Here is a 112,146-nt window from a genome sequence, read left to right on the forward strand (position 1 = left end):
GACTGGAAGCTGCCGATGATGACCGCGTTCTCGGCCCACTCCCAGAAGCGCAGCGTCGGCTTGCGGCGCCCGGCGGCGACCTCCTCGGTCAGCACCTGGTCGAGCGCGAGGTGGGTGTTCGCATCCAGGGGGCCGGGGTAGACGAGCTCCCACTCGTAGTCGTCCCAACCGGTCGCGGTCTGCAGCGCTCGGCGGATGGCCGTGGCCACCGACTCGGGCTGGAATCCGAGCAGCACGGCACCCTCGGGCAGCGCCCCGCGCACGGCGGCGGCGAGCGTCTTCTGGTCGCTCGTCGCGGGAAGGCCGTTGATCGCGGCGTCGATCGCGTGGATGGCGTCGTCGGGTTCGAGGAAGAAGTCGCCCGCGAGGCGGAAGTCGGCGATCCTGTCGTCGACCACCTCGAGGTCGACCACCACGAGCTTGCCGCCAGGGACCTTGAACTCACCGTGCACGGGGTCAGCCTATTTCGCGGGGGCGGGATGCGCCGGGGTGCGTCGAGTGGGATGCGTCGAGCAGCGCGTCGGGACGAGCGTCAGCGCCGGCGCACCGGCGGCCGGTAGCGCAGGCGGTCGTTCATCCACTTCGCCAGGTCGGCGACGACCTCGTCGCGGTTCGTCTCGTTGAAGACCTCGTGGCGGGCGCCGTCGTAGATCTTCACCGTCACATCCGAGAGCCCGCCGCGCTCGCGGTAGGCGGTGGCGAGCTTCTCGACGCTGGCGGGGCCGCCGAGCGTGTCGTCGGAGCCGATGAGGATGAGCAGCGGCACGTCTTTCGGCAGCTTCGTCGTCGGCGTTCCGAGCAGGCGGAGTGTGTCGCGCAGGCCGAAGAGCTTGAGCACCTTCGCGGAGGTCGTGAGCGGGTCGGCGTCGAAGGCGGCGTGCACGGCGGGGTCGCGGCTGAGCCAGCCGTTCGGGCCCTCGGCGGCGAAGCGCTTCGCGAGGTCGCCGCCGTTCATGTCGCGCAGCGTGCGGAACGCGGTGCCGCTCAGCACGACGGCGTCGTAGTCGCCGGCTGTGTCGGCGATGATCATCTGCGCCATCAGCGAGCCCCAGCTGTGACCGAGCAGCACGAGCGGAACGCCCGGATTCGACTCGCGGATGATGCCGGTGAACTGGCGCAGCGCATCCACCGTCGCCCTGAGCCCGCCGACGCCGAGGCGCCCGATGCGGCGGTGGTCGCCGCCGTGCTGGCCGAGGCCGGTGCGGCCGTGGCCGCGGTGGTCGTCGGCGTAGACGGTGAAGCCGGCGTTCACGAGGTCCTGTGCGGTCTGCTCGTAGCGCAGGCCGTGCTCGCCGACGCCGTGCGCGAGCTGCACGATGGCGGTCGGCGCGGGCGCCTTCCAGATCGAGAAGTGGATGGTCACCCCGCGCTCGTCGACATAGCTGTCGTCGATCCGCTCGACCGTGAATCGCGGCATAGGCGCCTCCTGTTGCGCTCATCCTAGGAGCGGGGCGCCCGGATCGGGCGGGCAGATCGGCCGGATCGTTCCGCCGGATCCGCGCTCCAGCCGATATTTAGCCAGGCTAATGAGCTAGGCTAACGATCGATGACCGAGACCGACCCCGACGAGCTGCGGATGCTCATCCAGCGCTTGGCGCGCCGCATCCGCGTGCACCGGGCCGCCGAGGGCGTGAGCGACGCCCAGCTGGGCGTGCTGTTCCACCTCGAGAAGCACGGCGACCGCACCCCCGGTCAGCTCGCCGAGCACGAGGGCGTGACGCCGCCGTCGATCAACCGCACGGTCAACAGCCTCGAAGAGGCCGGATGGATCACCCGCAACCCCGATCCCGACGACGCGCGCAAGGTGCGCATCCGCCTCACCGAGGCCGGCGTCGCCATCATCACCGAGACCCGCCGACTGCGCTCCGCCTGGTTCACGCAGCGGCTGGCCCTGCTCGATCCTCAGGAACGACGGCTCCTGGAGGAGGTGACCCCCCTCCTGCGCCGCCTCAGCGATTCATGAGCGCGATGTTCCGCTCGCTCGGCGTCGCGAACTACCGACTGTGGTTCGCGGGCGCCATGGTGTCGAACGTCGGAACCTGGATGCAGCGCACGGCCCAGGACTGGATCGTGCTCACCGAGCTCACGAAGCACGACGCGGCCGCGGTCGGGGTCACGATGGCGCTGCAGTTCGGCCCGCAGCTGCTGCTCGTGCCGGTCTCGGGGCTGATCGCCGACCGCGTCGACCGGCGCCGCCTGCTGTTCGTGACGCAGGCGCTCATGGGGCTCCTCGCTCTGGGGCTCGGGCTCATCACCGTGCTCGGGGTCGCCCAGCTGTGGATGGTCTACGCCTTCGCGCTCGGCCTCGGCGTCGTCGCGGCGATCGACGCGCCCGCCCGCCAGACCTTCGTCAGCGAGCTGGTCGGCGAGGAGCACCTGCCCAACGCGGTCGCCCTCAACTCGGCCTCCTTCAACGGCGCCCGCCTGATCGGCCCGGCCGTCGCCGGCGTGCTCATCGCGCTGGTCGGCTCGGGATGGGTGTTCCTGATCAACGCGGGCACCTTCGCGGCGACGCTGCTCGCGATCGCGCTGCTGCGGCGCGACCAGCTGCGTCCGGCCAAGCGGGCGGCCGCGCGACGCGGGCAGATCCGCGACGGCTTCCGCTATGTGAAGGGGCGACCCGACATCCTGGTGGTGTTCGCGATGATCTTCCTCGTCGGCACCTTCGGCCTGAACTTCCCGATCTTCACCTCGACCATGGCGAGCGTCGAGTTCCACGCCGGCGCCGACGCCTTCGGGCTGCTGTCGTCGATCCTCGCGGTCGGCTCGGTCACCGGCGCCCTGCTGTCGGCCCGCCGCGATCGGCCCCGCCTGCGCTACGCCGTGATCGCCTCGGCCGGCTTCGGCGTCACCTGCGCGGTCGCCGCGCTCATGCCGACCTACTGGAGCTTCGCCGCCGTGCTCGTCACGGTCGGACTCAGCTCGATCACCCTCATGACGAGCGCCAACGCCTATGTGCAGACGACGACCTCGCCGATCATGCGCGGCCGCGTCATGGCGCTCTACATGGCGATCTTCGCGGGAGGCACCCCGATCGGCGCCCCGATCGTCGGCGCCGTCGCCAACGCGTGGGGGCCGCGCTGGGCGCTCGGCATCGCGGCGGCCTCGGGCATCGCCGCGGTCGTCGTCGCCCTGGTGTGGATGCGCCGGGCCAAGGATCTGCGGGTCGCCTGGGATCGCGGCGCGCGCTTCCACGTCGCCGTGCGCTGGCGCGGCGACGGGCGCGGGCGCGACGTCGAGGAGGCCACGACCGAGATCGCCGTGGTCGAGGCGGAGTCGCAGCGCACGTCGTGAGCGGCGCGGGAGCGCGGCGCAGGCTGCCGCTCAGCACCCCGGCACTCGATGCTCGCTGTGCGGTCGCTGTCATGTGACGCAATGCGCGCGGCCGGGCCAGCGCGACGCGACCCGGCTTCGCCAGAGTGGATGCGCGGCCCCGCGCCGCCTCTCGCTGGGAAAGGAACCGCATCCATGACCCGTCTCGGCAGCAGCGACCTCGACATCGCTCCCCTCTCGCTCGGCGGCAACGTCTTCGGCTGGACCGCCGACGAGGCCACCTCGCACGCCGTGCTCGACGCCTTCGTCGCCGGAGGCGGCGACTTCATCGACACGGCCGACAGCTACTCAGCGTGGGTGCCGGGAAACAGCGGCGGCGACTCGGAGCGCATCATCGGCTCGTGGCTGGCGAAGACCGGAAAGCGCGACGAGGTGGTGCTGGCGACCAAGGTGTCGCAGCATCCCGAGTTCCGCGGTCTGGCCGCCGACAACGTCGCGGCCGCGGCCCGCGCCTCGCTCGAGCGTCTCGGCACCGACCGCATCGACCTCTACTGGGCGCACTACGACGACGCGGCGACGCCGCTCGAGGAGACCGTGCGCGCCTTCGACCAGCTCGTGCGCGAGGGCCTCGTGCGCTACACGGCCGTGTCGAACTACAGCGCCGAGCGCGTGCAGGAGTGGGTGCGCATCGCCCGCGAGAACGGCCTCGCCGAGCCGGTGGCGCTGCAGCCGCACTACAACCTCGTGACCCGCGAGCCCTACGAGTCGCAGCTGGCGCCGGTCGCGCGCGAGCTCGGACTCGGCGTCGTGCCCTACTTCTCGCTCGCCGCCGGGTTCCTGACGGGCAAGTACCGCACGCAGGCCGACCTCGCGGGCAAGGACCGCGGGCAGATGGTCGGCGGGTACTTCTCGGAGGCCGGCCTCGCGGTCGTCGACGAGGTCGTCGCGATCGCCGAGGCGCACGAGGTCGCCCCCGCGACGGTCGCACTGTCGTGGCTGCGCGCGAAGCCCGAGGTCGCGGCGCCGATCGCCTCCGCGCGCACGGTCGCGCAGCTGCCCGCCCTGCTCGCGTCGATCACGCTCGACCTGAGCGCCGACGAGGTCGCGCGGCTCGACGCCGTGTCGGCGCAGGTGCCCGCCGCGGCCTGAGCCGCGCATCCCGCACCGGATCGGTGATCGGTCGCTGACTGTCGCCTCGAGCCTTCGATAGCGACAGTTGGCGACCGATCGATCTCGTGCGGGAGCCGATGCCTCGCCGAGAGCGAGGGATCCCCGACCTCATCGCAGCGCGAGCAGTCCCGCCGCGGTCGGGCCGAAGCCGACCAGCAGTCCGCCCTGGCGTGCGGTGACCCATCGTCGGCGGCGAGACCGCCGCCTCATGCGCGAACCCCGGCCGCGAGCGTCCTCACGCCCCGCTCACGCCTCGCGGGTGATCTCGACCGTGACGAACATGGCGCTCGACGACGGCCCGGCGAAGACGCCGCGCAGCGGCGGCACGTCGTTGTAGTCGCGGCCGAAGCCGACGATCACATGCCGGTCGCCGATGTCGATCAGGTTGGTCGGGTCGAAGCCGCGCCAGCCGCCGCAGTACCACTCGACCCACGCGTGCGACTCGCCCGTGACGGTCTCGCCCACCTGCGCATCCACGACCGGGTGCAGGTAGCCGCTGACGTAGCGGGCCGGGATGCCGACCGAGCGCAGCGCGCCGAGCACGAGGTGCGTGATGTCCTGGCAGACGCCCTTCTGGTGCTCCCAGGCCTCCTCGGCTGTGGTCGTCACCCCGGTCACGCCGGGCACGTACTCGATGCGCTCACCGATCGTGCGGGCGATCGACATGGCCGCCTCGCAGGGTGACGACGCCGCATCCGCGAGCGAGCGCGCGAGCTCGACGACCTCGGCCGGCGGGCGGGTGCGGCCGGTCTGGCCGAGCTGCTCGACGTACTCCGAGCGGGTCTCGACCGCGGCGGCCAGGCCTTCCCAGTCGAGGTCGTGATGCGGATGCTCGCGCGGACGCACCTCGACCAGGCTCGTCGCCGTGAGGGTCAGCTCACGATGCGCGGTCAGCACCTCGAAGGAGGTGACGCGCGAACCCCAGTAGTCGGTGTAGGCGTGGGTCGACGAGACCGGGGCGATGTCGAGGTGCGAATAGAGCACCAGCTGGTCGCCCGCACCCGAGGGCAGCATCCGCGCCTCGTTGTAGGAGGCGGTCGCCTCGCCCTCGTAGCGGAAGCCGGTCTGGTGCCGGATGCGCAGGCGCTTCACGTGTTCTCTCCCACCCACACCGGTGCGGCGTTCGTCGGGAAGTAGCGCTGCCGCACCGCCTCGCTCGCCGCGCTCGTCGCCGACTGCACGTCATCCATGCGGGCCGGCAGGTCGTCGATGATGTCGCTGATCGGCCGGTACTCGAGCTCGCTGCGGATCTGACCGAGCAGGCGCTGCGCCGAGTCGGGCACGCCGACACGGGCGGTGCCGGGCTCGAGCTCGCGCAGGCACTGCTCGGCACGGCTGACCGAGAACAGGATGCTGCGCGGGAACAGCCGGTCGAGCAGCAGGAACTCGGCCGCGTTGCGCGCGCTGGGCACGCCGCGGTAGGTGCGCAGGTAGGCCTCGTAGGCGCCGACCGAGCGCAGGATGGTCGTCCACGACGGTCCGGACGCCTCGGTGAGGCTGCGGGTCGCGAGCAGTCGCGCGGTCATGTCGGCACGCTCGATCGAGCGGCCGAGGGTGAAGAAGCTCCAGGCCTCGTCGCGGCTCGTGCCGGTCTCGACGATGCCGACCGCCAGGGCGCTGCGCTCGCGCACCCAGCCGAAGAACTCGTGCACCTTGTCGCCGGGGATGCGGCGCGGCATCCGCGCGCGGGTGGTGTTGAGCACCTCCCACAGCTCGGTCGAGACGACCTCGCGGGCGCGGCGGGCGTTCTCGCGGGCCGACTGCAGCGAGTAGGCGATCGCCGCCGGCTGGTTGCGGTCGACCGCGAGGATCGACAGCACGTCGCCGCGCGTCACCGGCACGGTCGGGTCGACCGCCACGCCCATCACGCTGAGCAGCGAGCGGCAGGCGGTGTCCTCCTCGATCCAGGGGTCTTCGAGCAGCAGCTGCAGGTGCACATCCAGGATGCGCGCCGTGCCGTCGGCGCGTTCGATGTAGCGCCCGATCCAGAACAGGCTCTCGGCGATGCGGGAGAGCATCATGAGCGGCTCCCCTCGTCGGCCTGCTGCTGTTGCTGCTGCTGGTCGCGGCGGGGCGAGTCCTCGGGATTGTGGTCGTGCGGATGCTCGGCCAGGTGCGCGGGCAGCGGCGCCGCCCCGTGCTGCGCGGCCAGCTCGGGCGTGATGATCGGGATCGCCTGCGTGATCGACGCCTGCTCGGCGACGAGACCCTGCACGCTGCGCTCGGCGCCCGCGCCGCCGCCGAAGCCGCCGTTCGCCCAGGCGGAGTCGGGGCCGACGACCCAGGTGTCCTTCGAGCCGCCGCCCTGCGAGCTGTTGACCACGAGCTGCCCCTCGGGCAGTGCGACGCGGGTGAGGCCGCCGGGCAGAACCCACACATCCGAGCCGTCGTTGACCGCGAAGGGGCGCAGATCGGCGTGACGCGGACGCATCCCGTCGTCGACGAGGGTCGGGATGGTCGACAGCTGCACGACCGGCTGCGCGATCCAGCCGCGCGGGTCGGCGCGCAGACGAGTGGCGAGCTGGTCGAGCTGCTCGCGACTCGCATCCGGACCGACGACGAGCCCCTTCCCGCCGGAGCCGTCGACCGGCTTCACGACGAGCTCGTCGAGGCGGTCGAGCACCTCCTCGAGCGCACCCGGCTCCTCGAGACGCCAGGTCTGCACGTTCTGCAGCTTCGGCTCCTCGCCCAGGTAGTAGCGGATGAGGTCGGGCAGGTAGGTGTAGACGAGCTTGTCGTCGGCGACGCCGTTGCCGACCGCGTTCGCGATCGTCACGTTGCCGAGGCGCGCGGCGAGCATGAGCCCCGGCGAACCGAGCATCGAGTCGGCGCGGAACTGCAGCGGGTCGAGGAACTCGTCATCCACGCGGCGGTAGATCACGTCGACGCGGGTCGGTCCGGCAGTCGTGCGCATGAACACGCGCCCGCCCGAGCAGAACAGGTCGCGGCCCTCGACGAGCTCGACGCCCATCAGACGGGCCAGCAGCGTGTGCTCGAAGTAGGCGGAGTTGTAGACGCCCGGCGTCAGCACCACGATCGTCGGGTCGTCGACGCCCTCGGGCGCGGCCGCGCGCAGCGCGTGCAGCAGCTTCTGCGGGTAGTCGCCGACGGGGCGCACGCGCATCGACACGAACAGCTCGGGCAGCGTCTGCGCCATCACCCGGCGGTTCGAGATCACGTAGCTGACGCCCGACGGCACCCGCACGTTGTCTTCGAGCACGCGCCAGCCGCCCTGCTCATCCCGGATCAGGTCGATGCCCGACACCTGGATGCGCACCCCGTTCGCCGCGACGACACCCGCGGCCTCGCGGTGGAAGTGACTGGACGAGCTGATCAGGCGGGCCGGGATGACCCCGTCGCGCACCGCATCCTGAGCCCCGTAGACATCGGCCAGGAACGCCTCGAGCGCGGTCACCCGCTGCTTCACGCCGGCCTCGACGTCGACCCAGTCGGACTGGTCGATGACGCGCGGCACCGCATCCAGCGGGAAGGGCCGCTCCTCGCCGGCGAAGTCGAACGTGACGCCCTGCGCGAGGTACGAGCTGGCGAGGGCCTCGGTGCGTCCGCGCAGCTCGTCCTGCGTCATGCGGGCGAGCGCATCGTGGATGTCGCGGTACGGCATCCGCACCGCCGACTCGGGGTCGAACATCTCGTCGAACGCCGGTGCTCCGCGCCGCCGCGAGGCGGACTGCGTGCTGGTGGCGCTGTAGCCGTCGAACAGGTCACCCATGTGCCGACCCTACTCAGGGGCGTGTTGCGAGGGTGTTTCGGTTGAGGGTCCGTCCAGGTTCGCGGACGGGCCGCTGCGGGAGGGGTCGAGCTGCTGCGCCGGGCTCGGGCTGCCGAGCGCGGATTCAGAAGAGCGGGTGGCCCTCGCCGACCTGGATGGTGGGGCCGAGAGCCGCGGCGCCGCGCAGCAGCGTCTTCGGCCGGTAGCGGCGGGCGGTGACGGTGGACGCTTCGGCGCCGGCCTCGGAGTACTCGGCGACCACCGCATCCACGCGCTTTCCGAGCACGTGCACGTAGCCGTCCCAGACGAGCACCGCGCGGTCGAAGCCGCCGGCCGTCGCCCGCAGGAAGTAGCGGGCGGCCGAGGCGCTCTGGCCCGTCGTGGGGCTGTCGAAGCGGTGCACGGTGCGCTCGCCGGCGCGTTCGGTGATGACGAACGGGGCGATGCCCGACTTCGCGGCGACCGCCGACCCGGAGGCGGCGAGCGCCTCGCGCAGGCCCTCCTCGAGCGCGAACTCGCTGAGCTCGAGCGCGGAGACGGGGGCGGTCATGGTCACGCTCTCACGTTAGAGAGGACAGACCGCCGCGCCCAGTCCCCAGGTCGGGGCTCACCCTGAGGAGGGTCGCCGGATCGGTCCAGGTAGACGGGGTGCCTTCGAGGGCGGCGCGGGATGCGGTGGTCCGGTTCCCGAGCGCGCTCGGGCGCCCCCGAGACGCACACGAGTTGCCCACTTCGGTCGGGTTCCGGGCCCCGAACCCAGCAGAAGCGGGCAACTCGCGGAACTCCGGGGCCGCACCCGCGCGACGCCGCGGACGACGCCCCGTGGATGCGCGGCTCAGGCCGTGCGACGCTCCGCCTCGTCGGCGAGCGCGTCGACGCCCGGGGCGATCGGCGCCACCTCGGCGACGGGCGCCCCCGTCAGCACGATGCGCGGCTCGCGCGCGGCGGGCAGGTCGACCGCCACGAGGGTCGGCACCGCATCCACCGTCGCCGGGGCCACGGCCACCGCGCCCGACGCCGCCGACACCGTGCCGACAGCACCGACGACTCCGCCGCCGCGCAGCATCCGCCGCCCCGCCTTCAGCACGCGCTTCGCCCGCCGCTTGCCCCAGCCGAGGCAGCGCAACGCGAACGCGAAGGGCGAGCCGACGACGAGCGCGACGTAGCCCGACAGCGTGCGGTCGTAGGAGCCGAGCGCGCGCTTGCGGTCCCAGGCCTCGCGCAGCGAGCCGCCGGTCGTGCCGGCGTGCTGGTGGTGCACCTTGAGCTTCTCGTTGTCGCGCTTGCGGATCAGCTTGAGCAGGCGCTTCTCCCAGTCGTCGGCCGCGGCCTCGTGGAAGTAGTTGTCGTCGAGCCATTCGGGATGCGGCCGGCGGAAGCGCCCGGCGATCATCTCGCTGGCCGGGGCGAGCACGCCCGAGCCGACGAAGACCTTGTTGATGAGCTTCTTGCTCACCCCGAAGTCGTCGAGCAGCAGCACGGGCACGCCGAGTCCGATCGCCTCGATCGCGGCGGTCGAGCTGACCGTGACGAGACCGGAGGCGCCGGCCAGGTGCGCCGACATCGCGCCGCCCTCGACCACGAGGTTGTCGGGCGCGCCGCCCGGCAGCTCGGTCATCAACGCGGCGTAGTCCCACTGCTCGGCGTGCGTCTGGGCCTCACCGGCTGCGGCGCGCACCTTGATGACGACCTTCTGCCCGGGGCTGCGGCGCGCGGTCTCGGCGAGCCAGCCGAGCAGCTGGATGCGGTCCTCGCGATCGGCGGGCACCTTGGCCTGCGACGCGAACACGATCGGTCCGCCCGGCACGCCCGCCTCGGCGATGTCGTCGGCGCGGGGGAAGAACGGCAGCCCCGCGAGGCCGAAGCGCTGCGGAACCCCCATCTTGTCGGCGAGCCGCCCGAAGTCGCGGATCTCACGCGCGCTGTGCAGCACCATCAGGTCGCTCTGCGAGCGGTAGGCGATGGCCTTGCGCGTGGCCGGGATCGAGATGCCGGGCAGGCCGGTCACGAAGATCGGGCGCCGACGGGCGACGGCGAGCGCCGCGCGCAGCATGACCTTGACCACGGGTCCGCGGGTGGCCAGCAGCACCGCATCCGGGTCGACGTCGGCGACCCGCTGGGCGAAGTCGGCGAAGTCGATCACCTCGGGCGGCGTCGCCGCCCAGCGGGTGCCGGCGACGGCCGCCGCGAGCTGCGTCGCGCTGGGCTGCAGCGGCGAGCGCAGCACGAGGAACTCGACGTCCCACGTGCCGCGGTCGAGGCGGTCGACGAGCGACGCGCCCCACTTCACGTAGGAGTCGGAGTCGGCGATCGCCAGCAGGCGGCGGGGTCCCGGGCGGGGCCCCACCTCATCCACGCTCATGCGGCCCCCGGTCAGGCGCCGACCCGGCGCAGCTTCGCCAGCGGGGCGTGCTCGCCGGGCATGACGCGCTTGACGCCGTCGCCCATCGCCTCCTCGATCACGCGGATGTCGCGCACGAGACGCTCGAGGCCCTGCGGCTCGAGCGAGGCGGCGTGGTCGCTGCCCCACATGGCGCGGTCGAGCGTGATGTGGCGCTCGACCATGACAGCGCCCAGGGCGACCGCGGCGAGCGAGATCTGCAGGCCGGTCTCGTGACCCGAGTAGCCGACCGGAACGCCGGGGTAGCGCTGCTTCAGCGTCGTGATCATGCGCAGGTTCGCCTCGTCGGCGGGCAGCGGGTAGGTCGAGGTCGCGTGCAGGATCACCAGGTTGTCGATGCCGACAGTGGCGACCGCGCGGTCGATCTGCTCGAGCGTCGACATGCCCGTCGACAGGATGATCGGCTTGCCGGTCTCGCGCAGGCGCTGCAGCATCCCGAGGTCGGTCACCGACGCCGACGCGACCTTGTGGGCGACGACGTTGAGGTCTTCGAGGAAGTCGACGCTCGGCTCGTCCCACGGCGACGCGAACCAGTGCAGGCCGCGCATCGTGGCGTAGTCGCCGATCTCGACGTACTGCTCGCGGTCGAACTCGACGCGGTAGCGGTACTCGAGGTAGGTCATGGTGCCCCACGGCGTCTCGCGCGGGGTCGACTTCATGTGCTCGGGGGTGCTGATCTCGGGCGTGCGCTTCTGGAACTTCACGGCCTGCGCGCCGGCGTCCGCCGCCACGTCGATCAGCTTCTTGGCGTTCTCGACCGATCCGTTGTGGTTGAGACCGATCTCGGCGATGACGTAGACGGGCGCGCCGTCACCGATGGGCTGCGATCCGATTTCGACGTTCATGTGATTCCTGCCTCTCGTGCGGGATGCGGGGGTCGTGGATGTCGGAGCGACGCGCGTCCCGCAGGGCGTCGCCTCGGTGGGTTTCGGGGGTGGCGGGGCCGTGGGCGCCGCCGTGCGCGCCGTGGGTCGCACCGTTCACGCCGTTCGCGCCGCTCATGCCCTCGACGCGGCGGGCCTCGAGCACGCGGTCGGCGAGCTCGCGCACCGCGCCCGCGCCCTGCGGCGCCTCGAGCACGACGCGGGCGACCGCGACGACCTCGGGCTCGGCGTCAGAGGTCGCGACCGGCCAGCCGACCAGTCGCAGGCACTCGAGATCGGCGGCGGTGCTGCCGAGGTACGCGACCCGGTCGAGGTCGACCCGGTTCTGCTCGGCCCACCACAGGAGCGCGGCGGCCGGGTCGTCGCTGCCGTGGATGAGGTCGACGCGGGTGCGCTCGGCGCGCGCCTCGGCCACTCGGCGCACCTGCTCCGACAGCAGCAGCATCGGCACGCCCGCGTCGCGCAGCAGCTGCACGCCGCGTCCGTCGGAGCGGTCGGCGGGCACGTAGTCGTCGACGTCGTCGCAGAGCACCACGCGCGCATCGACGGCGACCTCGCCGAAGTCGGCGACCACCGCATCCACGTGGATCGGCGTGACCGGCGGGGCGAAGCGGCTGACGCGGGGTGTGGCGATCGATGCGCCGGCGGTGTTCGCGTTCGCGGCACCTGCGGCGCCCGCGGCGCCCGCGGCGGCGGCGGCCGTCGCACCGGCCAGGGTCACGTCGGTGGCGTCGGCCCCCGCGGCGACGGCGGGGTGCGCGGGGTCGCGCGCGGCGACGGCGGCCCGGTCGCGGGCGCGCGCGGCCACGGCCCGCAGCGCGGCGCCGGCCTCGCCGGGCGCCGCGGCGTCGAGCACGCTCGACAGCGCCTCGGCCATCTCGAGCTCGTCTTCGGTGTCGATCTCGATCGCGGTGCGCGGGTCGACGAGCGCGAGCCCGACGCGGCCGAAGAAGCGGTGGCGCGCGGCGCGGAAGCCCGGCGCGCGCATGACGTAGAAGGCGCCGGTCTCGGCGAAGGCGGGCTCGCGGTCCTGGCGGCGCGGGCGCACCGCCGCGTCGTGCCCGATTCCCTCGGCGCCGTCGGGGGTGACCCGCCAGAGGAAGGTCCAGTCGTCGACGGCCGAGAACACCGCATCCTCGTCGCCGTCGGAGACGCGCTGCACGGCATCGGCCAGCGCGACCGTGTCGATGAACGGCGAGGTGGCCTGGATGAACACCAGGATGTGCGCGCGGCCGCGCGGGTCGACCTCGTCGAGCGCGTGCAGCAGGGCCGACTCGCTGCCGGCGGTGTCTCCGGAGATCTCGGCAGGACGGTCGACGATCTCGGCGCCGGCCTCGCGGGCGACCGCCGCGATGTCGGCCGAGTCGGTGGAGACGACGACCTGGTCGATCGACTCGACGCCGAGCGCCGCGATCACGCTGCGCGCCACGAGCGGCACGCCGCCGACCGGGCGCAGGTTCTTGCCGGGCACGCCCTTCGAGCCGCCGCGGGCGGGGATGACGGCGATCACGGTCATCGTGCATCCCCCTTCCGGTCGCCGGCTCGTCGCCTGCTGGTCGTCGCTGGTCTCGCCGCTCGTGGGAGAGCGCAGCGCTCCCCCGGGCTCGTTCGGGCCACCGTAGGAAGGGCACGAGACGCGGCGGCGGGCGTCGGGTGAACGGGCGGTGGCGGGCGGATGACGGGGTGGTGCGGGGCCGGTGCGGGGCCGGTGCGGGGCCGGTGCGGGTGTCGGTGGTGCGGCGTAGCGTGCGGTGCAGGAGAGGGAGGTCGTCATGGTGGACTACCGCATCGAGCTCATCCAGGTTCCGGTCGCCGATCTGAACCGGTCGCGCGAGTTCTACGGAACGACGCTCGGCTGGCCCGTCGACTTCGACGTCGAGGTGGATGAGACCACGCACTTCATCCAGGTCACCCCGCCCGGCTCGGCGGCCTCGATCGCCTTCGGCCGCGGCATCAGCGACATGAACCCGGGCACGCTGCACGCCCTGCAGGTCGTGGTCGACTCCGCCGACGAGGTGCTCGCCGATCTCACCGCCCGCGGTGTCGCGGCGCGCGGGGTCGAGGAGCTCGCCTGGGGCCGCTTCGTCTACTTCGAAGACCCCGACGGCAACACCTGGGTCGCGCAGGAGCTGCCGAAGCGCGACTGAGCCGCGCGGGTCGCGAGCCCGTCGGACCGCGTGCTCGCCGCGGCCGGCTCGGCGCCGTGTCACCCGACTCGACCAGACTGGCCGCATGGACCTCCGCATCTTCGTCGAGCCCCAGAACGGCAGCACCTACGACGAGCAGCTCGCCTGCGCGCAGACCGCCGAGCGTCTCGGCTTCGACGCGTTCTTCCGCAGCGACCACCTGCTCTCGATGGCCGACACGCACGGCGCCGGCCCGACCGAGTCGTGGCTGACGCTCGGGGCTATCGCGCGCGAGACCCGTCGCATCCGTCTCGGCACGATGGTCAGCTCGGCGACGTTCCGTCACCCCTCGATGCTCGCGATCACGGTCGCCCAGGCGGATGCGATGTCGGGCGGCCGGGTCGAGCTCGGCCTCGGCACGGGCTGGTTCGAGGCGGAGCACGCGGCCTATGGCATCCCGTTCCCGCCGAAGCGCTTCGGCCTCTTCGAGGAGCAGCTCGAGGTCATCACCGGGCTCTGGTCGACGCCGATCGGCGAGCGATTCAGCTACTCCGGCGAGCACTACGAGCTGACCGACTCCCCCGCGCTGCCGAAGCCGGTGCAGTCGCCCGTGCCGGTGATCGTCGGGGGCGGCGGCGCGAGGCGCACGCCCGAGCTCGCCGCCCGCTTCGCGAGCGAGTACAACATCGGCTTCGTCGACGAGGGCCGCATCACCGAGCAGTTCGGCCGGGTGCGCGCCGCGGCCGAGGCGATCGGGCGCGACCCCGAGTCGATCGTGCTGTCGGTCGCGCTGCCCACCGCGGTCGGCGACGGATGGGAGGCGCGCGCCCGCCGGCTCGGCGCCGACCCCGAGACCTTCCGCGAGCAGAACATCGGCGGCACGGCGCAGGAGGCGATCGACAAGATCGGGCGCCTCGGCGAGCTGGGCGCATCCCGCATCTATCTGCAGACCGTCATCCCGTCGGACCTCGAGGCGGTCGAGATCCTCGGGGCCGAGGTGCTGCCGCACGTGTGAGTGCGTGATCGAACTGAGCCTTCTAAGATCACATCAGAACGTATAAGTTTTCTGCTTATACGAAGAGAGAGCGCCTGATATGGACATCGTGACGACGACGAATCCCTTCAAGCCGGGTGCCGGGAGGGTGCCTCCCGAACTCGCCGGGCGCGACGCGATCCTCACCGCTGTCGCTCGGACGATGGCGCAGATCGTCGCCGACTCAGAAGGCGATCGTCCGATCGTCGTGTCGGGACTTCGCGGTGTCGGCAAAACCGTTCTGCTCAACGAGATCGCTCGGCAAGCGAAGTCGTCGGGTCGCTGGTCGGTCGTCAAGATCGAGGCCACCCCGGGACGTGGCCTGCAACAGACGCTCGTCCGAGACCTGCACCAGGTTCTGAGGTCCTCACTCTCGCTCGGGGACCGTGCGCGCGAGCAGCTGGGTCGAGCACTCAGAGTGTTCCGCTCGTTTCAGCTCACGGTGGATCCGCGGGGCACCTACGGGTTCGGGTTTGAAGTGGACCCTGAACCCGGATTCGCCGACAGCGGCGCGATGGAGCAGGACCTCGAAGACCTGCTCCGCGAAATCGGGCTCGCGTACCGGAACCTCGATCACGCCCTGCTTATCGCGGTCGACGAGCTGCAGGACGCCCCGAAGTCTGACCTCAACGCGCTCAACGTCGCGCTGCACAATCTCGGACAAGAGAGCCAGCCTCTGCCGATCCTGTTCGTCGGAACCGGGCTCCCGTCTCTGCCGGCGATTCTCGCCGACGCCACCAGCTATGCCGAGCGGCTCTTCGACTATCGACGTCTCGACCTCCTCGATGACGAGGAGACACGTGCGGCGCTGACCGTTCCTGCTCAGCGCGCCGGCGTCACGTGGCGCAGAGATGCTCTCGATCGCGCCGTCGAGAGCATCCAGGGGTACCCGTACTTCGCCCAGGCGTGCGGCAAGCACGTGTGGGATTCCCGTACCGATCCCGACACGATCTCGCTCGATGACGCCGAGAACGGTGTGCTTCGGGCCAGAGACGAGGTCGACCAGGGGCTCTATCGATCGCGATGGGACCGAGCTACCCCGAAGCAACGAGAGCTGCTGCGAGCAATGGCCGACGATGACGGCAACCCGTCTGCGATTCAGGATCTCGTCGTGCGAACCGGCAAGACACGCACCAGCGACCTCTCGGTGTCGAGGAACGAGCTCATCAAGAACGGGCACATCTATGCTCCGGACCGAGGCTTCCTGGCGTTCACCGTGCCCGGGATGGCCGACTTCATCCACCGCGCCGTCAGTGAGTAGCGGCGGCCCGTCTCTGCCGCGCTGACAGCCTCCTCGACAGCCGCTGACAGTGCGTGACAGCGGGGTGACAGCGCCCCGCGCGCACGCTGTCGCCATGACCAAGGCAATCGAGGCACACGGCCTCACCAAGCGCTTCGGAAAGACCCAGGCCCTCGCCGGCGTCGACCTCGAGGTCGACGAAGGGCGCGTGCTCGGCGTGCTCGGACCCAACGGCGCCGGCAAGACGACGGCGGTGCGCATCCTCGCGACCCTGCTGCGCCCCGACAAGGGCACGGCGCGCGTCGCCGGCCACGACGTCGTGCGCGAGCCGAAGGAGGTGCGGCGCTCGATCGGCCTCACCGGCCAGTACGCGAGCGTGGACGAGGACCTCACGGGCGTGCAGAACCTCGTGATGATCGGGCGCCTGCTCGGCCTCGACCGTCGCGCCGCCCGCGTCCGCGCCGACGAGCTGCTGACCGAGTTCGACCTGCTCGAGGCCGCGAGTCGCCCGTCGAAGACCTACTCCGGCGGCATGCGGCGGCGGCTCGACCTGGCCGCGTCGCTCATCGGGAGGCCGGCGGTCGTCTACCTCGACGAGCCCACCACGGGCCTCGACCCGGCCAAGCGCGACGACGTGTGGGACATGGTGCGCGTGCTCGTCAGGCAGGGCACGACCGTGCTGCTCACGACGCAGTACCTCGAAGAGGCCGACGCCCTCGCCGAGGAGATCACCGTGATCGACCACGGCCGGGTCATCGCCCACGACACCCCGCGGGGACTGAAGCGCCAGGTCGGCGGGCAGACGCTCGAGGTGCGGGTCGCGCATCCCGCCGACCTCGCCGCCGCCCAGCAGGTTCTCGCCCGCGTCGGAACCCGCGAGCCCGAGACGCTCAGCGCCGACCTCGTGTCGGTTCCGGTCGCCGGCGACACCGTGCTGCCGCAGACCGTGCAGGCGCTCGCGAGCGCGAACGTGCCCGTCGTCGAGTTCTCGCTGCGCCTGCCGAGCCTCGACGAGGTCTTCTACTCGCTGACCGGGCAGCGGCAGGGGACGGATGCGGGAGGCACCGCATCCGGAACCGGCGCGACCGGCGCACCCACCGCATCCGGCGCACCTGACGCACCCGGCGCACCCACCGCATCCACTCAGAACGAAGGGGAGGCCGCCTGATGCGCGACTCGCTCATCCTGGCGCAGCGCTCGGTCACGAAGATGTTCCGCAAGCCGGAGCAGTTCCTCGACGTGACGCTGCAGCCGATCATCATGACCGTGCTGTTCGTGTTCGTGTTCGGCGGCGCGATCGCCGGCAGCACCGACGAGTACCTGCCGTTCGTGCTGCCCGGCATCATCGTGCAGACCGTCATGTTCACGTCGCTGACGATCGGCGTGAACCTCAACAGCGACATCGAGAAGGGTGTCTTCGACCGCTTCCGCTCGCTGCCGATCGTGCGCTCGGCGCCCCTCTTCGGAGCCGTCCTCGGCGACATCGTGCGCCACGCGATCGCCGTCGGGGTCACGCTGATCTTCGGCGTGATCATCGGCTTCCGCTTCCACACCGACTTCCTGTCGGCGGCGGGCGGCATCCTGCTGATGGTGCTCTTCGCGGTGTGCCTGTGCTGGGTGTCGGTCTTCATCGGGATGCTCGCCCGCTCCTCGGGCGCCGTGCAGGGTCTGTCGTTCCTGATCACGTTCCCGCTGACGTTCGGGTCGTCGACCTTCGTGCCCGCGTCGACCCTGCCCAGCTGGCTGCAGGGATGGGTCGCCGTCAACCCGGTCACGCACGTGATCGAGGCGCTGCGCGGCCTGCTCTCCGGAACCCAGTACATGGCCGCCGGTACCACCCTCGGCGGCGAGCTGCTCTGGGTCGCCGGCTGGTGCGTGGTGCTCGTGGCGGTGTTCTTCCCGCTCGCGACGTGGGCGTACCGCCGGAAGGTGTGAGGGGGCGGCCCGGGTGGCCGGCTCGGGTCGGCTCGGGTCGGCTCGGGTCGGGTCCGGGGCGCCGGGTCGATGGTGGATGCGCGTCGCGAGCTGCTCGCGGCGCGCATCCCTGTTCGCCCCGCTGCCGAGATGCCCGAGACGCACGCTCGGCGCGGCGTGTCGCGGGCATCCGGGGCATCTCGACCCGCGGAAAGCAGCGTCCTCGTGCGCACGACCGAGGGTGGCCACGAATGCCCGCGCGGCCCGGCGGGTCGCGCGCATCTCTGGCCACCCTCGCGAGGAACGGGATCGTGGGTGGCCACGAATGAACGGCGGATGCGGCGAGTCGCGGGCATTCGCGGCCACCCGTGACGCGGGAGCGGGGCGAGCGTCAACGATGGGTCAGCGCAGGAGGTCGCCGAGGCGCTCGAGCTCGCGGCGGGCGGCACCCGTGGCACCAGCCCCCGCGTCAGCACCAGCACCACGAGCGCCCGCACCCGCACCCGCCACGTCCGCGTCGGTGCCGCTCGCATCGCCCGCCCCGGCGACGGCGGGCGCGCTCGGGATGCCGCGCTCGCGCAAGCTCTCGCGCACCGCGCGCACCCAGGGGTCGAGCTCGTCGCTCACGCCGCGGGCCGCGTCGGCGGCGAGCAGCACGCGGGCGGCGAGCTCGGCGTCGCCGCGGGCGAGGCAGACACGGGCGACGGCGACCGCGACGGTCGCCACCACGGGCAGGTCGCGGCTGTCGAGGGCGGCGCCCAGCGCATCCCGGGCCAGGGTGTCGGCGCGGTCGACGTCGCCGCGCAGCAGCGCGAGGTGCGCCAGGGCGGCGTCGCGCACGGCGGCGAGCTGGGCGAAGGGCGCGAGCGTCTCGGCGGAGTCGACGGCGGCGAGCCCGGCGGCGAGGGCGTCGGCCGCATCCACGTCGCCCTGCTGCACCGCGACGACGAGCCCGGTCATCGTCGCCATCGTGATCGCGCGCTGCACACCCCCGGCGCGGGTCTCGGCGAGCATGTCGTCGGCGCGCGTGCGGGCGGCGGTCAGATCTCCGCGGCGGATCAGGATGCGCACGGCCAGGTCCTGCTGCTGAGCCAGGTCGACCTGCGAGGTGATGCGGCGCAGGTTGTCGGTGGACGCATCCGTCAGCTCGAGGGCCTCGTCGAGACGCCCGACGAGCGCAAGCCACTCGGCGCGCAGCTGCTGCGCGATCGCGAGGCACCACAGGTCGCCGATCTCGGCGAGCAGGGCGAGGGCGCGCTCGGTCGAGCGCCCGAGGTCGGCGACGTCGCCGCGATTGTGGGCGATGGATGCGGCCACCAGGTGCAGCACGGCCGTCGGCCACGGGTCGAGTCCAAGCCGCTCGCCGTCGGGCGCGCGCAGGTCGACGCGCCAGTCGTCGGTCTCGAGGTCGAGCTCGCCGAGCATCAGAACCGCCGAGGCGAGCACCTGCACGAGCGCCGGCTGCCCGGCGTGCGGACGCAGCGCGGCTGCCGGACCGAGCGCCTCGCGCAGAGCGGCGACGACGTGCGCCTCGTCGCTCGGACCCAGCTTCTGGAACACCCGCATGACCGGCCCCGCCGCCGCGAACAGCGCCTCGAGGTCGCCCGGCATCCCGGCCGCGAGCGGCGACACGGCGCCGATCCACTCGGCCGCCTCGACGTTGCGATCGCGCATCATCCAGTACCAGACGCATCCCGTCGCGAGTCTCACCGCCGGCGCCGCCTGCCCGGTCGCGACGAGGTGCCGCAGGCCGGCGAGCAGGTTGTCGTGCTCGGCGTCGAACCAGGCGATCGCCTCCAGGATGCGCGGCCCGCGCAGCAGCGGATCGTGCTCGCCCGCGGCGTGGGCGGCGAACAGCGCCTGCGCGTCGCGCGCAGCGCGAAGGGCGTCCGCGTGCGGGGCCCGGACCGCATCCGGATCCCCTTCCGCATCCGCATCCGTGTGCACGGACACCGGTGGGGAAGCGTGTCGAGGCGGAATGCGGCTCGACGACTCTGCTGACCGGTTTCCGTGCACAGCGACGGCGGCCTCCTCAGCGACGGCCCCCTCATCGAGGTCGGCGGCGGAGAGCCGAGCGATGCCGTACTCGCGGATCGTCTCGAGCGTGCGGAACCGACCCCGCGCCCGCTGCACGAGCGACCTGTCGACGAGCGCGTCGAACACGGCCGGCGCCGAGCCCGACGGCAGCCCCATCGCCGCGGCGGCCGCACGAGCATCCGCGACCGCCACGCCCGCGGGGAACACGGCGAGCGCCGTGAGCGCCTGCCGTTCGACCGGGTCGAGCAGGCTCCAGCTCCAGTCGATCATCGCGCGCAGCGTCTGGTGCCGCGGCAGCGCGCCGCGTCCGGGACCGGCGAGCAGCGCGAAGCGGTCCTCGAGGCCGGCCAGCACCTCGTCGGGCGTCATCGTGCGCAGCTTCGCGGCGGCGAGCTCGAGCGCGAGCGGGAGTCCGTCGAGCCGCAGGCAGATGCGGGCCGCGACGACGAGCTCGCCGGCGTCGAGCTCGACCCCGCGGGCAGCCCGCGCGCGCTGCCGGAACAGCTCGACGGCCGCGAAGGAGCGGAGCGCATCCACGTCGCCGGCGAGCTCGCCGTCGAGGCCGGCGGCATCGGGATGCGCGAGCGGCCCGAGCGTGACGAAGGCCTCACCCGGCGCGCCCAGCGGCTCGCGACTCGTGGCCAGGATGCGCAGCTCGGGCAGCGCCGAGAGCGCGGCCACCGCGGCCTCGGCCGCCGCGTCGATCAGGTGCTCGCAGTTGTCGAGCACGAGCAGGAGCGGGCGCCCGGCGAGCGCCTGCAGCGCGCGCTCGCGGGTCGGCGTGGGGTCGGGCGTGTTCTCGGACGTGCGCAGCTCGCGCCCCGTCGCCGCCAGGATCGCGCCCCACAGCTCACTCGCCGCGACCGGCGCGAGCTCGACCACGACGGCGGGAAGGGCGGGATGCGGGGAGCGCGCGGCCGGCGCGGCCGGGGCGCGCTGCGGTGTCTCGGCGGGGTGGGCCTCCTGCGCGACGTGCGCCGTCTGCGCGGCCTGTGCCACCTGCGCCGACTGAGCGACCTGCGCCGCCTCGAGCGCGAGCCGGGTCTTGCCGGCGCCGCCCGGTCCGAAGATCGTCACGAGCCGGTTCGCGGCGAGCTGGTCGGCGACGGTCGCGAGCTCGGCGTCGCGTCCGATCAGCGGCGTCAGCGGGGTCGGGATCGCGGGCAGCGGGGTCGGCGCGGGGTCGGAGCGGCGCGCATCCAGCCCGCTCTCGCCGTCCGAAGCTCCGGAACCGGCGCCGTTCGCCGCGCCCGACTCACCGGGTGCGCCCGAGCCGCTCGGCACCCGCCCCGGAACCCGTCCGCCGAGCTCGAGCGCGGTCGTGCGGTCGGCGAGCAGGTCGCGCGAGAACCAGTCGAAGTCGGGCGAGGGCAGCCACGGCTCGCCCGCCCAGAGCGCGAGCGCCTGCGTCGCGAGCCGCGCCGTCTCGGCCGGGTCGGGGGCGGCGGATGCGGCGGCCACCAGATCCTGGAACACGAGCGCGTCGACATCGGCCCGCGCCACTACCAGCCGGTAGCCGCCGGCGGTCGACTCGATCGTTCCGGTCGGCAGCTGCGTGCGCAATCGCGACACGATCGACTGCAGGGCGCCGCGCGGGTTCTCGGGGGTGTCGATCGGCCAGAGGTCTTCGGCGAGCGCACGGTAGCTCACGGCCGTGCCGGCATCCGCCGCCAGCCGGAACAGCAGCGCGAGCTGCATCGCGCCCGCCACGGCGATCGACGCGCCGCCGTGCTCGACGCGCAGCCCGCCGAGCACCGCGATCTTCACGGGTGAAGCCTATTTCGCGCGGGATGCGGAACCGCGTGAAAGGCCGCGCCGGGTCACGCGGTCACGCGTTGCGCGTTTCGGACGGAACGGGCCCCCGAGCGCGATGGCGGCTCGAGGGTCGCGCCCATCCGAAACGCGGGACACAGGACACGGGCCGCGGCGTGACCCGGGAGCGGCGGGGCGCGACACGGCGCTGGAGCGGGGCCGCGCATCCGGGTGCCGCGTCACGCGTTGCGGATGGAGGGGACCGCCGAGCGCGATGGCGGCTCGAGGGTCGCGCCCATCCGAAACGCGGGACGCGGGACGCGGGACGCGGGAGCGGCGCCGCGCAGAGCCCCTCGCCGCTCAGTCCCCCGACCGCGGTCCCACGCCCACCGCCGCGAGCCACGCCTCGGCGATCAGCTCGGCGCCGAGCCGCGTCGGGTGCACACCGTCGTCGGCCACCGCCACCGCGCCGTGCAGCCGGGATGCCACGCTCAGCACCGCCTGCAGCGGCACGAAGACGGCGTCGAACTCGCGGGCGAGGCGGTCCACCGCATCCCGTTTCGGATCGAGGTCGGCGAACCACTCCTCCTGCTCGGCGTTCACCGGTGTCAGGAACGGCTCAACCAGCACGAGCGACACGTGCGACGCCGCGAGCGACTGCCGCAGCAGCGAGCGGTAGACCGACTCGAACTCGTCGGCCGAGGTGGGCAGCCCGCTGTCGTAGCGACGCCAGGTGTCGTTGATGCCGACGTAGACGGTCAGCAGCTCAGGGTCGGGCTCGACGGCGTCCTGCTGCCAGCGGTGCGCGAGGTCGATCGCGCGGTCGCCGCTGATGCCGCGGTTCAGGATGGGCCGCGCATCCCCGCGCTCGCGCAGCGCGTCGTGCACCAGCTGCACCCAGCCCGCACCGAGGCCCTCCGGGTCGTCGCGGCGGCCCGCATCCGTGATGCTGTCGCCGATGAAGAGCACGGGGCGGGTCATGCGCTCACCCTGACACGGGCGCGGCGCGCGGGGAAGACTGGGGGCGTGACTCACTCCACGCCCCCGACCCACGTGATCGTGCTGCCGGGCGGCGGCTATTCGCACCACGCCGAGCACGAGGGCGAGCCGGTCGTCGCCTGGCTGCGGGGGCTCGGGATGCGCGCATCCACGTTCCTCTACCCGGTCGCGACGCGGCATCCGGCGGTGCTGGATGCGGTGCGCGCTGAGGTGCGCCGGGTGCGCGAGCAGTGGGCCGCCGAGCACGAGAGCGAGCCGGGCGACGGCGCCAGCGCCAGCGCCACCAGCCGCGCCCCCGCGCTCCGCGTCGGCGTGCTCGGCTTCTCGGCCGGCGGTCACGCCGCGGGGCACGCCGCCTATGCCCCACTCGACGCCGCCGAGGCCCTCGCCCGCGGCCTCGGCCCCGAGCTCGCTCCCGGCTCCGACCCGTCCCCGCTCGGCCGACCCGACTTCGCCGTGCTCGCCTATCCGGTCGTGTCGATGCTCACGAAGACCCACGCGGGCTCGCGCCGCAATCTGCTCGGCGACGGTCCGAGCGACGAGGCGACCGACGCGCTCGACGCCGACGCCGACGCCGACGCGGCCGATCGCTACGACCTGCTGCGCGCATCCACCTCGCTCGAACGGCTCGTGACACCCGGGGCGCCGCCCGCCTTCGTCTGGCACACGGCCGAGGATGCGGTGGTTCCGGTCGGGCACGCCTACCGGCTCGGCCGGGCGCTCGCGAGCGCGAAGGTGCCGCACGAGCTGCACGTCTGGCCGCACGGACCCCACGGCCTCGGACTCGCGACCGGCGAGCGCTTCGCCGGCGAGGCCGTGCGCTGGACCGAAGCCTGCGAACGCTGGCTGCGCGCGGAAGGATGGCTCGCATGAGCTTCAACGACACGATCATCGACGAGTTCCGCGCGAACGGCGGGCACGTCAGCACGGCCGGCTTCGGCGACGGGCTCGTGCTGCTGCACACGCGCGGCGCGAAGTCGGGCGAGGAGCGGGTGCATCCCGTGGCGGCGTTCCCCGCGGAGTCCTTCGAGGGCGCGGCCGCCTCGGCCGACGCCGGCTGGCTCGTCGTCGCGTCGGCGGCGGGCGCCCCGACGCATCCGGCCTGGTTCCACAATCTCGTCGCGCATCCCGAGGTCGAGGTCGAGTTCGGCGCCGCCGGAGCGGTGCAGACGACGCGCGCCCGCGCCGAGGTGCTCGATCGCACGGCGCGGGATGCGGCCTGGGCCGAGATCGTGCGCCGCTCGCCCGGCTTCGGCGGCTACGAGAAGAAGACCGACCGCGTCATCCCGGTCGTGCGGGTGACGCCGATCGCCTGAGACGCCCGCGCGCCCGCGGATGCGTCCGCGCTCTCGGTCGATACGGCGGGACGACGCGTGCGCGGATCCCGAGCGCCGGGACGGCGCTCGGCGCTGGCGTCGCGGCGAAGGCCAGAAATGGCCTTCGCTCTATTGCTCCAGCGCGCCCAGCAGGTTCGCCGCGACCGTCTGGTGCACCGACTCCGGGTCGGAGGGGTGGTAGATGCCGGCCAGCACATCCCGCTGCAGCCGCGCGAGCTCGCCGCCGGCCGCATAGCCCGAGCCGCCCGCGACGCGCAGCGCGTGGTCGACCACGACCCGCGCCGTCTCGGTCGCGCGATGCTTCGCGCCCGTCAGTCGCCGGAACCACATCGCCCCGTTGTCGACGAGCCCGTCGACGTCGGACGCGAGGGTCTCGAGGTCGGGGGCGAGCGCATCCAGGGCGAGGGCCGCATCCGCCAGTCGCCACCGGATGTCGGGGTCGGCCGCATACGAGAGTCCGGTGCGCCGGCTCGTGCGCCGGTGCACCGCGGCGACGCCGAGCTCGAGCGCGCGATCCGCGATGCCGGCGTAGACCGAGCCGATCGACAGCAGGAAGCTCGCGAAGACGGCGAACACGAAGGAGTCGGGGTTCGGCCCGACCGGCAGGATGCGCGACACCCGCTCCGGCGAGACCGCCGCCCCCTCGAGCACGGTCGTGCGGCTCTGCGTGGCGCGCATGCCGAGCGTGTCCCAGTCGTCGAGGTGCCGCCAGCCGGCGCTGTCGCGGGTGAGGAATCCGTGCACGAGGCGCGGCTCCGCATCCACCCCGCCGTGCGAGGCCGGAACGCTCTCGGCGCGCCCGAACACGCCGAGCCGCGTCCACGCCGGCGCGAGCGAGGTGAACACCTTCGTGCCCGTGAACGCCCAGCCGCCGCCCTCGACCGGCTCGGCCGTCGTCGCCGAGTCCCCGAGCACGAGGTCGTTGCCCGGCTCGCTGATCGCGAAGGCGAACAGCTCGCCCGCCTCGGCCTCGGCGAGCACCCAGTCGAGTGAGTGGTCGCCGCGTTCGCCCAGGATGCGCGCCACGCTCGTCCAGACCAGGTGCATGTTGATCGCGAGCGCCGTCGCTGGCGCGTGCGCGGCGAGGCGGCGCTGGTCGCGGATGGTCGCGAGCAGCGGCCGCGGACGCAGGTACCCGGCCGCGCGCAGCTCGTCGAGATCCTCGGAGAAGAAGGCGTTGTCGCCGTCGTAGCCGGCAGCGCGGCCGCGGATGCGCTCCAGCAGGTCGTCGGTCAGAACCGTGGGCACCGAGGGCTGCGTCATGCCCTCACGCTAGGCGCACCGGCCGACACGCGTCAGCACCCACGCGTCAGCACCCGCCGACCGCGAAGCCGCGCGTCAGTACCCCAGGAACCGCAGCACCGCCACGATCGCCGCGAGCACGAGCATCGCCACGTTGACCGGCAGGTTCGAGAACTCGTGGCGCTGGATGTGGAAGATCATCGCCGCGATCTGCACCGCCACGAGGCCGAGCGCCGCGATCGGCGCGAGGATCGGCGCGACGCCGAGCAGGATCGGCAGGATCAGCCCGAGCGCGCCGAGGATCTCGAGCGCGCCGATGATGCGGGTGCTCGCGATGCCCACCTGCTTCGCCCAGGGGAAGGCGGCGTAGAGCCGCGCATCCGGCCCGAAGGCCTTGAACCCGCCGGCGGCGAGATACGCCAGGCACAGGAGTCCGGAAACGATCCAGACGAAGATCGACATGCGTGGCGCATCCCCTCGGTAGACAGACCGAGACACCCTACCGAAACCGGGCGCTCACCCCGTTACCGGGTGGATGCGCGTGCACATCCGTGCACCGAACGCCCGCGCGCCACCGGGCTCAGGCCGGCAGCGCCCCCGCCTTCGCGACCTCGCCGAGCCACGCGAGCGACGGCTTCGGGTGGCGGGCGAAGGTCTCGCGATCCCAGCCCACCAGGCCGAAGGTCGCGTCGTACGAGCCCCACTCGTAGTTGTCGAGCAGGCTCCAGTGCAGGTATCCGCGTACGTCGCTGCCCGCATCCATCTGCTCGCGCACCGCGGTCAGGGCGCCGCGCGTGTAGTCGATGCGGCGGCTGTCGTCGGCGGTGGCGATGCCGTTCTCGGTGACGTAGACGGGCACGCCGGGCGCCCAGCGGCGGCTGTTGGCGATGCCGTCGCCGATCGCGGGCGGGTAGTACTCCCAGCCGGTGAGCGTCTTCTCGACCTCGGCCGGCCACGGCACCGGACCCTCGGGGCTGATGCGGGTGCGGGTGTAGGCCTGGATGCCGACCCAGTCGTCGTTCTTGGCGGCGTCGAGGAAGACGTCCTCGCGCGACCAGGCGTACTCGTCGCGCACGGCCTCGGCGCCGGGGTCGGGCTGGTAGGCCTGGGTCGCGACCGACCAGCCGGCCTGCGCGCCGATCCCCCGCACCAGCTCGACGGCGCGCACGTGGCCGGCGATGAGCTTCTCGGTCACGCCCGGCACGCCCGGCGGCAGTCCGGCGCCGGGGAATCCGACCTCGGGATCGGCCAGCACCGACACCATGTTCGGCTCGTTGATCGTGCAGACGAGCGACACGTCGTCGAGCACGGGCAGCGCGGCCTCGACGTACTTCGCGAAGCGGTCGACCGCGTCGTCGGCCGCCCAGCCGCCGTTGCGGGCGTGCCAGATCGGATTGGTGAAGTGGTGCAGCGTGACCATCGGCTCGAGGCCGAGCTCGCGGGCCGTGCCGACCATGCGCCGGTAGTGGTCGATGGATGCGCGACTCACGACGTCGCGCTCGGGCTCGATGCGCGCCCACTCGATGCTGAAGCGGTAGGAGGTGAGGCCGGCATCCGCGAGGAGGCGCATGTCCTCCTTATAGCGGTGGTAGCTGTCGGCGGCGTCGCCGCTGGGCTCCTTCACCGGGGCGCCGAAGTGGCCGTGCTCGCGCTGCCACCAGTCGGAGTTGACGTTGCCGCCCTCGACCTGGTGCGCGGCGGTGGAGGCTCCCCAGAGGAAGCCGGCGGGGAAGGTGACAGCGCCGTCGGTGCTCATGCGGTCGACACTATCGCCAATATCTGACAGGCGTCAGGTATTCAGGATGACCACAGGGTGAGGGATGCGCCATCATAGGGCCATGAGCGAGGGCGAGCAGGGCGGCGCGGGCACCGGGCCCGACGCCGCGGCGACCCCGGCATCCGACGCCCACGCCCCGCGCGGACCCCGCGGCCCGTACCGCAAGACCGAGGAGCGCCGTCGGCAGATCCTCGATCAGGCCGTCGTCGTGTTCGCCCGCCGCGGCTATCACTCCGGCTCGCTGCGCGAGATCGCGCGCGGGGTCGGGATGACGGTGCCCGGCATCCTGCACCACTTCGGCGACAAGGAGTCGCTGTTCCAGGCGGTGCTCGCCGAGCGCGACCAGCGCGTGCGCCAGGCCGCCGGCGACGTGAGCGAGCAGAACCTGATCGAGCAGTTCCGCGCCGTCATGCGCGCGGTCGCCGACGAGCCCGGGCTCTCGTCGCTCTACACGATCGTCTCGGCCGAGGCGACCGACCACGAGCATCCCGCCCACGGCGACTTCCGCGAGCGCTACGCCGAGAACGCGCGCGGCGTCATCCCCGCGCTGATCGCCGGGCAGCAGGACGGCACCGTGCGCGCCGACCTCGACGTCATGCAGGCGGCCCGCGTCATCCCCGCGGTCATGGACGGGCTGCAGCAGCAGTGGCTGCTGGATGCGACCTTCGACCTCGAGACGGCGTTCGACGACTTCCTGCGCGGGTACCTGCTGCCGCGCTGATCCTGCGCGTCCTTCCCTGCGCTCGCCGACCGGATCAGCGCAGCCGCGCGAGCTCCTCGGCGATCGCCCGCACGCCGACCTCGACCTCGGCGAACGACGTCGTCAGCGGCGAGAGCCCGAGCCGGATGCCGTCGGGTCGCCGGAAGTCGGGGATCACCCCGCGCTCCCACAGGCGCGGCATGATCGCCTCGAACGCCGGGTGGTCGAGCGTGACGTGGGCGCCGCGGCGGGCGGGATCGCGGGGGCTCGCGAGCCGCGCATCCGGGATCAGCTCGTCGGCGAGCGCGATCGCATGCTCGGTCAGCGCGACGCCCTTGGCCCGGATCGCGGGGATGCCGGCCTCGGCGATGAGCTCGAGCGAGGCCTCGAGCGCGACGGTCGCGAGGATGGGCGGGGTTCCGCTGAGCACGCGCCGCACCCCGTCGGCGGGCGCGTAGCCCTGCCCCATCTCGAAGGGACGCGCCGAGCCGAGCCAGCCCTGGATCGGCTGCGCGAAGGCGGGCAGGAGCCGCGCGGCGACGTAGGCGAAGGCGGGCGCGCCCGGGCCGCCGCCGAGGTACTTGTAGCCGCAGCCGACCGCGAGGTCGACCTCGTTCGCGTCGAGCTCGATCGGCACGGCGCCCGCGCTGTGGCAGAGGTCCCAGAGCACGAGCGCGCCCGCATCGTGCACGAGCCGGGTGATCGCCGGCAGGTCGGCGAGCGCGCCGCTGCGGTAGGCGATGTGCGAGAGCACGACGAGGGCCGTGCGCTCGGAGAGCACGGCGGCGACCGACTCGGGCGTCACGTCGGGGGCGTCGGGGCCCGCATCCGCGTCGACCGCGCCGCCAGCGCGCTCCGCGTCGGTCGCGTCGCCGATCCAGCGGATGCGCATCCCCCGCTCGGCCGCGATCCCCTCGACCACGTAGCGATCGGTCGGGAAGTCGCCGCGCCAGACGACGACCTCGTCGCGCGGGGTCGCGCCGTCGGCTCCCCCGACCGCGCCGCCGACCGCGCCGCCAGCTCGCGCCAGCTCGATCCCGCCGCGGATCAGCTTGTAGAGCAGCACGGTCGTCGAGTCGCCGACCACGACCTGCCCGGGTGCGGCGCCGAGCACGACCTCGCCGAGCCGGTCGCCGAGCGCGAGCGGGCGGTCGAGCCAGCCCTCGTCCCACGAGCGGATGAGGCGCTCGCCCCACTGCCGCTCGATCGCGTCGCGCATCCGCGCGGGCACGTCGGCGGCCGGGCGCCCGAGCGAGTTGCCGTCGAGGTAGGCGACCACGCCCGGGGCGGGCAGGAAGCGCGCGCGGAAGCCGGCGAGCGGATCGGCGGCGTCGAGCGCGGCCGAATCGATCCGGTTCGAGCTCGCGCGGCCGGGATGCGACGGGGATGCTGCGCTCATGCCCCGACGCTAGCCGCCGCCTCGGCTCCTGGCGTGCGCGCACGAGACGTGACCTCTCGTCACACATTCGCGCCTGGAGTTAGGTTTGGCTAACCTCATACCCCGTGACCTCCCCCGACACGTCCGCCGCCGCATCCACGGTGCCGACCGCGTTCGCGGACCCCGACGCGCCCCGCCGCGCCGGCGCCGGCCTGGGCGTCGACGCCCGCGGCCTGCACATCGGCTACGGCCGCACCGAGATCGTGCACGACGTCGCACTGCGGCTCGAGGCCGGCCAGGTGACCGCCCTGATCGGCCCGAACGGCAGCGGCAAGTCGACCGTGCTGCGCTCACTCGCGCGTCTGCATCCGCCGACCAGCGGCGACATGTCGCTCGACGACGGCCGCGCCCTGCCGGCGCTCGACCGTCGCGAGTTCGCCCGCACCCTGACCCTGCTGTCGCAGTCGCGCCCGGCGCCGTCGGGGCTGAGCGTGCGCGAGGTCGTCGAGTTCGGCCGCCACCCGCACCGCGGTCGCTGGCGCGCCGCCGACCCCGAGGGCGCCGCCGCCGTGCAGGAGGCGCTCGAGCTGACCGGACTCGTTCCGCTCGCCGAGGCCGGCGTCGACGAGCTCTCGGGCGGGCAGCTGCAGCGCGTCTGGCTGGCCACGAGCCTCGCCCAGCGCACCGGCGTGCTGCTGCTCGACGAGCCCACCAACCACCTCGACCTGCGCTACCAGGTCGAGACCCTCGACCTCGTGCGCGACCTCGCCGACGACCACGGCATCACGGTCGGCATCGTGCTGCACGACCTCGACCAGGCCGCGGTCGTGGCCGACCGGCTCGTGCTGCTCAGCGACGGACGCGTCGCGGCCGAGGGTCCGGCCGCCGCCGTGCTGCGCGGCGACCTGCTCAGCGAGGTCTACGGCATCCGCATCGACGTGGATGCCGACCCCGAGTCGGGCGCGCTGCGCACCCGCGCCTTCGGTCACCGTCGCGCGGCCCGCGCATCCCGCGCCGCGACGGCCCGCGCCGAGGCGGTCGTCGCCGGGCGCTGATCGCCGCTGCCGCCAGCTCGCCGCGGCCCGCCGCCGCAGCTCCCCGCCGCATCGACCGCGTCGCACCCGCGACTCCCTCAGCTCCGCACCATCCCCACCCCGATCCCCCTTCGAGAGGACCTGCACCATGCCCCGATTCCGCCGACTCCTCCCCGCGATCGGAGCGGCCGCGGCCGTTGCCGTCGCGCTCGCCGGCTGCGGCACGACCGAGAGCACCGGCTCGGCGAGCGGCTCCGGCTCGCTCACCGTCACCGACTCGCGCGGCGAGAAGGTGAAGCTCGACGGCCCCGCCACGCGCGTGATCGGCACCGAGTGGAACGTCGTCGAGATGATGGTCTCGCTCGGCGTGCAGCCGGTCGGCGTGGCCGACATCGACGGCTACGACACCTGGGTGAAGAGCGCCGAGCTCACCGGCGACCCGACCGACATCGGCACCCGCGGCGAGCCGAGCATGGACTCGATCGCCGCCGCCGATCCCGACGTCGTGATCGCGACCGACGACCTGTCGGCCTCGGCGATCAAGCAGATCGAGAAGCTCGTGCCCGTCGTCGTCGTGAAGTCTGCCGACGCGTCGAGCCCCGAGACGCAGATCCGGAACATGAAGGATGCGGTGAACCTGATCGCCGAGACCACCGGCACCGAAGACGCGGCGACCACGCTGCTGTCGGCCTTCGACGACAAGGTCGCCGAGGGCAAGGCCGCGGTCGAGGCCGCGGGCCTCGCCGGCACGCCGCTCGCCTTCGCCGACGGCTGGACGACCGACGGCCAGACCAGCGTGCGTCCCTTCCTCGGCGGCTCGCTGCTCGGCTCGCTCAACGAGGCGGTCGGCTTCACGACCCCGTGGACCGTCGAGGGCGACGAGGCCTACGGCCTCGGCTCGACCGACGTCGAGGGCCTGACCTCGCTGCCGGCCGACACGAAGTTCGTCTACATCACGGGCGAGGGCCAGGATGCTTTCGGCGCCGACCTGAAGGGCAACGCCGTCTGGGAGTCGCTCGGCTTCGTGCAGGCCGGCGAGGTGCACCGTCTGGCCGACGGCATCTGGATGTTCGGCGGCCCGGCTTCGGCCGAGGCCTACATCGACGCCCTCGTGAAGGCCGTCGGCGCGTGACCCTCGCGAGCACGACGAGCGCCGCGGCCCCGGGGGCGACCCCGGGAGCCGGGCCGTCGCCCGATCTCGCGCCGACAGGCGGGAGCCGCCGGCTCCCCCTGTTCTTCGCGCTGGGTCTCGTGCTGCTCGTCGTGCTCGCCCTCGCCGACCTGACGCAGGGCACCGCCTCGGTCGGCCCGGCCGAGCTGTGGGCCGTCATCACCGGCGAGACCCGCGGCGCCGGCTCGGGCGGCGTGGATGCGGCGGCCGTGCTGCTCGCGTCCCGCCTGCCCCGGCTGGTCGCCGCCCTGATCGTCGGCGTCGCGCTCGGCCTGGCCGGCTGCGCGCTGCAGTCGATCTCACGCAACCCGCTCGCTGCGCCCGACACCCTGGCCGTGAACGCGGGCGCGCAGCTCGCGGTGACGGTCACCGCCGTCTCGGGCATCGCGCTGCCGGTGCTGCCCTCGGGCGCGCTCGCCTTCGCCGGCGGGCTCATCGCCGCCGTGGTGGTGCTGGGACTCGCGGGCGGCGGCTCGCCGCTGCGGCTCGTGCTGGCCGGCTCGGCCGTGGGCCTCGGCCTGAGCGCCGCATCCACGGCCCTCATGCTGCTGTTCTCGGTCGAGTCGCGCGGGCTGTTCGCGTGGACGCACGGGCACCTCACCCAGACCCGCATCGACGGCCTGGCCCAGATGGCGCCGGTGCTGATCGTGGTGGCGATCGCGCTGCTGGCGATGTCGCGCAAGCTCGACCTGCTCGGCCTCGGCGACGACGGCGCGGCGACGGTCGGGGCCGATCCGCGTCGCATCCGGGTCACGGGCGTCGTGCTGGCCGTCGCGCTGAGCGCGATCGCCGTCGCGGTCGCGGGCCCGGTCGGCTTCGTCGGACTCGCGGCACCCGCCATCGCGCGCATGTCGGCCCGGCGCATCCCAGGCCTCGCCCGGCACCGCGCGCTGCTGCCCGCTTCGGCGCTGCTCGGCATGATCGTCGTCGTCGGCGCCGACGTCGTGGTGCGGCTCGTGCTCGGCGCGCAAGCCGGCATCGAGGTTCCGACCGGCGTCGTCACGACGATCTTCGGCGCGATCTTCGTGGTCGCCCTCGCGCTGCGGCTGCGCGGCACCGGACTCGTCGCGGCCGGGGATGCGCTGGCCCGCCGCCGATCGGTCGGCGTGCGCGTCGCCGTGGTCGTCACCCTGCTCGCGTTGCTCGTCGCCGCCGTGATCGCGGGCAGCCTGCTCGGCGACGCGAAGCTGCTGCTCGGCGACGTGACCAACTGGATCCTCGGGCAGGCCGGGCCGCGCGTGCAGTTCGTGCTCGACACCCGCATGCCGCGCGTCGGGGCCGCCCTGCTGGCGGGTGCCGCGCTCGCGCTGGCCGGCGCCATCATCCAGGCGGTCACCCGCAACGCCCTCGCCGAGCCCTCGCTGCTCGGCGTCTCCGGCGGCGGCGGCCTGGCTGCGGTGCTCGTCATCACCGCCGTGCCGCTGGCCGACCCGTGGCTCATCACGCTCGCCGCCGCGGCCGGGTCGATCGCGGTCGCCACGCTCGTGTTCCTGCTCGCCCTGCGCGGCGGGCTGCGGCAGGACCGCCTGGTGATGATCGGCATCGGCGTCTCGTCAGCGGTGCTGGCGCTCATCCAGGTCGTGCTCGTGCTGACCGACCCCTACAATCAGGTCAAGGCGCTCACCTGGCTGTCGGGCTCCACCTACGCCCGCGAGGCGGTGTCGCTGCTGCCGCTCGCTCTGCTGCTGCTCGTCGCGATCCCCGTGCTCGCCGCGCAGCGTCGCGAGCTCGACCTCGTCGCGCTCGACGACGACGCGCCGCGCACGCTCGGCCTGCGCCTGGGCGGAACCCGCCTGCTGCTGCTCGGCGTCGCCGTGCTGCTGACCGCGGGCGCCGTCGCCTCGATCGGCGTGATCGGCTTCGTGGGACTCATCGCGCCGCACGCCGCCCGCGCGCTCGTCGGCTCGCGGCACTCGCGCATGCTGCCCGTCGCCGCGCTGCTCGGCGCGCTCATCGTGCTCGTCGCCGACACGATCGGCCGCACCGTCATCGCCCCCGAGCAGCTGCCCGCCGGCATCATGACCGCCGTCGTGGGCACGCCGTACTTCCTCTACCTGCTCGTCGCGACGCGGAAGGCGCGCTGAGCGGCACCGAGTCGGGCGGCGTCGTCGGGTGCGGGCGGATGCGGGCGGGAGCGCCCGGGTGCGGCATCGGCTCGGCGACCCCGGCACTGCGTAGGGTGTGCGCGTGGACAACCTCGACTACGGGATCATCGACCTCCTGCGTCAGAACGCCCGCGCCGGCTACGGCGACATCGGGCAGAAGGTCGGGCTGTCCGCCTCGGCCGTGAAGCGCCGCGTCGATCGGCTGGTCACCGACGGGGTCATCCAGTCGTTCACGATCCAGGTCGACCCCGCCGTCGACGGGCTCGGCACCGAGGCCTACGTCGAGCTGTTCTGCAGGGGCACCGTCGCGCCGGCGGAGCTGCGCCGCATCCTCTCGGCTGTGCCCGAGATCGTGGATGCCGCCACCGTCAGCGGCGACGCGGACGCGATCGTGCGCATCCGCTCGCGCGACATCGCCTCGCTCGAAGACGCGCTCGAGAAGGTGCGCATCGCCCCGACCGTCGACCACACGCGCTCGGCCATCGTCATGTCGCGCCTGGTCCACCGCGAGGTGGACTAGAAGGCACATCACCGCGAGGTGGACTCGGGATCTCGTCCCCCGGGGGCATTGGCGCCACTCGCAGAGCAGTGAGGGGTCGCAAAAGCCCCTTCGGGAGCCGATTTTCGACGCACGAAGGGGCCTTTGCGACCCCTCACCCATCCCACCGACCGCACGGTCAGGACGGGCGAGAGGGGCGGGAGCCGGGATGCGCGGCTCAGGCGGCGGCGCGCTGCCCGGTGCGTGACGCGAGGAAGCGGCCATGCTCGGCGGCCTTCACCTCAGCGCGGTCGGCCAGGTCCTTGGCCAGGTCGGTGAACTGGTCGAGCGCCGGGTTGACGCCGACGAGGGTGAACTCGCGCTGCACGACCTGCAGGTCGAGGCCCCAGACGTCGCCGAGCACGCGCTCGATCCAGCCGGTCGAGTGATCCCAGCCCTCGCGCGGCGTGCCGGGGCTGTAGTTGCCGCCGAGCACGGTCGCGACGACCGCGGGCTTGCCCTTCAGGTGCTCGGTGCCGGGTCCCATGCGCGGGTCGGCGATGACCAGGTCGACCCAGGTCTTGAAGTGCTGCGAGGGGCCGAAGTTGTAGAGCGGCACGGCGAACAGCAGGGCGTCGGCGGCCTCGAGCTCGTCGACCAGCGTGGCGGCGAGGGCCTGCGCATCCACCTGCTGCGGGGTGCGCTGCTCGGGCGCGACCCAGCCGGCGGTGACGGCGTCGCCCCAGGCGGTGGCGGGGATCGGGTCGATGCCGATGTGGCGGGTGGTGACCGCCGCGTCCGGGTGCTCGCGGCGCCACTCCGCCTCGACGATGTCGCCGAGCGCGCGGCTCGCCGAGCCCTCGGTGCGGATGCTGGCGTCCAGCCGGAACAGGGACATGGGATCTCCTCGATCTCTGGGTGGGACGGATCGAACGGCGCCCAGCGCGGCTCGCTTCGTTTCGCGTTGTCGCTTCGGAAAAACTAGCGACTCGCGGAACCATAGCGCGGGTACACTTCAGGTGTGGAAGCCCCAGCTCAGCCGCAGGCCGGTGAGGAGGAGGACGTGCGTCGCTGCGACGCCGCCCTCGTCACCGCCTTCGGCGTGCTCGGCAAGCGCTGGAACGGCATGATCCTGGCCGTGATCGGCCAGCGCTCCCTCGGCTTCGCCGAGCTGCGCCGCGGCATCGGCGCGATCAGCGACTCGATGCTCAGCGAGCGCCTCGGCGACCTGACCGCGCTCGGCCTCGTCGCCCGGGATGTCGACCCCGGCCCGCCGGTCGCCGTCACCTACCGCCTGACCCCGGCCGGCTGCAGCGTCATCCCGGTGCTCGATCAGCTCGGCGACTGGGCCCGCGACCACCTCGACGTGCAGCACTGACGACGGCGCCGGCCACCTGAGGCCGAGCCGCGCGGGCCGACCGGACGCATCCGGAACCACCCGCCTGCCCGCTTGCGCCCGCCTGCGCCCGATCGCGAGGGGCACAGATCGCGGACAGACCGCTGAGTCCTCCCCAGGGCTGGGGATTCAGATCGTCGGACGATCCGGGTGAGGGTTATCCCGGAGGGGCCGAACGAGGGGACTCGACCGATGGACGCTTCCAGCCCGAGCGCACGTCGTGACCAGCACGACACCCGCACCGCGGCGATCCGGGGGGATCACGCGGAGCACCGCACCACCAGCACCATGAACGACAGCACCAGCACCAGCACCGCCGGCGGCGAGCCCGCCGACGCGCGCACCGACACCAGCGTGTTCGACGGCGCGCTCACCGAGGCCGATCTCGCGTTCCTCGCGGGCGCCGAGATCGGCGCTGCCGTCGCAGGCACGCGCCGCGCATCCACGACCGCGACGCTCGACGACGCCCTGCGCGACGAGACGCTGCACGACGCCGGCACCTCCGCCGTCGACGTCGTCGCGCTCGACTTCGTGCCGCCCGCGCCGCCGCTGCGCTACGGCCACCTGGTCTGGTCGATCCTGGTGGCGTCGCTGCTGTGGTGCCTCAACTACATCCACGCGTTCTCGGTGGGATGCACGCCCGACGTGCTGGGCTGCGCCTCGGCCCCGTCGAACGGCCTGCTCGACAACCCGACGATCGCCACGGTCGTCGCCTGCGCGATCGGCGCCGGCGTGATCGGGCTCGCCCCGTGGACGCCGCGCCGCGGTCTGCGGGCCGGCGTCGCGGTGTTCCTCGGCATCCTCATGCTCGTCGGGGCGTTCGGCGCCCTCTCGATCGTCTCGTAGGCGTCGCGCCCGCCCCGCCGACCGCTCCGGCCGACCCGGTCAGGCCGCGACCGTCGCGTGCTCGCGCAGGGCGTCGGCGGCGCGGTCGAAGACCTCGTCGGGCGCGCCGAGCGCATCCAGCTCGACGACCAAGCCGCGATAGTGCTCGATCAGAGCGTCCTCATGGGCAGCCCAGGTCGCGAGCCGCGCCCGCACGGTCTCGGACGTATCGTCGACGCGGCCGCGGGCGAGCAGTCGCTCGGTCACGACCTCGCTCGGGATGCGGAACCGCAGCACCGCGTCGAGCGGAGCCGCCCGGCGCCCCAGGAAGGCGTCGAGCGCATCCGCCTGCACCCGGGTGCGCGGATAGCCGTCGAGCACGAACCCCGACAGGGATGCGCGCAGCGCGCCCGTCACGAGCGGCGTCGTCAGCTCGTCGCTCACGAGCTCGCCCCGCGCCATGACCTCGCCGAGCCGGGCGCCGAGCGCCGAGCCCGACGCGGCCTCGGTGCGCAGCAGGTCGCCGACGGCGACGTGCGGAACCCCGAGCAGCCGCGCCAGGCGCGGGCCCTGCGTGCCCTTGCCCGAGCCGGGGGCGCCGAGCAGCAGCACGCGCATCACGCCGCCGCCTCGCTGCCCACGAGCTGACGTCCGGCGTCGGACTCGGAGCCCGCGGCGGCGGCACTCGCCCCGCCTCGCGCTCCGCGCACCTGCCGCGCCTCGGGCTCGACCAGGAACTGCGTGTAGGCCGGGATCGTCAGGAACGTCGGGAACTCCTCCTCGAGCGTCACCTCGCGCACGACCTGCGCCGCCTCGTCCCAGCGCGAGCCCTCCGCGGCACCGCTCTGGTGCGACGCCAGCGCCGCATCCAGCAGTCCGCTGACGTGCTCCCGCGTGATGCGGGTGCCCTCGGCCGTGACGATGCCCTGCCGCACCCACTGCCACAGCTGCGAGCGGCTGATCTCGGCCGTCGCCGCGTCCTCCATGAGCCCGTCGATCGCCGCGGCGCCGACGCCGCGCAGCCACGACTCGAGATAGCGCAGCGCGATCGACACGTTCGCGGCCACGCCCGCGTCGGTCACGGGCTCGCTGAGCGAGCGCACGTCGGTGAGCTCGGCGGCGGTGACGGTGACGTCCGAGCGCTGCCGGTCGAGCTGGTTCGGGCGGTCCCCGAGCACGGCGTCGAACTCCGCCTGTGCCGTGGCCACGAGGTCGGGATGCGCGACCCACGTGCCGTCGAAGCCGTCGCCGGCCTCGCGGCTCTTGTCGGCCGCGACCGCCGCGAGCGCGCGCGCCGTCGCCTCGGCATCCCGTCGGTTCGGGATGAACGCGCTCATGCCGCCGATCGCGTGCGCCCCGCGCCGGTGGCAGGTGGCGACGAGCAGCTCGGTGTAGGCGCGCATGAACGGCACCGTCATCGTGACCTTCGAGCGGTCGGGCAGCGTGAACGTCGCCCCGCGGCCGCGGAAGTTCTTGATGATCGAGAAGATGTAGTCCCAGCGGCCGGCGTTGAGCCCGGCGCAGTGGTCGCGCAGCTCGTAGAGGATCTCCTCCATCTCGAACGCGGCCGTGATCGTCTCGATCAGCACCGTCGCGCGGATCGTGCCGTGCTCGATGCCGAGCTCGCCCTCGGCCAGGGTGAACACGTCATCCCACAGCCGCGCCTCGAGGTGGTTCTCGGTCTTCGCCAGGTAGAAGTACGGCCCGCGACCCCGCGCGATCAACTCGGCGGCGTTGTGGAAGAAGTAGAGCCCGAAGTCGACGAGCGAGCCGGATGCGGGCGACGCCTGCCCGGTGCGGTCGATGTAGCGCAGGTGCTTCTCGGCCAGGTGCCAGCCGCGCGGACGCATCACGATCGTGGGCGTCTCGTCGTCGGGGCGCAGCGCATAGCTCTTGCCCTCCGGCGAGGTGAAGTCGATCTGGCGGCGGATCGCGTCGCGCAGGCTGAGCTGGCCGTTGATCACGTTGAACCAGGTGGGGCTCGTGGCGTCCTCCTGGTCGGCGAGCCAGACCTTCGCGCCCGAGTTGAGCGCGTTGATCGTCATCTTGCGGTCGGTGGGTCCGGTGATCTCGACGCGGCGGTCGTGCAGCCGCGGGCCGGCTCCGGCGACGCGCCAGGTCGGATCCTCGCGGATCGCGCGCGTCGACTCGAGGAACCGCAGATCGCGGCCGTTGTCGATGTCGCTGCGGGTGCGCATCCGCTCGGCCAGGCGCTCGTGGCGTCGACCGGCGAAGGCGTCGTGCAGCAGGGTCAGGAAGGCCAGGGCCTCCGGGGTCAGGATCTCGTCGAAGCGCTCGTGCTGCGGCCCGAGCACCTCCATGCGCGAGGTGGTCATGATCGTCTCCTTCGGATAAATGGATGCGCGGCCGTTGGGCTCACCGGCGTGCTGGCGTCAGCGGCGTGCTGCGGTCAGCGGCTCAGTGGAACTGCGCGGTCTCGGTGGAGCCGACGAGGGCGAGGGTGGCCGAGTCGGGGTTGAGGGCGGTGGAGACGCGGTCGAAGTAGCCGGTGCCCACCTCCCGCTGGTGCTTGGTCGCGGTGTAGCCGCGAGCCTCGGCGGCGAACTCGGCCTCCTGCAGCTCCACGTAGGCGCTCATCTGGCGGTCGCGGTAGCCGGAGGCGAGCTCGAACATCCCGTGGTTGAGGGAGTGGAAGCCGGCCAGGGTGATGAACTGGAAGGCGTAGCCCATCGCCGACAGCTCGCGCTGGAACTTCGCGATGGTGTCGTCGTCGAGGTGGCGCTTCCAGTTGAAGCTGGGCGAGCAGTTGTAGGCGAGCTTCTTGCCGGGGAATTCGGCGTGGATGCTCTCGGCGAAGGTGCGCGCGAGCTCGAGGTCGGGCTCGGCCGACTCGACCCAGAGCAGGTCGGCGTAGGGCGCGTAGGCGTGGCCGCGGGCGAGCACCGGGCCGATGCCGTTCTCGACCTCGTAGAAGCCCTCGGCGGTGCGGGTTCCGGTGAGGAACGGGCGGTCGCGTTCGTCGTGGTCGCTCGTCAGCAGCGTGGCGGCGAGCGAGTCGGTGCGGGCGATCACGATCGTCGGGGTGCCGGCGACGTCGGCCGCCAGGCGGGCCGCGTTGAGGGTGCGGATGTGCTGGCTGGTCGGCACGAGCACCTTGCCGCCCATGTGCCCGCACTTCTTCTCGCTGGCGAGCTGGTCCTCCCAGTGCACGCCCGCCGCGCCGGCCTCGATCATCTGGTGCATGAGCTCGTAGGCGTTGAGCGGGCCGCCGAAGCCGGCCTCGGCGTCGGCGACGATGGGCGCCATCCAGTCACGGGTCGCATCCGGGCCGGTTCCGCCCTGCTCGACCTGGGCCGCGCGCAGCAGCGCGTTGTTGATGCGGCGCACGACGGCCGGAACCGAGTTCGCCGGATAGAGGCTCTGGTCGGGGTAGGTCTGGCCGCTCAGGTTGGCGTCGGCGGCGACCTGCCAGCCCGAGAGGTAGATGGCCTTGAGCCCGGCGCGCACCTGCTGCACGGCCTGGTTGCCGGTGAGGGCGCCGAGGGCGGAGGTCCACTCCGAGCCGGTTCGTCCAGAAGAATCAGTGGTGCCGTTGGCCTGGATCTGCTCCCACAGCTTCTCGGCGCCGCGCTGGGCGAGCGTGCGCTGCTCGCGCACCGGGCCGCGCAGCTCGATGACGTCCTCGGCGGAGTAGTCGCGCTGGATTCCGCTCCAGCGCGCATCCGTCTTCCAGTGCGTCTCGAGCTCGGCCGCGGTCTGGGTCTGGTCGCCCGGGCGGATGCTGTTCTCGGTCATCGTCGTCTCCTTGCTGCCCGGCGTCGGCGCCGGGTGGGCTGTGCTGCGGCACCGGTGTGGTGCTGAGACGACTCTGCGACCCGCGCAACCGGTCTTCGCCGCATCCACCGCCAGAAAAAGGATGCGATTTCTGATTGCGAGAAGAACCGCGCGGTGGCAGGGTCGCGGCATGACCTCGACGACGAGTTCAGGCCTCGACGATGAAGAGGTGCTCGACTCACTGACGATCGGACGCCGCATCCGCGACACGCGCCTCGCGCGCGGCATGACGCTGGAGCAGCTGGCGGCGGCCATCGACCGCGCGCCCTCGCAGCTCTCGGTCATCGAGAACGGCAAGCGCGAGCTGCGCCTGGCCGAGCTGCAGCGGCTGGCCCGCGCGCTCGGCTCGTCACTGGATGCGCTGCTCAGCCCCGAGCCGCCGACCCGCCGTGCCGCCCTCGAGATCGCGCTCGAGCGGGCGCAGCGCGGACCGCTCTTCGGGTCGCTCGGCCTCGCGCCGCTGCCGATCCGCAAGTCGCTGAGCGACGGAGCGATCGAGACGATCCTCGGCCTGCACGACGAGCTGCAGCGCGTGCACGAGCAGCGCGCCGCAACGCCCGAGGAGGCGCGGCGGGCGAACGCCGAGCTGCGCGCCGAGCAGCGCAAGCTCGGCAATCACTTCCCCGAGCTCGAGGCGCGCGCGGCCGAGCTGCTGTCGGCGGTCGGTCACGCCGGCGGGCCGCTGTCGCAGCGCACGGCCGGCGAGCTGGCATCCCACCTCGGCTTCACCCTGCACCACGTCGCCGACCTGCCGGCCTCGACCCGCAGCGTCACCGACCTCGAGAACCACCGCATCTACCTCGGCACCCGGCCGAGCGCCGACCCGCGCACGACGCTGCTGCAGGCGCTCGCCGCGCACGTGCTCGGCAAGCCCGAGCCGCGCGACTACGCCGAGCTGCTGCGGCAGCGGGTCGAGACGAACTACCTCGCCGGCGCGCTGCTCATCCCCGAGGCGAGCGCGGTGCCGTTGCTGACCGCGGCGAAGGAGGCCCGCTCGCTCTCGGTGGAGGACCTGCGCGACGCCTTCGCCACCAGCTACGAGACGGCCGCGCACCGCTTCACGAACCTGGCGACGCGGCACCTCGGCATCCCCGTGCACTTCCTCAAGGTGCATTCCTCGGGCGCGATCTCGAAGGCCTACGAGAACGACGGCGCCGCGTTCCCGACGGATGCGCTCGGCGCGATCGAGGGCCAGTACGTGTGCCGGTTCTGGAGCGCGCGGCAGGTGTTCGACGTCGAGGACCGCTTCAGCCCGTACCACCAGTACACCGACAAGCCGAACGGCACCTACTGGTGCACGTCGAGCATCCAGTCGGGGTCGGGCGGGGCGTTCTCGGTGAGCGTCGGCACGCCCTTCGCGCACGTGAAGTGGTTCCGCGGGCGCGACACCACGGTGCGCAAGAGCAGTGGATGCCCCGACCCCTCGTGCTGCCGTCAGCCGCCCGCCGCGCTCGCCGCGCGCTGGGCGTCGAAGGCGTGGCCGAGCGCGCGGCTCAACAGCTCGCTGCTCGCGGCGATGCCGACCGGCACGTTCACGGGCGTCGACACGACCGAGGTCTACGGATTCCTGGAGGCGCACTCGCCGGAGTGAGGAGCTCGTGAGCCTGTGCTCGCCCGGCGAACTCGTGAGTTGCCCACTTCCGCGGCTTGTCGCGCTCGGGGTGCCGCAGAAGTGGGCAACTCACTGATCTGGCCTGGAGACACGGATGCCCGCGGAGCACTGGGACGTGCGCTCCGCGGGCCGTTCGACGTGTGTCGGAAGGTGTTCCGGAGCGCTCGGGCCGCCTCGGCTTCCATGCACAAGTATGCGTTGTCCGCATTATGGAGGACACGACCCCCTTCGGGGGACGGAACGCGGGGGTGCGGGATGCGGATCCGGTGGTGTGGATGCGTTACCGCGACGGATCCGGTTGTGTTGCCACAATCGCTTGTCAAGTCAGTTTTGTCTCATTACATTGATACAGACAACGGACAATGCGCGCGTCCACCCCGGAGTCGCCTCGACTCACCCCGACTCACCCCGATTCGAACAGGAGCAACGACCATGATCTGGTTCCTCGCCGCCCTGGCCGCCGCCGCCGGGCTCGCGCTCATCTTCTTCCCCGCATCCGCCCGCGGACGAGCCCGCGGAGCCGACCGCTTCGCCCGCATCGTGGGCCTCGCGATCCCGCCGCAGCTCACCGGCGCGGTCGAGGCGAGCCTCGCCCGCCGCAGCCGGGTGATCGGCGTCGGCCTCGTCGTCGGCGCGGTCGTCGCGCTGCCCGTCGCCCTGCTCACGCCGTCGGGCGACGACGGCGAGGGCCTGCTCACCGGGCGGCTCTGGCCGGCGATCGGCGTCTTCGTGCTCGTCGTGGGCGTCGTGAGCGGCCTCGGCAGCCTGCTGCGCCGGCGTCCCCCGATCGACGGCGTGCGCTACGCCCGCACCACCGAGGTGCGCCTCGACGACTACGTCGCCCCGTTCGAGCTCGGCTTCGTGCGCGTCGTCGCCGCCCTGGGCGCGGTCGGCGCCCTCGCGGCCGGCATCCGCGTCGCGCTGCAGCCCGAACTGCTCGGCCCGAGCATCCCGTTCCTCGCCGCCGGCGTCGTCGCCGCGATCGCCCTCGTCGCCTTCGAGGTCGTCGGCCGGCGGATCGTCGCCGCGCCCCAGCCCTCGGGATCGCCCGCCGAGCTCGCCTGGAACGACGCGCTGCGCATGGCCGACCTGCGCGACCTCACGATCGCGCCGTCGATGATGGGCGCCTTCGCCCTGCTCGGCGCCGCGGTGCCGTTCGTGACCGGCGGCCGCGCCGACGGCCCGAACCCGATCGGCGCGGCCATCATGGCCGGGCTCTTCCTGGCCGTGATCGTCGCGCTCGTCATCTGCATGGCGGTCATGTACTCGAAGGGCAGCCCGCAGACGCACTTCCTGCGCCGCCTGTGGCCGGCCGTCGCGGTCGAGGCCGGGCGGGCCGCACCGCAGCGGGTGGATGCGCGCACCACCGCATCCGGAACCCCCTCGACCGACGGGAGCGTGCGCTGATGCTCGGCATCGACCCGAAGTCGCCCGTGCCGCCGTTCGAGCAGCTGCGTCAGCGGCTGATGCAGCAGATCACCTCGGGCGAGCTCACCGCCGGGTCACGACTGCCGACCGTGCGACGTCTCGCCGAAGACCTCGGCATCGCGCCCAACACGGTCGCGCGCTGCTACCGCGAGCTCGAGGCGAGCGGCGCGATCGAGACCCGCGGACGCAACGGCACCGTCGTCGCCTGGTCGGCCGACAGCGCCGACCGCGAGATCGAGCAGGCCGCCCGCGGCTTCGCCGACCGGGTGCGCGCGCTCGGCGGCGACCCGACCCGTGCGCTCGAGCTGGCGCGCGCGGCCCTCGCCGGCGCCTGACGCCGCGCTCTCCTGCGAAAACCGGGGGTCAAAGCGGCAGGGCGACCATCGCGGGGTCGGGCGTGCCGAAGCGGTGCGCCGTGATCGAGACGGCCTGCTCGAGCAGGAAGGGCAACAGCTCGAGACGGCCCGCGGTCGTCACGGGGCCCGACCAGATCGCCACGTCGGGCGATCCGCCGGCCGCGGCCGCGAGGGCGGCACCCGCCGAGGCTCCGGTGCCGGTGGGGGCGATCAGGCGGATGCGCATCCCCCGCGCCGTCGGGGCCTCGGCGTTCAGGCGCGCGGCGAAGGCGGCGTCCGTCTCGGTCACGACCTGGTCGACCCGCAGCATCGGGAACTCGCCCGCGATCAGCGGGCGGAGTCCGCTCGGCAGCGGTGCCGCCGAGCTCAGCACGAGCCGCGACCGGGCCCGGGCGCCGGCCGCGATCACGCGCACGGCCTCGGCGAGCGAGCCGCCCTCGGCGAGGCGGATGACGACGGGCGTCGGGCGGTAGCGCAGCACGTTGCGCTCGACGCCGAGACGGGCCGAGTCGCGGGCTCCGCCGAACTCGGCATCCCAGGCGGCCTGGTCGCTCAGCGCGGACCGGCGCACGAACGCGAAGCTGTCGTAGTCGAGCGCCGGCTGCGCGCCCTCGATCACGGCGCGCACGCGCTCGTCGAGGCCCGCGAGCGAGAGCGAGTCGTCGACGCCGGCGCCGCGCGCCGCCGTCGGCGCGGGCACGGGCTCGCCGATCGGGGTCGCCAGCTGCTCTCCGCGCGCGGGCGTGGGCACAGCGGTCTCGTCGGCGGCCTCGTCGCCCACCCGCTGCGCGGGCGCGCCCGCCGCGGCGATCCGGCCCTCGACGATCATCGTCATCGCGCCCTTCTCGCGGCGACCCGCCGTCGCCTCCGCCGAGTCGGCGGCACCGGCGCCAGCGGCCGCATCCGCTCCCGCACCGGCGCCCGCCGCATCCACGCCCGCGGCACCGCCATCGGCGACCCACGAACCGAGCCCGAGCAGCATGTTCGGCCCGCCCGCCTTCGCGCCCGTGCCGACGCGCGAGCGCTTCCAGCCGCCGAAGGGCTGGCGCCGCACGACCGCGCCGGTGATGCCGCGGTTGACGTAGAGGTTGCCGGCCTGCACCTCGTCGAGCCACTGCTCGACCTCGCGCGCATCGAGCGAGTGGATGCCGGCGGTCAGTCCGTAGTCGGTCGCGTTCTGCCAGGCGATCGCCTCGTCGAGCGACGGCGCGGCCATGAGGCCGAGCACGGGCCCGAAGTACTCGGTGGTGTGGAACTCGCTCCCGGGCTGCACGCCCTTCCGCACGCCGGGCGACCAGAGTCGGCCGTCCTCGTCGAGGCGGCGAGGCTCGACCAGCCAGGTCTCCCCCGGCGCGAGCGTCGTGAGGGCGCGCTCGAGCTTGCCCGAGACGGGCTCGATCACGGGGCCGACCGCGGTCGACGCGTCGGTGCCGGGGCCGACGACGAGGCTGCGCACCGCATCCTCGAGCTGGCGCAGGAAGCGCGGCGACGTCGCGACCGAGCCGACCAGGATGCCGAGCGACGCGGCCGAGCACTTCTGCCCGGCGTGCCCGAAGGCGCTCTTGACGAGGTCGTTGACGGCGAGGTCGAGGTCGGCCGACGGCGTGACGACGATCGCGTTCTTGCCGCTCGTCTCGGCGACGATCGGCAGCGCGGGTCGCCACGAGCGGAACAGCTCGGCCGTCTCGATCGAGCCGGTCAGGATGACGCGGTCGATCTCGGGCGCGGCCACGAGCGAGCGGCCGAAGCGCTCCTCGTCGAGGTCGACGAGCGCGACCAGATCGCGCGGAACGCCGGCCTCCCACAGCGCCTCGGCGAGCACGGCGCCGCAGCGGCGGGCCTGCGGGGCGGGCTTGAAGACCACGGCGCTGCCCGCGGCGAGCGGCGCCAGCACCGAGCCGCACGGGATCGCGACCGGGAAGTTCCACGGCGGCGCGGCCAGCGTGACCGTGTCGGGCACGTGCCGGGCACCGTCGATCGAGTCGAGCTCGCGGGCGCGGGCCGCGTACCAGCGGGCGAAGTCGATCGCCTCGCTCACCTCGACGTCAGCCTCGGCGATCGTCTTGCCGGTCTCGCTGACCATGACCTCGACCAGGCGCCCGCGCATCGCGACGAGCACCTCGCCGATGCGGTCGAGCTGCGCGGCGCGGTCGGCGACGGGCACGCGGCCCCAGGCGCGGCCGGCGGCTCGGGATGCGGCGAGCAGCTCCTCGAGCTGCTGCGAGCCGGTCACGGCGGCCGCCGCGATGGTGTCGACCCCCAGCCGCGACTCGCGTGCGCGGCTCAGCACGGCCCGGCCCCAGGCGCGGTTCGCGGCGAGCGCCGGGTCGGTATCGGGCTCGTTCACGAAGGCGGAGGGCGTGGTCGGGATGATCGGATGCTGGCGGTCCTGTGTCCTCGCCGGCTCGGGCACCGCATCCACGGTGCGATGCAGTGCGGCGAGCGCCGAGCGGAACCGCTCCTCCTCGACCGCGAACGCGTCCTCCGAGTCGGCCAGGTCGAACACCGACGACATGAAGTTCTCGGGCGAGGCGTTCTCCTCGAGCCGGCGCACCAGGTAGCTGATGGCCGAGTCGAACTGGGCGGGGTCGACGACCGGCGTGTAGAGCAGCAGATCGCCGACGTCGGCGCGCACGGCCTGCGCCTGGGCCGTGGCCATGCCGAGCAGCATCTCGAAGTCCACGCGGTCAGCCACACCCCGACGCGACGCCAGCAGGTGCGCGAACGCGACGTCGAAGAGGTTGTGCCCCGCGATGCCGAGCTTCACGGCGGCCGTGCGCTCGGGCGTCATCGCCCAGGTGAGCATGCGCTTGTAGTGCGTGTCGGTGTGCTGCTTCGAGCCCCAGGTCGCGAGCGGCCAGCCGTGCAGGCGCGCATCCACGTGCTCCATGGCCAGGTTCGCGCCCTTGACGACGCGCACCTTGATCGGGGCGCCGCCATCGGCGACACGGGCCCGCGCCCAGGCGCTCAGCTGCTGCAGCGCCGCGAGCGAGTCTGGCAGGTAGGCCTGCAGCACGATGCCGGCCTCGTAGTGCTTCATGCCGGGCTGCTCGAGCAGCCGGGTGAACACCGCGATCGTCAGGTCGAGGTCGCGGTACTCCTCCATGTCGAGGTTGATGAACTTCGGGGATGCGCTGCGCACCGCCGCGCCGTAGAGCGGCGTGAGCCGGTGCACCACCCGGTCGACGGTCTCGTCGAAGCCCCACATCGACAGCTGGCTGGCGACCGCCGACACCTTGACCGACACGTAGTCGACGTCGTCGCGGCCGAGGAGGTCGATCGTGCCGGTGAGCCGCGCATCCGCCTCGGTCTCGCCGAGCACGGCCTCGCCGAGCAGGTTGATGTTGAGGCGGGTGCCGTCGGTGCGCAGCTGCCCGATGACCTTGTCGAGCGACTTCGGCGTCGCGTCGATCACGAGGTGGCTGACCATGCCGCGCAGCACGCGGCGGGCGATCGGGATGATCGGCCACGGCAGCACGGGGGCGAACGCCCCGCCGATCGAGATCGCGGCGCGCAGATGCCAGGGCAGGAACGCCGGGATGCCGTGCGACAGCGTCTCGAGCTCGCGCCCCGCGACGCGCAGGTCTTCGGGCCGCACGACGCGGTCGACGAAGCCGAGCGTGAAGTCGAGCCCCTGCGGATCCTTCAGCAGACCGGCGAGGCGGGCGGCGTGGGCGTCGGACCGGCGATCGGTCGCGACCTCGCGGCTCGCGTCGAGCCAGCGGTGCACCAGGTCGACGACCTCGTCGGCGGACGGCAGAGTCGGGTTCGCCGGATCAGGGGCGACTCCCTGGGGGGCGGGACTCGACATGGGTTTCAGCGTATCTCCGCCGCCTGCGTGGGGCCCGGAACCGGGCACCGCCGCCTCGCCGGCGTACGCGCCGCCCGCATCCGCGTCGCTTGCGACCGCCTCGCTCACCGCCCGAGGTCGAGCTTCTTATGCGCCGTCTCGGGCAGGAAGACGTAGACCACGAGCGAGATCACAGCCAGACCCGCGACGTACCAGCCGAAGGCGCTGTCGAGACCCGCCTGCTGGAACGCCGTGCCGATCGCCGGCGCCGTGCCGCCGAACAGCGCCACCGCGACCGAGTAGGGGAAGCCGACGCCCGCGGCGCGCACCCGCGCCGGGAACAGCTCGGCGTTGACGGCCGCGCTGATCGCGGTGAAGCCCGAGAGCACGACCATGCCGATCAGCACGACCACGAGCATCCCGCCGAAGCTCGGCCCGCTGCGCAGGAACGCCAGCGCGGGCACGATGCCGATCGCCAGGATCGCGGCGAAGCCGATCAGCAGCGGCTTGCGGCCGACTTTGTCGCTCAGGATGCCGGCCACCGGCTGCAGCGCGGCGAACACGAACAGCCCGATCGTCGATACGGCGAGCGCCTGGCCCGCATCCACGCCGCCGTTCTGCTCGGCGTAGGTCGGCAGGTAGGTGGTCCAGGTGTAGTAGCCGATGGTTCCGGCGATCGTGATGCCGACGATGAGCAGCGACTGCTTCGGGAAGCGCACGAGCGCCTCGAACAGGCGCGGGCGGCGGCTCGCAGCACCCTGCTCGTCGGCCGACGCGACCGCCGCCGTCTCGAAGGCGCCGCGACGGATCAGCAGGCCGACGAGGCTCAGCACCGCGCCGAAGATGAACGGGATGCGCCATCCGCCGTCGTTCATGCCGCCCTCGCCGAGCGTGGCGACGAGCACCGCAGCCAGGCCCGAGGCGATCAGCTGGCCGATCGTGGTCGACACGTACTGGAACGACGAGAACAGCCCGCGGCGCCCGATCGGCGCCGACTCGACCAGGAAGGTCGTGTTGGCCGCGAACTCGCCGCCGATCGACAGGCCCGAGATCACGCGGCCGATGATCAGCACGATCGGCGCCAGGATGCCGGCCTGCTCGAACGAGGGCGTCAGCCCGACGATCAGACTGCCGAGTCCGATCAGCAGGATCGTCACGGTGAGCGTGTTGCGGCGGCCCACGCGGTCGGCGATCGCGCCGATCACGAGCCCGCCGATCGGGCGCAGCAGGAACGACGCCGCGAACACGATGAAGCTGCCCAGCAGCTTCGCGACCGGGTCGTCGCCCGGGAAGATCTGGTCGGAGAAGAACACCGCCAGGAACGAGTAGGTGTACCAGTCGTACCACTCGACCGCGTTGCCGACGCTGGCCGCGATCACCTGCCGAGGGCCGTGCCGCTGGGCGTCGGTGGGCGCCGCTGCCGCGGCGGAGTCGGGGGCGGAGTGGTCCGTGTTCTGCTCGGTCACTCGCTCGACGCTATTCCCGCGCATCCACCGCCCGCCGGCTCACTCGGCTGGCCCTCAGGTCGGCGAGACGGACCGGAAACGCGGCTGGGGCGGGATGCGGCGCTCAGTCGAGCGGACGCAGCAGGCGGTCGAGGAACGCCCGCGTGCGCGGCTGCCTCGGGGCGCGCAGCAGCTCGCCCGGCGCCCCGCGCTCGACGATCACCCCGCCGTCGAGGAACAGCACCTCGTCGGCCACCTCGCGCGCGAAGCCGAGCTCGTGGGTGACGACGACCATGGTCCAGCCCTCGTCGGCGAGCTCCTTCATGATCGCCAGCACGTCGCCCACGATCTCCGGATCGAGCGCACTCGTCGGCTCGTCGAACAGCAGCAGCCGCGGCCGCAGCGCGAGCGCGCGCACGATGCCCACGCGCTGCTGCTGGCCGCCCGAGAGCTCGAAGGGATACGCATCCCGCTTCTCGGCCAGGCCCACCCGGGCGAGCAGCGCCTCCGCCTCGGCGACGACCTCGTCGCGCGGGCGGCCCTGCACGACGGTCGGACCCTCGATCACGTTCTGCAGCACCGTCTTGTGCGGGAACAGGTTGTAGTGCTGGAAGACCATGCCCGAGGCATCCCGCAGCGTCTCGCGTTGCACCTGCCGCTCGCGCTTCGAGACAGGGGCGCCGAAGTCGATGCGCGCCGGGGCGGCCCCGGCGACGCCGGCCAGCTCGACGACGCCCGCATCCGCGACCTCGAGCGCGTTCAGCGAGCGCAGCACCGTCGTCTTGCCCGAGCCCGACGGCCCGATGAGCACGAGCACGCGGCCGCGCGGCAGGGTCAGGTCGATGCCCTTCAGCACCTCGAGGTCGCCGAAGCTCTTGCGCAGGCCGGTGACGGTCAGCAGGGGCCCGGATGCGTCAGGCGTGAGCGACATAGCGGTCCAGCCTCTTCTCGATGCGGCCCTGCGCGGTCGACAGCACGAGGCAGATGATCCAGTAGATCGCGGCCGCCTCGATGTAGATCAGCAGGAACTCGTTGCTGAAGGCGGCGATGCGCTGCGCCTCGCGGAACAGCTCGGTCACCAGGATCGTCGCCGCCAGCGAGGTGTCCTTGATCAGGCTGATGAAGGTGTTCGACAGCGGCGGCACCGACACCCGCGCGGCCTGCGGCAGGATGATGCGGCGCAGGGTCGTGACCCGCGACATCCCGACCGTGTAGCCGGCCTCCCACTGCCCCGCCGGCACCGACAGGATCGCCGCGCGGATCACCTCGGCCGCATAGCCGCCGACGTTGATCGACAGGGCGATGATCGCGCTCGGCCACGGCGGCAGCACCACGCCGATCGACGGCAGCCCGAAGAACACGACGAACAGCTGCACCAGCATCGGCGTGCCGCGCACGACCGAGATCACGAAGCGCGCCGCGAGCGACAGCGGCACGATGCTCGACATGCGCGCCAGCGCGAGCAGCAGCGCCAGCACCAGGCCGACCGCGAACGACGCCAGCGACAGCGGGATCGTGCCGAGCAGCGCACCGCCCCAGAGCGGGCCGAGGGAGCTGATGACCAGATCCCAGTCCATGGATGCTCCCTTCGGGTCGGCGGGCGGTGCGGATGCGGAGGTGGTGCGGGCGGGTCAGCCGATCCAGCCGGGTCAGCCGGAGATGTCCTCGCCGAAGTACTTCTCGCCCAGCTTGGCCAGCGTGCCGTCGGCCTTCAACTCCGCGAGAGCCGTGTCGATCGCCTCGGTGAGGGTGTCGCTGCCCTGGCGCAGCGCGACCGCGCTCTTCGACACGTCGTCGGTGTCGGCGGCGATCTTCAGTCCGTCGGTCTCGCCGTTCTTCTTCGCATCGAGGAAGGTCAGCTTGTCGTTGACCGTCGCATCCACGCGCTGCTGCTTCAGCAGCTCGATGGCCTGGGCCCAGCCCTCGACCTGCTCGACGTTCGCGCCGGCCTTCTGCGCGACCTCGTACCAGTTGCTCGTGAGCGACTGCGCCGTGGTCTTGCCCTTCAGGTCAGCAAGGCTCGTGATGTCGCTGTCGTCGCGCACGATCACGGCGCCGGGCGACACCGAGTAGGGGGTGCTGAACTCGTACTTCTTCTCGCGCTCGGCGTTGATCGACACCTGGTTCGCGATCACGTCGAAGCGGCCCGCGTCGAGGCCCGCGAAGATCGCATCCCACTGCGTCTCCTGGAACTTCACCTTCACGCCCAGCTTCTGCGCCACGGCCGTGATGACCTCGACGTCGTAGCCGGTCAGGTCGCCCGAGCCGTCGGCGTGGTAGCTGAAGGGACGATAGGTGCCCTCGGTCGCGACGACCAGCTCACCCGCATCCTGAACCTGGGCGAGGCTGCGGCCCGCCTTCGGCTCGGCGCTCGGGTCGCCGGCCGAGCTCGAGCCGGTGCCCGAGGTCGAGCACCCCGCGAGCAGCAGGGCGGCGGCCGCCGTGGCGGCGACGAGGACGTGACGGACGCGGATGCGGGTGCGCATGGGACTGCTTTCCGGTGATGACGGGGTGGAGCGGTGAGGTGCGCCGCGGTGTGCGGTGCGCGCGACGCGCCTGATGGCGCGTGCTGCGGCCGGGATGCTGTGGCCGACCTCGGGAGGGTAACCGGCGCGCCTGCCCGGGCATTCCCCGCATGACGCCGCGTGAAGGGGTCGGATGACGGCGGGCGGATGACGGCGGGCGGGTGACGGCGGGCGGGTGACGGCGGGCGGGTGACGCAATTCAGCACGGATCGTCCGCCGCGACCCACGCGGGTCACGCTCGGTGTTCCGTGCTGAATTGCGTCAGCGCAGCGGGCCGATCAGGCCCAGGTGCTCGGCGCCGGGCGGCGGTTCGACGGCAGGGCCGTGTCGTCGGCCCAGCGGATCGCCCACTCCGGTGCGGGGCGACCCGACACATCCACGTTCAGAACCGCGCCGAGTTCGTCCATGCTCACCGTGCCGCCGACGCGCTTGATGAAGCGGGCCCGCACGACCGCCTGCGCGCAGATCTCGCCGCCGACCACGAAGCGCTGCTCGCAGTAGACGCTGCGGTCGTCGAAGCCGATGAGCTTCGTCTCGAGGTCGAAGCGCTGCCAGGGCTGCAGCGAGCGGCGGTAGGTGATCGTCTGCGCGCCGACGACCGGGAAGATGCCCGCCTTCATCAGCGCCGGCCAGACGCCCGAGCGCAGGTTCAGGTCGTAGCGGCCGAGGTCCATGATCGTCAGGTACACGCCGTTGTTCATGTGCCCGAGCTGATCGAGGTCGCGGGGCCAGACGCGCATCCGGATGCGCCCCACATCGAACGGGGTCAGCCGCGAGCGGCGCTTCATCGTGAGCCGCAGACGCAGCAGTCGGAACCACAGATTCACGTCGGCGACGGTATCCCCGCCACCACGGATCGGCCAGATCGCTGTGGGATGCCTCCAAGGCTTGCGTCGCTCAGGGCGCGCCGCGCTTGGCGGTCATCGCACGTCATGTGGCGCTGGCGCGGCGGCACCCAGCGGGCTCGCGCCGCTAGCGTCGGCGGGGTGAGCTTCCCGTCGCGCATCGTCATCGTCCACGGCTACCAGGCGCATCCCGCGGCGCACTGGTTCCCCTGGCTCGCGGCGCAGGCAGCCGAGCGCGGCGGGCGGGTCGAGGTCGTCGCCCTGCCCGACGCCGACCACCCGACGCGCGCGGGCTGGGATGCCGCGGTCGCCGACGCGATCGGCGAACCGGATGCGGGTACCTGGGTCATCGGGCACAGCCTCGGCTCGATCACGGCGCTGCGCTGGGCAGCCGCGCTGCCCGCCGGGTCGCACGTCGGCGGCGTGCTGCTCGTCGCCGGCTTCGGCGAGCGCCTGCACACGATCCCCGAGCTCGACGAGTACCTCGCCGAGTCGTTCACGGCCGGGGACGCGGCGCGCGTGCAGCAGGTCGCCGGCACGGTGCGCGCGATCCACTCCGACGACGACGCGATCGTGCCGCCGCCCTACAGCGAGCGCATCGCCGCGCTGCTCGGCGTCGAGCCCCTCGTGGTGCCGGGCGGCGGGCACTTCCTCGACCGCGAGGGCTGGCTCGAGCACCCCGAGGTGCTGGCGGCGCTGCACGGGTGAGCCGCGCATCCATTCGCCGCACCGCGTTGACCGCAGGTTCGATGACGCAACTCAGCAAGGATGCGGCGCGGCGGCCCGCGACGGTCCCCTCGCGGAATCGCTGCTGAATTGCGACACGGGCAGTTGACGCAATTCAGCACGGATCCCACGGGACGACCCACGACGGTCATCCTCGGGTGTCCGTGCTGAGTTGCGGAACCCGGCGCACGAACGGCGACCCAGCAGCAGCATCGATGTGCGGCGCGGCCGACCGACCGACCGGCGTCAGCGCGCGCGGTGGTCGGGGATCGTGAGGCGCGGGCCGCGGCGCTCGTAGCCGATGCCCGAGCCCTCGATGAGGCGCACGACGCGCTGGCGGTGTCCGCGCCAGGGCTCGAGCAGCTCGCGCATCCCGTCATCGTCGACGCGCGCTCCGGTCAGCGCCCAGCCGACGTTCTTGCAGGTGTGGAAGTCGCCGAAGCTCACCGCGTCGGGGGCGCCGTGGCTGCGCTGCACGGTCTCGGCGGTGGTCCACACGCCCACGCCGGGCACCGTGCGCAGCCGACGCTGGGCCTCCGCGACCGGCAGCGCTCCCCCGCGCTCGAGCCCCTCGGCCACCGCCAGCACGCGCTGCACGGTGTCGCGCCGCTGCGGGGTGACGCCCGCGCGGTGCCACTCCCAGCTCGGGATGCGCCGCCACGCGGCGACCGTCGGCAGCACGTGCATCCCCCGCGGCGCGGGACCCGGTGCGGCCTCGCCGTGCCGCGCGACGAGCGTGCGCCACGATCGCGACGCCTCCTGGCCCGTCACCTTCTGGAAGAAGATCGCCGGCAGCAGCGCCGCCAGCACCTGGCCGGTGCGCGCGAGCCGCAGGCCCGAGCTGCGCCGGTGCAGCTCCGCGATCAGCGGATGCCGGTGGGCCTCGAAGTCGTCGAGGTCGTCGTCGGCGCCAAGCAGCTGCGGAACCAGCTCGAGCGCGGCGCCCGCTCCCGCACCCCAGGCGTCGGCGTGCACGGTCGCCGCCGCGGCGTCGGCCCGCAGCCGCAGCGTCGCCGTGCCGGCCGGCGTGCGGAACACGAGCCAGTGCGCCTCCCCCTCGCGCCGCGAGGTCGGATCGCTGCCGAACTGGGCGATCGTCCCGAGCGTGCGGCGCAGGTCGACGCGGTGCCCTGGCGTGTACCGGGTCGAGAGCGGGGCGGGGTCCGGGGCCGGGCGAGGGGCCGTGGATGCGCGGCCTCCGGCATCGCGCACGGGCGACGCCTCGACGGCGCTCACGCGGCCCACCGCATCCACTCGCTCACGCGGCGACCCTAACCCCGCCCGCCGACGCCGCCCAGCACCTCCCGAGGGTGGCCACGAATGCCCGCCTCGCCCGGCGTGTCCCGTGCAGTTCTGGCCACCCCGATCGCGCACCTCCTGAGGGTGGCCACGAACGCTCGCCGCACCCGGCGTGTCCCGGGCAGTTCTGGCCACCCTGGCTGGGGGCGCCGCCGCACGGTCCCGACCGCACGTGCACCTCGTCCCGCATGAATCGCACGAATCGCACGAATGTGCACGACACGGCAGGATGTACGCGTGAGCATCGGCATCCTGACCAGCGGCGGCGACTGCCCCGGCCTCAACGCGGTCATCCGCGGCGCAGTCCTCAAGGGCATCACCCAGAACGACCTCGAGTTCGTCGGCTTCCGCAACGGCTGGAAGGGCGTCGTCGACGGAGACACCGTCCCCCTCGGCCGCCCCCAGGTGATGGGCATCTCGAAGCAGGGCGGCACCATCATCGGCACCTCGCGCACGAACCCCTTCGAGGGCGACGGCGGGCCCGAGAACATCGCCGCGATGATGGAGGAGCAGGGCATCGACTCGCTCATCGCCATCGGCGGCGAGGGCACCCTGGCCGCGGCGAAGCGGCTGACGGATGCGGGCATCAAGATCGTGGGCGTTCCCAAGACGGTCGACAACGACCTCAGCGCCACCGACTACACCTTCGGCTTCGACACGGCGGTGCAGATCGCGACCGAGGCGATGGACCGCCTGCGCACCACCGGCGACTCCCACGGACGCTGCATGGTCGCCGAGGTCATGGGGCGCCACGTCGGCTGGATCGCCCTGCACTCGGGCATGGCCGCGGGCGCGCACGCGATCCTCATCCCCGAGCGCAAGACCAGCATGGAGGAGATCACCGACTGGGTGCGCGCCGCCGCCGACCGCGGCCGTGCTCCGCTGATCGTCGTCGCCGAGGGCTTCAAGCTCGACACCATGGACGACGCGCACTCCGAGCGCGGACTCGACGCCTTCGGCCGCCCCCGCCTCGGCGGTATCGGCGACATGCTCGCGCCCGAGATCGAGGCGCGCACCGGCATCGAGACCCGCGCGACGACACTGGGTCACATCCAGCGCGGCGGCACGCCCTCGGCCTACGACCGCGTGCTCGCCACCCGCTACGGCATGGCGGCGGTGGATGCGGTGCTCGAGCAGCGCTGGGGACGCATGGTCGCGCTCCGCGGCACCCAGATCGTGCACGTGCCGTTCGAAGACGCCCTGGGCCGCCTGAAGACGGTGCCGCAGTCGCGGTACGACGAGGCCGCGGTGCTCTTCGGCTGAGCCTGCCCGCAGCCGGCGCACGCCCGTCACCCGCCCGCCGCGCGCTCGGCGCACGCTCGGCGCGCGTAGGGTCGGGCGCATGGTGCGCGCGATCCAGGTGACCAAGGGCGGCGGCGACGGACCCCGCTTCGTCGAGCTGAACGATGACGAGCTGGGCGAGGGCGACACCCTCGTCGATGTGCTCTGGTCGAGCCTCAACTTCAAGGACGGGCTGGCGCTCGCCGGCAATCCGGGCGTCGTGCGTGTCTCGCCGCTCGTGCCCGGTATCGACGTCGTCGGCCGAGTCGTCGAGTCGGTGGATGCGCGGCTCGCGCCCGGCACCGAGATCGTGCTGACCGGCGCGGGCCTCGGCGAGACCCGCAACGGCGGCTACGCGGAGCGCGCTCGCTTCGACGGCGCGCTCGCCGTGCCGGTACCCGAGGAGCTCGGCGCCCGCCGCGCCGCCGCGATCGGCACCGCCGGCTTCACCGCCGCGCAGGCCGTGCTCGCGCTCGAGGACCACGGCATCCCCGACGGCCCCATCGCCGTGACCGGCGCGAGCGGCGGCGCCGGCTCGATCGCGGTCGCCCTGCTCGCGGCGGCCGGACGCGAGGTCGTCGCCGTCACCGGCAGCCCCGACGCGCAGGACTGGCTGCGCGAGCTCGGCGCCGCGGACTTCGTCGACCGGGCCGAGTTCGCCGAGGCCGGCAAGCCCCTGCAGGCAGAACGCTGGGCCGGGGCGATCGACGGCGCCGGCGGTGCGACGCTGCACAACCTGCTCGCGCAGACGCGGCACGGCGGCGCGGTCGCCGCCTACGGCCTCGTGCAGAGCGCCGAGCTGCACACGAGCGTGCATCCGTTCATCCTGCGCGGGGTCGCTCTGCTCGGCATCAACTCGGTCGAGGCGGGAGCGGTCGAGCGCGCCCGCGTGTGGGAGCGGCTGGCTCGCGACCTCGACCCCGACCTGCTCGATCGGGCGACGACCGAGATCGCGCTCGACGACGTCGTGGATGCGGGCGCGGCCATCCTCGCCGGGCGCACCCGCGGGCGTACCGTGGTGGCCGTGAACCCCGACGCCGGCTCCGACGCCGCAGCCACCGCCGAGACCCCCGTGACGACCGCCGCCGCCGCTGCGAACGACACGGACGCGTGACCGGGATGCTCATCGCCGGGTCGATCTTCGCCGTGCTCGCGGCGCTCATCCACGTCTACATCTTCTTCCTCGAGAGCGTCGCCTGGTCGGGCGAGAAGACGTGGCGGCTGTTCGGCCTGCGCTCGCAGCAGGAGGCCGACACGGTCAAGCCGATGGCCTTCAACCAGGGCTTCTATAACCTCTTCCTCGCGATCGGTGTGGGCGTCGGGCTCGTGCTGCTCGCCTCGACCTCGGTCGCGCAGGCCGGATTCGGCGTGCTGATCGCGTCGCTCTCGAGCATGGTGCTCGCGGCCGTCGTGCTGATCACCTCGAACCCGAAGCTGGCCCGGTCCGCGGCCATCCAGGGCATCGCCCCGCTGATCGCGGTCGTGCTGCTGCTCGTCGCGATCCTCGGCTGAACGCCGCAGAGCGACAGTTCGACGCCGAGCCGCGCCAGCCGCACCCGACGCGGTCCCCGAACCCCACGCGTCCGGGCCCGAACGGGCGCTTATAGACCCGAAGCGGTCGCGAACGCAGGTCGACACGCCCGAAACCTCCGAATACCCCGAACGGGGGGACGACCAGGGATAACCCGGATCGATACTGTCGGACACGACGTGCGGCGGATCGGGGGATCCGACAGGTCGGGACGCCTGTTGCGCTCGTCAACCGGGGGGAACACGCGTGAACGTGATCGTTGAACGCTCATCGTCGCAGGACATCGCAACAGGCCGAGCGCCGAGGCGCCTCACCGTCGTCGCCGTCACCGCCATTGCGGTCGCGATGTCGGTCGCCGCGAGTCTGCTCGCAGCACCACCGGCGCACGCCGCGCTTCCCGCGTCGAAGACGCAGATCATCCAGACGATCCTGCGCGACACCAACGAGATCCGCCGCAGCGTCGGCCTCTCGCCCCTCATCCTCAACACGGCCATCAACACGGTCGCCGAGAACTGGTCGAAGCAGCAGGCGGCCAACGGCGCGATGAGCCATAACCCGAACTACTCGAAGCAGATCCCCTCGGGCTGGCGAGGCGCCGCCGAGAACGTCGCCTACGGCTACCGCTACACCGAGGTGACGACGGCGTGGAAGAACTCGCCAGGCCACTACAAGAACATCGTCGGCGACTACACCGACATCGGGATCGGGATCGCCGAGTCGGCGAACGGCACCCTCTACTACACGCAGAACTTCGGCCGCTATCCCGGCAACACGATCAGCGGGGCACCGACCCCAGTCGTGGTCGGCAATAAGCTCCAGGATGCGCGCACCGGTGCAGCATGGTCCGCGAAGGCGGTCAACTGGCCGAGCTTCGAGTACGCCTGCCAGCAGGGGTGGGGCTACTCGGCGGCGGGCGCGACCAGCGCGGCGGCCTCTGCCATGACGAGCTGGGGCATCACCGCAGTCCGACTGCCCCTGAATCAGGACTGCTGGCTGGGCGTCGACGGGCAGCCTGCCTTCGGCTCGGCCTCGGGGTATCGATCGGCGGTCGCGGCCTTCGTGGGCGCGCTGAACGCGGCGGGACTCGTCGTCATCCTCGATCTGCACTGGAGCGGGCCGGCAGGAGCCGCGTCCGATGGTCAGCGCGCGATGCCCGACGGCCAGTCGACGACGTTCTGGTCGCAGGTCGCCGCCGCCTACAAAGGCAACAGCTCGGTCATGTTCGATCTCTTCAATGAGCCGTACTCCCGCGACGGCTTCGCTCTGACCTGGGACTGCTGGAAGAACGGCGGATGCCAGGCGCCCGTCGAGGCCGACGGTGCCGCGACATCGGGAGGCACCTATGCGGTGACGGGAATGGCGACCCTGGTGTCGGCGGTGCGCGCGGCCGGAGCGTCGCAGCCCATCCTGCTCGGCGGACTCGACTATGCGAACGACCTGCGCGGCTGGCTGACCAACCGCCCGAGCGACGACCAGCTGGTCGCTTCGTGGCACAACTACCCCCAGCAGCGCTGCAGCTCGACGACCTGCTGGAACAGCGAGGTCAAGCCGGTGGCGGCGAGTGTTCCGGTGATCGCGACCGAGTTCGGCCAGAGCGACGGCGGCAGCGCCTTCCTCGACAGCTTCCTCGACTGGGCCGACGCGGCCGGCGTTGGCTATGCACCCTGGGCCTGGTGGTCGGTGAGCTCGTCGGAGTCGCCCGAGAACGCGAACTACGCTCTGATCACCGATACCAACACCTTCACCGCCAAGGCCCCGTCGGGTACGGCATTCAGAGATCATCTGAGTTCCTCCGTGCCGGCCGCACGCTCAGACTTCTCCGGCGACGGCACACCTGATGTGCTCGTGCGCAACCCGGGCGGAGCTCTCGTGCTCTACGCCGGCGACGGCCGAGCCGGATGGCGTGCGCCTCGCCAAGTCGGATCCGGGTGGGGCGGGATGTCGGCTCTGACCATGACGTCCGACTTCGATGGCGACGGCTTCACCGATGTTCTGGCGCGCGACGGTCGGGGATCGCTCTGGCTGTACCCCGGAGACGGCAAGTCGGGGTGGAAGACGCCGAGGGTGGTCGGGTCCGGGTGGAACGGCATGACGTCGATCATCGCCGCCGGGGATTGGAACGGTGACGACCTCGCTGACGTCCTGGCTCGTCGCAGTGACGGCAAACTCGTGCTGTACCCCGGAGACGGCAGAGGCGGATGGGGATCTGCACGCACGATCGGGTCCGGCTGGCAGATCTTCACCTCGGTCTTCGCCGCGGGAGACTTCGATGGCGACGGTTTCCCCGACCTCCTTGCACGCACCTCGGGGGGAGACCTCGTTCTCTATTCCGGTGACGGCCGAGGAGGATGGATCACTGGCACTCCGGTTCGCGTCGGTGTCGGGTGGCAGGGTTTCACCGCGCTCACGGCGCCGGGCGATCTCGACCACGATGGCGCCATCGATCTACTTGCGCGATCTGCCTCCGGCGAACTGATCATGTACCAGTCGAACGGCAAGGGCGGCTGGAACGGCCGTCGGACGGTCGGATACGGGTGGACCGGCCTCGATTTCGTCCACAGCTGATATCCGCACGGCGCGGAAGCCTCGGGACTGGACACAGTGAGCGTCGAGTCCCTCGAGCAGCCCGCTCAGCGTAGTGCGACTCCCCCTCCCGGTTCGCTCGACGACGGTCCACGGCGACGGCACTGATCGCGCCCCGCTCCGCTCAGCCCTGCGGCGCCTCCGCCGCGGCCGCCGCGCGCGCGGCGGCCGGCAGGGCCGACAGGATGCGGTCGAGCGCCGCGGAGTCGTGCGCGGCCGACAGGAACCAGGCCTCGAACACGCTCGGCGGCAGGTTGACGCCCTGCTCGAGCATCGACGAGAAGAACGGGCCGTAGCGCCAGCCCTCCTGGGCGCGGGCGTCGTCGTAGTCGCGCACGGGCGCGTCGCGGAAGGCGACCGAGAACAGGCTGCCCGCGCGCGAGAGCACGTGCGACACCCCGGCGGCCGACAATTCGGCGGTGAGCGCCGAGGCGACCGTGTCGGCGGCCGCATCCACGCGCTCGTAGACCGCCGCATCCGCCGCGCGCAGCGTCGCGATGCCCGCGGCGACCGCGACCGGGTTCCCGCTCAGCGTGCCGGCCTGGTAGACGGGGCCGAGGGGCGCGAGCAGATCCATCACCTCGGCGCGGCCGGCGACCGCGGCGAGCGGCATGCCGCCGCCGATGACCTTGCCGAAGGTCACGAGGTCGGGCGTCCAGCCGGCGCCGTCGGGCACGACGCGCGAGGCCTCGAGGCCCCACCAGCCGGCCGGTCCGACGCGGAATCCGGTGAGCACCTCATCCACGATGATGAGGGCGCCGTTCTCGCCAGCGAGAGCGGCGAGGGCGCGGTTGAAGCCGCGCTCGGGCGCGAGCACACCCGCGTTCGCTCCGGCGGCCTCGGTGATCACACCGGCGATGCGACCCGGATGCGCGAGGAATGCCGCGCGCACCGCATCCAGGTCGTTGTAGGGCAGCACGAGCGTGAGCCCGGCGACCTCGGCGGGCACGCCGGCCGAGCCGGGCAGTCCGAGCGTCGCGACACCGGAGCCGGCATCGGCCAGCAGCCCGTCGGAATGCCCGTGGTAGTGCCCGGCGAACTTGACGATGACGTCGCGGCCGGTCGCCCCGCGGGCGAGGCGGATCGCGGTCATGGTCGCCTCGGTGCCGGTCGAGACCATGCGGATGCGGTCGAACAGCCGCGTGCCGTCGATCGTGGTGCGCTCGCGCACCAGCTCGGCCAGCTCGGTCTCGGCCGGGGTCGAGGCGCCGAACGAGAGACCGCGGGTGGCCGCATCCTGAACCGCCTTGACGACGCTCGGATGGGCGTGACCGAGCAGCGCCGGGCCCCAGGAGCACACCAGGTCGACGTACTCGCGCCCCTCGACGTCGGTCACGTACGGGCCCCGCGCTCCGACGAGGAAGCGCGGCGTTCCGCCGACCGAGCGGAACGCGCGCACGGGCGAGTTCACCCCGCCCGGGATGACGCCCTTCGCGCGGGAGAACTGCTGGCTGTTGTCGCCCATGACGGGTTCCTTCCGATCCGTGCCGCGGCATCGCCGGGCATCGCGCGAGGCATCGCCCGCGGCGAGGAGTTCAGTACGCGCCGACCGGGAGCACCCCGGATGCGCTGGGGCGCCCGCGCAGCCACCCGGCCACCTCGATCGCCCAGTAGGTGAGCAGGCCCTCGGCGCCCGCGCGGCGCAGGCCGACGAGGCTCTCGAGGATCGCGCGCTCGCGGTCGATCCAGCCGTTGCCGGCGGCGGCCTCGATCATCGCGTACTCGCCGCTGACCTGGTACGCCCAGACGGGCACCGGGGATGCGGCGGCCGTCTCGGCGAGAACGTCGAGGTACGACATGGCCGGCTTGACCATGACGATGTCGGCGCCCTCCTCGACGTCGAGCAGCGTCTCGCGCAGACCCTCGCGACGGTTCGCGGGGTCGAGCTGGTAGGTGCGGCGGTCGCCCTGCAGCGACGACTGCACGGCCTCGCGGAACGGCCCGTAGAACGCCGAGGCGTACTTGGCCGTGTAGGCGAGCAGGGCGGTGTCGGTGTGGCCGGCCGCGTCGAGCGCCTGGCGCACCACGCCGACCTGGCCGTCCATCATCGCGCTGAGGCCGAGCAGCGGCGAGCCCGCCTCGGCCTGCGCGAGGGCCATGTCGCGGTAGCGCTCGAGGCTGGCGTCGTTGTCGACGCGACCCTGCGCATCCAGCACGCCGCAGTGGCCGTGATCGGTGAACTCGTCGAGGCAGAGGTCGGTCTGCACGACGAGCGCGTCGCCGGCCTCGGCGACCGCGAGGCGGGTCGCCACGTTGAGGATGCCGTCGGGGTCGGTCGCGCCCGAGCCCACCGCATCCTTGTGCTCGGGGATGCCGAAGATCATGACGCCGCCGAGGCCCGCCTCGGCGGCACGGGCGATCTCCGCCCGCAGCGAGTCGAGGCTGTGCTGCACGACGCCGGGCATCGAGGTGATCGGCTTCGGCTCGGCGAGGCCCTCGCCGACGAACAGCGGCAGGGTCAGCTCGGCCGGGTGCAGGCGCGTCTCGGCGACCGCGCGACGCAGGGCGGGCGTGGCCCGCAGGCGACGCGGGCGGATGCGCGGGAAGGCGGGCAGGTGGGCGGGCTCGGTCATCCGTTCTCCGCGTAGTCGATGAGGGCGTCGATGAGTCCGACCGCGCTGCGCTCCTCGGCGATCACATGCACCGGCAGCCCGGCGGCGCGGGCGTCGAAGGCAGTGCGCGGGCCGATGCAGGCGACCACGACGCTGTCGGGCAGGGGCGCCAGCTGCTCGGCGACCTGACGGGCGATCGATCCCGAGGTCACGAGCACGGCCTGGATGGCGCCGCCCGAGACGTCGCGCTTGACCCAGTCGTCGACCGGCACGCCGACCGTGCGGTAGGCGCTGACGAACTCGACCGCGAAGCCGAGCTTCTGCAGGCCGGCGACGAGGGTGGGCTCGGCGATGTCGGACTGCGGGATCAGCACCCGGCCCCGGATGTCGCTGTGCGGCCACTCCTTGACGAGTCCGCGGGCGGAGTTGTCGCCCTCGGGGATGAAGTCGACCGTGTAGCCGGCAAGACTCAGGGCGGCGGCGGTCGTCTCGCCGACGGCGGCGACGCGCGTGATCTCGGGCACCCGGATGCGCTGGCTGACCAGCACATCGACGGTCGTCGCGCTCGTCACCACGAGCCAGTCGAAGCGCCCCAGCTCGAGCTCGCCGAGCGCGGCCGACAGCTTGTCGGGGTCGTCGGTGCTGGCGAAGTTGATCATCGGCGCGACCACCGGGAACGCGCCGTGCGTGCGCAGCTCGGCCGCGACGCCGTCGCCCCACTTGCCGCCGCGCGGCACGAGCACGCGCCAGCCGCCGAGCGACTTGTCGCCGGTCACGAGGCGGCTCCGCCGGAGCCCGCGCCGGAGCCCCCGCCGAGCGGGGCGAGGTCGGCGGCGCCGTGCGCCAGCAGCTCCTCGGCGACGCGCTGGCCGAGCTCGGCCGACGGGTCGCGCGCATCCTCGGGGTACATGGCGTGCGAGGCGGTCAGCTCGGCGGTGCCGTCGGGCGCGTAGACGCGGGCCGAGAGGAACAGCAGCCCGTCTTCGAGGATCGCGTGGGCGCCGATCGGCGCCGCGCATCCGGCCTCGAGGCGGGCGAGCACGGCACGCTCGGCCTCGACGGCCAGGCGGGTCGGGCGGTGGTCGAGCTTCGCGACCTTGCTCCCCTCGCCCGCGCGCACCTCGACCGCGAGGGCGCCCTGGCCCGGCGCGGTCGGCCAGTCGCTCAGGCTCAGCAGCTGGGTCACCGGCTGCAGGCGGTCGAGCCGCTCGAGCCCGGCGACGGCGAGCACGATCGCGTCGAGGCGGCGCTCGGCGTCGACCTCCTCGTCGGCTCCCGTCACGCGCGCCAGGCGGGTGTCGATGTTGCCGCGGATGTCGACCAGCTCCAGGTCGCCGCGCTGCATCGCGAGCTGCGCGCGGCGGCGGGGCGAGCCCGTGCCGACGCGGGCCCCGGCCGGCAGACCGGCGAGGTCGAGGCCGTCGCGGGCGATGAGCGCGTCGCGCGCATCCGCCCGCTTCGGGATCGCCGCGATCTCGAGGCCCTCGGCCGGCGCGGTCGGCAGGTCCTTGAGGGAGTGCACGACCGCATCCACCTCGCCGGCCAGCAGCGCCTCGCGCAGGGCCGTCGCGAAGACGCCGGTTCCGCCGAGGGAGGCGAGGGAGGCGGTGCTGCGGTCGCCGTGCGACTCGATCGGCACCAGCTGGGCGTCGCCCAGACGCGTGGCCACCTGGCCGGACTGGGCGAGGGCGAGGGCGCTTCCGCGCGTTCCGATGCGCAGGGTCACGGGGCGATCCCCGCCGCGGCCGGCTTGAAGCCCGCCCGCACGTTCTCGCAGCACCCGGGTCGGCAGACGTCGAACCAGGGGCCCAGCTCGGTGACCGAGGGGCGCTCGGCGACCGGGGTGCCGTTCACGCGCTCGAGCACGAGGTCGACCAGACCGGTGACGTAGGCGGGGTCGACGCCCGGCGTCGGCGTGCGCAGGGCGACCATCCCGTGCTCCTCCGCGGTCTCCATCGCCTCGGTGTCGAGGTCCCAGAGCACCTCCATGTGGTCGCTGACGAAGCCGAGCGGCACGATCACGACGGCCTTGGCGCCCTCGCCGGCGGCCTCCTCGATCGCGTCGTTGATGTCGGGTTCGAGCCACGGCTGCGTCGGCGGCCCCGAGCGCGACTGGTAGACGAGCGACCACGGCACATCGGGCTCGCCGACCTGCTCCATCACGAAGCCGGCCACCGCGAGGTGCTGCGCGGCGTACGCGCCGCCCTCGCCGAAGTCGCGGTCGCGCGGGCCCGAGCGCACGGCGTCGTCGGTCGGGATGCTGTGGGTCGAGAACATGACCCGGATCTGCTCGCGCGCGATGCCGCGACCCAGCAGATCGGTCAGCGCATCCCGCACGCCCTCCTCGAAGGGGGCGACGAAGCCGGGGTGGTCGAAGAACTGACGCACCTTGTCGATCTGGATGCGATCGCCCAGCCCGGTCTCGTCGAGCGTGCGGGCGAAGTCCTCGCGGTACTGGCGGCAGCTCGAGAACGAGCTGTAGGCGCTCGTCGCGACCGCGATGAGCTTGCTGAAGCCGCGGTCGGCGGCCTCGGTCACGGCATCCGCCATGTACGGGTCCCAGTTGCGGTTGCCCCAGATCACCGGCAGCGCGATGTCGCGGCGGGCCAGCTCGTCTTCGAGGGCCGCCTTGAGTGCGCGGTTCTGGTCGTTGATCGGGCTCACGCCGCCGAAGTGGCGGTAGTGGTGTGCGACCTCCTCGAGACGCTCGTCGGGGATGCCGCGGCCGCGCGTGACGTTGCGCAGGAACGGGATGACGTCGTCCTGTCCCTCCGGCCCGCCGAAGCCGGCCAGCAGGATCGCGTCGTAGGCCACCGGCTCGACCACGTGCTCGGGGCCGCATGCGGCGGCCTCGGTGGCGTACGGGACGCGCACCTCGCCGAGTCCGCCGGCGACCGCATCCACGCCGTTGTTGGTGATGCTCACGCGAACACCCCCAGGATGTCCGCCGGTGCGATGAGGCGGCCGGTGTAGAACGGCACCTCCTCGCGCACGTGGCGGCGGGCCTCGGTGTTGCGCAGGTGGCGCATCAGGTCGACCAGCGAGACGAGCTCCTCGGCCTCGAGGCCGAGGATCCACTCGTAGTCGCCGAGCGCGAAGCTCGCGACGGTGTTCGGCTGCACCTCGGGGTATTCGGAGCCCTTGCGACCGTGGTCGCTGAGCATCGTGCGGCGCTCGTCCTCGGGCAGCAGGTACCACTCGTAGCTGCGCACGAAGGGGTAGACCGTCAGCCACTGCTTGGGCGGCAGCCCCTTCATGAAAGCGGGTGAGTGGTTGCGGGTGAACTCGGCCTCGCGGTGCACGCCGAGGGCGTTCCACACGGGCACGAGGGCCGAGATCGGGTCGGTGCGGCGCAGGGCGCGCAGCGCCTCCTGCACGTTCTCGGGCTTGTCGCCGGTCAGCCAGACGATCAGGTCGGAGTCGGCGCGGATGCCGGACGCGTCGTAGAGCCCGCGCAGCTCGACGCCGAGGCGGTCGAGGTGGGGCAGCGCATCCTCGAGGGTGGAGCGGGTGGGGAGAGGGGCATCTCCCCGGCGGAACACGGCCCAGAGGGCATAGCCGAGCCGGTCGGGAGCGTCAGTCGACATGATCCCCATCATCCCACGCTGATCAGGGCGATACCTGCGCGCGGGAGGGTGTGCAGACGGGCGCTCGGCGGGGTGCTCCGCCGCCACCGCCGCGGGGTCAGCGGCGCTTGCCGCCGAAGACGCCCCAGGCGATCAGACCGACCGTGGTGATCGCCGCGACGGCGCCGCCGACGACGAACGGCAGCGGGTTGTCGCGGTAGGCGACCTCGGCCTTCTTGGTGAGCTCGCCGACGCGCTTGGGCACGTTGAGCTTGTCCTCGATCGCGTCGAGCGTCTGCTCGAGGTCGGCGCGGGCCTTCGCGGCGGCGGCGCGGGCGTCGTCGGTGCTGCTCATCTGAGCCTCCTGGGTCGATGGCTGGAGTCGAATGGATGCGGTGCTCGGGTCGGGCGTCGCGTCGACGCCGCCCGCAGACGGTGGGTGCGGGCGGATCAGGCCCGCTGGTCGGGGCGGCCGATGCCCTTCACGACGCGCAGGTCGCGCTGCAGGCTGTCGATCGCCTCGGTCGGCACGGGCGGGATGCCGCCCTTGAGCTTGCGCCAGCCGATCAGGGCGACGATCGCGGCGGCGATCAGCAGCACGCCGGCGACGATCAGCGCCGAGGCCCAGCCGGGCAGGCCGGTCTCGCTGAGGCCGAGCACGGCGGCGGTGAGCAGCACGCCGAGCATGAACAGCAGGATGCCCACGGCGCCGAGGATGAGCCCGCCGCCGATGCCGAGCGCCTTGAGCTTGCCGATCATCTCGGCCTTCACGAGCTCGATCTCGTGGTGCACGAGCTCGCTGACCTGGTTCGGCAGGCCGCTGACCAGCTCGATCAGCGAGGGCTTGCGCGGCGGCTTCGGCAGCTTGCCGGCGCGCACGTCGGCGTCGCCGCGGGGGATGCCGGCTCCGGCGCCGGTGCTGACGCCCGGGTCAGTCATCGCTCTGGCTGCGCGCGGCGTTGGCCCGGCGGGTCGCCGCGGCCTTCTTCGCGGCGGCCGAGCGCGCGGCGGCGGTGGAGCCGCGTCCGGTGGCGGCGCCGACGACCTTCTTCACGGTCTCTCCCGCGAACTCGGCCACATCCGGCGCCTTGTCGCGCACGAACTCCTCGACGTGCTCGACCTGCTTCTGCACGGCCGGGCTGCCCCAGAGGCGACCCGCGACCGCGGCGATCTGCTCGTAGCGCTCACGGCCCGCTCGGGTGCCGAGCACGTATCCCACGCCGAGTCCGGCGATGAACAGGATCCTGCCCTTCATGCGGTGCTCTCCGTTCCTTCCGGGTGTCCCGGTGTCGCTGTCTCTGGTGCCGCTGGGTGTCGCTGGGGTCGCGAGGTGTCGTCGATCAGCGGAATCACCAGCCTAGAGACGGGTGCTCTCGCCCTCGTCCGATCCCAGGAGGCGTCCAGCCTGCTCTCGGGCTCCGGCCACGACCGCGGCCAGACCGGTGCCCGATCCAGCCTCCCCCACCAGATGCATTCCGTCAACGGCATGAACCGCCGTGGATGCGCGATGCCAGGTCGCCACGGAGCTGCCGGCCAGCGCATCCACCGCCAGCTCGACGCCCGTCAGCACGGTCGCGTCGGCGAGCGCCTGCGCGACCGGATCGGCGGGAGCGTCGTCGTAGCTGAGGCGCAGCACGTGGCGGTGGCGGCCCGGCGCAGAGGCCTCGGCGGCGTCCGCCAACCACGCCCATTTCGCCGTGGCGTGGGTCAGTGCCCGCGCCGCGACGCCGGGCGCGTCGGCGGCGACGAGCACGCCCGTGCCACGGGGAGCCGCATCCAGCCCTGCCGCGTCGACGACCAGCGTGACGAGCGTGATCGCGCGCGACGCGGGCCGCTCGGCCTCGGGCAGCAGCGCGGGCGTCGCGAGCACGACGACCCCCTCGAGTCGTTCGCCGCCCTCGGTCGTGATCAGCGAGTTGCCCACTTCGGTCGGGTTATCGCGCGCGAACCCAACAGAAGTGGGCAACTCACCGTCCTGCGCACCGGTCGAAGCCGAGGCGGGCGGCTCCGTCGGCTCGATCGACACGACCCGCACGCCCGTGCGCACGGTGCCCCCGACCAGTTCGATGCGCGCGACCAGCGCATCCACGATGCGGTGCACGCCGCCGTCGAGCCCGGCCACTTGCGAGCCGGCGGGCGCCCGCGACCGCAGGCTCTGCACGCCGCGGGCGAGCGAGCCCTGCTGACGCATCGCCGCGATCAGACCGGGGTTGGCGCGCTCGATCGGCAGCTCGTCGGGGTGCACCGAGTGCACGCCGCGCACGACCGGCGCGACGAGTCCCTCGAGAACGCCCGCGCCCATCCGCGTGCGCACGAGCTCCCCGAGCGTGCGCGACTTCGCGCCGACCAGTCCCGGGATGAGCGAGTCCAGCTGCGCGCGGAACGCCGCCCCACCGCCGACGGCGGCGATCACGTCGGTCGCCATCGCCACGCCCGGGATGCCCAGGATGCTCGTCGCGGGCAGCGGCACCGCCGAGCCGTCGGCGCGGTGCAGCCAGGCCGGCGTGCCCGCGGGCGTGACGACGAGGTCCTTGAGGCCCAGATCGACGAGCAGGTCGTTGACCGCGCCGCTGCGGGTCGCGAACGACTCGGCCGCCGCATCCAGCTCGAGGCCGGCGACGGTCTGCCGCGCGAGCTGGCCGCCCGGGCGGTCGGATGCCTCGAGCACCACCACGGGGCGCCCGCGGCGCGCGAGCTCCCAGGCGAGCACGAGCCCGCCGACGCCGGCGCCGACCACGTAGGTGGTGGCGTAGTCCTCGGGGCGGGGGGCGGGCATCCCGTCGTCGCCGACCGGCCCTGCGCTCATGACCCCGACCTCACAGCTCGCCGTGCACGACGCGCACGATGCGGGTCAGCACGTCGGGATCGGTCTCGGGCGGCACGCCGTGGCCCAGGTTGACGACGTGCGCGGGGGCCGCGAGGCCGCGGTCGAGCACCTCGTCGACGTGCGAGCGCAGGGTCGACCACGGGGCCGCCAGCAGCGCCGAGTCGATGTTGCCCTGCAGCGGCGTCGTGCCGCCCAGGCGACGCGAGGCCTCGTCGAGCGGGATGCGCCAGTCGACGCCGACCGCATCCGCGCCCACGTCGCGCATGACGTCGAGGAACTCGCCGCCGCCCAGTCCGAAGTGGATCTTGGGCACGTGCCGGTCGTCCGCGTCGGCGATGCCGCGCAGATGGCTGAGCGCGCGGGCCGAGTGCGGCGCGACCCGGCGCTGGTAGTCGCGGCGCGAGAGCGAGCCGACCCACGAGTCGAAGAGCTGCACGGCGCTCGCACCGGCTTCGACCTGGGCCTTCAGGAACTCGCCCGACACATCCGCGCACCAGTTGAGCAGCGCCGCCCAGGCGTGCGGATCGGCGTACATCATCGCCCGCGCGCGGCCCTGGTCCTTCGACGGGCCGCCCTCGACCAGGTAGCTGGCGAGCGTGTAGGGCGCGCCCGCGAATCCGATCAGCGGGGTCTCCCCCAGCTCGGCGACGGTCAGCGCCACGGCCTCGCGGATCGGGTCGAGCGCGGCGGGGTCGATCGGGCGCAGGGCCAGCACGTCCGACGCCGAGCGGATCGGACTCTCGAGCACGGGCCCGCGGCCGGCGACGATCTCGACGCCGACGCCCGCCAGCTTGACCGGCACGACGATGTCGCTGAAGAACACCGCCGCATCCACGCCGTGCCGACGCACCGGCTGCAGCGTGATCTCGCTCGCCATGGCGGGGTTCAGGCAGGCGTCGAGCATGGCGGTGCCGACGCGCAGCTCGCGGTACTCGGGCAGACTGCGGCCGGCCTGGCGCATGAACCAGACGGGCGTGCGCTCGGGGCGGTCGCCGCGCAGGGCCCGCACCAGCGGCGAGCGCGTCGTGCGGCCGTCGACCAGGGGATGCGCGGAGCTCAGAGTCACGGGCCCCATCCTCCCACCGCGCGCCTGCGCGCTCGCCCGCGGCGTCGGCCTCTCAGCCGGACGAGAGGGATGCTCGACGTCGCTAGGGTCGGAGCACGGCGCCGAGCATCCGACTCGCTCGGCACCGGCGCCGAGGCGCGCACCAGGAGAGAAGCGAGGAGTGGCCGTGACCCGACTGCCGGAGAGCTTCGTCGCCGCGCTGCAGACCGCCGATCGTCGGGCGCTGCTGCGGCTCGTACCGCACGGCGAGCCGGTGGATCGGCTGCCCGCCGATCCGGGAGCGTTCATGGCGGCGCCGGCGACCGCCGGCAAGGCCATCGCGCGCACCGTGCTGCTTCTCGCGGTCAGCGCCGGCGCCGTCGCGCTCGTGACGGTCACCGCCTGGGATCACGACGGCTTCTTCCCCTGGTTCTGGAACCCGCTCTGGCTGATCTTCCCGTGGGTGTTCCTCGCGCCGCTGTGGTTCGCCCACGTGCGGGCGATCCGGCGGGCGCCGCGCGCCGACGGCTTCCGCGCGCTCTACGCCCGCGAGCAGGCCACGGCTCGGCCCCGACTCGGCGCGATCGACGACGTGCGCGTGAGCCGCACCGAGAACGGGGGCATCGCCGGGATCGTCGCCGCGGTGAGCGATCCGCTCGGTGCGGTGGTCGTGGGGCGCGCGGCCCCCGGCACCGATGGCGTCGCCGCGCACGAGGCGCCCGAGCCCGGCGATCAGGCGCACGTCTGGCGCCTCAGCGACGGCACGGCGCTCGTGCAGGTGCCGCGCGCGCTGCGCGATCGGCGACGGGCGGATGCGACGGCCGGCTCCCGCTCGGCGGCCGATGCCGCATCCACAGACCCCGCATCCGCCGACCTCGTCGAGCAGCTGGCCCGCCTCGGCGAGCTGCACGACCGCGGCGATCTCGACGACCACGAGTTCCGCGCGGCGAAGCGTCGTCTGCTCGGCGAGGGCTGACCGGCCCGCGGAGTCGGACCGCGCGGCGAGAGCTGAGCATCCCTGCCGGTAAGGGTGACCTTTCTATACGGGTGCGACGCGCGGTTTTACCATGAGTTACGTGCTCGTCTGCCTCACGGCGAACCACCGCAACGCGGGGTTCGACCTCCTCGACCGACTGTCTGTCGGTGCGCCCGGAGCCGTGACCGAGCTGATCTCCGCCGAGGCCGGCATCACCGGGGCCGTCGTGGTCGCCACGTGCAACCGCTTCGAGGCCTACCTCGACGTCGAGGGCGTGGATGCGCAGGCCGCCGTCGACCGCACGGTCGCCGTCATGAGTCGCGCCGGTGAGGTGAGCGGCGCCGAGCTGCTCGAGGCCGCCGACGTCAAGACGGGCGACGACGTGACCCGCCACCTGTTCGCGGTCGCCTCGGGTCTCGAGTCGGTCGTCGTCGGCGAAGACGAGATCGCCGGCCAGGTGCGCCGCAGCTACGACCAGGCCCGCACCGAGCACACCTCGTCGAGCGCGCTCGACCGTCTCTTCCAGCGCGCCGCCGCGACGTCGCGGGCCGTGCGCGGCGCCACCGACCTCGGCGGCGCCGGTCGCTCGATCGCCCGCCTCGCGCTCGAGCTCGCCACCAGCCGCGTGACCGACTGGTCGCGGGCGCGCATCCTCGTCGTCGGAACCGGCAGCTATGCCGCCACCACGATCGCGGCCCTGCACGACCGCGGCGCCGTCGACATCTCGGTCTACTCGGCCACCGGCCGCGCCCAGATGTTCGCGACCAAGTACGGCGTGCGCGCCGTCGCCGAGCTGCGCGAGGGCATCGCCGCGGCGGATGTGGTCATCACCTGCACCGCGCGCTACGCCGTCTCGCCCGCCGAAATCACCGACGCGAACCGCCGCCTCGTGATCGACCTGGGCCTTCCGCGCAACGTCGACCCGGCCGTGGGGCGCCTGCCCGGCGTCGAGCTGCTCGACCTCGAGATCATCGCGCTGCACGCGCCGCTGCCCGAGATGGGCCTCAGCGAGACGGCCCGCGATCTGGTCGGATCGGCCGCCTCCGCCTTCGCCGCCGAGCAGACCGCGGCCCCTGCGATCGTCGCCCTGCGCAAGCACGTGTTCGACGCCCTCGACGAGGAGATCGCCCGCGCCGAGTCGCGCGGACAGGGCGACCCGGCCGGAACCGCCAAGACCGTCGAGGCCCTGCGCCACCTGGCCGGCGTGCTGCTGCACACCCCGTCGGTGCGCGCCCGCGAGCTGACGGCCGAGGGTCGCGGCGCCGAGTTCGCCGCCGGACTCGAGGCCCTCTTCGGCGTGACCGTGGATGCGTCGGCCGACGCCCCGGTGAGCCCCCTGCGCCACGCGGCCGAGGTGACGGCCGCCGCCGATGCACCCGTCGGGGGCATGCCCGACGACGAGTTCCACCGCAGCCTGCGTCGCAACGCCTGAGGCGGGCGGTCCCTCGTCGCTCTGGCGCACTACGTCACCGCGGCCGTCGGCGGGGCGGGCTAGCGTCGAGGCGTGAGCCTGAGCATCCACGTCACCGAGATCGTCACGGCGCGCACGCGGCTCCGGCCCCTGCGAGCCGGTGACGCGGATGCGCTGCTCGCCTGGCAGGGCGACCCCGAGACCTGCCGCTACCTGCCCTATGCGCCGCGCAGCCGCGCCCAGGTCGCGGACTTCGTACGGAAGTTCGATGGCGTCGACACCGGCGCCGCGGACCACGACCGGATCGTGTTCGGCATCGAGCTGACGAGCGATCTGCACGGCGGCCGCGGTCGCGGCGGCGACGGCGCCGGCGGCGCTGGTGACAGCTCCGGCGATGACGCTGCCGTGATCGCCCGCGCCGGCGAGGTCGTCGGCGAGCAGCACCTCGTGCTCACCTCGGCCGAGAACGCGGAGGTCGAGCTCGGCTGGGTGCTGCATCCCGTCGTCGCCGGCCGCGGGCTCGCGGGCGAGACGGCCCGCGCCGTGCGCGACCTCGTGCTCGACGCGGGCGCGCACCGGCTCATCGCCGAGCTCGACCCGCGCAACACCGCATCCGCTCGCCTCTGCGAACGCCTCGGGATGCGCGAGGAGGCGCACTTCCGGCAGAACTTCCGCGAGTCCGGCGGCGGCTGGGCCGACACCGGCATCTGGGCGATGCTGGCGAGCGACCCGCGCCCCTGACGCTGCACCGACGCCGCCCCACCGATCCCGCCGCACCGATGCCGCCGCGCGTCCCGACCCCGCGATCGACCTCATCGCGCGCCGCCCTTTGGTGATCCAACGCAATTCAGCATCAACTCGACGCAGCGACCCGCGACGGTCGCCGCGCCGCATCCATGCTGAGTTGTGCGATTCGCGCCCTCGAGACGCACTGGGCACCGCTACCGGAACTCAGCATCGTCGCCCCGGGACGGCCCGCGCGGGCCCAGCACAGTGATCTGTGCTGAATTGCGTCGGACCGAGAAAACGAGAGGCCATAGGCCGGTCGCGCCGCGCCGCGCCGCCGTCAGTGCACGTACTCCAGCAGGTCGAAGCCGACCGTGCGCATCGTGTCGAGCACGCGCAGTCGCGACCAGATGTTCGCGTCTTTGAACTGGATGCTCACCGAGTAGCAGACGGCGGTGCGCGGCCCGCGCAGCACCCCGACCTCGGCGCGCACGCCGTCGTCGGTTCCGGTCTTGTTGACCAGCAGCAGGCCGTGGTCGGTGGCGCGGTGCGCGAGCGGATCGAGGCCGAAGGCGCTCGCGACCATCGAGAAGTCGGTGCCGAGCGACAGCCAGCCGAGCACGCGCGACGAGGTGAGCGAGTCGACGACCTCGCCGCGGGCGAGGCGGCCGAACAGCGCGGCGAGCTCGGCGGTCGAGCCGACCGAGAGCTGGGGTGCGTCGTCGGGGCCGCGCTGCGACCGCACGATGTCGAGCAGGGCCGTGCGGGTGAGGCCGAGCGACTCGGCCCGCTGCCGCACCGCCGGCAGGCCGATCTCGCGCAGCAGCACGTTCGTGGCGACGTTGTCGCTGTTCGAGCCGACCAGCGCGGCCAGGTCGGCGACCGGCAGCGACGGCGCCTGCAGGTGCTGCCAGATGCCGCTGTCGCCGACGGCATCCTTGTGGGTCTTGTCGAGGATGCCGTAGCCCGAGAAGTCGCGCTGCGTCAGCCGCGCCGACACCTCGATGAGCAGCAGCACCTTGCCGATGCTGGCGGTGGGCAGCACGATGCGGTCGTCGATCGAGACGAGCGGACGGCCGGTGTCGAGGTCGACGACCGACGCCGACACCCGGGCTCCCTCATAGGCGAGGTCGCCGAGCGCGGTGAAGGTGCCGATGAAGTTCTCGGCCGCCACGGGGGCACGGTGGCGCGGCGAACGACGGGCGCGTGAGCGCTCCCGCCGCCCGCGAGCGGCCACCGTGTCTACCAAATCGTGACTCTGTCTTCCGGGTTCAGCCAGAGGTCGTCATCCGACGAGACGTCGAAAGCCGAGTAGAACACATCGATGTTACGGACGATCTGGTTGCAGCGGAACTCCGCGGGCGAATGCGGGTCGATCGAGAGCAGACGCAGGGCCTCCTCGTCGCGCAGCTTCGTGCGCCAGGCCTGCGACCAGCTCAGGAAGAAGCGCTGCGCGCCCGAGAGACCGTCGATGACCGGCGGCTCCTGGCCGTCGAGCGAGAGCAGGTAGGCCTTCCACGCGATGCCGAGCCCGCCGAGGTCGCCGATGTTCTCGCCGATCGTCAGCGCGCCGTTGACGTGGTGGTCGCCCTTGTCGCCGGCGAGCTGCTCGGGCACGAGCGCGTCGTACTGCGCGATCAGCGACCCGGTGAGCTTCTCGAAGGCCTCGCGGTCGTCGGCCGTCCACCAGTCGGTGAGGCGCCCGTCGCCATCGAAGCGCGAGCCCTGGTCGTCGAAGCCGTGCCCGATCTCGTGCCCGATGACGGCGCCGATCGCGCCGTAGTTGGCCGCCGCATCCCGGGTCTCGTCGAAGAACGGGTACTGCAGGATCGCCGCCGGGAACACGATCTCGTTGAAACCGGGGTTGTAGTAGGCGTTGATCGTCTGCGGGGTCATGAACCACTCGTCGCGGTCGAGCGGCTTGCCGATCTTGCCCAGCTCGCGCTGGAACTCGAACTCGTTCGCCGCGCGCACGTTGCCGATCAGGTCGTCGGCCGAGACCTCAAGGCTCGAGTAGTCGCGCCAGCGGTCGGGGAAGCCGATCTTGGGTGTGAACTTCTCCAGCTTCTCGAGCGCGCGCTGCTGCGTGGCCGGGGTCATCCAGGCGAGACCCTGGATGCTGTCGCGGTAGGCCTCGACGAGCTTCGCGACCAGCGCATCCATGCCCTGCTTCGCGGTCTTCGGGAAGTGGCGGTCGACGTAGACCTTGCCGACGGCCTCGCCCATGGAGCCCTCGACGAAGCTCACGCCGCGCTTCCAGCGGGCGCGGATCTCGGGCGCGCCGGTGAGAGCGGTGCCGTAGAAGTCGAAGTTGGCCTGCACGAGCTCGCTCGACAGGTAGGGCGCGAAGGCGCGCACGATCTGCCAGCTCAGCCAGTCCTTCCAGGCCGGCAGGCGGTCGTCGCTCAGCAGCGCGGGCAGCGCCTCGAGGTAGCTCGGCTGGTGCAGCACGACCTCGGCGAAGGCGCCCGCGGGGGCGTCGAGTCCGCGCAGCCAGCCGGCCAGGTCGGCGCCCGCCGCGGCCGACTCGAGCTCGGCCCAGGTGCGCAGGTTGTAGGTCTTCTCGGCGTCGCGGCTGGCGACCTTGTCCCAGTGCGCGGCCGCGAGCGCGGTCTCGAGCTCGAGGATGCGCTGGGCGCGGGCCGCAACGCTCTGGTCGCCGTCGCCCTCGAGCCCCGCCAGACCCAGGATGCGCTCGAGGAACGCGACGTACTTGCCGCGCAACTCGGCGAACTTCTCCTCGCGGTAGTACGACTCGTCGGGCAGGCCGAGACCGGACTGCACGAGATTCACGACGTAGCGCGAGGGATCGCCCGGGTCGTTGTCGACGTAAGCGCCCAGCACCCCGCCCACGCCGCCGCGCTCGAAGCGGCCCAGCGCCGGCAGGAAGGCCGCCGCATCCGGGATCTCGGCGACCTCGGCCAGCAGCACCCGGATCGGCTCGACCCCGAGCTCCTCGATGCGATCGGTGTCGAGGAAGCTCGTGTAGAGGTCGCCGAACTTGCGCTCCTCGGTGCCCGGCTCGGCCTTCACGGCCTCTTCGATGATGTCGCGCACGGCCTCCTCGGCCTGCTCGGCGAGCACGTAGAAGGTGCCGTAGCGCGCCTTGTCGCTCGGGATGTCGGTGCGGTCGATCCAGCGGCCGTTGACGTGACGGAAGAGGTCGTCTTGCGGGCGGGTGGCGGGATCGAGCTCGTCGAGCTCGACACCCGAGGGCAGCGCGGCGTCGGTCATGCGCCCACGCTAGTCGGGGCGGCCGTCACGGCGCCCGGGAGGTCGCCGTGCGACGGGTGTGCGCGGGCGGTGCGCGCGCCGTGTCGGGCGCTGAGTGTCGGCGGTGCGCGCGCCGTGTCGGGCGCGAGCCCTAGCGTGGATGCCGTGCCCGCCCTGCGCTCCCGCTACGACCGCGAGATCGGCCGGCTCGCGATCCCGGCGCTCGGCGCGCTCGTGGCCGAGCCGCTGTTCCTCGCGACCGACACGGCGCTCGTCGGGCACCTCGGCGCGACGCCGCTCGCCGCGCTCGGCCTCGCCGGAACCGTGCTGCAGACCGCGGTCGGGCTCCTGATCTTCCTCGCCTACGCGACGACCCCGGCGGTCGCGCGCCGCCTCGGCGCGGGCGACGAGAAGGGTGCCCTGCAGGCCGGCATCGACGGCATCTGGCTCGCGCTCGGGGTCGGACTCGCGCTCGCCGTCGTCGGGTCGCTGGCGGCGGATGCGGTGGTCGGCTGGTTCGGGGCCGATGCGGCCGTGGCGACCGCGGCATCCGGATATCTGCGCGTCGCGGTGTGGGGGCTGCCGCCGATGCTCGTGGTGATCGCGGCGACCGGGCTGTTCCGCGGGCTGCAGGACACCCGCACGCCGCTCGTGATCGCCGTCGCGGGCTTCGGCGCGAACGCGCTGCTCAACGCGGCGCTCATCTACGGCGCCGGCTGGGGGCTGATCGGCTCGGCCGTCGGCACGGCGCTCGCGCAGCTCGGCATGGCGATCGCCTGCGTCGTGATCGCGGCGCAGCACGCCCGTCGCGTCGGACTCGGCCTGCGGCCCGGACGGGGCGGCGTGCTGGCGTCGGCGAGCGCGGGCGGCTGGCTGTTCCTGCGCACGCTGTCGCTGCGCGTGGCCCTCGTCGGCACGGTCGTCGCGGCGACCGCCCACGGCACGACGGCGCTCGCGGCGACGCAGGTGCTGTTCACGCTGTTCAGCACGGTCGCACTGGCCCTGGATGCGCTGGCGATCGCCGGGCAGGCCATGATCGGCCACGCGCTCGGCTCGTCCGACGAAGCTCGCGCCCGGGCGATCCTGCGGCGACTGATCGAGCTGTCGGTCGCGGGCGGGCTCGCGCTGGGCATCCTGCTCGCCGCCGTGAGTCCCGTCATCGGACGCGTGTTCACGAACGACCCGGGCGTGCTGGCCGCGATCCCCGGCGGCGTGCTCGCCCTCGCGCTCGGCCTGCCGATCGGCGGGGCTGTGTTCGCGCTCGACGGCATCCTGATCGGCGCGGGCGACGGGCGCTACCTCGCGCTCGCCGGCGTGCTCAACCTGATCGTGGTCGTGCCGCTGCTCGTCGCGGTGACGGTGCTGCCCCTGGATGCGGTGGGCGCCGTCGTGGGCGTGCAGCTGGCATTCCAGGTCGGGTACATGCTCGCGCGGCTCGCGACGCTCGGGTGGCGCATCCGCCGCGGGGCGTGGGTGCGGCTCGGGCACGCCTGACGCGGCGGGGCGCGCGTGCGGTCAGCGCCGCCGCACGCTTCTCAGCAGAATGGGCCGAGACTGCCTCCTCGATGGCGGGAGCGGCGGATTCTGCTGAGAATCGGATGCGTCAGCGGCGGGCGCGCGCTGCGCATGCGTGCCGGAGCGCCTCGCGCCGCGCGCCTATCCGCGCGGCCGCGTCGTCGTCGCGCCCAGGTGCAGCTCCGTGCGGAACAGCACCGGCTCGGGCGTCGGCGCCTCGGGATCGGCGAGCGCCGCCAGCACCGCGCGGCCGGCCGCCTCGCCCTTCGCGTGGGCCGGCTGCACCATCGTCGTCAGGTCGTGGTCGGTGAGTCCGTCGAGGCGGATGCCGTCGAAGCCGGTCACGCTCAGATCGTCCGGCACGCGCAGGCCGCGGTCCTCGGCCGCACGGATCACCCCGACGGCGATGAGGTCGCTCTGCGCGAGGATCGCGGTCGGCGGGCGCGGAGCATCCAGCAGCGCGGCGCCGGCGGCGATGCCCGCCGAGATCGAGCTGGATGCGGCGATCCAGCCGGGCGCGTCGGGATAGACCGCGCGCACCCCCTGCAGCCGCTCGCCGGTCGACGGCGCGCTGGCGAGCGCCTCGAGCTCGGGCGTGAGCGGCCCGGATGCGTGGCGTGATCCGAGCGGCAGGGTCACGATGCCGACGCGGCGATGCCCGAGCTCGCGCAGGTGCTCGGCCAGGGCGCGGGCGCCGTCGACGTTGTCGAGGTCGATCGCGATAACGCCCTCGGCGCGCGGGGCCTCGAGTCCGACCACGGGAAGCCGACGGCGACGCAGCAGCTCGAGGGTGTCGTGGATGCCGACGCCGCAGCCGATCATCACGGCCGCGTCGAACGGCGACGAGCTGACCCGCGCCGGGTCGTCGATCGCGTTCGGGATGATGAGCAGCGACGGTCCGCCTTCGCCGAGCCCGTCGGCGATGCCGTCGAGCTGGGCCAGGTTCATCGGGTCGCGGAAGGCGTCGGCCAGCGCGTCCTCGGTGACGACGGCGACGATGCCCGAGCGCCCGCGGCGCAGCGATCGCGCCCGCGGGTCGGGGCCGGCGTAGCCGAGCTCGGCGGCCGCGTCGAGCACACGGCGGCGCGTCGACTCGCTGGCCGGCCCGCTGCCGTTGAGCACGAGCGAGACCGTCGAGTTCGAGACGCCCGCGCGGGCGGCGACATCGGCGAGGCGGATGCGCGCCCCGCCGTTCTCCGTCGCCGATTCGCTCATGGGCTGTTACTCTACTCGAAACGATTCGATCGAAACGATTCGAGTCGGTCGGCCAGCAGTCGGCAGCGGTCAGCGCGATCCACCATCACGCCGACGCGGCCCGGATCGACACCACCCCCGACCGAGAACGACCTCCGCCGGAGCACCGCATGTCCCACTCCACCCCGAACGCCGACACCCCCGCCACGGCCGGCGCGGCCGGCGCGGCCGCGAACACGGCGCCCGCATCCAGCGCCGCCGCGAACGCCGCGCCCGCATCCGGCACCGCCCCCGGCGCCGCGTCGCCCGCCGGAACGACCCCCACCGCATCCACGCGCAAGCCCCGCGTGCCCGCCTGGCGCAACGCGGTCTTCGCGATCTTCGCCGTCAACGGCTTCGCGATGGCGACCTGGGTCGCGCGCATCCCGGCCGTGCGCGACGACCTCGGCATCGACCCGGCGCGGGTCGGCATCCTGATCGCGGGGCTCTCGGCCGGCGCGATCGTCGGCCTCATCCTGTCGAGTCACGTGCTCGCCCTGCTCGGCGGACGCCGCTCGCTGCACATCGCCCTGGTCGTGCAGGCGATCGGGCTCGTGATCATCGGGCTCGGGGCCGAGGCGCTCGCGTCGTTCCCGGTCGCGTTCGCCGGGCTCATCGTGTTCGGCTTCAGCTCGTCGATCTGCGACGTGGGCATGAACGTCGAGGGCTCGCTCGTCGAGCACCGCGAGAAGCGCACGCTGCTGCCGCTCATGCACGCCGCCTGGAGCCTCGGCACCGTCACCGGCGGCGCGGTCGCGGCGCTCGTCGCGCAGTTCGACGTCGTGCTGTCGGTGCACCTCAGCGTCGCCGCCGTGCTCGTCGCGATCGGCGGACTCGTGCTGCCGCGCTTCGTGCCGAAGCACCACGAGAACCCGACGGGCGAGGAGACGAAGCCCACGACGATGCGCGACCGCCTGTCGATCTGGCTCGAGCCGCGCACCCTGCTGATCGGACTCATCCTGCTCGGCATGGCCTTCGCTGAGGGCAGCGCCAACGACTGGCTGGCGCTCGCGATGGTCGACGACCGCGGCCTCGACCACGCCGAGGGCGCCGCGATGTTCACGATCTTCACGGTCGCGATGACGATCGGCCGCGTCGGCGGCACCGTCGCCGTCAACCGCATCGGGCGCGTGCCCGCCCTGATCGGCTCGGCGGTGTTCGCGATCGTCGGTCTCGTGACCGTCATCCTGATCGACAACCCGGTCACGACGATCGTCGGCATCGTGCTCTGGGGCATCGGCGCCTCGCTCGGCTTCCCGCTCGGGATGTCCGCGGCCGCCGACGACCCGGCGAAGGCCGCCGCGCGCGTGAGCGCCGTCGCGACCGTCGGCTACGCGGCGTTCCTGGTCGGCCCGCCCGTCATCGGCATCATCGGCGACTCGATCGGACTGCTCAACGCGCTGCTCGTCGTCGTCGGACTCATCGCGATCGCCGGCTTCGCCTCGCCGGCCGCGCGCGAGTCGGGCGTGCGGGCGCGCGCGGCGAAGGAGTCGACGCCGAAGGGGTGATGCGCGGTCGGGCCCGACGCGGGCGGCGACACGCGTTCGCGGGGGATGAGTTCCGCTCGGCGACGTGATCCACTGACCGGGCGAGTGGATGCGCCACCCGCGTCGCGAGAGAGCCGTCGCCATGAGCATGCCGCCGTCGGAGCAGTCCGGTCCGCCGTATCTTCCGCCCGAGGGCATGCCGCCCGCACCTCAGCCGGGATACGGCCCGCCTGCCGCGCAGCCGGGGTACGGCCCGCCAGCCGCGCAGCCGGAGTCCGCGCCGCCGACACCGCAGCATCCCGGCCCCGCCATCAGCTTCCCTCAGCACCAGCCCGACCCGGCCGCCCCGCCGCTGCGCATCTCCTTCGGCGGATCGGCCACGCTCATCCTGATCACCGGCATCGTGTGCGCGGCCCTCGCGCTGCTGTGCCTGCCGCAGGTCGTGCTCGCCTTCGTGCAGGGTGAGATCGGCGCGGGCATCGCGTTCACCGTCGTCGCGCTGCTCGTCGCCGGCTTCGGCGCGATGTGCCTGCTGAGCGTGCGCAACGTCCGCAACGCCGGACTCGAGATCGGCGCCGCCGGCATCAGCGCGACCCTGCGCGGACGCACCGCCCAGATCGGCTGGAACGAGATCAGCCAGGTCGGCATCTCGATCGTGTCGTCGGGATGGGACGGCCCCGGCGCGCCGCCGATCCCGACCGGCACGCGCGGCCGCTCGGTCGTGCGCCTGCGCCTCGCCGGCGTCGTGCCCGGCTTCGCGAACCGGCCCGAGCTCGCCTTCCTCGCCACGGGCGACGAGCCCGCGCCCTACACGCACAAGCTGCCGCTGCTGACGGGTGCGGTGATGACGGATGCGCGCTTCGCCAACGTCGACCCGGCCGCGCAGGCGCTCGCCTACTTCGGCGGCGCGCGCTTCACCGGCGTCGAGCACCGCCGCGGGATCGTCGGCCGCTACACCTGAGCGGCACGCACGCCGGCACGGCACGACGCACCCGCATGACGGCACGCCCGAGCCGCGCATCCACTCGCCCGACCGATGCCTAGACTCGTCGGGTGCGTCTCGTCGTTGCCCGCTGCTCGGTCGACTACGCCGGCCGTCTCAGCGCCCACCTCCCGCTCGCGACCCGCCTGCTGCTGCTCAAGAGCGACGGCAGCGTGCTCGTGCACAGCGACTCGCTGAGCTACAAGCCGCTGAACTGGATGAGCCCACCCTGCGCGCTCACCACCGAGGAGGTCGACGAGGAGCGCTCCGCCGCCGGAGTCACCGAGATCTGGCGCGTCACCCACGCGAAGACGGCCGACCTGCTGGTGATCTCGATCCACGAGATCCTGCACGACTCGCAGCACGACCTCGGTGTCGACCCCGGACTGCAGAAGGACGGCGTCGAAGCCGACCTGCAGCGCCTGCTCGCCGACCAGATCGAGCTGCTCGGCGACGGGCACACGCTCGTGCGCCGCGAGTACATGACCGCGATCGGGCCGGTCGACATCCTGGCCCGGGATGCGGCGGGCGCCTCGGTCGCCGTCGAGATCAAGCGCCGCGGCGACATCGACGGGGTCGAGCAGCTCACCCGCTACCTCGAGCTGATGAACCGCGACCCGCTGCTCGCGCCGGTCGCCGGCGTCTTCGCCGCGCAGGAGATCAAGCCGCAGGCGCGCGTGCTGGCCGAGGATCGCGGTATCCGCTGCCTGCTGCTCGACTACGACGCCATGCGCGGACTCGACGACCACCTCGCGCGCCTGTTCTGACGCGGACGCGGCGGGGTGCGTCGCGCCGGGCCCGCGATACGCCATGTCGGCCGACTCTGGTTCGAGGGGCACTGCGCACCGATCCGCTCGTCGCACCCCGCGTAGCCTGACGTCATGCGCCCCACCCCCGAGAAGCCCGGGCCCGGCCAGGAGTCGGTCTGGGACTACCCGCGTCCGCCGCGTGTCGAGGCCGTCGACCGTCGCGTGACGATCGACCTCGGCGGCGAGCGCATCGTCGACACGCGCGATGTCGTGCGCGTGCTCGAGACGAGCCACCCGCCGGTCTACTACGTGCGCATCTCCGATCTGGCCGACAGCGTCGTGCAGCCTGCCGAGGGCGCGTCGATGTGCGAGTTCAAGGGACGAGCGCGCTACTTCACCCTCACGGCCGGCGGCGTCACGGCTGAGCGCGTCGCGTGGAACTACCCGACCCCGTTCCCCGGCTACGAGGCGCTGGCCGACCGCGTCGCGATCTACCCCGCGCCCATGGATGCGTGCACGGTCGACGGCGAGACGGTCATCCCCCAGCCGGGCGGCTTCTACGGCGGGTGGATCACGTCCGACGTGGCCGGCCCCTTCAAGGGCGCCCCCGGCTCGATGGGGTGGTGAGCGCGGCGGCGACGGTCCTCGTTGCGGATGAGGGGCACGTCCGAGCCGCAATCGGGCTCGGCGTCTCACCTCATCCGAAACGCGGAACGCGGAACGCGGAACGCTGCGAGCCCGAGCCGCGTCGGCGCCGCGCATCCACGACCCCGGCTCGGGGGCAGGAGCCGTTCACCCGCGCGGCCTAGCCTGGAGGGGCTATGAGCTCCTCGTCCTACACCGCCGTGCTGTTCGACCTCGACGGCACGATCGCCGACTCGGCGCCCGGCATCATCGCCTCGCTCGCGTACACCTACGAGCAGCTCGGGCGTCCGGTGCCGACGCCGGCCGAGCTCATGAAGTGGGTGGGGCCGCCGATCCTCGACTCGTTCCGCGAGTTCATGGGGCTGGATGAGGCCGGCGCCCAGGCCGCGCTCGCGATCTACCGCCCGCACTACATCGCGCACGGCGTGAACGACGCGTCGATGTTCCCCGGCGTCGACCGGGTGCTGCGCGCGATCAAGGCCGCCGGACTGCCGCTGTCGCTCGCGACGTCGAAGCCCGAGGGGCCGGCGACCACGATCCTCGAGAGCTTCGGCATCGCCGACCTGTTCGACGAGATCACCGGAGCCAGCGCCGACGAGACCCGCAGCGCGAAGGCGGATGTGGTCGAGGAGGCCCTGCGTCGCCTGCGCGCCGACGGCGCCGACCTCAGCGCGCCGGTGCTGATCGGCGACCGCGAGCACGACATCGAGGGCGCCGCCGAGCACGGCGTGCCGACCATCCTGGTCACGTGGGGATACGGCGCCCCGGCCGAGCAGGCGGGCGCGGTCGCGGTCGTCGACGACGCGGATGCACTGCTCACCGCCCTCGGACTCGCCGCCGACCGCGCGGCCTGAGCGGGTGACGCCAAGGCGCGGCCCGAGCGAGGCGGCGCGGCCCGAGCGAGGCGGGGCGGGATGAGCGGCGGGGGCCTGACCGGGTGGCGCTGCCCGCAGGACCGCCGATCCCATCGACCACCAGTCGCCGATCCTGCCGATTCTCCCGCCACTCCCCCGACGCAACTCAGGAGATCTGCGCTCAGGTGGGGCGCGCGCCGCATCGCGCGACGATCCTCCTGAGTTGCGTCGCGCTCCCGCGGTGCGTCAGGCGGCGGGGGACGCGCCGGGCACCGGGCAGTGCAGGCGCGTCGGCGTGTGCCCGTCGGTGGAGCGCTCGATCTCGTGACCGCTCATCGCCTGCCCGCAGAGGGGGCAGATCGCGGGCGGCGGCGCGTCCGTGCGCTCGCCGCCGCGCCCGGGCCCGAGCTGCGCCGGCCCGAGGTACGGGTACAGGGCCTTGTTCAGGCGGTCCCACCAGCGCGTTCTCTCGGCCATATCGTTAGTGTACTAACTATTCGGGCACTATGCTGGCGACATGGATGCGCGACCCGACGACGACCGAGATGGCGACGCATCCACGGCTCGTCCCGTCGGCGCAAGCGGTCCCGCATCCACCGCTCCGACCGCATCCACGCCCTCGCTCGTCGACGACCCGCTCGCGCTCGACCGCCAGCTCTGCTTCGCGCTCGTCGCGACCGCCCGCAGCGTGGTGTCGGTCTACACGCCGGTGCTCGAGCCGATGGGACTGACGCACCCGCAGTACCTCGTGATGCTCGCGCTCTGGGAGCGCAGCCCGCGCACCCTGCGTGACCTCGCCGCGACGCTGCGTCTCGAGTCGGCGACGCTGAGTCCGCTCGTGAAGCGCCTCGAGGCGGCCGGACTGGTCGAGCGCCGCCGCGACCCCGCCGACGAGCGCGCGCTCGCGGTGTCGCTCACCGACGCCGGCGTCGCGCTGCGCCGCGAGGCCGAGAAGGTTCCGGGGCAGGTCGTCGAGCGGCTCGGCATGAGCGTCGAGCAGCTGACCGACGTGCGGGATGCGCTGACCGGGCTGCTCGCGGGCATCGAGCGCTGACGCGGGTCGGCGCGGGCGTCGCGACGGCTCGGCGCCGGCATCGCAGCAGACTCGTCGTTCGCAACTCAGGACCGGATGCCGGATCTGCCACGGAATCGGCGGATTCGGCCCATCGATGCTGAGTTGCCGAGGGCCGGACCCTGAATCGGGGTCAGCGGGCGAGGCGGTCGACGATCGCGCCGAACCAGCGCGGGCGGGCCGCAGCGAGCGGCACGATCCGCGCCCGCAGCGGCGACGTCGCGGCGACCGCGAGCGCTCCCGTGATGCGGCGGAAGCTGCGCGTGAGGTGGAACCAGTCCGCCTCGTAATGCAGGGCATCATCCGCCCGGATGCGCTTCACCGCGGCGCGCGCCTGATCGAAGCCGAGGCGCAGTCCCTCGCCGGTGATGGCATCCACGTAGCCGGCGGCGTCGCCGATGAGCAGCACGCGTCCGGAGACGCGGCGACGGGTGCGACGGTGGAACGGCCCGGCGCCCAGCACCGGTCCGGCCCACTCGATCGCGGCGAGGTCGGCGGGGTTCGCCCGCGCAGCATCAGGCGCGTCGGTGCGCAGGTCCGCACCCGCACCCGCACCCGCGCCCGCGCCCGCGCCCGCGCCCGCGAGCTTCGCGACGAGCTCCGGCACCTCGGCGAGCGCCTCCTCGAAGCCGAGTCCCTGCGGCCCGAGCACGGCGACGCCGACCAGCCGGTCGTCGACGGGGGTGATGTAGATCTCGGCGCGCGAGGTCCAGTGCACCTCGATCAGCTCGGTCCACGGGGCGATGCGCGCGTGGCGCCGCAGTCCGAAGCGACGGGATGCGCGCCGCCGCGGTGCGGGACGCTCGAGCCCGAGCTGCCGCGCCACCCCCGAGTGCAGGCCGTCGGCGGCGAGGAGCCAGCGGGCGCGCATCCCGGCCGCGGAGACGGACGTGGAGTCCTGGGATATCCGGTCGACCTTCGCCCGGATGAAGTGCGCCCCGAGCGCCTCGGCGCGTTCGGCGAGCGCCCGATGCAGCTCGGTGCGGCGCACGCCGAGGCCGACCGCGGCACCCTCGGGGAAGCGGTGCTCGACCGCGACCCGCCCGTCGCTGTAGCGCACGCCGCGCAGCGCGAGCCCGTGCGGGGCGACACCGAGGCGTCCGAGCAGCGGGAGCGCGCCCGGCATGAGCCCCTCGCCGCAGGCCTTGTCGAGCGGGTCGTCGCGGTGCTCGACGACGGCCGCCGAGAGCCCGGCGAGGCACGCCTCGATCGCGGCGACGAGCCCGACCGGGCCTCCGCCGACGATCAGCACGTCGACGTCGACGCCGACGTCGGAGACGACGTCGGAGACGGAGACGCGATCGACATCGGCGTCGACGGCAGCCGCCGGCCCGGGTTCCTCCGCGCCCGGCTCGGGCCGCGCATCCACGTCGCTCATCGCCCCGAGCCTGCCGCATCGGACGGCGCGGCGAGCGCCCGCAGCGCCCGATCCTCGACCGGGATGCGGAAGCCGAGCAGCAGAACCGCGTTCAGCACCGTGAACGCGAGCGCCGTGATCCAGGCGGTGTGCACGAGCGGCAGCGCCACGCCCTCGACCACGACGACGAGGTAGTTGGGATGCGGCAGCCACGCCCAGCGATACGGCCCGCGCCGCACGCGCTCGGCTCCGGGCACCACGATCACGCGGGTGTTCCACTGGGCGCCGAGGCTCGCGATGATCCAGAGCCGGGCCGCCTGACACGCGACGGCGATCGCGAGCATCGGCCATCCCAGCCCCGGGATGAACGGACGATCCAGCGCCCACACCTCGACCACCGCGCCGAGGAGCAGGGCCGTGTGCAGCGCGACCATCCACGGGAAGTGCCGTCGCCCGTGCTCGACCCCGCTGCGCGCGAAGGCGGCCGTCGCGTTGCGGCGCGAGATGCGCAGCTCGTTGATCCGCTCGACGCCGGTCGCGACGACGAAGACGGTGAACAGGATGGCGCTGGTCACGCGGCGCCCCCGGCATCGACCCCGACAGCGCCGACCTCACCCACAGCGCCGGCCGTGACGCCCCCGCCCCACCGCAGCAGCACGATCTCGCTCGTGACGCCGGGCCCGAGCGCGAACAGCAGCCCCCAGGTTCCGGGCGGCTGCGACGGCGTGCGGGCGAGCACGTGCAGCACGGATGCCGACGACAGGTTGCCGCTCTCGGCGAGCGACTGCCACGCGGTGTCGAGCGCTCCGTCGGGCAGCTCGAGCGCCGCCGCGAACGCCTCGAGCACCCGCGGACCGCCCGCGTGCGCGACCCACGACCCCACGTCGGCGCGGGTGAGGGCATTGCGGGTGAGCAGCGCATCCACGTCGGCGGCGAAGTTCGCGTCGATCGCCCCCGCGACCTCGGCGGTGAGCACGATGCGGAAGCCCGTGCCGCCCAGATCGAAGCCGAGCACGCCCTCGCTGTCGGGGTAGAGGCTGCTGAGGGTGTCGACGATCTCCATGCCGCCGCCCGCAAATGCTCCCGCGCCGGCATCAGCGCCGCCGCCCGCGCCTGCTCCCGCGTCGGCGACGCCACCGCTCGCACGCGCCCCCGCAACGGCCAGTGGATGCGCATCCCCCACCACCACGACCGCCGCCGCCCCGTCGCCGAACAGCCCCGTCGCGACCGCGTTCGCGACGCTGCGGTCGTCGCGCTGCAGCGTGAGCGAGCACAGCTCGACCGCGAGCACGACGGCGACCCCGTCGGGATGCCCGGCCAGGTAGTCGTGCACGCGAGCGAGCCCGGCGGCGCCGGCGACGCATCCCAGCCCGAACGACGGGATGCGCTTCAGCTCGCGTCGGAACCCGAGCCGCCCGGCCAGCAGCGCGTCGATCGACGGCGCCGCCGCGCCCGTCACCGAGGTGAAGAAGAAGTGGTCGACGTCGCCCGGCGCGAGTCCGGCCTGCGCGAGCGCGGCGCGCACGGCCCCCTCCCCCAGGTCGGCTCCGGCATCCCGCCACACGCGGTTGGCCTCGTCGAAGTCGAGGTCGGCGTAGCGCGCGAGCGGCAGCACGGTGCTGCGGCGATGGATGCGCGTGCCCGCGTGCATCCGCTCGAACACCGCCCGCTCGCGCCGCAGCTCGGGCGCGTCGAGCCCGAGCGCGCGCACCAGCTCGGCCGTGATCTCGCCCTGCGCCGCCGAGTGCGGCGGCAGGACCGGGGCGACGGCCACGATGCGCGACATGGCGCCATCGTGTCAGCGGCGCGCGACCGGATGCGCGCGCGGGCCGCGCTGCACGGGCGAAGCACAGGATCGCGGGGCGGCGCGATCGGTGCCGCGGCGGTGCCGAGCGCCCGCCCAGAACTGGGGCCGCGCCGGGCAGCCCTGCCCATCGCCCGCCGGAGCGGATCGGCGCTAGCGTGACCGCGTGATCCTCAACTTCTATGTCGGCGTCAACGAGGTGCACCTCGTCAGCTTCAGCTTCGACAAGATGTGGGGCGGCACGATGATCACGGTCGACGGCGTGCCGATCATCCAGCAGACGCGCCTGTTCGGCGGGCTCGTCGCCCAGTGGGACCTCGTGGTCGGCGTGAACGAACCCCACGCGGTGCACATCGAGAAGCACCGCCCGGTCTTCATGGCCGGATTCCGCGCGCAGCCGGTCTACGCCTGGGTCGACGGCGTGCTGGTCGCGCAGGGCGAGGTCTGACCCAGGCCTACCAGCGCTCGTCGGCGCGCGGGACGACGCCGGCCACCGCATCCAGGTCGGGGAAGCAGAGGGCGAGCAGCTCGTCGGCCTCGCCGGTGCCGTCGGTGTCGACCATGCGCAACCCGATGAGGGTGTTGAGCAGCATGCCGTAGGAGAGGAAGCTCTTGCCGAACTCGGCGTCGAAGCCGGCGTCTTCGCGGATGAAGCGCCAGATGCGCCCGAACGACGCGCGCGCGACGGGTCCGATCGCGGGGTCGCCGCCGCGCAGGAAGGCGTGCTGCATCGTGAGGTGCAGTCCGCGCTCCTGCAGCAGGCGCAGGTAGGCGACGCTCATCGCCTCCTTGCGGGCGTGGGTGCGCTGCTCATCGGTCGCGCCGACGGGCAGCGCGGCGTCGGCCTCGTCGAGGGCGGCGCGGAAGTCGACCTCGAGACGATCGGCGACCGACTCCATCGCGGCCATGAACAGGCCCTGCTTCGAGCCGAACATGCGCACCACGTAGGCCTGGCTGACGCCGGCCGCCTGGGCGAGGTCGTCGGTGGTCGCGCCGTCGTAGCCCTTCGCGCCGAACACGGCGATCGAGGCGGCGAGGATCTGCGCGCGGCGCTCCTCCGAGCTCATGCGGGCGGGGCGGGCGCCGTCGGCGACGACGCCGGCACCGGCGCCGCCGGCTCGACCCGCGCCGTCGAGATCGGTGGATGCGCGGCCGGCGCCGGCCGTTCGAGACGAGTTCCGCGGGCTCATGTTGACAAGGTTATCAAACGTTTACTACGTTGCGGTAATCAGTTGATTACAACCGACCGGATGCGCAGCCGGCCGGTCCAGGGAAGCCGCACCGCACCCGCCACGGCGGGGCAGCCGCATCCACTCGACACCACATCCACGACACTCCCTCTCGACACAGGAGAACCGATGTCCACCGACACCTCCCCCGCGGCGACCGCCGCCGGTCCGCGCACCCGCCGCGCGCGCCCCTTCGGGCTCGTGCTGCTCGCCGCATCCCTGCCGATGTTCATGGCGACCCTCGACAACCTCGTCATGACCAACGCCCTGCCCGTGCTGCACGAGAAGCTCGGCGCCAGCGTCGAGCAGCTGCAGTGGTTCGTCAACGCCTACACGCTCGCCTTCGCCGGCACGATCCTGCTGGCCTCGGCGCTCGGCGACCGGCTCGGCCGCCGCCGCATCTTCCTCATCGGCATCGCGGTCTTCGGCATCGGCTCGACCCTCGCCGCCCTCAGCTCCGAGCCGTGGCAGCTGATCGCGGCCCGCGCCATCCAGGGCTTCGGCGGCGCGGCCGTCATGCCGCTGTCGCTCGCCCTCGTCGCCGGGGCCGTGCGTCCCGAGCGGCGCCCGCTCGCGATCGGCATCTGGGGCGGCGTCAGCGGCCTCGGCGTCGCCCTCGGGCCGCTCGTCGGCGGCGCCGTCATGGAGGGCTGGAACTGGCAGGCGATCTTCTGGATCAACGTGCCCGTCGCGATCATCAGCATCCCGCTCGCCCTGATCGTGCTGACCGAGGTGCGCGGGCGACGCGAGCGACTGGATGTTCCCGGCGTGCTGCTCGCCGGCGTCGGCGTGCTGGCGCTCGTGCACGCGATCGTGCGCGGCAACGACGACGGCTGGGACTCGCTCGGCGTCATCGCCGAGCTCGTGCTGGCCGCCGCACTGCTCGTCGCGTTCGTGGTGCGCCAGCACCTGACGACGGGCCCGATGATGCCGCTGCGGCTGTTCCGCGACCGCTCGTTCTCGGTGGTCAACGTGGTCGGCTTCGCGTTCAGCTTCGGCTCGATGGGCGCGGTGTTCATCCTCATCCAGTTCCTGCAGGTCGTGCAGGGGTCGTCGCCGTTCGAGGCCGCGCTGCAGACCACCCCGTGGACGCTCGCGCCCGTCATCGTCGCCCCGCTCGCCGGCATCTTCGGGCCGCGCATCGGCACCCGCGCGCTGATCGTCGCCGGCATGCTGCTGCAGGGCGTCGCCCTGCTCTGGATCGCGTCCGTCATGAGCGCCGACGTCGCCTACCTCGACCTGGTCGCGCCGTTCATCGTCGCCGGCGTCGGCATGGCGCTCGTCTTCGCCCCGTCGTCGACGGCGCTGCTCGCGACGCTCGTCGACGCCGACCACGCCAAGGCGTCGGGCGTCAACTCGACCGTGCGCGAGATCGGGGTCGCCCTCGGCATCGCCGTGCTCACCGCGATCTTCACCGGCGCGGGCGGCGAGCTCACGCCGACCGGTTACGTCGCCGCGGCCCAGCCCGCCGTGATCACGGGGGCGGCCGTGCTGCTCGCCGCGGCGCTCATCGGACTCGTGCTGCCGTCGGGGCGGGCGCGGCGCGGGGGTGCCGGTGCTGCTGGCGCTGACGCTGGTGCTGCTGGTGACGCTGGTGAGGCCGGTGCCGTTGGCGCCGAGGCGAGCGCGGGTGCGGTGGATGCGCGGGGCGAGTCGTCGGGAGACGGCGCGCCGCGCATCCCGGCCCTGACCGACTGACGCCCGTCGGCGGAGGCCGCGCGCGCATGCGTGCGTGCGTTCGTTCGTTCGTTTGTCGTTGACTCACGTGCACGGAAACCGGTGAGCGTGGCCACCGAGCCGGATAGCGGCTCGAGCGTCCCGCTCACCGGTTTCCGTGCACGGGCGCTGCACATCGTTTCGGATGAGCGCACCCGTCGAGCCGTATGTCGCTTCGGATGGCTCACCCATCCGAAACCGCGCACGCCTGCGGCACCCCCAGCACCCCGCCCGGCAGAAGCGCGCGGCGGGGGTGGGCAGAAGGAACCGCCGCCGCGCATCCGGCGAGTCGTCCCTGCACGGCGACCCGGGAGCACGGCGGCGGTGGTCTGTGAGCGGCGCGCCCGACATCGGACGCGGTGGTGCGGTGCGGTGGTTCAGTGGATCCGGCGCGACCTGCTCAGGCGTTCAGCAGTCGCACGTGATCACACCGTTCCCTACCGGACGGGGTGCGGTCAAGACATCGAGCGGGATGTTCAGCTCCCCGTCGTCATCGACGACCCCGAGACCCTCGCGGGCCCAGTACTCGAAGCCGCCGATCATCTCGCGCACCGCGTAGCCGAGGCGGCTGAATCGCAGGGCGGCCTTGGTGCTGCCGTTGCATCCCGGACCCCAGCAGTAGACGACCACAGGCGTGCCGAGCGGGATCTCGCGCGGAGCCCGCTCGTCGATCTCGGCGGTCGGCAGGTGCACGGCGCCGGGGATGCGGCCCTGGTGCCAGGAGCTGTGTCCCCGCGTGTCGACGAGCACGAACGTCTCGTCCGCGGCGAGCGCGGCCGCGACGTCGCTCGGGTCGGTCTCGTAGCGCAGCCTCGCCGCGAAGTGCTCGACCGCGGCGGCGCGGGCGGCCGCGTCGGGTCCGCCGCCGATCGCCGCGGTGGCGCCGGTCGCGGTGCCGGTGCCAGTCGCCTCGGTCGCTGGCGCGGTCGCGTCGAGAGTGGATGCGCTGCTCATGCCGCCAGCGTACGAGCGGCCGTTTCACGTCGTCGCGCGCGTTCCCGCCAGCCGCGCGCGAGAATCCGCCACCGCGTGCACGGTCGGGAACGCAATTCAGCACCGATCGCCGCCGGCGACCCGCGCGGGCCACCCCCACGCATCCCTGCTGAGTTGCGTCACCGGGATCGGCCTGGACACGGCTCCCGGTCGGCGCAACTCAGCACCGATCGCCGCCCTCGACCCGCGCGGGGCGGCCCGACGCATCCGTGCTGAGTTGCGTCAGCGCACGAGGGCGCACACGCGCTGACGGGCGACGGCCCGCACGTGCGGAAGACTGGAGCCGTGGCGCGCACCCTCCCCTCCTGGACCAGCGCGCCGCCGACCGCGGCCGTGCTGGTCGTGATCGGGCTCGCCTGCCAGGACGTGGGCGCCTCGATCGCGGTGCTGATCTTCCCGTCGGTCGGCGCGCTGGGCATGGTCGCGCTGCGTCTCGTGTTCTCGGCGCTGGTGCTGCTGGCGATCGCGCGGCCGCGCATCCGGGGCCGCAGCCGCCGCGACTGGGCGGTCGTCGTGGGCTTCGGCGTCGCGATCGCGGTGATGAACGGCGCCTTCTATCTGGCGCTCGACCGCATCCCGCTCGGCATCACGGTCACGATCGAGGTGCTGGGTCCGCTGGCGCTGTCGGTCATCATCGGACGCAAGCCGCTCGCCTTCGTCTGGGCAGGACTCGCCGTCGTGGGAGTCGTGCTGCTCGGCGGCGTCGACCTGAGCCGGCTCGAGGTCGTCGGCGTGCTGTGCGCGCTCGTCGCCGCCGCCTGCTGGATCGGCTACATCCTCGCGTCGGCCGAGACCGGCCGCCGCTTCGCCCGCCTCGACGGACTCGCCCTGGCGATGTCGATCGGCGCGCTGCTCAGCCTGCCGTTCGGCATCGCCACCGCCGGCGCCGCGCTCATCCAGCCCGTGCACCTGGGGCTCGGACTCGCGGTCGCGCTGCTGTCGTCGGCGATCCCGTACGGCCTCGAGCTGTTCGCCCTGCGCCGCATCACCGAGGCGACCTTCGGCGTGCTGATGAGCCTCTCGCCGGCGCTGGCCGCGACGGCCGGGCTGATCGTGCTGCACCAGGCCGTGCATCCACTCGACCTGGTCGCGATCGCGCTCGTGATCGCGGCGAGCATCGGCGCGGTCGTCACGGCGCAGCGGCGCGGGTCGAGCGGGCCCGGCGACACCGGACGGGATGCGCGGCTCCCCACCGAGGAGCCGCTCGCCTGAGCACGGGTCAGCGCACCGCGGTCCGCCCGGGCGGCCCGCCGCCGACGAGGGTCAGAGGATGAGCTGCTTCTCGATCTCGCGGGTCTTGAGGCGCGCCATCGCGAGGTTCGCGCGGTCGCGGTCGAGCACGAGGTAGATGAACACGTCGGGCGCGCGGCGCATCGGAATGAGGATGTGGAACTGGCTCGTCATCGTGATCAGCACGTCGTCGATCGCGTCGGGCAGGCCGAGCGCGCGGGCGGTGCGGGCCTTGGCGCGCAGCAGCTCGGTGTTGCCGGCGGCGGCGGCCTCGAGGTCGAACTGGCCGCCCAGCCCTCCCAGGCCGCCGAGCAGCATCCCGGTGCCGCTGTCGACGAGGGCGACGGCGCGGGCGCCTTCGATGTGCATCAGCGCATCGAGCGAGGCGGGCACGGTGGACATGGCGATCGTGTCGCGTTCGGGTTACACCTGTCGTCGAGAGCAGTGGATGCGCGGCCGCTCGGTCGGCGTCGGCTCGGTCGGCATCGGGTCAGTCCGCGTCGGCGACGAGCCGCTCGATCGCGCGACGCGCATCCGCGGCGAAGATCGGACTGCTGCCGGCGTAGTAGCCGACCGCGGCGGCAGCCTTGCGCCAGGCCCGCAGGCGGGCGAGGTGCCAGTCGGCCTCCGACGGATCGAGCACCTCGCGCAGCGCGCGGCGCCCGAGCGGGCCGACCGTCCACCACGCGGCGACGAGATCGTGCGTCGTGTCGCCGGCGCCGGCGCTGCTCCAGTCGATGATCGCGGTCAGCGCGCCCGCCCCGTCGACGACGAGGTTGCCGGGCAGGGGGTCGCCGTGGGTCCAGGCGCGGGCGCGGCCGGGGGTCCCGCTGACTCCGGTGACCCCGGCGACCCCGGCGACGCCGACGACGGGGGTCAGTGGATGCGCGAGGTCGCGTTCGAGCCGGTCGACCGCAGCGGGCACGTCGATGAGCGCAGCGCCCGCGCGCAGCCCGTCGATCAGGGTCGCGCGCTCGGCGACCGGGTCTCCGCCGCCGGTCTCGAGCGGGGTGTCGCCGTCGACCTCGATCGCGGCGAGCGTCGCGAGGGTCTCGCCGAGCAGGCGGCCGAGGCCGGCGTCGGCGGCGTCGGCGCCGACCGCATCCCGCGTCGCCCCGCTCTCCTCCGCCGCCCGCATCGCCGCGCTGAGCGAGCGACCGGGCAGCCAGTCGAGCACGGTCCAGCTCCACGGGATGCCGGGCGCGGGCGCACCCAGCGCGACCAGCTCGGGCGTCGCGACCGGCAGCATCCCGTGCAGTCGGGGCAGGATGCGCGCCTCGCGCTCGGCGTCGCGCGCGCCCCACTCGATCAGCGGCACGCGCACGACGAGCTCGTCGCCGAGACGGAACACCCGGTTGATGGTGCCGCCGCCCGCGAGCGGTGTCAGCGGCAGGTCGCGGAAGCGCGGGTGCTGCGCGTCGAGGGCGCGGCGCACCGCATCCGGGTCGATGTCCACCTCGTCGGCGTGCAGCCGCGGCCGAGCGGTGCCGGTCGTCGTGCCTGACGCCGTCGCGGCCGACACGCCCGCGCCCGACACGGTCTGCGCCGGCCCCGACGAGCTCAGTTGAAGAGGGTTCCGCCGCTGGCGATGCTGGCGATGCTCACGCCGGCGAGCACGAGCGCCGACACGGTCACGGCCGCGCCGATCACCATGAGGATGCCGGTGCCGACCACCGCACAGAACTTCAGGAACCCGTTCACTTCGCCTCCGCACCGACCGATGCCGTCAGCGGCACCACGTCGAGTTCCAGGGTAGCCAAGTCGACGACCGCGACCGACTCGTCGGGCAGCGGCGTCCACTCGGCGACGTCGAGGCCCGACGAGGCGAAGACGGTCGTGCCGTCGTCGTCGCGGCGGTAGCGCATCAGGTAGTAGGCGCTGAGGCTCTCGAACGGCATCTGCTCTTCGGGCACACCGGTCGCCGCGAGCTCGGCGCGCGGGATGCCGCTGCGCTCGCTCGCGTGCACCGCGACGAGGTGCGTCGGGGTGAGCAGGATCGCGTTGAGGCTCGCCCGCGGGAAGCGGGAGCGCAGCTCGGCGACCGTGCCGACGACGGCCTCGCGCAGCCCGTCGCCGGCGAGCATCCGGGTGCGGATCGCGGCGAAGTAGCGCTCGCTGTCGGTCTCGCCCTCGATGTCGCCGCGCAGCTCGGGCGCGACCAGATCCTCGAAGCGCTCGACCGGCGTGAGCGAGCCGTTGTGGGCGAACGAGAGCCCGTCGATGACGAAGGGATGCGTGTTCTGCGGCGAGCAGATCATGCCGTCGGTCGCGAGGCGCAGGTGCACGAGGCGAGCCGTGGCCGGGTCGTCGGCGAGCGCGGTCGTGAGGTCGGCGTCGTCGAGTCCGCTGCGGTCGGAGGCGCGGCGGCGCAGGCGCGCGGCGCGGGCGCCGTCGGTGCGGGCGGTGTCGGCACGGCCCGAGGAGCCGGTGGATGCACGGCCGGCGAGGTCAGAGCGCCCGGCCGAGGCGTCGCCCGCGTCGTGCGGATGCGCATCCCGATGCTCGTGCACGCCGCCGGCGTCGAGCCAGCTCGTGCCCCAGCCGTCGCGGTGCAGGCGCGCCATGTCCTGGAACACGGCGCTCTGATCGCGGCCGAGCACCTGCTGCACGGTGACGGGACGCGGCGCGGCGTAAGCGAGCAGACGGCACATGGGCGGGATCGACCTCCAGGGGCTCAACGGTACGCGCGTCACGGAGGCCCCGCCGACCGCGAGCCGGCGGGATGCGCGCGGAACCTGCAGAGACTGCACGTCGCGGCACTACGCTCGGGCCAGTGAGCGAACCCGACGAGACCAGCACCGCATCCCCGTCGGAGCAGCCGCAGGACGGCCAGACCGGCACCCCGCAGACCGACCCCGAGCAGCGCGAGACCGCCGACCCCGCGCAACCCGCCCACCCCACCAAGCGGCGCCGCTTCGTCGACCTGGCCCCGCTGCGCGCCTCGCCCGCGTTCGCTCGCATCTGGATCGGCGGCGCGATCTCGGGCATCGGCGCCCAGCTCACGATCGTGGCCGTCGGCCTGCTGATCTACGACATCACGCCGGGCAGCGCCGCCGCGAAGACGCTCGCCGTCTCGCTCGTGGGCGTCATCTCGCTGGTGCCGATGATCGTCGCCGGACTCTGGGGCGGGATGCTCGCCGACGCCTTCGACCGCCGGCTCGTGCTCATCATCAGCGCGCTGGCCGGCTGGCTGTCGACGCTCGCGCTCATCGTGATCGCCGTGGTCGACGCCGTCGCGCACGACCACGACCGCACCGTCGCCGTCTGGCCGCTCTATGTGATCACGACGATCAACGCGGTCGCCGCCACGATCTCGAACACGACGCGCATGGCGGTGACCCCGCGCATCCTGCCGGCCGACATGGTCGCCCGGGCGGCGGCGCTCAACGGCATCTCGATCGGCGTCATGGTCATGGTCGGCCCCGCCGTCGCGGGCGTGCTCGTCGCCGCGGCCGGGTTCCCGATCACCTTCGCCGTGGATGCGGTGCTGTTCCTGGCCGGGTTCGCCGGCATCCTGACCCTGCCGAAGCTGCCGCCGCTCGAGAAGGTGGGGCGGCCCGGTATCGCGTCGCTCGTCGAGGGCGTGCAGTTCCTGAAGCGCGCGCCGAACATCCGCCTCTCGTTCCTGGTCGACATCGTGGCGATGACCTTCGGGCGCCCGCACACGGTGTTCCCGGCCGTCGGCGCGGTGCTGATCGGCGGCGGCTCGATCACGGTCGGCGTGCTGACCGCGGGCATGGCGGTCGGGGCGTTCCTGGCGAGCGTGTTCAGCGGACCGGTGGCGCACATCCACCATCACGGCCTCGCCGTCGGCCGCGCGATCACCGCCTACGGCGCCTTCGTCGCCGGCTTCGGACTCGTGCTCGCCGCGATGGCGACCGGCTGGTTCGGCGAGGTCGGGCCCGAGCTGGATGCGGTGAACTGGGTCGCGCTCGCCCTCGCGACGCTCGCGCTGGTCGGCATGGGCGTGAGCGACGAGTTCAGCGCGATCTTCCGCTCGACCATGATGCTCATGGCCTCGCCCGACTCGATGCGCGGACGCCTGCAGGGCGTGTTCACGGTCGTCGTGACCGGCGGGCCGCGCGTCGGCGACCTCTATGTCGGCGTGTTCGCGACGGCAGTGGCGCTGTGGTTCCCGCCGCTGCTCGGCGGGCTGCTGATCATCGGGCTGATCGCGGTGCTGCTGCGGCTGCAGCCGTCGTTCCGGGCCTACGACGCGCGGACCCCCACCCCGTAGACAGGCGAGTTGCCCGGTTCTGCCGGGTTCCGGGTCGGGAACGCGGCAGAACCGGGCAACTCGGCGAGCTCGGCGCAGGTCGCCGGGTCAGTCGACCTTGGCCTCGCCCTCGGCGCGCTCGGCCTCGACCTGCTCGTCGCTCTTCACGATGTCCTCGGCGGGCACCGGCGACAGCCGATCCCACACGAAGAAGAGGATGCCGACGACCAGCATCGCGCCGCCCGTCCACAGGTTGATCGCGATGCCGCCGGTGCGCTCGAGCTCGTCGGTCGAGCCCACGGTCACGAAGCCGGTGATGCCCACGATGAGTCCGTAGACCACGAACAGGGCTCCGAGGATGCGACGCAGATCGAAGCGCCGCGTGGACTTGACCAGGGCCTCCTGCTCGGAGGTCAGGTTCTTCTCACTCATTCGAGAACTCCTTCAGCATCCCGGATCACAGGAACGGCAGGTAGAGGGCGACGCAGCCGGCGAGGGCCACGGTTCCGAGCAGGGCGGGCGAGCGGTACCACTTGGTGTCGCCCGCGACGTGGTCTTGCGTGACGTCGATCTTGCCGACGCCGTAGACCAGGCCCTTCAGCTCGCCGACCGGCTTGGCCTTCGTCAGCAGGCTGATGACGACGCCGACGACGAGCACCGTGCCGAACGAGATCATCGCGCCGTAGAGCGTCTCCGACGTCGCCGTGGCGAAGATCGGGTCGCCGTTCGCGACGCTCACCTGGTAGGCGATGAACACGACCGTCGGAGCGATGATGCCCGCGATGTAGGCCCAGAGCGCGCCGGCCGACGACATCCGCTTCCACAGCAGACCCAGGATGAAGACGCCGAACAGCGGGGCGTTGAAGAACGAGAACAGCGTCTGCATGTAGGTCATGATGTTCTGCGCCCCGGCCGCGATGAACGCGGTGCCGACGCCGATCAGCACGCCCACGACCGTGACCCAGCGGCCCACCTTGAGGTAGTGCTCGTCGGGCATGTCCTTCTTGATGTAGCGCTGCCAGATGTCCCAGGTGAACACCGTGTTGAAGCTCGACACATTGGCCGCCATGCCCGCCATGAACGACGCCATCAGACCGGTCACGGCGATGCCGAGCACGCCGGTCGGCAGGTACATCTGCATGAGCTTCGGGATGACCTCGTTGTAGGTCACGCCCGAGTCGGGGTCGGCGAGCAGGTTGCCGATCGTCGCCGCGCCGATCAGACCCGGGATGACGACGATGAACGGGATCAGCAGCTTCGGGAACGCGCCGATCAGCGGGGTGCGCCGCGCGGCCGACATGTTCTTCGCGCTGAAGGCGCGCTGCACCTCGGTGAAGTTGGTGGTCCAGTAGCCGAAGCTCAGCACGAAGCCGAGGCCGAGCACGATCGCCAGCCAGTTCGCGCCGATCGGGTTCGACTCGTCGCCGAAGCCGGTGCCGACCCAGGTATGCAGCAGCTCGGCGCTCTCGGTCTTGTTCAGCGCATCCACCAGGCCGCTCCAGCCGTGCACGCGGTTGAGTCCGACGATCGTCAGCGGCACGAGGCCGGCGATGATCACGAAGAACTGCATGACCTCGTTGTAGATCGCGCTCGAGAGCCCGCCGAGGGTGATGTAGACCAGCACGAACGCGGCCGAGACCAGGATGGCCAGCCACTGCGACCAGCCGAGCATCGCCTCGATGACGATCGCCATCGCGAACAGGTTGATGCCCGCGATCAGCACGTTCGACACCGCGAAGGCGAGCGAGTTGACCAGGTGCGGGGCCTTGCCGAAGCGGCGGAGCATGAACTCCGGAACGCTGCGCACCTTCGACGCGTAGTAGAAGGGCATCATCACGAGGCCCAGGAACACCATCGCCGGCACGGCGCCGATGAGGTAGTAGTGCAGCGTCGCCATGCCGATCTGCGCGCCGTTCGCCGCCATGCCGAGGATCTCGGTGGCGCCGAGGTTGGCGCTGACGAAGGCGAGGCCGGTGATCCACGCGGGCATCGAGCGTCCGCTGAGGAAGAAGTCCATGCTCGACTTCACGCGCTTGCGGGCGATGAAGCCGATGCCGATGACGACGCCGAAGTAGATCAGCAGCATCAGGTAGTCGACCCAGGTCAGGTCGAGGCGGATGCCCTGGGTGGCGGCGCGGATCGCACCGGCCGGGCTCAGGGCGAGTGCTGCAGGCGCGAATGCCATGCGGGTCCTCTCCGGATTCGTCATCGATCGGGAACGAGAACCTCCGCCGGTGGGCGGCGCTGCGCGAACCGGGGGCAGCCGTGCTGGCCTGGCCGTGGGTCGCTCATCGCGGGGGTGGTCGTAGCGCGCGTCCAGGACGGTGTCCGGAATCGCGCCGGGAGTGGACTCTGCCACACGCTGACAGCGCTGACACAACTCGCGCAGGTCGCACTCAGGTGCTATCGCGCGGGCGCGGGCGGGCGGGGTTCAGGTGTCGCGTGTGCCGCGTCGCGTGTGCTCGCTCGGATCGCGAGTTGCCCAGTTCTGCTGGGTTCTGGCGCGCGAACCCGACCGAAGTGGGCAACTCGGCGATCGAGCGCCGCGCTCGGTGCCGGTTAGCGGGCGGCGTCGGCGTCCGGGTCGGCGTCGAGCAGCGCATCCGGGTCGTGGATGCTCGGCTCACGATACGAGGCGACGGTCAGCACCGCGGTCTGGATGATCTCCTCGGCCTCGAGCGCATCCTCGATGGCCCGCAGCTTGTCGGCGACCGTGTGCTCGGGCTGGTCGCCGAGCAGGTCGACCGCGCCGACGACGAACAGCCGGTTCGGGCCGACGACCTCGACGTGCAGGTAGGTGACGTGGTCGATCTCGGGGCGGCTCTCGAGCAGGCCGACGATCCAGTCGCGCAGCTTGCCGCCCTGCGCGCCGCCGATGAGGAAGCGGCGGTTGCGGTCGATGAGGAACAGCGCGACGACGGCGAGCAGCAGGCCGATCAGGATGCTCGCGATCGCGTCGAACGCGGCGATGCCGGTGACCTGGTGCAGGGCGATGCCGGCCGCGGCGAGCACGATGCCGATCAGCGCGGCGCCGTCTTCGGCGAACACCGCCCGCAGCGTCGACTCGGAGCTGCCGAGCACGTAGGGCAGGAACTCGCGCCCGGTCTCGCGAGCGCGCTTGCGGCCCTGACGGATCGACTGCAGGAACGACGTGCCCTCGAGCACGAACGCGACCGCCAGCACGATGTAGTTGATGACGTAGTCGCCGGCCGGCTCCGGGTCGGCGAGCTCGGTGATGCCGTGGAAGATCGACACGGTCGCGCCGACCGCGAAGACGCCGATCGCGGCGAACAGCGACCAGAGCCACGCATCCCGGCCGAAGCCGAGTGGATGCTGCCGGTCACGCGGGCGCGCCGCGGCCCGATCCGCGAACACCAGGAACACCTCGTTGCCGGCGTCGGCCCACGAGTGCGCCGCCTCGGCGAACATCGCGGCCGAACCGGTGAGGACGGCGGCGACCGTCTTCGCGGATGCGACCAGCACGTTGGCGATGAGGGCGATGACGACGGTCACGCGGGCGACGCTACTCCCGCGCATCCACGGCCCGCCGCAGGAGCGATCGAACGTCCCGCCGCCCCGATCGTGAGTTGCCCGCTTCCGCGGCTTGTCGCGCACGGGGTCCGGCAGAAGTGGGCAACTCACGAGGCGCGATGGGCGAGTTGCCCAGTTCGGTCGCGTTCCGGGGACGGAACGCGGCAGAACTGGGCAACTCGACGACTCCGAGGGGCGCGATCAGCGCGCGAGCGCGCCGCGTCGGCTCAGAGGTAGGCGCCGCCGGAGGCCTCGACGCGCTGGGCGTTGATCCAGCGCGCGCTGGGCGAGAGCAGCGTGACGACCGCGAGGGCGATGTCGTCGGCCTGACCGCCGCGTCCGAGCGCGGTGACGCTCGACACCTGCTTCTGGAACTCGTCGCTCATCAGGTAGCCGCCGCCGAAGTCGGTCGCCGTGGCGCCCGGGGCGAGAGCGTTGACCGCGATGCCGCGGGCGCCGAGCCCGGCGGCGAGGTAGCGGGTCCACACCTCGATCGCGCCCTTCGTGGCGGCGTAGGCGCCGTAGGGCGCGCCGGCCGTGTAGCGGACGAGTCCGCTCGAGACGTTGAGGATGCGGCCGCCGTCGGCGATCACGGGCAGCAGCGCCTCGGTCAGCAGCATGACGCCCTTGACGTTCGTGTCGAAGAGCTGGTCGATCTGCTCGGCCGTGGTCTGGCCGACCGGCGTCGTGATGCCGATGCCGGCGTTGTTGAAGAGGTGGTCGAAGCTGTCGCGACCCCAGGTCGCGGTCAGGGTCTCGCGCAGCGCGGCGACGAACGCCGGGAAGGCGTCGAACTCGGTCGTGTCGAGCGGCAGGGCGACGGCCTTGCGGCCCTTCGCCTGGATCTCGGCGACGACCTCGGCCGCGGCATCCGCCGAGGCACGGTAGGTGATGACGACGTCCTGTCCGGCGTCGGCGAGGGCGAGCGCGGCGGAGCGACCCAGGCCACGTCCGCCGCCGGTGATGAGGGTGATCTTCTCGGTCATGGCTCCAGCGTGCGCCGCGCATCCACTGCTCACCAGGACGCGCTCATCCAGGGAGCGGCGATCCCTGGTCAGGGCCACGCGACGAGGAGCAGGATGGATGCCGTGGACCGCAGCCAGCTCGCCGACTTCCTGCGCAGCCGCCGCGAGGCGCTGCAGCCGGAGGACGTCGGCCTGCCCCGCGGACCCCGCCGCCGCACGGGCGGGCTGCGGCGCGAGGAGATCGCGCAGCTGAGCGGCATGTCGACCGACTACTGGAGCCGGCTCGAGCAGCAGCGCGGACCTCAGCCCTCCGACCAGATGCTCGCCGCGATCGCCCGCGGGCTGCGCCTCAACGCCGACGAGCGCGCCCACCTGTTCCGGCTGGCCGGGCATCCGGCGCCCGAGACGGCGCACGCGGCATCACATGTCGCTCCCGGCATGCAGCGCATCGTCGACCGCCTCGGCGACACCCCCGCGATGGTTCTGACCGACCTCGGCGAGACGCTCGTGCAGACGCCGCTCGCCCGCGCGCTGCTCGGCGACCATACACAGCGCACCGGCCTCGCGCGCTCGAACGTCTACCGCTGGTACATGGAGCCGGCGACCCGCGACGTCTATCCGCGCGACGACCAGCCCGAACACGGGCGCGTCTTCACGGCTGAGCTGCGGTCGGCGTACTCGAACCCGGCGACCCGCGAGCGCGCGACCCGCATCGTGGATGCGCTGCTTGCGTCGAGCGCGGAGTTCGCCGAGGTCTGGGCGCGGCACGATGTGCGGCTCAAGCATCCGCGGCGCAAGCGGTTCGCGCATCCTGAGGTCGGCGAGCTCGAGCTCGACTGTCAGACCCTGACCGACGCGGACAGCGGACAGGTGCTGCTCGTCTTCACGGCGACGCCGGGCACCCCGAGCGTCGAGAAGCTGGAGCTGCTGGCGGTGATCGGCGCGCAGAGCTTCGCGTGAGCACGTGCGGCGCCGCGCGCGCCCGCTCTGGTGTCCGACTTCGCAGATATGGTCGGCCTGTGACCGAGCGTGAGAATGGACCTTGGAGCCAGAGCAATCTCGGCTCTAACGTCGTCGGCGGTCTTATTCTTTTAGGGCCGAGCGTGTTGGTAAACGCGGTGACGGACCACCTCGAATTGTGGCAACGCGTTCTCGTAGTCGCTCTCGCAGCCGCACTAGCCGGGTTCGTCCTCTCAGTGACGAACCGTTACTGGCGACGCCGAATCTGGATTCACTTCGCGAGCTGGATGCGGGACACCCGACCGGTCGTGTCTCGAGCGAAGACGGTGCGTGAACACTCAGACGCCCGATACGCAGCGGGCTACACGGCCCGGAGCAAAGAAGTTGCCGACGAGAGAGCTGCCGTCGTCATCAATGAGCCAGCGTGGGCAATCGACGCAAAAGACTCGTTCTTCGGCGACGAAGCAATGTTCTGGATGACGAACCGTGGCGCTGAGGCATGGGACGTGGTCGTGACGGCACCGGACGAGTTGTTCCGCATGTCCGGCGATGTCTTCTTCCAGGGGCGCTGGAATCCATCGACTGGTGGATCATCAACAGCTCGTTGGTTCCGCGGCACGGCTACCGAGCGAGGAAGGAATGAGGGCGTCGTTTTCCGCGTGTCATGGCGTGACCCAAACGGCGACGAGCACTCGAGGGATGTCTTCATGTTGCCGGAGGCACTGACTGCGCCAATCGAGTCTCGCGAGGTTGCGTTTGCCCGTGGCCATGCAGCGGGTTTGGCAGAGGCGCGTTCGAGTTCGACCCCAGAGACACCCGTCCCTCCGGATCTCCCGCCACTTCCGCTTCCCGCTCCGCGTTGGTCCATCCACGAGGACAACACCGGCGACGAAATGGACTTTGTTCTGCGGAACTCCGTAGCGCGCAGCGTCGCACTCGAGGTTCGAATCGAGCCCGACGAGGATCTCCGCCTCGCTTCTGCCGGTCATTGGGAGAACGTCTCCGGGGAGAACACCGCATCCTTTGCTGGCTCGCTGAGCGACCGAGGCTACGAACATGGCGTGCGATTCTTCGTTAGTTGGTACGACGAAATGCATTCGGCGCGAACTGAATGGGTCGAGCTTCCGGGTCACGGCAGGCCACCGAGAACCTTCTAACCGACAGCGCTCGCCCGCGCCGATCATCCTGGATCACTCGGGTGCTGCTCCCTACCAACGCGCCTGAACCGCGGATGGGGCCACTCGCCCGGAGAAGCGTGCGTGGGAGAATCGGCGCATGGAGCTCGATGCCATCGACGTGATCGATCGCAAGATCATCGATCAGCTCCGCCTCGACGGCCGCCGCAGCTTCGGCGAGATCGGCCGCTACGTCGGGCTCACCGAGGGCAGCGTGCGCGCCCGCTACAAGCGACTGCTGTCGCTCGGCGTCGTGCAGGTCGTCGGCATGCCGAACTCCACGCGGATGGGCTGGGTCGAGGCGCACCTGTCGATCCGGGTGCGCGGCGCGACCGCCGAGAGCGTCGCCCGCACCCTCTCCGGCTTCGCCGAGGTCAAGTACGTCGGCACCTGCATCGGGTCGTTCGACCTCATCGCGGATGTGCGCTGCGAGACCAGCGACGACCTCGGCCGCTTCCTGACCGAGACCGTGCGCCGCGTGCAGGGCATCGAGGCGATCGAGACGGCGACGGTCATGGAGGTGCTCAAGGACGAGTACGTCTGGGCCGGCTTCCGCGAGCCGATCAACCGGCTGACCCGACCGCATCCCGCCGCGGGGGCATAGCCCGCACCCTGCGCGACGCAGGCGCGAGCGCTCAGGCCTCAGGCTGGCCCGAGCCGCCGACCGCGCGCTCGCCCGACTGGTCGCGCAGGCCGCCCCAGGAGTAGTCCTTGTAGAGCCGGGTCATGACGTACTGGTCGATGCGCGCGACGCCGGGCGTGCGGCGGATGTCGTCGAGCAGGTCGGCGAGCTGGCCGAGATCGCGCGGGGTCGCCTCGAGGTAGATGTCGTGGGCGCCGGCGACGAGGGCGACGTGGCCGATCATCGGCACGCTCGTGAGCGAGCGGGCGACGCTGCGCGGCGTGAGGCTGCGCACCGTGATGAGCAGGCGCACCGACTGGTGTCCGAGCGTGAGCGGGTTGCACAGGGCGACGATGCGCAGGGTTCCGTCGGACGTGAGGCGCTGCACCCGCGCGCGCACGGTCGCCTCCGAGACGCCGAGCAGCTGCGCGATCTCGGTGAACGCGCGCCGGCCGTCTTCGCCGAGCAGCTCGACGAGCCTCCGGTCGATCGGATCCGCGCTCACACCGACATTCTCCCCCGCGGGATGCGCCGGGTCACCCGCCCAGAACGGGTGCGACCCGGGCGCGAGCGCGACGGCGAACCCGAGCGCGACAGCACGGGATGCGACGGCCGACTCCGCGACGAGAGGGATGGGGCGCCGGCCACCACCACGCAGCCGGCGCCCGCGGTCACCCCGCACCCTGCACGGGCCAGGCGACGGTCGGGAGACCCCGCGGCGCGACTCAGACGCGCGCCTCGGCGTCGGGAGCGGCGGCTGGCGAGGTCGAGGACACAGCGGAACCGGCGGAGGACGCGAGCCCCGCATCCACGAGCCCTGCTCCGGCGGCCTCGAGCGCGCGTGCAAGCCGCACCATCTCGGCCGTGTCGGCGGCGGGGGCGTCGCCGTCGAGGCCGAGCATGTCCTCGAAGCCGACGCGGGTCTCGTGCCCGTCGTCGATCGCGGCGCGCACGAGCGGCCAGGCCGTCGCGTCGTAGCCGTGGTAGAGCAGCGGGGCCGTCACGCCGCCGGCGCGGAGGGCGTCGGCGATGCGGCGGGCGTGGTCGATCGCGACCTGCACGTCCTCGTCTTCGGGCTCGATCAGCACGCGCACGTTCTGGTGCAGGGTGGATGCGGCGAGCAGCGCGGGTACGTCATCCATCGACCAGACGGCGCTCTCGAGCACCATGCCGCGCTCGAGCACGAGCTCGGCGGCCTCGGCGGCGCCCTCTTCGCAGAAGGCGACGCTGGCGAAGTCGGGCAGCGCATCCTCGGGCCAGGCGGCGAGCAGCTGCATGCGCTCGGCGTGGCCGGAGCAGGTCCACAGGCCCGTCGTGGTGCCGACGATCACGCCGGGGGCGCCGCGGCGCACGGCCTCGACCATGCGGCGGATCTCGTCGGGGTGGATGGTCTGCGACCCGTCGGCGGTGCGCGCGTGGGCGTGCACGACGTCGGCGCCCGCGGCGACCGCGTCGGCGGCGGCGACGGCGATCTCGTCGGGGGTCAGCGGGATGGCGGGGTGCTCGTCACGCGAGCGCCCGCCGTTGATGGCGGCCTTGATGAGCATGGTGCGGGTCCGATCGAAGGGTGGGTCAGGCTCGCGCGGCGAGCAGGTCGAGCACGGTCTGGCTGGCGCCCGACACCTGGCCGAGCGGCTTGCCGGTCAGCACCTCGGCGACGAAGGCGGGCTCCTCGGCGTCGTCCTCGAGGGCGGTGTCGATGATCCCGGCCATCACGGCGGGGCTGCCGAACAGCACGCCGTTGCGGTCGGCCAGCACGACGTCGCCGGGCTGCACGCTGACGCCGCCGACGCTGACGGGGATGTTGATGCCGCCGGCATCCAGGCCCAGCAGCTTGGTGGTCAGCACGCTGAGTCCGCGCGCGTAGACCGGCAGGCCGGTGTGCTCGATCTCGTCGATGTCGGTCGCGACGCCGTCGATGATGACGCCCGCGGCGCCGGCGGCGTGCAGCGTGACCGCGAGCACCTCGCCGACGGGCGCGTGACGCAGGTCGCCGCCGGTGTCGATCACGAACACGTCGCCCGGCTGGGCGTGGCCGGCGGCGTGGTGCAGCAGCGTCGAGTCCTGGCCGGTGAGGCGCAGGGTCACGGCGCGGCCGACGACGCGGCCGACGCCGCTCTGGCGGCGGATGCCGGGGTCGGCGAAGCCCTCTTCGAGGTAGTGGCCGATGGTGGGGAACGAGACGCGCTGCAGCTTCTCGACCAGCTCGGGGTCGAGGGCGGGTCCGTTGGGTTCGACGATGAGGCTCACGGCTGGAACTCCTGGACGGCGACCCGGGTGTCGAGTCGGCGGTTGGCGAGGGCGGGAAGGATCTCGCGCACCTCGGCGATGCGGTCGAGGGTGACGTCGACGACGGCGATCTCGTCGCCGGCGGGCGGCAGCTGAGCGCGCACGACGCCGAGCGGGTCGACGATCATGCTCGTGCCGACGCAGTCGGCGGCGCTGGTCGAGGCGGCGACGACCCAGCAGGTGTTCTCGATCGCGCGGGCCCGCACGAGCGTGGTCCAATGGTCCTCCTTGCGGGGACCGGCGACCCACGCGGCCGACACGGCCAGCACGTCGGCGCCGCGCGAGACCAGATCGCGCGCCAGCTCGGGGAAGCGGATGTCGTAGCAGTTGACGAGTCCGACGACGACGCCCTCGATCATCACGACCGGCGGCAGCTCGGTGCCGCCCTTGACGTAGTCGCTCTCGCGGTAGCTGAAGGCGTCGTAGAGGTGCAGCTTGCGGTACACGTCGACGAGCTCGCCGCGCGGGTTCACGACGGCGATGCTGTTGTGCGGGCGGGCCTCGCCGCTCGGCTCGTAGCCGCCCGCGATGATCCAGGTCTCGTGCTCGGTCGCGAGGCGCGACAGCAGCGCGAGGAACAGCGGCCACTCGCGGGCGACGATCTCGGCGCGCTCGGCGTCGTCGAGCTCGCCGGCGAGAAGCATGGCCTCCTCGGGCAGCACGACCAGGCGCGCAGGGCGGCCGAGGCCGGCCCCGGTGGATGCGGCGGCGTCGGCCACGAGGGCGGCGATCGCATCGCGGTTGGCAGCCGCGTCGGTGGTCGGCGCGAGCTGCGCGACGGCGACGGTCAGCGACGGGTTGGCGGTCATGCCGCGGCCTCCTCGGCGGGCAGGATGCGGCCGGCCGCGGGGGTCCACGAGACGGCCACCTCGGCGCCGTCGGCGAGCGCGGCCAGAGCGGCCCCGTTCTCGCCCGAGGGCACCTGGACGGTGAGCACGGCGCCCTGCGTCGACACGTGCACGGTCCACTCGTCGCCGAGGAACACGCGCTCGGCCAGCACGCCGCGAGCGGCTCCGGCGGGAGCCAGGGCGGGGTCGGCGTGCAGGGTGATGCGCTCGGGGCGCACGGCCACGACGACCTCGTCGCCGTCGCGCACGCCGCGGGCCTGCGCATCCACGGTGTCGGCGGGCACCGCCCCGAAGCCGGAGCAGATGGCCTTGCCGGCCTCCATGCGGGCCGGGATGAGGTTGCAGCTGCCGATGAAGCCGGCGACGAAGCGCGACGCGGGCGCGTCGTAGATGTCGATCGGCGAGGCGACCTGGAGCACGCGGCCGGCCGACATGACCGCGATGCGGTCGCTCATCGTCAGCGCCTCCTCCTGGTCGTGGGTGACGTAGATGAAGGTGATTCCGACCTCGCGCTGCATGCGCTTGAGCTCGAACTGCATCTCCTTGCGCAGCTTCTGATCGAGCGCGCCGAGCGGCTCGTCGAGCAGCACGACCGCGGGGCGGCCGACGACGGCCCGCGCCAGCGCCACGCGCTGACGCTGGCCGCCGCTGAGCTCGCTGGGCTTGCGCTCGGCGAAGTCGGCGAGGCGCACGAGCTGCAGCGCCTCCCGCACCCGTCCGTCGAGCTCGGCCTTCGGCGTGCGACGCACGCGCAGCTCGAAGGCGACGTTCTCGTAGACGGACAGGTGCGGGAAGAGCGCGTAGCTCTGGAACAGCATGTTCAGATCCCGGTCGCGGGTCGCGACCTTGTCGACGTTGCGTCCGTCGAGCTCGATCGAGCCGTCGGTCGGCGTCTCGAACCCGGTGATCATGCGCATCAGGGTCGTCTTGCCGCATCCCGAGGGTCCGAGGATGCTGAAGAACTCGCCGTCGCGGATGTCGAGGTCGAGCGGCTGCACCACCGTGTTCGACCCGAAGGTCTTGGTGATGCCGCGCAGTCGCACGGCGACGGGGGCCGGGGTCTCGGTCATCTGCTGCTCCGGTGGGGTAATGGGCGGAGTGTGGTGGGCGGGTCAGGAGGCGCGGACGCGCGTCCAGCCGTCCTGGTAGTAGGCCAGCGCCTTGCCCGGGTCGACGATGAACTCGGCGTTGTCGAGCGAGTCGGCCGGGGCGTAGATCGCCGGGTTGGTGACCTGCGTCTGGTCCTTGACCAGCTCGAGCGCGGCCTGGTTCGTGCTGGCGAGCGACGCGTCGTCGGTCAGCAGCGCGGCGACCTCGGGCTGCAGCGTGTAGTTCAGCCACTTGTAGGCGGCCGACTCGTTCGCGGTGCCCTTGACGATCGAGAAGCTGTCGGTCCAGAGCGTGCCGCCCTCCTCGGGGAGGATGTAGTGCACGTCGGGGTTGGCGGCGACGGCCTTGGCCGAGCTGGTGCCGCTGTAGGCCTCGGCGATGCAGGCATCCCCGGTGGCGACCAGGTCGGCGTAGTTGTCGCTGTTGTAGCCGGCCAGCAGGGGCTTCTGGTCGAGCAGGGCCTGCGTGCCCTTCTCGATGTCGGCCTTCTTGGTCGAGGTCGCGCTGAGGCCCTCGACCTGCATGCCGCCGATGTAGGCCGACAGCATGTTGTCGAGCATGTAGATCTTGCCCTTGTACTTCTCGTTCCAGAGGTCCTTCCAGCCCGTCACGGGCGCGCCGGTGCAGGCCTCGTTGTAGAGGATGCCGGTGGTGCCCCAGGCCCACGGGATGCTGTAGCCGTTGTCGGGGTCGAACGACGGGTCGACGAACTTCTCGGCCAGGTTGTCGAAGCCGTCGAGCTTCGACTTGTCGACCTTGGCGAGCAGGTCGCGCTCGACCATGAGCGGAACCGCGTACTGGCTGGGCTCGACGATGTCGTAGCCCGAGTTGCCGGCGGCGAGCTTCGAGATCATCGTCTCGTTGCTGTCGAAGTTGTCGACGGTGACCGTGATGCCGGTCTCCTTCTCGAATCCCTTGATGACCGAGTCGGGGATCTCGCCCGACCAGGCGTAGATGTGCAGCTTCGTGCTGTCGCCCGACGACGATCCGCCGGCGGCGGAGCAGCCGGTCAGCGCGAGGGCGGCGGCGACGGTGACGCCGACCGCGGCGAGGGCCTTGCTCTTCATTGCTGTGTCCCTTCAGGAACGGTGACAGGTGGGGCGGTGCGGGTGCGGTGCTGGGTGGGGCTATGTGGTGCGGCGGTGCGGGTGGTGCGGTGCTGTGGTGCGGTGATTGCGTGAGTGGAGCTGGTCTGGGGTGGGATGCGCGACGCTCCGGTCGGCGGAGGGCGCGCATCCACGGGGCTATTGCGAGGCGGGCCCGCCGGCGAGGATGCGGCGCAGCTGGCCGACCCCGACGACGAGGATGATCGCGAGCGTGAGCAGCACGAGCAGCGTTCCGAGCGCGTTGAGCTCGGGGGTCAGGCCGCTCTTGAGCTGGCTGTAGATGCGCAGCGGCAGCGTGGTCGTGCCGACGCCGGAGGTGAAGGTCGAGATGACGATGTTGCCGAACGAGGTGGCGAAGCTGAGCAGGAACGCGGCGAGCACGGCCGGGCGCAGCAGCGGGAAGGTCACGCGGCGGAACGTCGTCCAGGCGCCGGCGCCGAGGTCGGCGGCCGCCTCGGGCAGGCTCGGGTCGAGCGAGCTCATCGCGCCCATCTGCACGAGAGTCGCCAGCGGCAGCGTGATGACCGTGTGGCCGAGGATCAGCGTCACGAACCCGGTCGGGATGCCGGCCGTGCTGAACACGGTCAGCAGCGAGACGCCGAGCACGATCTCGGGCACGATCAGCGGGATCAGGATCGCGCCGAGGAACACGCCGCGCCCCTTCACCCGGAAGCGCACGAGCGCGGTCGAGCTGAGGAAGCCGAGCGCCGTGGCGAGCAGCGCCGACACGAGGCCGACGATGAGGCTCGTGCGCAGCGTCTCGAGCAGCAGCCGGTCGGCGAACAGCTCGACGTACCAGCGCAGGCTCACGCCCTCCCAGCGGTAGCTGACCTCGGAGGCGTTGAGCGAGTAGACGACCAGCGCGACGATCGGCAGGTAGAGGAAGACGAAGATCAGGCGCGAGAACCAGGCGACGACGCGATCCATCAGGCGCTCCTCTCCGATCGTGCGGAGCGTCGGGCGCCCCGGCTGACGAGGCGGGTGACCAGGCCGGCGAGCGCGACCGAGGCGAGCATCAGCACGAGCACGACCATCGACAGCGCGGCGCCGAGCGGCTCGTTGCGGAACTCGGTGAACAGGGTCACGATCAGGTTGCCGACCAGCGGGTCCTTGCCGCCGCCCAGCAGCACCGGGATGACGAACACGCCCAGCGTCGGAACGAAGGTGAGCATGACCGACGAGGCGAGGCCCGACGCGCTCAGCGGCACGAAGACGCGGGCGTGGGTCTGCCACCAGCCGGCGCCGAGGTCGGCGGCCGCCTCGCGCAGCGACGGGTCGATCGCCCGCATCGACGCGTAGATCGGGAACACCGCGACGGGCAGGAAGGCGTAGAGCAGCGACAGCACGACGGCCGTCTGCGAGGGCACGAGCGACGTCGCCGGGATGCCGAGCGCCTTCGCGATGCCGATGATCGGGCCGCCCGAGCCGAGCAGCGTGATCCACGAGAAGGTGCGCACCAGGAAGTCGGTGAGGAACGGGATGATCACGAGCAGCAGCAGCACCGGCTGGCGGCGGGCCGGCCGGGTCGCGATGTAGTAGGCGACGACGTAGCCGACGATCGTGCAGACGATCGCGTTGAGCACGGCCATGCCGAGGCTGTAGCCGATCGTCTTGCCGTAGACCGGGTCGAGCAGCTTGGCGTAGTTGTCGAGCGTGAAGCCGCCCAGGTTGCCGCCGAGCGGGTCGCTGATGGCGAAGCTGTCGCGGGCGATGATCACCATCGGCACGACGACGAGCAGCAGGATCACGATCGAGGCCGGGACCATCATCAGCGCGCCGGTCACGCTGTCGCGGCGGGTGTTCGCCATCGTGGCCTCCTGATCTCGGTGTCGCGGTTCGGGCGGGGTGGAGCGGTGCAGGTGGTGCTGTGGTGCGGGATGCGCGGCCCCGGTTCGGTACCGGGTGTTCGTTCCGGCGCCGCAACCGGGGTCGGTGCGGTGTGGGGTCAATGGTGCTCCGCGTCGCAGCACGTCGATTCGACGGATTCCCTCGAATCGCGTGGCCGTGCGGTTACGTGCTTGCGCATTTCGCAGACGCCGACATCCCCTCGGATCGAGTGTGCGGCACGGACACGGGAGGACCGATCCGTCCACTCGGGGACGCGGGGCAGGGCCGCGGCGAGCCGCGCGGGCAGGCGCGGGCGGGCGCGGCGGTGCGGGATGCGGGGGTTCTGCGGCAGGGTGGAGCCGTGCCCGACGCCCCCCTCTCGATTCCGCAGCGTGTGCTGTCGCTGGCCCCCGGCATCCTCGTCTGCCTCGTGATCGCGGGCGTCGCGACGGCGATCGGCTCCGTGGTGCCGCTCGTGGGCAGCGCGGTTCCGGGGATCGTGATCGGCGTGGTGATCGCGCTGATCCGCAAGCCGGGAGCGCGGCTGAAGCCGGGCATCCAGTTCACCTCGAAGCGGCTGCTGCAGGTCGCGGTCGTGCTGCTCGGCGCCCAGCTCTCGCTCGCGCAGATCGCGGCGGTCGGACTCGAATCGCTGCCGGTCATGCTCGGAACGCTCGCGATCTGCCTGCTCGGCGCCTGGCTGATCGGCCGCGCGCTCGGCGTCGTCGGCGATCTGCGCACCCTGATCGGCGTCGGCACCGGCATCTGCGGCGCCTCGGCCATCGCGGCCGTCTCGCCCGTGATCGGGGCCGTCAGCGCCGAGGTCGCCTATGCGGTCTCGACGATCTTCCTGTTCAACATCAGCGCCGTGATCGTCTTCCCGGTCATCGGGCACGCGCTCGGGATGTCGGAGCACGCCTTCGGACTCTTCGCCGGCACCGCCGTCAACGACACCTCGTCGGTCGTCGCGACCGCCGCCGTCTACGGCGCCGGCGCGATGAACTTCGCCGTGGTCGTGAAGCTCGTGCGCACGCTCATGATCATCCCCATCACGATCGGCCTGGCGGTGCTGGTCGGGCGGCGGAAGACGGTGCTCG

At 72.7% G+C, this 112,146-nt stretch carries 105 protein-coding genes (2 of these 105 only partly in view); 43 read left to right on the forward strand and 62 right to left on the reverse strand.

What is annotated here, in order from left to right; all coding sequences use genetic code 11:
* Window positions 1–452, reverse strand: partial view of a biotin/lipoate A/B protein ligase family protein gene (locus FJ658_RS01095; RefSeq protein WP_141143532.1) — the beginning only. 598 nt of this gene lie to the left of the window's left edge; only the first 452 of its 1,050 coding nucleotides appear in the window; its start codon is at window positions 450–452; its stop codon lies off the left edge, out of view.
* Window positions 453–532: 80 nt separating this feature from the next.
* Entirely contained in the window at window positions 533–1,417 is an 885-nt protein-coding gene (locus FJ658_RS01100; protein WP_141143533.1) for an alpha/beta fold hydrolase, read from the reverse strand.
* Between the two features lie 129 nt (window positions 1,418–1,546).
* Here FJ658_RS01100 and FJ658_RS01105 point away from each other — a divergent pair, with 129 nt between their 5' ends.
* The 3 genes from FJ658_RS01105 (at window position 1,547) to FJ658_RS01115 (ending at window position 4,422) form a co-directional block, all read left to right on the forward strand.
* Window positions 1,547–1,963 (forward strand): MarR family winged helix-turn-helix transcriptional regulator, encoded by a 417-nt coding sequence (locus FJ658_RS01105; RefSeq protein WP_141143534.1) that lies wholly within the window; start codon window positions 1,547–1,549, stop codon window positions 1,961–1,963.
* The gene (locus FJ658_RS01110; protein WP_141143535.1) at window positions 1,960–3,294 is read left to right on the forward strand and encodes an MFS transporter; all 1,335 of its coding nucleotides are present in this window, start codon (window positions 1,960–1,962) and stop codon (window positions 3,292–3,294) included. The genes FJ658_RS01105 and FJ658_RS01110 overlap by 4 nt, the downstream gene beginning before the upstream one ends.
* Window positions 3,295–3,468: 174 nt before the next feature.
* Window positions 3,469–4,422, forward strand: coding sequence for an aldo/keto reductase (locus tag FJ658_RS01115; protein WP_141143536.1), 954 nt, complete (start codon window positions 3,469–3,471; stop codon window positions 4,420–4,422).
* 267 nt (window positions 4,423–4,689) lie between these two features.
* On the opposite strand, the gene FJ658_RS01120 is transcribed toward FJ658_RS01115, so the two are convergent.
* The 7 genes from FJ658_RS01120 to FJ658_RS16610 form a co-directional block, all read right to left on the reverse strand.
* Complete coding sequence (locus FJ658_RS01120; protein WP_141143537.1) at window positions 4,690–5,535, reverse strand: transglutaminase family protein; 846 nt, start codon at window positions 5,533–5,535, stop codon at window positions 4,690–4,692.
* Window positions 5,532–6,461: an alpha-E domain-containing protein gene (locus tag FJ658_RS01125; protein WP_141143641.1), complete on the reverse strand. Its 930-nt coding sequence runs from the start codon at window positions 6,459–6,461 to the stop codon at window positions 5,532–5,534. Before FJ658_RS01125 ends, FJ658_RS01120 begins: the two co-directional genes overlap by 4 nt.
* On the reverse strand, window positions 6,461–8,173 hold the full coding sequence (locus FJ658_RS01130; RefSeq protein WP_141143538.1) for a circularly permuted type 2 ATP-grasp protein: 1,713 nt from the start codon (window positions 8,171–8,173) through the stop codon (window positions 6,461–6,463). Before FJ658_RS01130 ends, FJ658_RS01125 begins: the two co-directional genes overlap by 1 nt.
* Window positions 8,174–8,297: 124 nt before the next feature.
* The gene (locus tag FJ658_RS01135; protein ID WP_141143539.1) at window positions 8,298–8,729 is read right to left on the reverse strand and encodes a hypothetical protein; all 432 of its coding nucleotides are present in this window, start codon (window positions 8,727–8,729) and stop codon (window positions 8,298–8,300) included.
* A gap of 279 nt (window positions 8,730–9,008) precedes the next feature.
* On the reverse strand, window positions 9,009–10,520 hold the full coding sequence (locus FJ658_RS01140) for a DUF6716 putative glycosyltransferase (RefSeq protein ID WP_141143540.1): 1,512 nt from the start codon (window positions 10,518–10,520) through the stop codon (window positions 9,009–9,011).
* A 26-nt stretch (window positions 10,521–10,546) separates the two neighbouring features.
* Window positions 10,547–11,419: an N-acetylneuraminate synthase family protein gene (locus tag FJ658_RS01145; RefSeq protein ID WP_141143541.1), complete on the reverse strand. Its 873-nt coding sequence runs from the start codon at window positions 11,417–11,419 to the stop codon at window positions 10,547–10,549.
* A complete protein-coding gene (locus FJ658_RS16610; protein ID WP_219995680.1) occupies window positions 11,385–12,974 on the reverse strand; it encodes an acylneuraminate cytidylyltransferase in 1,590 nt (529 codons plus the stop codon). Before FJ658_RS16610 ends, FJ658_RS01145 begins: the two co-directional genes overlap by 35 nt.
* Window positions 12,975–13,230: 256 nt before the next feature.
* Between FJ658_RS16610 and FJ658_RS01155 the strand changes: the two genes are divergently transcribed.
* The 5 genes from FJ658_RS01155 to FJ658_RS01175 all read left to right on the forward strand — a co-directional run bounded on the left by FJ658_RS01155 (window position 13,231) and on the right by FJ658_RS01175 (window position 17,792).
* Complete coding sequence (locus tag FJ658_RS01155; RefSeq protein WP_141143542.1) at window positions 13,231–13,605, forward strand: VOC family protein; 375 nt, start codon at window positions 13,231–13,233, stop codon at window positions 13,603–13,605.
* A gap of 85 nt (window positions 13,606–13,690) precedes the next feature.
* Window positions 13,691–14,599 carry an LLM class F420-dependent oxidoreductase gene (locus FJ658_RS01160; RefSeq protein ID WP_141143543.1) on the forward strand — a complete coding sequence of 303 codons (909 nt, stop codon included), beginning with the start codon at window positions 13,691–13,693 and terminating at the stop codon, window positions 14,597–14,599.
* 79 nt (window positions 14,600–14,678) lie between these two features.
* Window positions 14,679–15,878 carry an ATP-binding protein gene (locus tag FJ658_RS01165; RefSeq protein WP_141143544.1) on the forward strand — a complete coding sequence of 400 codons (1,200 nt, stop codon included), beginning with the start codon at window positions 14,679–14,681 and terminating at the stop codon, window positions 15,876–15,878.
* A 94-nt stretch (window positions 15,879–15,972) separates the two neighbouring features.
* A complete protein-coding gene (locus tag FJ658_RS01170) occupies window positions 15,973–17,025 on the forward strand; it encodes an ATP-binding cassette domain-containing protein (RefSeq protein WP_141143545.1) in 1,053 nt (350 codons plus the stop codon).
* Window positions 17,025–17,792 carry an ABC transporter permease gene (locus FJ658_RS01175; RefSeq protein ID WP_141143546.1) on the forward strand — a complete coding sequence of 256 codons (768 nt, stop codon included), beginning with the start codon at window positions 17,025–17,027 and terminating at the stop codon, window positions 17,790–17,792. Before FJ658_RS01170 ends, FJ658_RS01175 begins: the two co-directional genes overlap by 1 nt.
* A gap of 381 nt (window positions 17,793–18,173) precedes the next feature.
* On the opposite strand, the gene FJ658_RS01180 is transcribed toward FJ658_RS01175, so the two are convergent.
* The gene (locus FJ658_RS01180; protein ID WP_141143547.1) at window positions 18,174–21,575 is read right to left on the reverse strand and encodes an ATPase; all 3,402 of its coding nucleotides are present in this window, start codon (window positions 21,573–21,575) and stop codon (window positions 18,174–18,176) included.
* 345 nt (window positions 21,576–21,920) lie between these two features.
* Entirely contained in the window at window positions 21,921–22,541 is a 621-nt protein-coding gene (locus FJ658_RS01185) for an SGNH/GDSL hydrolase family protein (RefSeq protein WP_141143548.1), read from the reverse strand.
* 45 nt (window positions 22,542–22,586) lie between these two features.
* Between FJ658_RS01185 and FJ658_RS01190 the strand changes: the two genes are divergently transcribed.
* Together FJ658_RS01190 and FJ658_RS01195 are read left to right on the forward strand one after the other, a co-directional pair.
* A complete protein-coding gene (locus FJ658_RS01190; protein WP_255447483.1) occupies window positions 22,587–23,432 on the forward strand; it encodes an alpha/beta hydrolase in 846 nt (281 codons plus the stop codon).
* Entirely contained in the window at window positions 23,429–23,875 is a 447-nt protein-coding gene (locus FJ658_RS01195) for a nitroreductase/quinone reductase family protein (protein WP_141143549.1), read from the forward strand. The genes FJ658_RS01190 and FJ658_RS01195 overlap by 4 nt, the downstream gene beginning before the upstream one ends.
* A gap of 129 nt (window positions 23,876–24,004) precedes the next feature.
* Here FJ658_RS01195 and FJ658_RS01200 read toward each other — a convergent pair whose 3' ends face one another.
* The 3 genes from FJ658_RS01200 to FJ658_RS01210 form a co-directional block, all read right to left on the reverse strand.
* On the reverse strand, window positions 24,005–25,159 hold the full coding sequence (locus FJ658_RS01200) for an acyl-CoA dehydrogenase family protein (protein WP_141143550.1): 1,155 nt from the start codon (window positions 25,157–25,159) through the stop codon (window positions 24,005–24,007).
* Between the two features lie 75 nt (window positions 25,160–25,234).
* On the reverse strand, window positions 25,235–25,600 hold the full coding sequence (locus FJ658_RS01205) for a DoxX family protein (RefSeq protein ID WP_141143551.1): 366 nt from the start codon (window positions 25,598–25,600) through the stop codon (window positions 25,235–25,237).
* Between the two features lie 118 nt (window positions 25,601–25,718).
* A complete protein-coding gene (locus FJ658_RS01210) occupies window positions 25,719–26,894 on the reverse strand; it encodes a glycoside hydrolase family 1 protein (protein ID WP_141143552.1) in 1,176 nt (391 codons plus the stop codon).
* An 82-nt stretch (window positions 26,895–26,976) separates the two neighbouring features.
* Here FJ658_RS01210 and FJ658_RS01215 point away from each other — a divergent pair, with 82 nt between their 5' ends.
* Complete coding sequence (locus FJ658_RS01215; RefSeq protein WP_141143553.1) at window positions 26,977–27,636, forward strand: TetR/AcrR family transcriptional regulator; 660 nt, start codon at window positions 26,977–26,979, stop codon at window positions 27,634–27,636.
* Window positions 27,637–27,670: 34 nt separating this feature from the next.
* Here the strand turns inward: FJ658_RS01215 and FJ658_RS01220 are convergent, their stop codons facing one another.
* Complete coding sequence (locus FJ658_RS01220) at window positions 27,671–29,014, reverse strand: kynureninase (protein ID WP_141143554.1); 1,344 nt, start codon at window positions 29,012–29,014, stop codon at window positions 27,671–27,673.
* A 104-nt stretch (window positions 29,015–29,118) separates the two neighbouring features.
* Between FJ658_RS01220 and FJ658_RS01225 the strand changes: the two genes are divergently transcribed.
* The 4 genes from FJ658_RS01225 to FJ658_RS01240 all read left to right on the forward strand — a co-directional run bounded on the left by FJ658_RS01225 (window position 29,119) and on the right by FJ658_RS01240 (window position 33,823).
* A complete protein-coding gene (locus FJ658_RS01225; protein WP_370454740.1) occupies window positions 29,119–30,048 on the forward strand; it encodes an ABC transporter ATP-binding protein in 930 nt (309 codons plus the stop codon).
* Window positions 30,049–30,175: 127 nt separating this feature from the next.
* Window positions 30,176–31,159, forward strand: coding sequence for an iron-siderophore ABC transporter substrate-binding protein (locus tag FJ658_RS01230; RefSeq protein ID WP_141143555.1), 984 nt, complete (start codon window positions 30,176–30,178; stop codon window positions 31,157–31,159).
* The gene (locus FJ658_RS01235) at window positions 31,156–33,282 is read left to right on the forward strand and encodes an iron ABC transporter permease (RefSeq protein WP_141143556.1); all 2,127 of its coding nucleotides are present in this window, start codon (window positions 31,156–31,158) and stop codon (window positions 33,280–33,282) included. The genes FJ658_RS01230 and FJ658_RS01235 overlap by 4 nt, the downstream gene beginning before the upstream one ends.
* A 103-nt stretch (window positions 33,283–33,385) precedes the next feature.
* On the forward strand, window positions 33,386–33,823 hold the full coding sequence (locus FJ658_RS01240; RefSeq protein WP_141143557.1) for an Lrp/AsnC family transcriptional regulator: 438 nt from the start codon (window positions 33,386–33,388) through the stop codon (window positions 33,821–33,823).
* Between the two features lie 196 nt (window positions 33,824–34,019).
* On the opposite strand, the gene FJ658_RS01245 is transcribed toward FJ658_RS01240, so the two are convergent.
* Window positions 34,020–34,679 carry an FMN-dependent NADH-azoreductase gene (locus tag FJ658_RS01245; RefSeq protein WP_141143558.1) on the reverse strand — a complete coding sequence of 220 codons (660 nt, stop codon included), beginning with the start codon at window positions 34,677–34,679 and terminating at the stop codon, window positions 34,020–34,022.
* 123 nt (window positions 34,680–34,802) lie between these two features.
* Between FJ658_RS01245 and FJ658_RS01250 the strand changes: the two genes are divergently transcribed.
* Both FJ658_RS01250 and FJ658_RS01255 read left to right on the forward strand, forming a co-directional pair.
* Entirely contained in the window at window positions 34,803–35,159 is a 357-nt protein-coding gene (locus FJ658_RS01250) for a helix-turn-helix domain-containing protein (RefSeq protein WP_255447484.1), read from the forward strand.
* A 210-nt stretch (window positions 35,160–35,369) separates the two neighbouring features.
* Entirely contained in the window at window positions 35,370–36,023 is a 654-nt protein-coding gene (locus FJ658_RS01255) for a hypothetical protein (RefSeq protein WP_141143559.1), read from the forward strand.
* A gap of 39 nt (window positions 36,024–36,062) precedes the next feature.
* Here the strand turns inward: FJ658_RS01255 and FJ658_RS01260 are convergent, their stop codons facing one another.
* The 3 genes from FJ658_RS01260 to aceA all read right to left on the reverse strand — a co-directional run bounded on the left by FJ658_RS01260 (window position 36,063) and on the right by aceA (window position 39,758).
* A complete protein-coding gene (locus FJ658_RS01260) occupies window positions 36,063–36,620 on the reverse strand; it encodes a nucleoside monophosphate kinase (RefSeq protein ID WP_255447501.1) in 558 nt (185 codons plus the stop codon).
* Window positions 36,620–38,338: a malate synthase A gene (gene aceB, locus FJ658_RS01265; RefSeq protein WP_219995681.1), complete on the reverse strand. Its 1,719-nt coding sequence runs from the start codon at window positions 38,336–38,338 to the stop codon at window positions 36,620–36,622. Before aceB ends, FJ658_RS01260 begins: the two co-directional genes overlap by 1 nt.
* Window positions 38,339–38,420: 82 nt before the next feature.
* The gene (aceA, locus tag FJ658_RS01270; protein WP_141143561.1) at window positions 38,421–39,758 is read right to left on the reverse strand and encodes an isocitrate lyase; all 1,338 of its coding nucleotides are present in this window, start codon (window positions 39,756–39,758) and stop codon (window positions 38,421–38,423) included.
* Between the two features lie 169 nt (window positions 39,759–39,927).
* On the opposite strand from aceA, the gene FJ658_RS01275 reads away from it, so the two are divergent.
* From FJ658_RS01275 to FJ658_RS01285, 3 genes are all read left to right on the forward strand, one after another.
* Entirely contained in the window at window positions 39,928–41,388 is a 1,461-nt protein-coding gene (locus FJ658_RS01275; RefSeq protein WP_255447485.1) for a helix-turn-helix transcriptional regulator, read from the forward strand.
* A 453-nt stretch (window positions 41,389–41,841) separates the two neighbouring features.
* Window positions 41,842–42,816, forward strand: coding sequence for a hypothetical protein (locus FJ658_RS01280; RefSeq protein ID WP_141143563.1), 975 nt, complete (start codon window positions 41,842–41,844; stop codon window positions 42,814–42,816).
* On the forward strand, window positions 42,816–43,172 hold the full coding sequence (locus FJ658_RS01285) for a GntR family transcriptional regulator (protein WP_141143564.1): 357 nt from the start codon (window positions 42,816–42,818) through the stop codon (window positions 43,170–43,172). Before FJ658_RS01280 ends, FJ658_RS01285 begins: the two co-directional genes overlap by 1 nt.
* 28 nt (window positions 43,173–43,200) lie before the next feature.
* On the opposite strand, the gene FJ658_RS01290 is transcribed toward FJ658_RS01285, so the two are convergent.
* From FJ658_RS01290 to FJ658_RS01315, 6 genes are all read right to left on the reverse strand, one after another.
* Complete coding sequence (locus FJ658_RS01290) at window positions 43,201–47,004, reverse strand: bifunctional proline dehydrogenase/L-glutamate gamma-semialdehyde dehydrogenase (protein WP_141143565.1); 3,804 nt, start codon at window positions 47,002–47,004, stop codon at window positions 43,201–43,203.
* Window positions 47,005–47,108: 104 nt separating this feature from the next.
* Window positions 47,109–48,449: an MFS transporter gene (locus FJ658_RS01295; protein WP_255447486.1), complete on the reverse strand. Its 1,341-nt coding sequence runs from the start codon at window positions 48,447–48,449 to the stop codon at window positions 47,109–47,111.
* A 103-nt stretch (window positions 48,450–48,552) separates the two neighbouring features.
* Window positions 48,553–49,359, reverse strand: coding sequence for an amino acid ABC transporter ATP-binding protein (locus FJ658_RS01300; protein ID WP_141143567.1), 807 nt, complete (start codon window positions 49,357–49,359; stop codon window positions 48,553–48,555).
* Window positions 49,343–50,005 carry an amino acid ABC transporter permease gene (locus FJ658_RS01305; RefSeq protein WP_141143568.1) on the reverse strand — a complete coding sequence of 221 codons (663 nt, stop codon included), beginning with the start codon at window positions 50,003–50,005 and terminating at the stop codon, window positions 49,343–49,345. The genes FJ658_RS01300 and FJ658_RS01305 overlap by 17 nt, the downstream gene beginning before the upstream one ends.
* A 72-nt stretch (window positions 50,006–50,077) precedes the next feature.
* The gene (locus FJ658_RS01310) at window positions 50,078–50,914 is read right to left on the reverse strand and encodes an amino acid ABC transporter substrate-binding protein (RefSeq protein WP_141143569.1); all 837 of its coding nucleotides are present in this window, start codon (window positions 50,912–50,914) and stop codon (window positions 50,078–50,080) included.
* A 317-nt stretch (window positions 50,915–51,231) separates the two neighbouring features.
* Window positions 51,232–51,780 carry an acyl-CoA thioesterase gene (locus tag FJ658_RS01315; protein ID WP_255447487.1) on the reverse strand — a complete coding sequence of 183 codons (549 nt, stop codon included), beginning with the start codon at window positions 51,778–51,780 and terminating at the stop codon, window positions 51,232–51,234.
* 159 nt (window positions 51,781–51,939) lie between these two features.
* Here FJ658_RS01315 and FJ658_RS01320 point away from each other — a divergent pair, with 159 nt between their 5' ends.
* Window positions 51,940–52,506 carry an alpha/beta hydrolase gene (locus tag FJ658_RS01320; protein ID WP_219995682.1) on the forward strand — a complete coding sequence of 189 codons (567 nt, stop codon included), beginning with the start codon at window positions 51,940–51,942 and terminating at the stop codon, window positions 52,504–52,506.
* Between the two features lie 264 nt (window positions 52,507–52,770).
* Here FJ658_RS01320 and FJ658_RS01325 read toward each other — a convergent pair whose 3' ends face one another.
* Window positions 52,771–53,760 carry a DNA-3-methyladenine glycosylase gene (locus FJ658_RS01325; protein WP_255447488.1) on the reverse strand — a complete coding sequence of 330 codons (990 nt, stop codon included), beginning with the start codon at window positions 53,758–53,760 and terminating at the stop codon, window positions 52,771–52,773.
* 300 nt (window positions 53,761–54,060) lie between these two features.
* On the opposite strand from FJ658_RS01325, the gene FJ658_RS01330 reads away from it, so the two are divergent.
* From FJ658_RS01330 to FJ658_RS01345, 4 genes are all read left to right on the forward strand, one after another.
* Complete coding sequence (locus FJ658_RS01330; RefSeq protein ID WP_141143571.1) at window positions 54,061–55,086, forward strand: 6-phosphofructokinase; 1,026 nt, start codon at window positions 54,061–54,063, stop codon at window positions 55,084–55,086.
* 79 nt (window positions 55,087–55,165) lie between these two features.
* A complete protein-coding gene (locus tag FJ658_RS01335; protein ID WP_141143572.1) occupies window positions 55,166–56,218 on the forward strand; it encodes an MDR family oxidoreductase in 1,053 nt (350 codons plus the stop codon).
* Window positions 56,219–56,223: 5 nt separating this feature from the next.
* Window positions 56,224–56,616 carry a DUF1304 domain-containing protein gene (locus FJ658_RS01340; RefSeq protein ID WP_141143648.1) on the forward strand — a complete coding sequence of 131 codons (393 nt, stop codon included), beginning with the start codon at window positions 56,224–56,226 and terminating at the stop codon, window positions 56,614–56,616.
* Window positions 56,617–56,980: 364 nt separating this feature from the next.
* Complete coding sequence (locus FJ658_RS01345; protein ID WP_141143573.1) at window positions 56,981–59,200, forward strand: cellulase family glycosylhydrolase; 2,220 nt, start codon at window positions 56,981–56,983, stop codon at window positions 59,198–59,200.
* A gap of 142 nt (window positions 59,201–59,342) precedes the next feature.
* Here FJ658_RS01345 and FJ658_RS01350 read toward each other — a convergent pair whose 3' ends face one another.
* The 11 genes from FJ658_RS01350 to hemE form a co-directional block, all read right to left on the reverse strand.
* Window positions 59,343–60,683, reverse strand: a complete 1,341-nt coding sequence (locus FJ658_RS01350; protein WP_141143574.1) for a glutamate-1-semialdehyde 2,1-aminomutase — start codon at window positions 60,681–60,683, stop codon at window positions 59,343–59,345.
* 70 nt (window positions 60,684–60,753) lie between these two features.
* The gene (hemB, locus tag FJ658_RS01355; RefSeq protein ID WP_141143575.1) at window positions 60,754–61,791 is read right to left on the reverse strand and encodes a porphobilinogen synthase; all 1,038 of its coding nucleotides are present in this window, start codon (window positions 61,789–61,791) and stop codon (window positions 60,754–60,756) included.
* Entirely contained in the window at window positions 61,788–62,546 is a 759-nt protein-coding gene (locus tag FJ658_RS01360) for a uroporphyrinogen-III synthase (protein WP_141143576.1), read from the reverse strand. The genes hemB and FJ658_RS01360 overlap by 4 nt, the downstream gene beginning before the upstream one ends.
* Window positions 62,543–63,496, reverse strand: coding sequence for a hydroxymethylbilane synthase (gene hemC / locus FJ658_RS01365; protein WP_141143577.1), 954 nt, complete (start codon window positions 63,494–63,496; stop codon window positions 62,543–62,545). The genes FJ658_RS01360 and hemC overlap by 4 nt, the downstream gene beginning before the upstream one ends.
* On the reverse strand, window positions 63,493–64,689 hold the full coding sequence (locus tag FJ658_RS01370; RefSeq protein ID WP_255447502.1) for a ferrochelatase: 1,197 nt from the start codon (window positions 64,687–64,689) through the stop codon (window positions 63,493–63,495). The genes hemC and FJ658_RS01370 overlap by 4 nt, the downstream gene beginning before the upstream one ends.
* 2 nt (window positions 64,690–64,691) lie before the next feature.
* Window positions 64,692–65,366, reverse strand: a complete 675-nt coding sequence (gene hemQ / locus FJ658_RS01375) for a hydrogen peroxide-dependent heme synthase (RefSeq protein WP_141143578.1) — start codon at window positions 65,364–65,366, stop codon at window positions 64,692–64,694.
* An 88-nt stretch (window positions 65,367–65,454) separates the two neighbouring features.
* Window positions 65,455–65,691, reverse strand: coding sequence for a DUF3618 domain-containing protein (locus FJ658_RS01380; RefSeq protein WP_141143579.1), 237 nt, complete (start codon window positions 65,689–65,691; stop codon window positions 65,455–65,457).
* A 95-nt stretch (window positions 65,692–65,786) separates the two neighbouring features.
* Window positions 65,787–66,275: a phage holin family protein gene (locus tag FJ658_RS01385; protein WP_141143580.1), complete on the reverse strand. Its 489-nt coding sequence runs from the start codon at window positions 66,273–66,275 to the stop codon at window positions 65,787–65,789.
* The gene (locus tag FJ658_RS01390) at window positions 66,268–66,591 is read right to left on the reverse strand and encodes a YtxH domain-containing protein (protein WP_141143581.1); all 324 of its coding nucleotides are present in this window, start codon (window positions 66,589–66,591) and stop codon (window positions 66,268–66,270) included. The genes FJ658_RS01385 and FJ658_RS01390 overlap by 8 nt, the downstream gene beginning before the upstream one ends.
* A gap of 102 nt (window positions 66,592–66,693) precedes the next feature.
* Window positions 66,694–68,142: an NAD(P)/FAD-dependent oxidoreductase gene (locus FJ658_RS01395; RefSeq protein WP_255447489.1), complete on the reverse strand. Its 1,449-nt coding sequence runs from the start codon at window positions 68,140–68,142 to the stop codon at window positions 66,694–66,696.
* A 10-nt stretch (window positions 68,143–68,152) separates the two neighbouring features.
* Window positions 68,153–69,238: a uroporphyrinogen decarboxylase gene (hemE, locus tag FJ658_RS01400; protein ID WP_181408273.1), complete on the reverse strand. Its 1,086-nt coding sequence runs from the start codon at window positions 69,236–69,238 to the stop codon at window positions 68,153–68,155.
* Window positions 69,239–69,395: 157 nt separating this feature from the next.
* Here hemE and FJ658_RS01405 point away from each other — a divergent pair, with 157 nt between their 5' ends.
* From FJ658_RS01405 to FJ658_RS01415, 3 genes are all read left to right on the forward strand, one after another.
* Window positions 69,396–70,184, forward strand: a complete 789-nt coding sequence (locus tag FJ658_RS01405; protein WP_181408274.1) for an SHOCT domain-containing protein — start codon at window positions 69,396–69,398, stop codon at window positions 70,182–70,184.
* Window positions 70,185–70,275: 91 nt separating this feature from the next.
* Window positions 70,276–71,616 carry a glutamyl-tRNA reductase gene (locus tag FJ658_RS01410; protein WP_370454741.1) on the forward strand — a complete coding sequence of 447 codons (1,341 nt, stop codon included), beginning with the start codon at window positions 70,276–70,278 and terminating at the stop codon, window positions 71,614–71,616.
* A 72-nt stretch (window positions 71,617–71,688) separates the two neighbouring features.
* On the forward strand, window positions 71,689–72,336 hold the full coding sequence (locus FJ658_RS01415) for a GNAT family N-acetyltransferase (RefSeq protein WP_141143583.1): 648 nt from the start codon (window positions 71,689–71,691) through the stop codon (window positions 72,334–72,336).
* 325 nt (window positions 72,337–72,661) lie between these two features.
* Here the strand turns inward: FJ658_RS01415 and FJ658_RS01420 are convergent, their stop codons facing one another.
* Entirely contained in the window at window positions 72,662–73,495 is an 834-nt protein-coding gene (locus FJ658_RS01420) for a serine hydrolase (protein ID WP_255447490.1), read from the reverse strand.
* A 68-nt stretch (window positions 73,496–73,563) separates the two neighbouring features.
* Window positions 73,564–75,555: a M13 family metallopeptidase gene (locus FJ658_RS01425; RefSeq protein ID WP_141143584.1), complete on the reverse strand. Its 1,992-nt coding sequence runs from the start codon at window positions 75,553–75,555 to the stop codon at window positions 73,564–73,566.
* 144 nt (window positions 75,556–75,699) lie between these two features.
* On the opposite strand from FJ658_RS01425, the gene FJ658_RS01430 reads away from it, so the two are divergent.
* Window positions 75,700–77,028, forward strand: coding sequence for an MATE family efflux transporter (locus FJ658_RS01430; protein WP_255447491.1), 1,329 nt, complete (start codon window positions 75,700–75,702; stop codon window positions 77,026–77,028).
* Window positions 77,029–77,190: 162 nt separating this feature from the next.
* Here the strand turns inward: FJ658_RS01430 and FJ658_RS01435 are convergent, their stop codons facing one another.
* On the reverse strand, window positions 77,191–78,264 hold the full coding sequence (locus FJ658_RS01435) for a LacI family DNA-binding transcriptional regulator (RefSeq protein ID WP_141143585.1): 1,074 nt from the start codon (window positions 78,262–78,264) through the stop codon (window positions 77,191–77,193).
* A 149-nt stretch (window positions 78,265–78,413) separates the two neighbouring features.
* On the opposite strand from FJ658_RS01435, the gene FJ658_RS01440 reads away from it, so the two are divergent.
* The 5 genes from FJ658_RS01440 to FJ658_RS01460 all read left to right on the forward strand — a co-directional run bounded on the left by FJ658_RS01440 (window position 78,414) and on the right by FJ658_RS01460 (window position 82,999).
* Window positions 78,414–79,790 (forward strand): sugar MFS transporter, encoded by a 1,377-nt coding sequence (locus FJ658_RS01440; protein ID WP_141143586.1) that lies wholly within the window; start codon window positions 78,414–78,416, stop codon window positions 79,788–79,790.
* A 121-nt stretch (window positions 79,791–79,911) separates the two neighbouring features.
* Entirely contained in the window at window positions 79,912–80,730 is an 819-nt protein-coding gene (locus FJ658_RS15935; protein ID WP_181408275.1) for a hypothetical protein, read from the forward strand.
* Between the two features lie 92 nt (window positions 80,731–80,822).
* Entirely contained in the window at window positions 80,823–81,518 is a 696-nt protein-coding gene (gene nucS, locus FJ658_RS01450; RefSeq protein WP_141143587.1) for an endonuclease NucS, read from the forward strand.
* A gap of 114 nt (window positions 81,519–81,632) precedes the next feature.
* On the forward strand, window positions 81,633–82,127 hold the full coding sequence (locus FJ658_RS01455; RefSeq protein WP_141143588.1) for a DUF427 domain-containing protein: 495 nt from the start codon (window positions 81,633–81,635) through the stop codon (window positions 82,125–82,127).
* Between the two features lie 194 nt (window positions 82,128–82,321).
* Window positions 82,322–82,999: an HAD hydrolase-like protein gene (locus FJ658_RS01460; RefSeq protein ID WP_141143589.1), complete on the forward strand. Its 678-nt coding sequence runs from the start codon at window positions 82,322–82,324 to the stop codon at window positions 82,997–82,999.
* A gap of 246 nt (window positions 83,000–83,245) precedes the next feature.
* On the opposite strand, the gene FJ658_RS01465 is transcribed toward FJ658_RS01460, so the two are convergent.
* Entirely contained in the window at window positions 83,246–83,476 is a 231-nt protein-coding gene (locus tag FJ658_RS01465) for a hypothetical protein (RefSeq protein ID WP_141143590.1), read from the reverse strand.
* A gap of 40 nt (window positions 83,477–83,516) precedes the next feature.
* Here FJ658_RS01465 and FJ658_RS01470 point away from each other — a divergent pair, with 40 nt between their 5' ends.
* Window positions 83,517–84,053 (forward strand): MarR family winged helix-turn-helix transcriptional regulator, encoded by a 537-nt coding sequence (locus FJ658_RS01470; protein ID WP_141143591.1) that lies wholly within the window; start codon window positions 83,517–83,519, stop codon window positions 84,051–84,053.
* A 151-nt stretch (window positions 84,054–84,204) separates the two neighbouring features.
* On the opposite strand, the gene FJ658_RS01475 is transcribed toward FJ658_RS01470, so the two are convergent.
* Genes FJ658_RS01475 through FJ658_RS01485 form a run of 3 tightly spaced genes read right to left on the reverse strand, consistent with a single transcriptional unit; the run spans window position 84,205 to window position 87,214 of the window.
* The gene (locus FJ658_RS01475) at window positions 84,205–85,449 is read right to left on the reverse strand and encodes an NAD(P)/FAD-dependent oxidoreductase (RefSeq protein WP_141143592.1); all 1,245 of its coding nucleotides are present in this window, start codon (window positions 85,447–85,449) and stop codon (window positions 84,205–84,207) included.
* Entirely contained in the window at window positions 85,446–86,003 is a 558-nt protein-coding gene (locus tag FJ658_RS01480; RefSeq protein WP_219995684.1) for an isoprenylcysteine carboxyl methyltransferase family protein, read from the reverse strand. The genes FJ658_RS01475 and FJ658_RS01480 overlap by 4 nt, the downstream gene beginning before the upstream one ends.
* Window positions 86,000–87,214: a type III polyketide synthase gene (locus tag FJ658_RS01485; RefSeq protein WP_141143593.1), complete on the reverse strand. Its 1,215-nt coding sequence runs from the start codon at window positions 87,212–87,214 to the stop codon at window positions 86,000–86,002. Before FJ658_RS01485 ends, FJ658_RS01480 begins: the two co-directional genes overlap by 4 nt.
* A gap of 184 nt (window positions 87,215–87,398) precedes the next feature.
* Between FJ658_RS01485 and FJ658_RS01490 the strand changes: the two genes are divergently transcribed.
* A complete protein-coding gene (locus FJ658_RS01490) occupies window positions 87,399–87,680 on the forward strand; it encodes a hypothetical protein (protein WP_141143594.1) in 282 nt (93 codons plus the stop codon).
* Window positions 87,681–87,687: 7 nt separating this feature from the next.
* On the opposite strand, the gene FJ658_RS01495 is transcribed toward FJ658_RS01490, so the two are convergent.
* Entirely contained in the window at window positions 87,688–88,422 is a 735-nt protein-coding gene (locus FJ658_RS01495) for a TetR/AcrR family transcriptional regulator (RefSeq protein ID WP_141143595.1), read from the reverse strand.
* Between the two features lie 168 nt (window positions 88,423–88,590).
* Between FJ658_RS01495 and FJ658_RS01500 the strand changes: the two genes are divergently transcribed.
* Complete coding sequence (locus tag FJ658_RS01500; RefSeq protein WP_141143596.1) at window positions 88,591–90,159, forward strand: MFS transporter; 1,569 nt, start codon at window positions 88,591–88,593, stop codon at window positions 90,157–90,159.
* Between the two features lie 426 nt (window positions 90,160–90,585).
* On the opposite strand, the gene FJ658_RS01505 is transcribed toward FJ658_RS01500, so the two are convergent.
* On the reverse strand, window positions 90,586–91,131 hold the full coding sequence (locus FJ658_RS01505) for a rhodanese-like domain-containing protein (RefSeq protein ID WP_141143597.1): 546 nt from the start codon (window positions 91,129–91,131) through the stop codon (window positions 90,586–90,588).
* Window positions 91,132–91,455: 324 nt separating this feature from the next.
* On the opposite strand from FJ658_RS01505, the gene FJ658_RS01510 reads away from it, so the two are divergent.
* On the forward strand, window positions 91,456–92,382 hold the full coding sequence (locus FJ658_RS01510; RefSeq protein WP_255447492.1) for a DMT family transporter: 927 nt from the start codon (window positions 91,456–91,458) through the stop codon (window positions 92,380–92,382).
* Between the two features lie 51 nt (window positions 92,383–92,433).
* Here the strand turns inward: FJ658_RS01510 and FJ658_RS01515 are convergent, their stop codons facing one another.
* From FJ658_RS01515 to FJ658_RS01525, 4 genes are all read right to left on the reverse strand, one after another.
* Window positions 92,434–92,802 (reverse strand): hypothetical protein, encoded by a 369-nt coding sequence (locus FJ658_RS01515; RefSeq protein WP_141143598.1) that lies wholly within the window; start codon window positions 92,800–92,802, stop codon window positions 92,434–92,436.
* Between the two features lie 88 nt (window positions 92,803–92,890).
* Entirely contained in the window at window positions 92,891–93,922 is a 1,032-nt protein-coding gene (locus FJ658_RS01520) for a phosphotransferase (RefSeq protein WP_181408276.1), read from the reverse strand.
* Window positions 93,923–93,960: 38 nt separating this feature from the next.
* A complete protein-coding gene (locus FJ658_RS15940) occupies window positions 93,961–94,101 on the reverse strand; it encodes a hypothetical protein (RefSeq protein ID WP_181408277.1) in 141 nt (46 codons plus the stop codon).
* Window positions 94,098–95,051 carry a class II glutamine amidotransferase gene (locus FJ658_RS01525; protein ID WP_141143600.1) on the reverse strand — a complete coding sequence of 318 codons (954 nt, stop codon included), beginning with the start codon at window positions 95,049–95,051 and terminating at the stop codon, window positions 94,098–94,100. The genes FJ658_RS15940 and FJ658_RS01525 overlap by 4 nt, the downstream gene beginning before the upstream one ends.
* 122 nt (window positions 95,052–95,173) lie before the next feature.
* Here FJ658_RS01525 and FJ658_RS01530 point away from each other — a divergent pair, with 122 nt between their 5' ends.
* Window positions 95,174–96,637, forward strand: coding sequence for an MFS transporter (locus FJ658_RS01530; RefSeq protein WP_255447493.1), 1,464 nt, complete (start codon window positions 95,174–95,176; stop codon window positions 96,635–96,637).
* An 87-nt stretch (window positions 96,638–96,724) separates the two neighbouring features.
* On the opposite strand, the gene FJ658_RS01535 is transcribed toward FJ658_RS01530, so the two are convergent.
* The 4 genes from FJ658_RS01535 to FJ658_RS01550 form a co-directional block, all read right to left on the reverse strand.
* Window positions 96,725–97,048 carry a hypothetical protein gene (locus FJ658_RS01535; protein ID WP_141143602.1) on the reverse strand — a complete coding sequence of 108 codons (324 nt, stop codon included), beginning with the start codon at window positions 97,046–97,048 and terminating at the stop codon, window positions 96,725–96,727.
* 25 nt (window positions 97,049–97,073) lie between these two features.
* Window positions 97,074–98,801, reverse strand: coding sequence for a sodium:solute symporter family protein (locus tag FJ658_RS01540; RefSeq protein ID WP_141143603.1), 1,728 nt, complete (start codon window positions 98,799–98,801; stop codon window positions 97,074–97,076).
* Between the two features lie 374 nt (window positions 98,802–99,175).
* Window positions 99,176–100,129 carry a cation diffusion facilitator family transporter gene (locus FJ658_RS01545; RefSeq protein ID WP_255447494.1) on the reverse strand — a complete coding sequence of 318 codons (954 nt, stop codon included), beginning with the start codon at window positions 100,127–100,129 and terminating at the stop codon, window positions 99,176–99,178.
* 245 nt (window positions 100,130–100,374) lie between these two features.
* Window positions 100,375–101,133: an SDR family NAD(P)-dependent oxidoreductase gene (locus FJ658_RS01550; protein ID WP_141143605.1), complete on the reverse strand. Its 759-nt coding sequence runs from the start codon at window positions 101,131–101,133 to the stop codon at window positions 100,375–100,377.
* Window positions 101,134–101,235: 102 nt separating this feature from the next.
* Between FJ658_RS01550 and FJ658_RS01555 the strand changes: the two genes are divergently transcribed.
* From FJ658_RS01555 to FJ658_RS01565, 3 genes are all read left to right on the forward strand, one after another.
* A complete protein-coding gene (locus FJ658_RS01555) occupies window positions 101,236–102,072 on the forward strand; it encodes a helix-turn-helix transcriptional regulator (protein ID WP_141143657.1) in 837 nt (278 codons plus the stop codon).
* 59 nt (window positions 102,073–102,131) lie between these two features.
* A complete protein-coding gene (locus FJ658_RS01560) occupies window positions 102,132–103,229 on the forward strand; it encodes a hypothetical protein (protein ID WP_141143606.1) in 1,098 nt (365 codons plus the stop codon).
* Window positions 103,230–103,347: 118 nt separating this feature from the next.
* On the forward strand, window positions 103,348–103,851 hold the full coding sequence (locus tag FJ658_RS01565; protein WP_141143607.1) for an Lrp/AsnC family transcriptional regulator: 504 nt from the start codon (window positions 103,348–103,350) through the stop codon (window positions 103,849–103,851).
* 31 nt (window positions 103,852–103,882) lie between these two features.
* Here the strand turns inward: FJ658_RS01565 and FJ658_RS16720 are convergent, their stop codons facing one another.
* From FJ658_RS16720 to FJ658_RS01605, 8 genes are all read right to left on the reverse strand, one after another.
* Window positions 103,883–104,374: an Lrp/AsnC family transcriptional regulator gene (locus FJ658_RS16720; RefSeq protein ID WP_255447495.1), complete on the reverse strand. Its 492-nt coding sequence runs from the start codon at window positions 104,372–104,374 to the stop codon at window positions 103,883–103,885.
* A gap of 220 nt (window positions 104,375–104,594) precedes the next feature.
* The gene (locus tag FJ658_RS01575) at window positions 104,595–105,416 is read right to left on the reverse strand and encodes a 3-keto-5-aminohexanoate cleavage protein (RefSeq protein WP_141143609.1); all 822 of its coding nucleotides are present in this window, start codon (window positions 105,414–105,416) and stop codon (window positions 104,595–104,597) included.
* Between the two features lie 25 nt (window positions 105,417–105,441).
* Window positions 105,442–106,119 carry an RraA family protein gene (locus FJ658_RS01580; protein WP_141143610.1) on the reverse strand — a complete coding sequence of 226 codons (678 nt, stop codon included), beginning with the start codon at window positions 106,117–106,119 and terminating at the stop codon, window positions 105,442–105,444.
* A complete protein-coding gene (locus FJ658_RS01585; protein WP_255447496.1) occupies window positions 106,116–106,967 on the reverse strand; it encodes a carbon-nitrogen hydrolase family protein in 852 nt (283 codons plus the stop codon). Before FJ658_RS01585 ends, FJ658_RS01580 begins: the two co-directional genes overlap by 4 nt.
* Complete coding sequence (locus FJ658_RS01590; protein ID WP_141143611.1) at window positions 106,964–108,076, reverse strand: ABC transporter ATP-binding protein; 1,113 nt, start codon at window positions 108,074–108,076, stop codon at window positions 106,964–106,966. Before FJ658_RS01590 ends, FJ658_RS01585 begins: the two co-directional genes overlap by 4 nt.
* Window positions 108,077–108,118: 42 nt before the next feature.
* A complete protein-coding gene (locus FJ658_RS01595) occupies window positions 108,119–109,183 on the reverse strand; it encodes a PotD/PotF family extracellular solute-binding protein (protein WP_141143612.1) in 1,065 nt (354 codons plus the stop codon).
* A gap of 177 nt (window positions 109,184–109,360) precedes the next feature.
* Window positions 109,361–110,149, reverse strand: coding sequence for an ABC transporter permease (locus FJ658_RS01600; protein WP_141143613.1), 789 nt, complete (start codon window positions 110,147–110,149; stop codon window positions 109,361–109,363).
* Window positions 110,149–111,030, reverse strand: a complete 882-nt coding sequence (locus FJ658_RS01605; RefSeq protein WP_141143614.1) for an ABC transporter permease — start codon at window positions 111,028–111,030, stop codon at window positions 110,149–110,151. The genes FJ658_RS01600 and FJ658_RS01605 overlap by 1 nt, the downstream gene beginning before the upstream one ends.
* A 380-nt stretch (window positions 111,031–111,410) precedes the next feature.
* On the opposite strand from FJ658_RS01605, the gene FJ658_RS01610 reads away from it, so the two are divergent.
* Window positions 111,411–112,146, forward strand: the 5' portion of a protein-coding gene (locus tag FJ658_RS01610; RefSeq protein WP_255447497.1) for a YeiH family protein. 440 nt of this gene lie beyond the right edge of the window; only the first 736 of its 1,176 coding nucleotides appear in the window; the start codon lies at window positions 111,411–111,413; its stop codon lies off the right edge, out of view.

It is taken from the genome of Schumannella sp. 10F1B-5-1, from assembly GCF_006517535.1.
Lineage (GTDB): Bacteria > Actinomycetota > Actinomycetes > Actinomycetales > Microbacteriaceae > Schumannella.

What these genes read in the sequence shown, in the direction of transcription:
- FJ658_RS15935 (WP_181408275.1), top strand. Translation starts at nt 79,912, where the DNA reads ATGAGCATGCCGCCGTCGGAGCAGTCCGGTCCGCCGTATCTTCCGCCC.
- FJ658_RS01390 (WP_141143581.1), bottom strand. Translation starts at nt 66,591, where the DNA reads ATGAAGGGCAGGATCCTGTTCATCGCCGGACTCGGCGTGGGATACGTG.
- FJ658_RS01535 (WP_141143602.1), bottom strand. Translation starts at nt 97,048, where the DNA reads ATGAGTGAGAAGAACCTGACCTCCGAGCAGGAGGCCCTGGTCAAGTCC.
- FJ658_RS01485 (WP_141143593.1), bottom strand. Translation starts at nt 87,214, where the DNA reads ATGTCGCGCATCGTGGCCGTCGCCCCGGTCCTGCCGCCGCACTCGGCG.
- FJ658_RS01220 (WP_141143554.1), bottom strand. Translation starts at nt 29,014, where the DNA reads ATGAGCGCAGCATCCCCGTCGCATCCCGGCCGCGCGAGCTCGAACCGG.
- FJ658_RS01285 (WP_141143564.1), top strand. Translation starts at nt 42,816, where the DNA reads ATGCTCGGCATCGACCCGAAGTCGCCCGTGCCGCCGTTCGAGCAGCTG.
- FJ658_RS01310 (WP_141143569.1), bottom strand. Translation starts at nt 50,914, where the DNA reads ATGCGCACCCGCATCCGCGTCCGTCACGTCCTCGTCGCCGCCACGGCG.
- FJ658_RS01455 (WP_141143588.1), top strand. Translation starts at nt 81,633, where the DNA reads ATGCGCCCCACCCCCGAGAAGCCCGGGCCCGGCCAGGAGTCGGTCTGG.
- FJ658_RS01130 (WP_141143538.1), bottom strand. Translation starts at nt 8,173, where the DNA reads ATGGGTGACCTGTTCGACGGCTACAGCGCCACCAGCACGCAGTCCGCC.
- FJ658_RS01460 (WP_141143589.1), top strand. Translation starts at nt 82,322, where the DNA reads ATGAGCTCCTCGTCCTACACCGCCGTGCTGTTCGACCTCGACGGCACG.
- hemE (WP_181408273.1), bottom strand. Translation starts at nt 69,238, where the DNA reads ATGGGGCCCGTGACTCTGAGCTCCGCGCATCCCCTGGTCGACGGCCGC.
- FJ658_RS01280 (WP_141143563.1), top strand. Translation starts at nt 41,842, where the DNA reads ATGATCTGGTTCCTCGCCGCCCTGGCCGCCGCCGCCGGGCTCGCGCTC.
- FJ658_RS01100 (WP_141143533.1), bottom strand. Translation starts at nt 1,417, where the DNA reads ATGCCGCGATTCACGGTCGAGCGGATCGACGACAGCTATGTCGACGAG.
- FJ658_RS01425 (WP_141143584.1), bottom strand. Translation starts at nt 75,555, where the DNA reads ATGACCGACGCCGCGCTGCCCTCGGGTGTCGAGCTCGACGAGCTCGAT.
- FJ658_RS01440 (WP_141143586.1), top strand. Translation starts at nt 78,414, where the DNA reads ATGTCCCACTCCACCCCGAACGCCGACACCCCCGCCACGGCCGGCGCG.
- FJ658_RS01585 (WP_255447496.1), bottom strand. Translation starts at nt 106,967, where the DNA reads ATGACCGCCAACCCGTCGCTGACCGTCGCCGTCGCGCAGCTCGCGCCG.
- FJ658_RS01465 (WP_141143590.1), bottom strand. Translation starts at nt 83,476, where the DNA reads ATGGCCGAGAGAACGCGCTGGTGGGACCGCCTGAACAAGGCCCTGTAC.
- FJ658_RS01215 (WP_141143553.1), top strand. Translation starts at nt 26,977, where the DNA reads ATGAGCGAGGGCGAGCAGGGCGGCGCGGGCACCGGGCCCGACGCCGCG.
- FJ658_RS01500 (WP_141143596.1), top strand. Translation starts at nt 88,591, where the DNA reads ATGTCCACCGACACCTCCCCCGCGGCGACCGCCGCCGGTCCGCGCACC.
- FJ658_RS01340 (WP_141143648.1), top strand. Translation starts at nt 56,224, where the DNA reads ATGCTCATCGCCGGGTCGATCTTCGCCGTGCTCGCGGCGCTCATCCAC.
- FJ658_RS01385 (WP_141143580.1), bottom strand. Translation starts at nt 66,275, where the DNA reads ATGACTGACCCGGGCGTCAGCACCGGCGCCGGAGCCGGCATCCCCCGC.
- FJ658_RS01210 (WP_141143552.1), bottom strand. Translation starts at nt 26,894, where the DNA reads ATGAGCACCGACGGCGCTGTCACCTTCCCCGCCGGCTTCCTCTGGGGA.
- FJ658_RS01105 (WP_141143534.1), top strand. Translation starts at nt 1,547, where the DNA reads ATGACCGAGACCGACCCCGACGAGCTGCGGATGCTCATCCAGCGCTTG.
- FJ658_RS01300 (WP_141143567.1), bottom strand. Translation starts at nt 49,359, where the DNA reads ATGTCGCTCACGCCTGACGCATCCGGGCCCCTGCTGACCGTCACCGGC.
- FJ658_RS01350 (WP_141143574.1), bottom strand. Translation starts at nt 60,683, where the DNA reads ATGGGCGACAACAGCCAGCAGTTCTCCCGCGCGAAGGGCGTCATCCCG.
- FJ658_RS01495 (WP_141143595.1), bottom strand. Translation starts at nt 88,422, where the DNA reads ATGAGCCCGCGGAACTCGTCTCGAACGGCCGGCGCCGGCCGCGCATCC.
- FJ658_RS01335 (WP_141143572.1), top strand. Translation starts at nt 55,166, where the DNA reads ATGGTGCGCGCGATCCAGGTGACCAAGGGCGGCGGCGACGGACCCCGC.
- FJ658_RS01115 (WP_141143536.1), top strand. Translation starts at nt 3,469, where the DNA reads ATGACCCGTCTCGGCAGCAGCGACCTCGACATCGCTCCCCTCTCGCTC.
- FJ658_RS01590 (WP_141143611.1), bottom strand. Translation starts at nt 108,076, where the DNA reads ATGACCGAGACCCCGGCCCCCGTCGCCGTGCGACTGCGCGGCATCACC.
- FJ658_RS01600 (WP_141143613.1), bottom strand. Translation starts at nt 110,149, where the DNA reads ATGGATCGCGTCGTCGCCTGGTTCTCGCGCCTGATCTTCGTCTTCCTC.
- FJ658_RS01605 (WP_141143614.1), bottom strand. Translation starts at nt 111,030, where the DNA reads ATGGCGAACACCCGCCGCGACAGCGTGACCGGCGCGCTGATGATGGTC.
- FJ658_RS01275 (WP_255447485.1), top strand. Translation starts at nt 39,928, where the DNA reads ATGACCTCGACGACGAGTTCAGGCCTCGACGATGAAGAGGTGCTCGAC.
- FJ658_RS01345 (WP_141143573.1), top strand. Translation starts at nt 56,981, where the DNA reads ATGTCGGTCGCCGCGAGTCTGCTCGCAGCACCACCGGCGCACGCCGCG.
- FJ658_RS01505 (WP_141143597.1), bottom strand. Translation starts at nt 91,131, where the DNA reads ATGAGCAGCGCATCCACTCTCGACGCGACCGCGCCAGCGACCGAGGCG.
- FJ658_RS01595 (WP_141143612.1), bottom strand. Translation starts at nt 109,183, where the DNA reads ATGAAGAGCAAGGCCCTCGCCGCGGTCGGCGTCACCGTCGCCGCCGCC.
- FJ658_RS01435 (WP_141143585.1), bottom strand. Translation starts at nt 78,264, where the DNA reads ATGAGCGAATCGGCGACGGAGAACGGCGGGGCGCGCATCCGCCTCGCC.
- FJ658_RS01470 (WP_141143591.1), top strand. Translation starts at nt 83,517, where the DNA reads ATGGATGCGCGACCCGACGACGACCGAGATGGCGACGCATCCACGGCT.
- FJ658_RS01395 (WP_255447489.1), bottom strand. Translation starts at nt 68,142, where the DNA reads ATGAGCGCAGGGCCGGTCGGCGACGACGGGATGCCCGCCCCCCGCCCC.
- FJ658_RS01305 (WP_141143568.1), bottom strand. Translation starts at nt 50,005, where the DNA reads ATGGACTGGGATCTGGTCATCAGCTCCCTCGGCCCGCTCTGGGGCGGT.
- hemQ (WP_141143578.1), bottom strand. Translation starts at nt 65,366, where the DNA reads ATGGGGATCATGTCGACTGACGCTCCCGACCGGCTCGGCTATGCCCTC.
- FJ658_RS01175 (WP_141143546.1), top strand. Translation starts at nt 17,025, where the DNA reads ATGCGCGACTCGCTCATCCTGGCGCAGCGCTCGGTCACGAAGATGTTC.
- hemB (WP_141143575.1), bottom strand. Translation starts at nt 61,791, where the DNA reads ATGACCGAGCCCGCCCACCTGCCCGCCTTCCCGCGCATCCGCCCGCGT.
- FJ658_RS01410 (WP_370454741.1), top strand. Translation starts at nt 70,276, where the DNA reads ATGAGTTACGTGCTCGTCTGCCTCACGGCGAACCACCGCAACGCGGGG.
- FJ658_RS01165 (WP_141143544.1), top strand. Translation starts at nt 14,679, where the DNA reads ATGGACATCGTGACGACGACGAATCCCTTCAAGCCGGGTGCCGGGAGG.
- FJ658_RS01260 (WP_255447501.1), bottom strand. Translation starts at nt 36,620, where the DNA reads ATGCGCGTGCTGCTGCTCGGCGCCCCCGGCTCGGGCAAGGGCACGCAG.
- aceB (WP_219995681.1), bottom strand. Translation starts at nt 38,338, where the DNA reads ATGACCACCTCGCGCATGGAGGTGCTCGGGCCGCAGCACGAGCGCTTC.
- FJ658_RS01195 (WP_141143549.1), top strand. Translation starts at nt 23,429, where the DNA reads ATGAGCTTCAACGACACGATCATCGACGAGTTCCGCGCGAACGGCGGG.
- FJ658_RS01205 (WP_141143551.1), bottom strand. Translation starts at nt 25,600, where the DNA reads ATGTCGATCTTCGTCTGGATCGTTTCCGGACTCCTGTGCCTGGCGTAT.
- aceA (WP_141143561.1), bottom strand. Translation starts at nt 39,758, where the DNA reads ATGACCGAGAACAGCATCCGCCCGGGCGACCAGACCCAGACCGCGGCC.
- FJ658_RS01160 (WP_141143543.1), top strand. Translation starts at nt 13,691, where the DNA reads ATGGACCTCCGCATCTTCGTCGAGCCCCAGAACGGCAGCACCTACGAC.
- FJ658_RS01380 (WP_141143579.1), bottom strand. Translation starts at nt 65,691, where the DNA reads ATGAGCAGCACCGACGACGCCCGCGCCGCCGCCGCGAAGGCCCGCGCC.
- FJ658_RS01550 (WP_141143605.1), bottom strand. Translation starts at nt 101,133, where the DNA reads ATGACCGAGAAGATCACCCTCATCACCGGCGGCGGACGTGGCCTGGGT.
- FJ658_RS01170 (WP_141143545.1), top strand. Translation starts at nt 15,973, where the DNA reads ATGACCAAGGCAATCGAGGCACACGGCCTCACCAAGCGCTTCGGAAAG.
- FJ658_RS01185 (WP_141143548.1), bottom strand. Translation starts at nt 22,541, where the DNA reads ATGACCCGCCCCGTGCTCTTCATCGGCGACAGCATCACGGATGCGGGC.
- FJ658_RS01125 (WP_141143641.1), bottom strand. Translation starts at nt 6,461, where the DNA reads ATGCTCTCCCGCATCGCCGAGAGCCTGTTCTGGATCGGGCGCTACATC.
- FJ658_RS01475 (WP_141143592.1), bottom strand. Translation starts at nt 85,449, where the DNA reads ATGAGCGACGTGGATGCGCGGCCCGAGCCGGGCGCGGAGGAACCCGGG.
- FJ658_RS01145 (WP_141143541.1), bottom strand. Translation starts at nt 11,419, where the DNA reads ATGAACGTCGAAATCGGATCGCAGCCCATCGGTGACGGCGCGCCCGTC.
- FJ658_RS01110 (WP_141143535.1), top strand. Translation starts at nt 1,960, where the DNA reads ATGAGCGCGATGTTCCGCTCGCTCGGCGTCGCGAACTACCGACTGTGG.
- FJ658_RS01255 (WP_141143559.1), top strand. Translation starts at nt 35,370, where the DNA reads ATGGACGCTTCCAGCCCGAGCGCACGTCGTGACCAGCACGACACCCGC.
- FJ658_RS01200 (WP_141143550.1), bottom strand. Translation starts at nt 25,159, where the DNA reads ATGACGCAGCCCTCGGTGCCCACGGTTCTGACCGACGACCTGCTGGAG.
- FJ658_RS01540 (WP_141143603.1), bottom strand. Translation starts at nt 98,801, where the DNA reads ATGGCATTCGCGCCTGCAGCACTCGCCCTGAGCCCGGCCGGTGCGATC.
- FJ658_RS01155 (WP_141143542.1), top strand. Translation starts at nt 13,231, where the DNA reads ATGGTGGACTACCGCATCGAGCTCATCCAGGTTCCGGTCGCCGATCTG.
- FJ658_RS01575 (WP_141143609.1), bottom strand. Translation starts at nt 105,416, where the DNA reads ATGCTCATCAAGGCCGCCATCAACGGCGGGCGCTCGCGTGACGAGCAC.
- FJ658_RS01230 (WP_141143555.1), top strand. Translation starts at nt 30,176, where the DNA reads ATGCCCCGATTCCGCCGACTCCTCCCCGCGATCGGAGCGGCCGCGGCC.
- FJ658_RS01290 (WP_141143565.1), bottom strand. Translation starts at nt 47,004, where the DNA reads ATGTCGAGTCCCGCCCCCCAGGGAGTCGCCCCTGATCCGGCGAACCCG.
- FJ658_RS01525 (WP_141143600.1), bottom strand. Translation starts at nt 95,051, where the DNA reads ATGTGCCGTCTGCTCGCTTACGCCGCGCCGCGTCCCGTCACCGTGCAG.
- FJ658_RS01515 (WP_141143598.1), bottom strand. Translation starts at nt 92,802, where the DNA reads ATGTCCACCGTGCCCGCCTCGCTCGATGCGCTGATGCACATCGAAGGC.
- FJ658_RS16610 (WP_219995680.1), bottom strand. Translation starts at nt 12,974, where the DNA reads ATGACCGTGATCGCCGTCATCCCCGCCCGCGGCGGCTCGAAGGGCGTG.
- FJ658_RS01565 (WP_141143607.1), top strand. Translation starts at nt 103,348, where the DNA reads ATGGAGCTCGATGCCATCGACGTGATCGATCGCAAGATCATCGATCAG.
- FJ658_RS01245 (WP_141143558.1), bottom strand. Translation starts at nt 34,679, where the DNA reads ATGTCCCTGTTCCGGCTGGACGCCAGCATCCGCACCGAGGGCTCGGCG.